General features: G+C 52.0%; 99 protein-coding genes and 1 tRNA gene (2 of these 100 running past the window's edge). 48 read left to right on the forward strand and 52 right to left on the reverse strand.

What is annotated here, in order from left to right:
* Both SGR01S_RS08755 and trxB read right to left on the reverse strand, forming a co-directional pair.
* A protein-coding gene (locus tag SGR01S_RS08755; protein WP_061807199.1) for a LysR family transcriptional regulator crosses the window boundary here: on the reverse strand, positions 1 to 277 show its 5' portion. It extends 611 nt beyond the left edge of the window; 277 of the gene's 888 nt are visible here — the first part of the coding sequence; it begins with the start codon at positions 275 to 277; its stop codon lies beyond the left edge, outside the window.
* A gap of 79 nt (positions 278 to 356) precedes the next feature.
* Positions 357 to 1,328, reverse strand: coding sequence for a thioredoxin-disulfide reductase (gene trxB / locus SGR01S_RS08760; protein WP_037421897.1), 972 nt, complete (start codon positions 1,326 to 1,328; stop codon positions 357 to 359).
* 672 nt (positions 1,329 to 2,000) lie between these two features.
* Here trxB and lrp point away from each other — a divergent pair.
* From lrp to dmsD, 6 genes are all read left to right on the forward strand, one after another.
* A complete protein-coding gene (gene lrp, locus SGR01S_RS08765) occupies positions 2,001 to 2,495 on the forward strand; it encodes a leucine-responsive transcriptional regulator Lrp (protein ID WP_004928318.1) in 495 nt (164 codons plus the stop codon).
* Between the two features lie 120 nt (positions 2,496 to 2,615).
* Positions 2,616 to 6,209 carry a DNA translocase FtsK gene (locus SGR01S_RS08770; protein ID WP_061807201.1) on the forward strand — a complete coding sequence of 1,198 codons (3,594 nt, stop codon included), beginning with the start codon at positions 2,616 to 2,618 and terminating at the stop codon, positions 6,207 to 6,209.
* 198 nt (positions 6,210 to 6,407) lie between these two features.
* Positions 6,408 to 7,019, forward strand: a complete 612-nt coding sequence (lolA, locus tag SGR01S_RS08775) for an outer membrane lipoprotein periplasmic chaperone LolA (RefSeq protein WP_037421903.1) — start codon at positions 6,408 to 6,410, stop codon at positions 7,017 to 7,019.
* A 7-nt stretch (positions 7,020 to 7,026) separates the two neighbouring features.
* Positions 7,027 to 8,370, forward strand: coding sequence for a replication-associated recombination protein A (locus SGR01S_RS08780; RefSeq protein WP_073963420.1), 1,344 nt, complete (start codon positions 7,027 to 7,029; stop codon positions 8,368 to 8,370).
* Positions 8,371 to 8,480: 110 nt separating this feature from the next.
* Positions 8,481 to 9,773: a serine--tRNA ligase gene (gene serS, locus SGR01S_RS08785; protein WP_037421909.1), complete on the forward strand. Its 1,293-nt coding sequence runs from the start codon at positions 8,481 to 8,483 to the stop codon at positions 9,771 to 9,773.
* A gap of 336 nt (positions 9,774 to 10,109) precedes the next feature.
* Positions 10,110 to 10,727 (forward strand): Tat proofreading chaperone DmsD, encoded by a 618-nt coding sequence (gene dmsD / locus SGR01S_RS08790; RefSeq protein ID WP_037421912.1) that lies wholly within the window; start codon positions 10,110 to 10,112, stop codon positions 10,725 to 10,727.
* Positions 10,728 to 10,809: 82 nt separating this feature from the next.
* Here dmsD and SGR01S_RS08795 read toward each other — a convergent pair whose 3' ends face one another.
* The gene (locus tag SGR01S_RS08795; protein WP_061807202.1) at positions 10,810 to 11,178 is read right to left on the reverse strand and encodes a DUF1801 domain-containing protein; all 369 of its coding nucleotides are present in this window, start codon (positions 11,176 to 11,178) and stop codon (positions 10,810 to 10,812) included.
* Between the two features lie 179 nt (positions 11,179 to 11,357).
* Here SGR01S_RS08795 and SGR01S_RS08800 point away from each other — a divergent pair, with 179 nt between their 5' ends.
* Positions 11,358 to 12,503, forward strand: a complete 1,146-nt coding sequence (locus SGR01S_RS08800) for an MFS transporter (RefSeq protein ID WP_061807205.1) — start codon at positions 11,358 to 11,360, stop codon at positions 12,501 to 12,503.
* A 56-nt stretch (positions 12,504 to 12,559) separates the two neighbouring features.
* On the opposite strand, the gene pflA is transcribed toward SGR01S_RS08800, so the two are convergent.
* The 4 genes from pflA to ycaO form a co-directional block, all read right to left on the reverse strand.
* A complete protein-coding gene (gene pflA, locus SGR01S_RS08805; protein WP_061807206.1) occupies positions 12,560 to 13,300 on the reverse strand; it encodes a pyruvate formate lyase 1-activating protein in 741 nt (246 codons plus the stop codon).
* 295 nt (positions 13,301 to 13,595) lie between these two features.
* Positions 13,596 to 15,878 carry a formate C-acetyltransferase gene (gene pflB / locus SGR01S_RS08810; RefSeq protein WP_037421926.1) on the reverse strand — a complete coding sequence of 761 codons (2,283 nt, stop codon included), beginning with the start codon at positions 15,876 to 15,878 and terminating at the stop codon, positions 13,596 to 13,598.
* 54 nt (positions 15,879 to 15,932) lie between these two features.
* Positions 15,933 to 16,793 carry a formate transporter FocA gene (gene focA / locus SGR01S_RS08815; RefSeq protein ID WP_037421929.1) on the reverse strand — a complete coding sequence of 287 codons (861 nt, stop codon included), beginning with the start codon at positions 16,791 to 16,793 and terminating at the stop codon, positions 15,933 to 15,935.
* 482 nt (positions 16,794 to 17,275) lie between these two features.
* The gene (gene ycaO, locus SGR01S_RS08820; RefSeq protein WP_061807207.1) at positions 17,276 to 19,039 is read right to left on the reverse strand and encodes a 30S ribosomal protein S12 methylthiotransferase accessory factor YcaO; all 1,764 of its coding nucleotides are present in this window, start codon (positions 19,037 to 19,039) and stop codon (positions 17,276 to 17,278) included.
* A 148-nt stretch (positions 19,040 to 19,187) separates the two neighbouring features.
* Here ycaO and ansB point away from each other — a divergent pair, with 148 nt between their 5' ends.
* The 9 genes from ansB (at position 19,188) to lpxK (ending at position 31,496) form a co-directional block, all read left to right on the forward strand.
* Entirely contained in the window at positions 19,188 to 20,234 is a 1,047-nt protein-coding gene (ansB, locus tag SGR01S_RS08825; RefSeq protein ID WP_061807209.1) for an L-asparaginase 2, read from the forward strand.
* 287 nt (positions 20,235 to 20,521) lie between these two features.
* Complete coding sequence (serC, locus tag SGR01S_RS08830) at positions 20,522 to 21,607, forward strand: 3-phosphoserine/phosphohydroxythreonine transaminase (RefSeq protein WP_037421937.1); 1,086 nt, start codon at positions 20,522 to 20,524, stop codon at positions 21,605 to 21,607.
* A gap of 115 nt (positions 21,608 to 21,722) precedes the next feature.
* Positions 21,723 to 23,009 carry a 3-phosphoshikimate 1-carboxyvinyltransferase gene (aroA, locus tag SGR01S_RS08835; protein WP_061807211.1) on the forward strand — a complete coding sequence of 429 codons (1,287 nt, stop codon included), beginning with the start codon at positions 21,723 to 21,725 and terminating at the stop codon, positions 23,007 to 23,009.
* Between the two features lie 279 nt (positions 23,010 to 23,288).
* A complete protein-coding gene (cmk, locus tag SGR01S_RS08840) occupies positions 23,289 to 23,978 on the forward strand; it encodes a (d)CMP kinase (protein WP_037421943.1) in 690 nt (229 codons plus the stop codon).
* A 181-nt stretch (positions 23,979 to 24,159) separates the two neighbouring features.
* On the forward strand, positions 24,160 to 25,833 hold the full coding sequence (gene rpsA / locus SGR01S_RS08845) for a 30S ribosomal protein S1 (protein ID WP_020826130.1): 1,674 nt from the start codon (positions 24,160 to 24,162) through the stop codon (positions 25,831 to 25,833).
* 63 nt (positions 25,834 to 25,896) lie between these two features.
* Positions 25,897 to 26,181 carry an integration host factor subunit beta gene (ihfB, locus tag SGR01S_RS08850; RefSeq protein WP_004942652.1) on the forward strand — a complete coding sequence of 95 codons (285 nt, stop codon included), beginning with the start codon at positions 25,897 to 25,899 and terminating at the stop codon, positions 26,179 to 26,181.
* 256 nt (positions 26,182 to 26,437) lie between these two features.
* Positions 26,438 to 28,732 (forward strand): ComEC family protein, encoded by a 2,295-nt coding sequence (locus SGR01S_RS08855; protein ID WP_370452807.1) that lies wholly within the window; start codon positions 26,438 to 26,440, stop codon positions 28,730 to 28,732.
* Positions 28,733 to 28,767: 35 nt separating this feature from the next.
* Positions 28,768 to 30,516 (forward strand): lipid A ABC transporter ATP-binding protein/permease MsbA, encoded by a 1,749-nt coding sequence (msbA, locus tag SGR01S_RS08860; RefSeq protein WP_061807215.1) that lies wholly within the window; start codon positions 28,768 to 28,770, stop codon positions 30,514 to 30,516.
* A complete protein-coding gene (gene lpxK, locus SGR01S_RS08865) occupies positions 30,516 to 31,496 on the forward strand; it encodes a tetraacyldisaccharide 4'-kinase (RefSeq protein WP_061807217.1) in 981 nt (326 codons plus the stop codon). The genes msbA and lpxK overlap by 1 nt, the downstream gene beginning before the upstream one ends.
* A 1-nt stretch (position 31,497) precedes the next feature.
* Here the strand turns inward: lpxK and hglS are convergent, their stop codons facing one another.
* Positions 31,498 to 32,904 carry a 2-oxoadipate dioxygenase/decarboxylase HglS gene (gene hglS, locus SGR01S_RS08870; protein WP_061807219.1) on the reverse strand — a complete coding sequence of 469 codons (1,407 nt, stop codon included), beginning with the start codon at positions 32,902 to 32,904 and terminating at the stop codon, positions 31,498 to 31,500.
* 526 nt (positions 32,905 to 33,430) lie between these two features.
* Here hglS and cspE point away from each other — a divergent pair.
* From cspE to SGR01S_RS08900, 6 genes are all read left to right on the forward strand, one after another.
* Entirely contained in the window at positions 33,431 to 33,640 is a 210-nt protein-coding gene (gene cspE / locus SGR01S_RS08875; RefSeq protein WP_020826136.1) for a transcription antiterminator/RNA stability regulator CspE, read from the forward strand.
* Positions 33,641 to 33,862: 222 nt separating this feature from the next.
* On the forward strand, positions 33,863 to 34,084 hold the full coding sequence (locus tag SGR01S_RS08880; RefSeq protein WP_006320799.1) for a cold-shock protein: 222 nt from the start codon (positions 33,863 to 33,865) through the stop codon (positions 34,082 to 34,084).
* 110 nt (positions 34,085 to 34,194) lie between these two features.
* Positions 34,195 to 35,421: a winged helix-turn-helix domain-containing protein gene (locus tag SGR01S_RS08885; RefSeq protein WP_037421959.1), complete on the forward strand. Its 1,227-nt coding sequence runs from the start codon at positions 34,195 to 34,197 to the stop codon at positions 35,419 to 35,421.
* 289 nt (positions 35,422 to 35,710) lie between these two features.
* Positions 35,711 to 35,893 carry a Trm112 family protein gene (locus SGR01S_RS08890; RefSeq protein WP_006320791.1) on the forward strand — a complete coding sequence of 61 codons (183 nt, stop codon included), beginning with the start codon at positions 35,711 to 35,713 and terminating at the stop codon, positions 35,891 to 35,893.
* Positions 35,890 to 36,639, forward strand: coding sequence for a 3-deoxy-manno-octulosonate cytidylyltransferase (gene kdsB, locus SGR01S_RS08895; protein ID WP_037421962.1), 750 nt, complete (start codon positions 35,890 to 35,892; stop codon positions 36,637 to 36,639). The genes SGR01S_RS08890 and kdsB overlap by 4 nt, the downstream gene beginning before the upstream one ends.
* A gap of 148 nt (positions 36,640 to 36,787) precedes the next feature.
* Positions 36,788 to 37,684, forward strand: coding sequence for a YcbJ family phosphotransferase (locus SGR01S_RS08900; protein ID WP_037421965.1), 897 nt, complete (start codon positions 36,788 to 36,790; stop codon positions 37,682 to 37,684).
* Positions 37,685 to 37,690: 6 nt separating this feature from the next.
* Here the strand turns inward: SGR01S_RS08900 and elyC are convergent, their stop codons facing one another.
* On the reverse strand, positions 37,691 to 38,464 hold the full coding sequence (gene elyC / locus SGR01S_RS08905) for an envelope biogenesis factor ElyC (RefSeq protein WP_037421968.1): 774 nt from the start codon (positions 38,462 to 38,464) through the stop codon (positions 37,691 to 37,693).
* A 151-nt stretch (positions 38,465 to 38,615) separates the two neighbouring features.
* Here elyC and cmoM point away from each other — a divergent pair, with 151 nt between their 5' ends.
* From cmoM to SGR01S_RS08940, 7 genes are all read left to right on the forward strand, one after another.
* Positions 38,616 to 39,401, forward strand: a complete 786-nt coding sequence (gene cmoM, locus SGR01S_RS08910; protein ID WP_037421971.1) for a tRNA uridine 5-oxyacetic acid(34) methyltransferase CmoM — start codon at positions 38,616 to 38,618, stop codon at positions 39,399 to 39,401.
* Positions 39,398 to 40,720 (forward strand): chromosome partition protein MukF, encoded by a 1,323-nt coding sequence (gene mukF, locus SGR01S_RS08915; RefSeq protein ID WP_037421974.1) that lies wholly within the window; start codon positions 39,398 to 39,400, stop codon positions 40,718 to 40,720. Before cmoM ends, mukF begins: the two co-directional genes overlap by 4 nt.
* Positions 40,701 to 41,429, forward strand: a complete 729-nt coding sequence (gene mukE, locus SGR01S_RS08920) for a chromosome partition protein MukE (protein ID WP_037421977.1) — start codon at positions 40,701 to 40,703, stop codon at positions 41,427 to 41,429. Before mukF ends, mukE begins: the two co-directional genes overlap by 20 nt.
* Entirely contained in the window at positions 41,426 to 45,874 is a 4,449-nt protein-coding gene (mukB, locus tag SGR01S_RS08925) for a chromosome partition protein MukB (RefSeq protein ID WP_061807221.1), read from the forward strand. The genes mukE and mukB overlap by 4 nt, the downstream gene beginning before the upstream one ends.
* A 223-nt stretch (positions 45,875 to 46,097) precedes the next feature.
* Positions 46,098 to 47,945, forward strand: a complete 1,848-nt coding sequence (gene ldtD, locus SGR01S_RS08930) for a L,D-transpeptidase (RefSeq protein ID WP_073963421.1) — start codon at positions 46,098 to 46,100, stop codon at positions 47,943 to 47,945.
* Between the two features lie 181 nt (positions 47,946 to 48,126).
* Positions 48,127 to 48,675 (forward strand): peptidoglycan L,D-endopeptidase MepK, encoded by a 549-nt coding sequence (mepK, locus tag SGR01S_RS08935; RefSeq protein ID WP_037421985.1) that lies wholly within the window; start codon positions 48,127 to 48,129, stop codon positions 48,673 to 48,675.
* 66 nt (positions 48,676 to 48,741) lie between these two features.
* A complete protein-coding gene (locus SGR01S_RS08940; RefSeq protein WP_037421989.1) occupies positions 48,742 to 49,389 on the forward strand; it encodes an MBL fold metallo-hydrolase in 648 nt (215 codons plus the stop codon).
* 70 nt (positions 49,390 to 49,459) lie between these two features.
* Here SGR01S_RS08940 and SGR01S_RS08945 read toward each other — a convergent pair whose 3' ends face one another.
* The 5 genes from SGR01S_RS08945 to SGR01S_RS08965 all read right to left on the reverse strand — a co-directional run bounded on the left by SGR01S_RS08945 (position 49,460) and on the right by SGR01S_RS08965 (position 57,129).
* The gene (locus SGR01S_RS08945; protein WP_061807226.1) at positions 49,460 to 50,650 is read right to left on the reverse strand and encodes an amino acid aminotransferase; all 1,191 of its coding nucleotides are present in this window, start codon (positions 50,648 to 50,650) and stop codon (positions 49,460 to 49,462) included.
* A gap of 246 nt (positions 50,651 to 50,896) precedes the next feature.
* Positions 50,897 to 52,039, reverse strand: a complete 1,143-nt coding sequence (gene ompC / locus SGR01S_RS08950; protein WP_061807227.1) for a porin OmpC — start codon at positions 52,037 to 52,039, stop codon at positions 50,897 to 50,899.
* 302 nt (positions 52,040 to 52,341) lie between these two features.
* The gene (gene asnS / locus SGR01S_RS08955) at positions 52,342 to 53,742 is read right to left on the reverse strand and encodes an asparagine--tRNA ligase (protein ID WP_037421998.1); all 1,401 of its coding nucleotides are present in this window, start codon (positions 53,740 to 53,742) and stop codon (positions 52,342 to 52,344) included.
* Between the two features lie 226 nt (positions 53,743 to 53,968).
* On the reverse strand, positions 53,969 to 55,174 hold the full coding sequence (gene pncB, locus SGR01S_RS08960; protein ID WP_061807228.1) for a nicotinate phosphoribosyltransferase: 1,206 nt from the start codon (positions 55,172 to 55,174) through the stop codon (positions 53,969 to 53,971).
* Positions 55,175 to 55,428: 254 nt separating this feature from the next.
* Complete coding sequence (locus tag SGR01S_RS08965; RefSeq protein WP_061807230.1) at positions 55,429 to 57,129, reverse strand: GGDEF domain-containing protein; 1,701 nt, start codon at positions 57,127 to 57,129, stop codon at positions 55,429 to 55,431.
* 448 nt (positions 57,130 to 57,577) lie between these two features.
* On the opposite strand from SGR01S_RS08965, the gene pepN reads away from it, so the two are divergent.
* Positions 57,578 to 60,193 (forward strand): aminopeptidase N, encoded by a 2,616-nt coding sequence (gene pepN / locus SGR01S_RS08970; protein ID WP_061807232.1) that lies wholly within the window; start codon positions 57,578 to 57,580, stop codon positions 60,191 to 60,193.
* A gap of 31 nt (positions 60,194 to 60,224) precedes the next feature.
* Here pepN and ssuB read toward each other — a convergent pair whose 3' ends face one another.
* The 5 genes from ssuB to ssuE are packed head-to-tail and all read right to left on the reverse strand — an operon-like array spanning position 60,225 to position 64,538.
* Positions 60,225 to 61,001, reverse strand: a complete 777-nt coding sequence (ssuB, locus tag SGR01S_RS08975; RefSeq protein WP_061807234.1) for an aliphatic sulfonates ABC transporter ATP-binding protein — start codon at positions 60,999 to 61,001, stop codon at positions 60,225 to 60,227.
* Positions 60,998 to 61,792: an aliphatic sulfonate ABC transporter permease SsuC gene (gene ssuC / locus SGR01S_RS08980; RefSeq protein WP_061807235.1), complete on the reverse strand. Its 795-nt coding sequence runs from the start codon at positions 61,790 to 61,792 to the stop codon at positions 60,998 to 61,000. The genes ssuB and ssuC overlap by 4 nt, the downstream gene beginning before the upstream one ends.
* A gap of 11 nt (positions 61,793 to 61,803) precedes the next feature.
* Positions 61,804 to 62,952, reverse strand: coding sequence for an FMNH2-dependent alkanesulfonate monooxygenase (gene ssuD, locus SGR01S_RS08985; RefSeq protein WP_037422012.1), 1,149 nt, complete (start codon positions 62,950 to 62,952; stop codon positions 61,804 to 61,806).
* 16 nt (positions 62,953 to 62,968) lie between these two features.
* A complete protein-coding gene (locus SGR01S_RS08990; protein WP_037422015.1) occupies positions 62,969 to 63,934 on the reverse strand; it encodes a sulfonate ABC transporter substrate-binding protein in 966 nt (321 codons plus the stop codon).
* A gap of 25 nt (positions 63,935 to 63,959) precedes the next feature.
* Entirely contained in the window at positions 63,960 to 64,538 is a 579-nt protein-coding gene (ssuE, locus tag SGR01S_RS08995; RefSeq protein WP_037422018.1) for an NADPH-dependent FMN reductase, read from the reverse strand.
* A 259-nt stretch (positions 64,539 to 64,797) separates the two neighbouring features.
* Here ssuE and pyrD point away from each other — a divergent pair, with 259 nt between their 5' ends.
* A complete protein-coding gene (gene pyrD / locus SGR01S_RS09000; RefSeq protein WP_037422021.1) occupies positions 64,798 to 65,808 on the forward strand; it encodes a quinone-dependent dihydroorotate dehydrogenase in 1,011 nt (336 codons plus the stop codon).
* Positions 65,809 to 65,983: 175 nt separating this feature from the next.
* On the forward strand, positions 65,984 to 66,532 hold the full coding sequence (locus SGR01S_RS09005) for a cell division protein ZapC (RefSeq protein WP_037422023.1): 549 nt from the start codon (positions 65,984 to 65,986) through the stop codon (positions 66,530 to 66,532).
* Positions 66,533 to 66,538: 6 nt separating this feature from the next.
* Here SGR01S_RS09005 and SGR01S_RS09010 read toward each other — a convergent pair whose 3' ends face one another.
* Complete coding sequence (locus SGR01S_RS09010) at positions 66,539 to 67,642, reverse strand: YcbX family protein (RefSeq protein WP_061807237.1); 1,104 nt, start codon at positions 67,640 to 67,642, stop codon at positions 66,539 to 66,541.
* Between the two features lie 103 nt (positions 67,643 to 67,745).
* Between SGR01S_RS09010 and rlmKL the strand changes: the two genes are divergently transcribed.
* The 6 genes from rlmKL (at position 67,746) to rmf (ending at position 75,796) form a co-directional block, all read left to right on the forward strand.
* Positions 67,746 to 69,866 (forward strand): bifunctional 23S rRNA (guanine(2069)-N(7))-methyltransferase RlmK/23S rRNA (guanine(2445)-N(2))-methyltransferase RlmL, encoded by a 2,121-nt coding sequence (gene rlmKL / locus SGR01S_RS09015; protein WP_115185209.1) that lies wholly within the window; start codon positions 67,746 to 67,748, stop codon positions 69,864 to 69,866.
* Positions 69,867 to 69,871: 5 nt separating this feature from the next.
* Positions 69,872 to 71,776 (forward strand): ABC transporter ATP-binding protein, encoded by a 1,905-nt coding sequence (locus tag SGR01S_RS09020; RefSeq protein WP_061807241.1) that lies wholly within the window; start codon positions 69,872 to 69,874, stop codon positions 71,774 to 71,776.
* Between the two features lie 74 nt (positions 71,777 to 71,850).
* Positions 71,851 to 73,167, forward strand: a complete 1,317-nt coding sequence (gene pqiA / locus SGR01S_RS09025; protein WP_051922596.1) for a membrane integrity-associated transporter subunit PqiA — start codon at positions 71,851 to 71,853, stop codon at positions 73,165 to 73,167.
* Positions 73,154 to 74,800, forward strand: a complete 1,647-nt coding sequence (gene pqiB, locus SGR01S_RS09030; RefSeq protein ID WP_061807243.1) for an intermembrane transport protein PqiB — start codon at positions 73,154 to 73,156, stop codon at positions 74,798 to 74,800. Before pqiA ends, pqiB begins: the two co-directional genes overlap by 14 nt.
* Complete coding sequence (pqiC, locus tag SGR01S_RS09035; protein WP_061807244.1) at positions 74,797 to 75,354, forward strand: membrane integrity-associated transporter subunit PqiC; 558 nt, start codon at positions 74,797 to 74,799, stop codon at positions 75,352 to 75,354. The genes pqiB and pqiC overlap by 4 nt, the downstream gene beginning before the upstream one ends.
* 271 nt (positions 75,355 to 75,625) lie before the next feature.
* The gene (gene rmf / locus SGR01S_RS23675) at positions 75,626 to 75,796 is read left to right on the forward strand and encodes a ribosome modulation factor (RefSeq protein WP_071827009.1); all 171 of its coding nucleotides are present in this window, start codon (positions 75,626 to 75,628) and stop codon (positions 75,794 to 75,796) included.
* A gap of 64 nt (positions 75,797 to 75,860) precedes the next feature.
* Here rmf and fabF read toward each other — a convergent pair whose 3' ends face one another.
* The 4 genes from fabF to SGR01S_RS09055 form a co-directional block, all read right to left on the reverse strand.
* Positions 75,861 to 77,135: a beta-ketoacyl-ACP synthase II gene (gene fabF, locus SGR01S_RS09040; RefSeq protein ID WP_061807245.1), complete on the reverse strand. Its 1,275-nt coding sequence runs from the start codon at positions 77,133 to 77,135 to the stop codon at positions 75,861 to 75,863.
* Positions 77,132 to 77,659: a winged helix-turn-helix transcriptional regulator gene (locus tag SGR01S_RS09045; protein ID WP_061807246.1), complete on the reverse strand. Its 528-nt coding sequence runs from the start codon at positions 77,657 to 77,659 to the stop codon at positions 77,132 to 77,134. Before SGR01S_RS09045 ends, fabF begins: the two co-directional genes overlap by 4 nt.
* 128 nt (positions 77,660 to 77,787) lie before the next feature.
* Positions 77,788 to 78,306, reverse strand: a complete 519-nt coding sequence (gene fabA, locus SGR01S_RS09050; RefSeq protein ID WP_037419266.1) for a bifunctional 3-hydroxydecanoyl-ACP dehydratase/trans-2-decenoyl-ACP isomerase — start codon at positions 78,304 to 78,306, stop codon at positions 77,788 to 77,790.
* A 68-nt stretch (positions 78,307 to 78,374) separates the two neighbouring features.
* Positions 78,375 to 80,126, reverse strand: coding sequence for an AAA family ATPase (locus SGR01S_RS09055; RefSeq protein ID WP_172479775.1), 1,752 nt, complete (start codon positions 80,124 to 80,126; stop codon positions 78,375 to 78,377).
* 209 nt (positions 80,127 to 80,335) lie between these two features.
* Here SGR01S_RS09055 and matP point away from each other — a divergent pair, with 209 nt between their 5' ends.
* On the forward strand, positions 80,336 to 80,794 hold the full coding sequence (matP, locus tag SGR01S_RS09060) for a macrodomain Ter protein MatP (RefSeq protein WP_037419281.1): 459 nt from the start codon (positions 80,336 to 80,338) through the stop codon (positions 80,792 to 80,794).
* A gap of 102 nt (positions 80,795 to 80,896) precedes the next feature.
* Here matP and ompA read toward each other — a convergent pair whose 3' ends face one another.
* Together ompA and sulA are read right to left on the reverse strand one after the other, a co-directional pair.
* A complete protein-coding gene (ompA, locus tag SGR01S_RS09065) occupies positions 80,897 to 81,979 on the reverse strand; it encodes a porin OmpA (RefSeq protein WP_061807249.1) in 1,083 nt (360 codons plus the stop codon).
* A 358-nt stretch (positions 81,980 to 82,337) separates the two neighbouring features.
* A complete protein-coding gene (gene sulA / locus SGR01S_RS09070; protein WP_061807250.1) occupies positions 82,338 to 82,844 on the reverse strand; it encodes an SOS-induced cell division inhibitor SulA in 507 nt (168 codons plus the stop codon).
* 232 nt (positions 82,845 to 83,076) lie between these two features.
* On the opposite strand from sulA, the gene SGR01S_RS09075 reads away from it, so the two are divergent.
* Complete coding sequence (locus SGR01S_RS09075; RefSeq protein WP_037419293.1) at positions 83,077 to 83,736, forward strand: TfoX/Sxy family DNA transformation protein; 660 nt, start codon at positions 83,077 to 83,079, stop codon at positions 83,734 to 83,736.
* Here the strand turns inward: SGR01S_RS09075 and yccS are convergent, their stop codons facing one another.
* Positions 83,737 to 85,872: a YccS family putative transporter gene (yccS, locus tag SGR01S_RS09080; RefSeq protein WP_061807252.1), complete on the reverse strand. Its 2,136-nt coding sequence runs from the start codon at positions 85,870 to 85,872 to the stop codon at positions 83,737 to 83,739.
* 26 nt (positions 85,873 to 85,898) lie between these two features.
* Complete coding sequence (locus SGR01S_RS09085) at positions 85,899 to 86,351, reverse strand: YccF domain-containing protein (protein ID WP_061807253.1); 453 nt, start codon at positions 86,349 to 86,351, stop codon at positions 85,899 to 85,901.
* Between the two features lie 360 nt (positions 86,352 to 86,711).
* Between SGR01S_RS09085 and helD the strand changes: the two genes are divergently transcribed.
* The gene (gene helD, locus SGR01S_RS09090) at positions 86,712 to 88,766 is read left to right on the forward strand and encodes a DNA helicase IV (protein WP_061807254.1); all 2,055 of its coding nucleotides are present in this window, start codon (positions 86,712 to 86,714) and stop codon (positions 88,764 to 88,766) included.
* Between the two features lie 33 nt (positions 88,767 to 88,799).
* Here helD and SGR01S_RS09095 read toward each other — a convergent pair whose 3' ends face one another.
* A complete protein-coding gene (locus tag SGR01S_RS09095) occupies positions 88,800 to 89,258 on the reverse strand; it encodes a methylglyoxal synthase (RefSeq protein WP_061807256.1) in 459 nt (152 codons plus the stop codon).
* Positions 89,259 to 89,378: 120 nt separating this feature from the next.
* Positions 89,379 to 90,050, reverse strand: coding sequence for a DUF2057 family protein (locus SGR01S_RS09100; RefSeq protein ID WP_061807257.1), 672 nt, complete (start codon positions 90,048 to 90,050; stop codon positions 89,379 to 89,381).
* Positions 90,051 to 90,311: 261 nt separating this feature from the next.
* On the opposite strand from SGR01S_RS09100, the gene SGR01S_RS09105 reads away from it, so the two are divergent.
* Positions 90,312 to 90,725, forward strand: coding sequence for a CoA-binding protein (locus tag SGR01S_RS09105; RefSeq protein ID WP_061807258.1), 414 nt, complete (start codon positions 90,312 to 90,314; stop codon positions 90,723 to 90,725).
* A gap of 61 nt (positions 90,726 to 90,786) precedes the next feature.
* Here the strand turns inward: SGR01S_RS09105 and hspQ are convergent, their stop codons facing one another.
* Positions 90,787 to 91,104, reverse strand: a complete 318-nt coding sequence (hspQ, locus tag SGR01S_RS09110; protein ID WP_020826181.1) for a heat shock protein HspQ — start codon at positions 91,102 to 91,104, stop codon at positions 90,787 to 90,789.
* A gap of 61 nt (positions 91,105 to 91,165) precedes the next feature.
* Positions 91,166 to 92,356: a 23S rRNA (cytosine(1962)-C(5))-methyltransferase RlmI gene (rlmI, locus tag SGR01S_RS09115; RefSeq protein WP_061807260.1), complete on the reverse strand. Its 1,191-nt coding sequence runs from the start codon at positions 92,354 to 92,356 to the stop codon at positions 91,166 to 91,168.
* 91 nt (positions 92,357 to 92,447) lie between these two features.
* On the opposite strand from rlmI, the gene yccX reads away from it, so the two are divergent.
* Complete coding sequence (gene yccX, locus SGR01S_RS09120) at positions 92,448 to 92,726, forward strand: acylphosphatase (protein WP_037419320.1); 279 nt, start codon at positions 92,448 to 92,450, stop codon at positions 92,724 to 92,726.
* Positions 92,727 to 92,730: 4 nt separating this feature from the next.
* On the opposite strand, the gene tusE is transcribed toward yccX, so the two are convergent.
* Positions 92,731 to 93,060, reverse strand: a complete 330-nt coding sequence (gene tusE / locus SGR01S_RS09125; protein ID WP_037419323.1) for a sulfurtransferase TusE — start codon at positions 93,058 to 93,060, stop codon at positions 92,731 to 92,733.
* 110 nt (positions 93,061 to 93,170) lie between these two features.
* On the reverse strand, positions 93,171 to 93,830 hold the full coding sequence (gene yccA, locus SGR01S_RS09130) for an FtsH protease modulator YccA (protein ID WP_004942825.1): 660 nt from the start codon (positions 93,828 to 93,830) through the stop codon (positions 93,171 to 93,173).
* A gap of 228 nt (positions 93,831 to 94,058) precedes the next feature.
* On the opposite strand from yccA, the gene SGR01S_RS09135 reads away from it, so the two are divergent.
* Positions 94,059 to 94,146, forward strand: a tRNA-Ser gene (locus tag SGR01S_RS09135).
* Positions 94,147 to 94,265: 119 nt separating this feature from the next.
* Here the strand turns inward: SGR01S_RS09135 and SGR01S_RS09140 are convergent.
* Positions 94,266 to 96,260: a BCCT family transporter gene (locus SGR01S_RS09140; protein ID WP_037419325.1), complete on the reverse strand. Its 1,995-nt coding sequence runs from the start codon at positions 96,258 to 96,260 to the stop codon at positions 94,266 to 94,268.
* A 469-nt stretch (positions 96,261 to 96,729) separates the two neighbouring features.
* Here SGR01S_RS09140 and SGR01S_RS09150 point away from each other — a divergent pair, with 469 nt between their 5' ends.
* The gene (locus SGR01S_RS09150; protein WP_037419327.1) at positions 96,730 to 96,945 is read left to right on the forward strand and encodes a hypothetical protein; all 216 of its coding nucleotides are present in this window, start codon (positions 96,730 to 96,732) and stop codon (positions 96,943 to 96,945) included.
* A 107-nt stretch (positions 96,946 to 97,052) separates the two neighbouring features.
* Here the strand turns inward: SGR01S_RS09150 and SGR01S_RS09155 are convergent, their stop codons facing one another.
* The 8 genes from SGR01S_RS09155 to SGR01S_RS09190 form a co-directional block, all read right to left on the reverse strand.
* Positions 97,053 to 98,462 (reverse strand): cytochrome c, encoded by a 1,410-nt coding sequence (locus tag SGR01S_RS09155; protein WP_061807262.1) that lies wholly within the window; start codon positions 98,460 to 98,462, stop codon positions 97,053 to 97,055.
* Positions 98,459 to 100,114 carry a GMC family oxidoreductase gene (locus SGR01S_RS09160; protein ID WP_061807264.1) on the reverse strand — a complete coding sequence of 552 codons (1,656 nt, stop codon included), beginning with the start codon at positions 100,112 to 100,114 and terminating at the stop codon, positions 98,459 to 98,461. The genes SGR01S_RS09155 and SGR01S_RS09160 overlap by 4 nt, the downstream gene beginning before the upstream one ends.
* 15 nt (positions 100,115 to 100,129) lie before the next feature.
* Positions 100,130 to 100,690, reverse strand: coding sequence for a sorbitol dehydrogenase family protein (locus tag SGR01S_RS09165; RefSeq protein ID WP_061807265.1), 561 nt, complete (start codon positions 100,688 to 100,690; stop codon positions 100,130 to 100,132).
* Positions 100,691 to 101,092: 402 nt separating this feature from the next.
* Positions 101,093 to 101,890: a DNA/RNA non-specific endonuclease gene (locus SGR01S_RS09170; RefSeq protein ID WP_061807266.1), complete on the reverse strand. Its 798-nt coding sequence runs from the start codon at positions 101,888 to 101,890 to the stop codon at positions 101,093 to 101,095.
* Between the two features lie 168 nt (positions 101,891 to 102,058).
* Positions 102,059 to 103,519 (reverse strand): TrkH family potassium uptake protein, encoded by a 1,461-nt coding sequence (locus SGR01S_RS09175; protein WP_061807268.1) that lies wholly within the window; start codon positions 103,517 to 103,519, stop codon positions 102,059 to 102,061.
* Positions 103,520 to 103,656: 137 nt separating this feature from the next.
* Positions 103,657 to 103,968: a hypothetical protein gene (locus SGR01S_RS09180; RefSeq protein WP_037419344.1), complete on the reverse strand. Its 312-nt coding sequence runs from the start codon at positions 103,966 to 103,968 to the stop codon at positions 103,657 to 103,659.
* 239 nt (positions 103,969 to 104,207) lie between these two features.
* Positions 104,208 to 104,807, reverse strand: a complete 600-nt coding sequence (gene wrbA, locus SGR01S_RS09185; protein ID WP_061807269.1) for an NAD(P)H:quinone oxidoreductase — start codon at positions 104,805 to 104,807, stop codon at positions 104,208 to 104,210.
* A gap of 77 nt (positions 104,808 to 104,884) precedes the next feature.
* Positions 104,885 to 105,505 carry a LysE family transporter gene (locus SGR01S_RS09190; RefSeq protein WP_037419350.1) on the reverse strand — a complete coding sequence of 207 codons (621 nt, stop codon included), beginning with the start codon at positions 105,503 to 105,505 and terminating at the stop codon, positions 104,885 to 104,887.
* Positions 105,506 to 105,573: 68 nt separating this feature from the next.
* On the opposite strand from SGR01S_RS09190, the gene SGR01S_RS09195 reads away from it, so the two are divergent.
* Positions 105,574 to 106,497, forward strand: a complete 924-nt coding sequence (locus SGR01S_RS09195) for a LysR family transcriptional regulator (RefSeq protein WP_061807270.1) — start codon at positions 105,574 to 105,576, stop codon at positions 106,495 to 106,497.
* On the opposite strand, the gene SGR01S_RS09200 is transcribed toward SGR01S_RS09195, so the two are convergent.
* Positions 106,481 to 106,951 (reverse strand): helix-turn-helix domain-containing protein, encoded by a 471-nt coding sequence (locus SGR01S_RS09200; RefSeq protein WP_037419355.1) that lies wholly within the window; start codon positions 106,949 to 106,951, stop codon positions 106,481 to 106,483. The genes SGR01S_RS09195 and SGR01S_RS09200 overlap by 17 nt on opposite strands.
* Positions 106,952 to 107,081: 130 nt before the next feature.
* The gene (locus SGR01S_RS09205) at positions 107,082 to 107,657 is read right to left on the reverse strand and encodes an XRE family transcriptional regulator (protein WP_061807271.1); all 576 of its coding nucleotides are present in this window, start codon (positions 107,655 to 107,657) and stop codon (positions 107,082 to 107,084) included.
* Between the two features lie 67 nt (positions 107,658 to 107,724).
* Here SGR01S_RS09205 and SGR01S_RS09210 point away from each other — a divergent pair, with 67 nt between their 5' ends.
* Entirely contained in the window at positions 107,725 to 108,642 is a 918-nt protein-coding gene (locus tag SGR01S_RS09210) for a DMT family transporter (protein WP_061807273.1), read from the forward strand.
* Positions 108,643 to 108,670: 28 nt separating this feature from the next.
* On the opposite strand, the gene rutG is transcribed toward SGR01S_RS09210, so the two are convergent.
* The 6 genes from rutG to rutA form a co-directional block, all read right to left on the reverse strand.
* Positions 108,671 to 109,990, reverse strand: a complete 1,320-nt coding sequence (rutG, locus tag SGR01S_RS09215) for a pyrimidine utilization transport protein G (RefSeq protein ID WP_037419363.1) — start codon at positions 109,988 to 109,990, stop codon at positions 108,671 to 108,673.
* A 70-nt stretch (positions 109,991 to 110,060) separates the two neighbouring features.
* Positions 110,061 to 110,588 (reverse strand): NADH-dependent FMN reductase RutF, encoded by a 528-nt coding sequence (rutF, locus tag SGR01S_RS09220; protein WP_037419366.1) that lies wholly within the window; start codon positions 110,586 to 110,588, stop codon positions 110,061 to 110,063.
* Positions 110,589 to 110,603: 15 nt separating this feature from the next.
* Positions 110,604 to 111,407, reverse strand: coding sequence for a pyrimidine utilization protein D (rutD, locus tag SGR01S_RS09225; RefSeq protein ID WP_061807274.1), 804 nt, complete (start codon positions 111,405 to 111,407; stop codon positions 110,604 to 110,606).
* A 24-nt stretch (positions 111,408 to 111,431) separates the two neighbouring features.
* Positions 111,432 to 111,818, reverse strand: coding sequence for a pyrimidine utilization protein C (gene rutC, locus SGR01S_RS09230; protein WP_037419371.1), 387 nt, complete (start codon positions 111,816 to 111,818; stop codon positions 111,432 to 111,434).
* A gap of 48 nt (positions 111,819 to 111,866) precedes the next feature.
* Positions 111,867 to 112,613: a pyrimidine utilization protein B gene (gene rutB, locus SGR01S_RS09235; protein ID WP_061807275.1), complete on the reverse strand. Its 747-nt coding sequence runs from the start codon at positions 112,611 to 112,613 to the stop codon at positions 111,867 to 111,869.
* The gene (gene rutA / locus SGR01S_RS09240) at positions 112,613 to 113,713 is read right to left on the reverse strand and encodes a pyrimidine utilization protein A (RefSeq protein ID WP_037419374.1); all 1,101 of its coding nucleotides are present in this window, start codon (positions 113,711 to 113,713) and stop codon (positions 112,613 to 112,615) included. Before rutA ends, rutB begins: the two co-directional genes overlap by 1 nt.
* A 287-nt stretch (positions 113,714 to 114,000) precedes the next feature.
* On the opposite strand from rutA, the gene rutR reads away from it, so the two are divergent.
* On the forward strand, positions 114,001 to 114,675 hold the full coding sequence (gene rutR / locus SGR01S_RS09245; protein WP_051922568.1) for an HTH-type transcriptional regulator RutR: 675 nt from the start codon (positions 114,001 to 114,003) through the stop codon (positions 114,673 to 114,675).
* 51 nt (positions 114,676 to 114,726) lie between these two features.
* On the opposite strand, the gene cycA is transcribed toward rutR, so the two are convergent.
* On the reverse strand, positions 114,727 to 115,343 hold the 3' portion of the coding sequence (cycA, locus tag SGR01S_RS09250; protein ID WP_037419378.1) for a D-serine/D-alanine/glycine transporter. Its footprint extends 784 nt past the window's final position; the window shows 617 of its 1,401 coding nt (coding positions 785–1,401); its start codon lies beyond the right edge, outside the window; the stop codon is at positions 114,727 to 114,729.

Consider the following 115,343-nt stretch of genomic DNA (forward strand, 5'->3'; position numbering starts at 1 on the left):
TACCGGCGTGCGCGCTTTTCGCCTGATACGCGTAATGTTGAATGGCATCAAGTTCAGCCAGCATAGCGCGGGCGTGGATAACGATCTGTTCACCGCTTTGTGTGAGTACCACACTGTGTGGCAGGCGGACCAACAACGGGGTATTCATCGTGTCCTCTAACTGAGCGATAGCCTGGCTGGCACCGGACTGAGTCATGCCACATTGATGTGCCGCCAGAGTGATTGTGCCGCTGTCGGCCACGGCAACCAACAAACGCCAGTGGAGAAGATTCTGCATTGAATACCTGTCTGGTTGATGTTGCAGGTACAAAAAAAGCGGCTAAGGTAGCCGCTTTTCAATATGGCAGAGGGTGCCGTTACAGCACTTCTGCGTTGGCGATGCCATCCAGGTAACGCTCAGCATCCAGTGCCGCCATACAACCGGTACCGGCAGAGGTGATCGCCTGGCGGTAGATGTGGTCCATCACGTCGCCAGCAGCGAATACGCCAGGAATGGTTGTCTGGGTGGCATTACCGTGAATACCGGACTGCACTTTGATATACCCGTTCTCCAATTCCAACTGACCACCGAAGATGCTGGTGTTCGGGCTGTGACCGATAGCGATAAACACGCCGGCCAACGCCAGTTCCCGTGTTTCGTTTTCTTCTTTGGTGCTGCGGATACGTACACCGGTAACGCCCATTTCATCGCCCAGCACTTCGTCCAGAGTATGGTCGGTATGCAGTACGATGTTGCCGTTTTTCACTTTCTCCATCAGCCGGTTGATCAGGATCTTCTCTGAACGGAAGCTATCACGGCGGTGAATCAGGTGAACCTCAGCTGCGATATTGGACAGATACAGCGCTTCTTCTACGGCAGTGTTGCCGCCACCGACGACCGCGACTTTCTGATTGCGGTAGAAGAAACCGTCGCAGGTAGCACAGGCGGAAACGCCTTTGCCTTTAAATGCTTCTTCGGTAGGCAGGCCAAGGTAACGGGCCGAAGCACCAGTGGCGATGATCAATGCATCACAGGTGTATTCACCGTTGTCGCCAAACAGACGGAACGGACGGTTTTGCAGATCAACACTGTTGATATGGTCAAACACAATTTCGGTCTGGAATTTTTCTGCATGCTCACGCATACGTTCCATGAGCGCTGGCCCAGTCAGGCCTTCGGCATCACCTGGCCAGTTTTCCACTTCGGTGGTGGTGGTCAGTTGACCCCCTTGTTCCATACCGGTAATCAGTACCGGGCTCAGGTTGGCGCGCGCAGCATAAACTGCGGCGGTGTAGCCAGCCGGGCCGGAGCCCAGAATCAATAATTTGCTGTGTTTAGCCGTGCCCATGAATAACCTCTTTTCCCACAATGGCGGACAATGGATCCGATTGTAGGGAAAATGCAGCATTAAAAAAAGCGTCAGGGGATGTTGTTAACGATTTGTTTGATAGTCATTGCCTATTAATTATTATTTTGATGCTAAATCGAGCGTAAAACGCAGCAATTTAACTTATGGAAACCACACACCGCAATTTTGTGTTCACCTGACCGGAAACAGCACGTTAAGCGGGTTTAAGCGCCTTCTCTGCGGGGTTTTTAAGCCAGCGATTCATAACTAAAAACGGGGTGCTAACTTTTCATGACGGTACGTTCTTCTGATTTTGCTTCTTTTACTTTGACAATCCGCTGCGCATTTGCGAAAACATCATAGGAAGAAGAAATTATCCCCGCACCTGCAGTAAATCGTACGTATTTACGGCGTTGGCGCAGAGTTTTACGCCGTTGATGAAACCTTGTGCGGCAGGTGAGTCGATATCGCGCAGGCGAGTAGCAAATTTCTTCTTGCGATTAACGTCATTTAAACACGCTGTGCAGGGTTTGACAGACAGACTGTACAACGGTGGATGATGGTAGTGAAACATATGACAGGCATTGGGTCTTCGCTTGGAACGAGCCCTTACACATTGACGTTGGCTAGGGTGTGGCAAGTGCAGGGAAGAAAATAAGAGAGACAATAATAATGGCAGACAATAAGAAACGCCCGGGTAAAGATCTCGACCGTATCGACCGCAATATCCTGAACGAGCTGCAGAAGGATGGGCGTATTTCGAACGTTGAGCTTTCGAAGCGCGTGGGGCTATCCCCAACACCATGTTTAGAACGCGTGCGCCGCCTCGAGCGTCAGGGTTTCATTCATGGGTATACCGCTTTGCTCAACCCGCATTATCTGGATGCGTCCCTGTTGGTCTTCGTGGAAATCACGTTGAACCGCGGTGCACCAGATGTGTTTGAGCAATTCAACTCAGCAGTGCAGAAGCTTGAAGAAATTCAGGAGTGTCATCTGGTGTCCGGTGATTTCGACTATCTGTTGAAAACCCGTGTACCGGATATGTCTGCTTACCGTAAGTTGCTCGGTGAAACCTTGCTGCGTCTGCCGGGGGTTAACGACACCCGTACGTACGTTGTAATGGAAGAAGTGAAACAGAGTAACCGTCTGGTTATCAAAACACGGTAGGGTGCAGGTGCAAAACCTGATTAAATTGGTTACACTCCTGTTTATTCATACAGTTTCGGCGCCGGGGAAGCTTCTCGGCGCTGTTGCTATGTCAGCTAACAGGAACCTGGAGAGCCTTTCTTGAGCCAGGAATATACAGAAGATAAAGAAGTTACCTTGAGAAAACTCAGCAGCGGTCGCCGTTTGCTCGAAGCTGTGTTGATCGTGGTGGCCATTTTTGCCATTTACCTCATGGCTGCCTTGGTCAGTTTTAATCCATCTGACCCAAGCTGGTCGCAGACCGCGTGGCATGAGCCGATTCATAACCTGGGCGGTGGCGTCGGGGCCTGGATGGCCGACACGCTGTTCTTCACCTTCGGGGTACTCGCCTATGCGATACCACCGATCATGCTAATGTTGTGCTGGGCGGCTTACCGTCAGCGCGGCAACGGCGAGTACATCGACTATTTTGCGCTTTCATTGCGCTTGATCGGCACGTTGGCGCTGGTGCTCACTTCGTGTGGCTTGGCGGCATTGAATGTCGACGATCTCTATTACTTCGCTTCCGGCGGCGTTATCGGTAGTTTGCTGAGTAATGCCATGTTGCCGTGGTTCAACGGCATCGGTGCAACCTTAGGGCTGCTGTGCGTCTGGGCTGCGGGGCTTACGCTGTTTACCGGTTGGTCTTGGCTGGTGATCGCCGAAAGAATCGGTGGTGCGGTACTGGGTACGGCGACCTTTATGACCAATCGCTCACGCCGTGAAGACCGTTATCACGACGACGACGACCGTTATGTTGAAGAACAACCCGAATCTGCACAGAAAGAAGCTGCGCTTGCTGCTGCCACCACTGCGGCTGCGGCTAATGCGGCGGAAGACGACGTGTTGTTCTCTGCGCCTTCAGTAACGGAAACCGCCAAGTTGGCGGCAGAATTGGCGGCAGAAGATGCTCAGGATCCCTTACTCAGCGGCCTGCGGGCTAATGATGACGATACTGTTAATGGCGAACCCGTTGCACCAGCGGTAGCCAGCGCACCTGTCACTGCGGCGCCTGTCGTAGCACAGGCTCCGTCTGTTACCGTGGCCCCGACCGCGCCTGCATCAGTGAACCAACACCCGATGAGCACGGTCGCGGAAAACACGACGCCGCCATTATATTCGTTCGAAATCCCTGAAGAGACACCGACGCCGACGTTGACGCGCCCGGCTGATCCTTATCTGGATGATGAGAATGAACCGCGCTTGGGTAATTGGGATGTTCCGGCCGCATCACCGGCGCACGAACGTTCCCCGTTTGATTTTTCTGCCGCCCAGCGTGATAGTGCAGACGTCAGTGCTCCGGCTGGTTTTAGTGCCGGTGAGCTTGGCGCTACGCCGTTTGGTAACGTGAAACCTCAGGCTCCTGCCGCAGCAGCTGCGGTTGCGGGGGCTGTCGCCGCCAATACGTTTATGCCGGCATTTACCGCTACCAGTGAGGCTAACTCGCAGGTGAAACAAGGCCTTGGCCCTGAGTTGCCACGCCCGAACCCTGTGCGCATTCCTACCCGACGCGAACTGGCTTCTTACGGTATCAAGCTGCCTTCACAGCGCATTGCCGAACAGGAACAGCGTAGCCGTGGAGATGACGAGCCATTGCCGATTGCCGATAGTCTTGCACCTGAGCAAGATGATGAAGCTTTGCAGGAAGCTGCGTTGCGCCAAGCGTTTGCCGAACAGCAAAACCAACGTTATGGCGAGGAATACGCGCAAGATAATCAGGATGATGAGGCAGCTCTGCAAGAGGCTGCACTGCGTCAGGCGTTTGCTGAACAGCAAAACCAGCGCTATGGGCAACAAGAAGCTGCACCATCAGCACAGACAACCACGCCGGTAGACACGCGCAATGCGTTTGGTTTCTCGCCGATGGATGATTTGGTTGATGATGGCCCAGTTGAGCCCTTGTTCACCTTGTCGCCACAGCTTGAAGACCGTATTGAGCAGCAAAGCGAGCGTGAAGATGATGTGCCATTCGGTCAGTTTGAGCCTGCAGCGCCGGTTTATCAGTCGCAAGCTCAGCCTCAGACACCACCGGTACAACCATACCAACCGGCCTATCAACAACCGCAGCAGCAACCGGCTGCTCAGCAACAGCAACCAGCTTATCAGCAATCTGTCGCGCAACCGGCACCAGCTGCTCCGCAGCAGCCAGCGATGGATAGCCTGATTCACCCGTTCCTGATGCGTAATGATATGCCGCTGCAAAAACCAACCACGCCGTTGCCGACGCTGGATCTGCTGACTGAAGCCCCGAAAGAGGTTGAACCGGTAGATACCTTTGCGTTGGAACAAAAGGCGCGTTTGGTCGAAGCCAGCCTGGCCGATTACCGTGTGAAGGCCGACGTAGTCGATATCCTCCCTGGCCCGGTGATTACTCGTTTTGAGTTGGATCTGGCTCCAGGTGTTAAGGCTGCGCGTATTTCAAATCTGTCTCGCGATTTGGCTCGTTCACTGTCAACCTCTGCGGTTCGTGTGGTCGAGGTGATCCCCGGCAAACCTTACGTTGGGTTAGAACTGCCTAACGTAAAACGCCAAACAGTCTATCTGCGAGAAGTGCTGGATTGCCCAGCGTTCCGTGATAATCCATCGCCGTTGGCAATCGTATTGGGTAAAGACATTTCCGGTGAACCGGTGGTGGCTGACCTGGCGAAAATGCCACACCTGCTGGTTGCGGGGACGACGGGTTCCGGTAAGTCGGTAGGGGTCAATGCCATGATCCTGAGCATCTTGTATAAGGCCACGCCGAAAGAAGTGCGCTTTATCATGATTGACCCGAAAATGCTGGAACTGTCGGTCTATGAAGGCATTCCGCACTTGTTGACGGACGTGGTAACCGACATGAAAGACGCTGCTAACGCATTGCGTTGGTGTGTCGCCGAGATGGAACGCCGTTATAAGCTGATGTCTGCGCTCGGTGTGCGTAATCTGGCCGGTTATAACGAACGTGTCGACCAGGCCGAGGCGATGGGACGCCCAATCCCGGATCCATTCTGGAAACCAACTGACAGTATGGACATCACACCGCCGGTATTGGAGAAAGAACCTTATATCGTGGTGATGGTGGATGAGTTTGCTGACTTGATCATGACGGTTGGTAAAAAGGTTGAGGAGTTGATCGCTCGTCTGGCGCAGAAAGCGCGAGCTGCGGGGATCCACCTGGTGCTGGCAACTCAGCGTCCTTCGGTGGATGTGATCACTGGTCTGATCAAGGCCAACATCCCAACCCGTATCGCTTTCACTGTGTCCAGCAAGATTGACTCGCGTACCATCCTCGATCAGGGCGGTGCTGAATCCTTGCTGGGTATGGGTGACATGCTCTATCTGGCGCCTAACTCGTCCATTCCTGTACGTGTACACGGTGCATTTGTGCGCGATCAGGAAGTGCATGCAGTGGTTAAGGATTGGAAAGCGCGTGAGCGACCTCAATATAAAGAGGGTATCCTTAGCAGCAGTGATGACGGTGAGGGCGGTGCTGGTGGCGGCCTGGACGGCGACGAAGAGCTGGATCCGCTGTTTGACCAGGCGGTTGAGTTTGTGGTGGATAAACGCCGCGCCTCTATTTCCGGTGTACAACGTCAGTTCCGCATTGGTTATAACCGAGCTGCGCGTATCATCGAACAGATGGAAGCTCAGGGCATTGTCAGTGAGCAGGGGCATAACGGCAACCGCGAGGTGCTGGCACCACCACGGCATGATTGATGAAGCTTTAATCGTTGTTATTAAATAATAAAGGGCCGCTTAGCGGCCCTTGTGCAAAGAAGCGTAAACCCATCGGCTTCTCGGAGCATTGGCCTATATGCAGGTTGATGGATTCGGGTAGAGTAAGGGTGTTAAGGGTTAATTTGACCCGCACGGCACCGCCTTGCGGTTAACGCATTTCATAAGGTATCTGGAATAATGAAAAAACTGTTAGTTGCCTGTTGTCTGCTTTCGGGATTCGCTTCCACCTCTGTGTTGGCTGACGCCGCACAGGATCTGCAAAGTCGCCTGGCGAAAGTGAACAGTTTCCACGCCAGCTTCTCCCAGACCGTGACCAGTAGCGATGGCGCTGCGGTACAGCAGGGTGAAGGTGAACTTTGGGTGAAACGTCCGAACCTGTTTAATTGGCACATGACCTCGCCGGACGAGAGCGTGCTGGTATCAGACGGTCAGACCCTGTGGTTCTACAACCCCTTTGTTGAGCAGGTGACCGCCACCTGGCTGAAAAATGCCACCGGCAATACGCCGTTTATGCTGATCACCCGTAATAACGCCAATGACTGGAAACAGTACAACGTTAAACAGAAGGGTAATGATTTTGAGCTCACGCCAAAATCCAGCAGCGGCAACCTGAAACAGTTCGCCATTAGCGTGGATAACAGCGGCACTATCCGCAGTTTTGCCGCGGTTGAGCAGGACGGCCAGCGCAGCTCTTACACGCTGAAAAGTCAGCAGAATGTTGCTGCCGATGCCAGCAAATTTAAATTTACCCCACCGAAGGGGGTGACGCTGGACGACCAGCGCCAGTGAGGTCTGCGTGAGTAATATGTCGCTCGATTTTTCCCAGAATGAGTTCCAGCCGTTGGCCGCGCGTATGCGGCCGACGACGTTGGCACAGTACATCGGCCAGCAGCATCTGTTGGCTGCGGGTAAGCCTTTACCGCGCGCTATCGAAGCGGGGCAACTGCATTCGATGATTCTGTGGGGGCCGCCGGGTACAGGGAAAACGACGCTGGCGGAATTGATTGGTCGTTACGGCCACGCGGACGTCGAGCGGATTTCGGCCGTGACGTCCGGTATTAAAGAGATCCGTGAGGCGATCGAGCGTGCGCGTCAGAACCGTGACGCCGGTCGTCGCACTATCTTGTTTGTCGATGAAGTGCACCGTTTTAATAAAAGTCAGCAGGATGCCTTCCTGCCGCATATTGAAGACGGCACCATTACTTTTATCGGTGCGACAACCGAAAACCCGTCCTTTGAACTTAACTCTGCTCTGCTGTCACGTGCTCGTGTGTATCTGTTGAAAGCATTAACTGCCGACGATATCAGCCAGGTGTTGGATCAGGCGATGCAGGACAACAGCCGGGGGTTTGGCGGGCAGAATATCGAGTTGCCGGATGAGACGCGCCGCATGTTGTCAGAGCTGGTGGGCGGTGATGCACGCCGGGCGTTGAACAGCCTGGAAATGATGGCGGACATGGCGGAGATCAACGCCAAAGGTATCCGTGTGTTGACGCCGGAATTACTGAAAGAAGTGTCTGGCGAACGCAGTGCGCGTTTTGATAATAAAGGCGACCGCTTTTACGATCTGATTTCGGCGTTGCATAAATCGGTGCGTGGTTCAGCGCCGGATGCTGCGTTGTACTGGTATGCACGTATTATTACCGCTGGCGGCGATCCGCTGTATGTGGCACGTCGGTTGCTGGCGATTGCTTCCGAAGATGTGGGCAATGCCGATCCGCGTGGCATGCAGGTCGCTATCGCGGCCTGGGACTGCTTTACCCGCGTCGGTCCGGCGGAAGGCGAACGGGCGATTGCCCAGGCTATCGTTTATTTGGCTTGCGCGCCAAAGAGCAACGCGGTTTACACAGCCTTCAAAGCGGCAATACGCGATGCCAAAGAGATGGCTGATTATGATGTACCTGAGCACCTGCGCAATGCGCCAACCAAGCTGATGAAAGAAATGGGGTTGGGTGCAGAGTACCGTTACGCTCACGATGAACCCAATGCTTATGCAGCCGGCGAAGATTACTTCCCGCCAGAAATGGCCAAGACGCGTTACTATCATCCAACCACACGCGGTCTGGAAGGTAAAATTGGTGAAAAGCTGGCATGGCTGGCTGAGCAGGATCAAAATAGCCAGACAAAACGCTACCGCTAGCGTTGCCGTTGCGGTAAGGTTAGCGGGTATCACTCTTCCTTTATACGGCTTCAAATTCAGCCGAATAAAACATCAAATTTTCTTTCAATAACAATAAGCACAGGATTAGCATGCTCGATCCCAATCTGCTGCGTAATGAGCTAGACGCAGTCGCCGTCAAACTGGCTCGCCGAGGCTTTAAACTCGATCTGGATCTGCTGCGTTCTCAAGAAGAGCGCCGCAAAGTTCTGCAGGTAGAAACTGAAACACTGCAGGCCGAACGTAACTCCCGATCGAAATCCATCGGCGCGGCTAAAGCGCGCGGGGAAGACATTGAGCCGCTGCGTCGCGAAGTAAACGAACTGGGTGACAAGCTGGATACTGCCAAGGCCGCACTGGATCAGCTGCAGGCTGAGATCCGTGATTATGCGTTGGCGATCCCGAACTTGCCGGACGATGCTGTGCCAGACGGTAAAGACGACAGTGACAACCAGGAAGTCAGCCGCTGGGGTGAACCACGCCAGTACGATTTCCCGGTCCGCGATCATGTCGATCTGGGCGAAATGGCCGGTGGTCTGGACTTTGCCGCTGCAGTTAAGTTGACGGGTTCACGCTTTGTGGTGATGAAAGGGCAAATCGCTCGCATGCACCGTGCGTTATCCCAATTCATGCTGGATCTGCACACGGAACAGCACGGCTACCTGGAAACTTACGTGCCTTACCTGGTGAACCACGCAACCTTGTACGGTACCGGCCAGTTGCCTAAGTTTGGTGAAGACCTGTTCCACACCAAACCACTGGAAGAAGAATCGGATAGCAGCAACTATGCGTTGATCCCAACAGCAGAAGTGCCGTTGACCAACCTGGTACGCGACGAGATCCTTGAAGAGGAATCTCTGCCACTGAAGATGACCGCGCATACGCCATGTTTCCGTGCCGAAGCAGGCTCTTATGGTCGTGATACTCGCGGTTTGATCCGTATGCACCAGTTCGATAAGGTCGAGATGGTGCAGATCGTACGTCCAGAAGACTCAATGGCGACGCTGGAAGAGCTGACCGGTCATGCAGAGAAAGTGCTGCAGTTGTTGAACCTGCCTTACCGTAAAATGTTGCTGTGTACCGGTGACATGGGTGCAGGTTCATGCAAAACCTACGATCTGGAAGTATGGCTGCCGGCTCAAAACACTTACCGTGAGATCTCTTCCTGCTCGAACATGTGGGATTATCAGGCTCGCCGTATGCAAGCGCGCTGCCGTAGCAAAACCGAGAAGAAGCCGCGTCTGGTGCACACGCTGAACGGTTCTGGTCTGGCCGTGGGGCGTACGCTGGTGGCCGTGCTGGAAAACTACCAGCAAGCTGACGGTCGCATTCAGGTACCAGAAGTATTACGCCCATATATGGGTGGCCTGGAATATATCGGTTAAATAGTTACATGCTCCACGAAGAGCGCCTACGGGCGCTTTTTTTATGAGGGTAAAATTCATCGTGTATCCCACCCAGTATGTGCGCCAATCGCACAATAGTGTCCGTTAATTATTGTGCGATTGGAATTGTCATGCAGGGATGAAACCGCTGAATTTCCCCCTGTTGCGCTATGGTAAAGTAGGCGTGATGGGTATTGCTTGATTCTGGTTATCGCCGATGAACGGGGTGAATGTGGTGCGTTCTATGGCTGGCATTTGACTGTTGGTACGACGAAAACCGATTAATATTGTTGTGAGGCACCGCGTTTGCTGTGCCCTTAATAGGATCCTTGATTTATGACGCTTGAAAATATCGCTTTAACGGGCCGTGTGCTGGGTGTGTTGTTGTATGCACCGCCAGAAAGTGAAGACGGTCAACGGTTGTTGGCCAGCTTGTCTGAATCTGAGTGGGTCAAAGAGTGGCCGTATGGCGACGCTGAGCAACGTCAAGCGGCGGCTGCGCTGATCGCAACCGGTCTTGAAGATGAGCAGGAAGAATCGCTCGCGGAGGCATACCAACGCCTGTTTGTTGGTCCTGAAACCTTACCTGCACCGTTGTGGGGCTCAGTGTATCTGGATAAAGAGAACGTGCTGTTTGGCGATTCTACTTTGCGTCTGCGTCGGTGGTTACGGTCGAATGGCATTGAAGCGCAACATGATCGTAATGAACCAGAAGATCATATTGGCACCTTGTTGATGATGGTGGCATGGTTGGCTGAAGAGCGGCAGGGTGGCTTGGTAGAGCAGTTGCTGACGAAACATGTGCTGCCTTGGGCACCACGCTATCTGGAATTGCTGCAAGCAAATGCAGGACACCCATTCTACTTAGGGCTGGCGCAATTGGCGCAACTTACCCTGAGTGCCTGGGGCGAAGAATGCTCTGCCGAAGTTGAGTCTTTAGAGCTGCACTTCTGATAGAAAATGAACAGCCGACAGGTGCGCGAAGTCGCAGTGCTGGCGGCTGTTCATCGAAAATATGCCGTGAGTGTATGTCAGTTTAGCGTGACAGTTCTAGCTCATAAGCCTGCCTGACATACTCTGGCAGTTGTTTCTTATCGATATCGGCAATCGAGTAAAGCTTAATATGACGGCGATACTTGCCATTACCTTCTAGCAGACTATGGGTGTCTTTGAGCTGGTAGCCATGACCGAATTCTACCGAGACATGGCTGCTGTAGGTGAATACGCCGCAGAAAAACGCCGTATGGGAAAACATAATGCCGCCGTATTTAACGGATTCGCAGACATTGTCGCTCATTGTTGTGACAACCTGGCGAACGCGTTCAACAATGGCCAAAAGCTCGCCGTGAGTGCTGCCAATATCGCTCAGCAATGCGGTGACGGTAGCTTCTGTTTTACCTTCCATAATAAGCCCTCCTTACAGCGAATTTTATAACTAACCAGCATAGCGTTTTATGCTCTGTGTTGCGCCTATCTACCCGAGAAATACAAATTGTGCGGTGGATATATAAGTGCTGATTGACTTTTTTATCGCCAGTGTCATGATGCGCGCACTCTCATTGCGCGTTCGGTTTCAATCTCACTATGTCCGCATATTCTCGCCCAGTGCTCCTGCTGCTCTGTGGTCTGTTGTTGCTCACGGTTTCCATTGCCGTATTGAATACGTTAGTTCCTCTTTGGTTAACTCATGCTCAATTGTCAACCTGGCAGGTGGGAATGGTGAGTTCCTCTTACTTTACCGGCAACCTGATTGGCACGTTGATTGCGGGTAAACTGATCCAGCGCATTGGGTTTACTCGCAGCTATCATCTTGCCTGTGTAGTGTTCGCTGTGGCGACTGCCGGTATGGCATTATCTCTCGATTTTTGGAGCTGGATGGGCTGGCGTTTCTTTGCGGGTGTTGGCTGTGCCTGGATTTGGGTGATCGTGGAAAGCGCACTGCTGCGCAGTGGTAACCTGTCCAACCGTGGCCAACTGCTGGCGGCCTATATGATGGTTTACTACCTGGGGACGGTCGTCGGCCAGTTGCTGCTGAGTATGGTATCAACTGAATTGCTGAACGTAGTTCCGTGGGTGGTTGCCATTGTGATCAGCGCTATGTTGCCGATGTTGTTTGCCAGAGTGAACAGCCAACATGACGAACCGCAGCAGGCCGCGGTATGGCCGATGTTGAAACGCCGCAGTGCGCGACTGGGTATCAATGGCTGCATTATTTCCGGTATTGTGCTTGGTTCGCTGTACGGTTTGATGCCGTTATATTTATCTCATCAGGGCATGAGCGACGCGAATGTTGGTTACTGGATGGCATTGCTGGTCAGTTCCGGGATCGTTGGTCAATGGCCGGTCGGTCGGTTGGCAGACCGCTATGGTCGTCTGTTGGTCCTACGTATCCAGGTGTTTGTGGTGATCCTCGCCAGTATGGCGATGCTGGGTAACTATGCCATGGCTCCGGCCTTGTTCATTCTCGGTTGTGCTGGGTTTACTCTCTATCCGGTTGCGATGTCTTGGGCCTGTGAGAAGGCGATGCCGCATGAGCTGGTGGCAATGAATCAGGCGCTGCTAATGAGTTACACGATTGGCAGTTTGCTCGGTCCATCGATGACCGCGTTGTTGATGCAAAATTATTCCGATCAACTGCTGTTTGTGATGATCGCCGCTGTTGCACTGGTCTATCTGATGATGCTGTTGAAAAAGCCAGATCCTCAACACACGCCGTTTGCTGCCGCCTGAGCATAAAAAAACCGGCCACTGTTGTGTGCCGGTTTTTTTGTTGCTGCCTACAGGGCTCAGTACATCACTTTGTGACCGTAGCTTTCCAGAATGCCTTTGACGCGTTCCATAGTGTCTGCCTTCGGCGGATGGACACCGTCCAGCTTGTACTCTTCCCCCATCGCCACCCACTTATGCTTGCCCAGTTCGTGGTAGGGTAGAAGTTCGATTTTCTCGATGTTAGTCATGCCCTTGGTGAATTCACCCAGCAGGTGCGTAGACGCGTCATCATCTGACCAACCCGGAACAACCACATAACGAATCCAGGTGCGCTGGTTGCGTTTCGCCAAATAGCGGGCGAAGTCCAGCGTACGATGGTTAGAAACCCCGACCAGATTCTGGTGAATATCATCGTTCATCTGTTTAAGGTCCAACATCACCAGGTCAGTAGCATCCAACAATTCGTCAATCACCGGATCATAACGACGTACAAAACCATTGGTATCCAGACAGGTACTGATACCTTCTGCATGGCAGGCGCGGAACCAGTCGCGGACGAACTCGGCCTGTAAAATGGCCTCGCCACCGGAAGCCGTGACGCCGCCACCGGAGGCATTCATAAAGTGGCGATAAGAGACGGTATCTTTCATCAGTTCTTCTACCGTTACTTCTTTTCCGCCATGGGTATCCCAGGTGTCACGGTTATGGCAATACAGGCAGCGCATCAGGCAGCCCTGGAAGAAAACGATAAAGCGGATCCCGGGTCCGTCTACGGTGCCACAGGATTCGAAGGAGTGGATGCGACCTTTCACTGACATTGCGGGGTTTTCTCCAATATTGACTGTCAAACGCAGTCTAAAAGTAGGCTTATAACCGCCAGCCAGGGATCAGCGATGCAGTAAGCGGGCAGGGCCCGACGACTGGGGTGGAACGATTCCTGTTGGCCGGTTATTACGCCGGATAACTGTTTTGCCGGATATCCATTTAGTATAGCTATCTGGCAAAACAGACTCATGCTGAGTCAGGGAACGGTATTTGCTAAAAAGGCCGGAAAGATCCGGCCCTGGGTTTCAGCTTAACCACCGAGCGGGAAACCCCGCCCGGATGGGGCAATTACATCGACTGAGTGAAAGTACGGGTAATTACGTCTTGCTGTTGTTCTTTGGTCAGCGAGTTGAAGCGAACAGCATAACCGGATACGCGGATGGTCAGCTGAGGATACTTCTCAGGGTTTTCCATCGCGTCCAGCAGCATTTCACGGTTCATCACGTTAACGTTCAGGTGCTGGCCGCCTTCGATAGACGCTTCGTGATGGAAGTAACCGTCCATCAGACCTGCCAGGTTAGCTTTACGCACATCGTCGTCTTTACCCAGTGCGTTTGGCACGATGGAGAAGGTGTAGGAGATCCCGTCCTTCGCATAGGCAAACGGTAGTTTGGCTACGGAGGTCAGAGATGCTACAGCACCTTTCTGGTCACGACCGTGCATTGGGTTAGCACCTGGACCGAATGGAGCACCAGCGCGGCGACCATCTGGAGTATTACCGGTTTTCTTGCCGTAAACCACGTTAGACGTGATGGTCAGTACTGACTGAGTCGCTACTGCATTACGGTAGGTACGCAGTTTCTGAATTTTCTTCATGAAACGTTCTACCAGGTCACAAGCGATGTCATCAACGCGGGCATCGTTGTTACCGAACTGCGGGTATTCACCTTCGATTTTGAAGTCTACGGCCAGGCCGTCTTCATCACGGATGGTAGATACTTTAGCGTACTTGATAGCAGACAGGGAGTCAGCTGCAACCGACAGACCGGCGATGCCGCAGGCCATAGTGCGATAAACGTCACGGTCATGCAGCGCCATCAGTGCAGCTTCATAGCTGTACTTGTCGTGCATGTAGTGAATGATGTTCAGCGCAGTCACGTACTGCTTGGCCAGCCAATCCATAAAGTGGTCCATACGTTCCATGACTTTGTCATAGTCCAGTACGGTATCCATCATTGGCGCTTCTTTCGGGCCAACCTGGATTTTCAGTTTTTCATCAACGCCGCCGTTGATAGCGTACAACATGGTTTTCGCCAGGTTGGCACGTGCACCGAAGAACTGCATTTGTTTGCCGACAATCATCGGGCTGACGCAACAAGCGATAGCATAGTCATCGTTGTTGAAGTCAGGACGCATCAGGTCGTCATTTTCATACTGTACGGAGGAGGTGTCGATAGACACTTTCGCAGCGTATTTTTTGAAGTTCAATGGCAGCTTTTCAGACCACAGGATGGTCATGTTCGGCTCCGGAGACGGCCCCATGGTGTACAGGGTGTTCAGGAAGCGGAAGCTGTTTTTGGTGACCAGAGTACGGCCGTCCACGCCCATACCAGCCAAGGATTCAGTCGCCCAGATTGGGTCGCCAGAGAACAGTTCATCATATTCTGGGGTACGCAGGAAACGCACCATACGCAGTTTCATAACCAGATGGTCAATCAGCTCTTGCGCTTGTTCTTCGTTCAATTTGCCCGCTTCGATGTCGCGTTGGATGAACACGTCAAGGAAAGTAGACACACGGCCGAAGGACATTGCTGCACCGTTCTGGGATTTCACTGCGGCCAGGTAGCCGAAGTAGGTCCACTGTACGGCTTCTTGTGCGGTGGTCGCTGGGCCTGAGATATCGTAGCCGTATTTGGCAGCCATTTCTTTAATCTGGCCCAGAGCGCGGTGCTGTTCAGCAATTTCTTCACGCAGCTGGATAGTCATTTCCAGATCTTCGCCGTTTTCCAGTTTGGTTTGCAGTGACTTGAACTGGTTCAGTTTGTCGGCCATCAGGAAATCGATGCCGTACAGTGCTACGCGGCGATAGTCACCGATGATACGACCACGGCCGTAAGCATCTGGCAGACCGGTCAGAACGCCAGATTTACGGCAGTTCAGAATGTCTTTGGTGTAAACGTCGAATACGCCCTGGTTATGGGTTTTTCGGTACTCGGTGAATACTTTTTTCAGTTGTGGGTCCAGTTCACGGCCATAGACCTTACAAGAACCTTCCACCATTTTGATGCCGCCGAATGGGATCAGCGCGCGTTTCAGAGGGGCATCAGTCTGCAAACCAACGATGGTTTCCAGCTCTTTAGCAATGTAGCCCGCATCGTGAGAAGTGATGGTAGCGGCAACGTTGGTGTCGAAATCAACTGGCGCATGGGTGCGGTTTTCCAGTTTGATCCCTTCCATAACCTTTTCCCACAAGGTGGAGGTGGCCTCAGTAGCACCAGCCAGGAAGGATTCATCACCCTCGTAAGGAGTATAGTTTTTCTGGATGAAGTCACGAACGTTGACTTCTTTCTGCCAGTCACCCTTGCTGAAACCTTCCCAAGCTTTGGCTAACTTCTCGTTAAGTTCGGTCATTATACACCTACCTTTAATTGTGGATTTCTAACTCGGCACGCGGTAACTAACAGCTTAGTGCTGTTGTTCACCACCGCGCAGATAAATTACCCAGTAAGTCAACCCAACCAGTAAGCCGCCGCCAATGATGTTACCTATGGTGACAGGGATCAGATTGTCGATGATAAAGTTGCTTACGGTCAGATGAGCAAATTGCTCGGGTGTTGCCCCTACGGCTTGCCAGAACTCTGGCGTGGCGAAGTTTTTAACCACGATACCCATAGGGATCATAAACATGTTTGCGATGCTGTGTTCGAAACCGCTGGCGACAAACATACCGACTGGCAGGATCATGGCGAACATTTTGTCCATCAGGCTGCGACCGGAGTAGCTCATCCACACCGCCAGGCAAACCATCAGGTTGGCCAGAATGCCAAGGCAAACGGCTTCAATAAAGGTGTGATGCAGCTTATGGTCAGCAGTCTGCAGGACGTTCAAGCCCCATTGACCATTGGCTACCATGTGTTCGCCAGAAAACCAGATGAGTGCCACAAAGAACAATGCGCCAATCAGGTTACCAATATAGACATTTAGCCAGTTAGCGCCCAGTTGGCACCAGCTGATGCGGCCGCTGGCCTTGGCGATAACAATCAGCACGGTGGACGTGAACAGGTCGGCGCCTGAAACCACCACCAGCATTAACCCCAGAGAGAAGCAGATGCCACCGACCAGTTTTGCCAAGCCGAAAGGCACACCGGCAGTGCCGGTAGTCGCAGTGATATAAAATACGAATGCGATTGAAATAAAGACACCGGCAGTAATCGCCAAATAAAACGTTTTCAGCGGATGCTTGGTGGCTTTATACACACCTGCATCCTCAGCGATTTTCGCCGTTGCTGCAGGTAATATCAGATCGAAGGGGTTGTCAGCTTTCACACTAACTCTCGCTTTTAAGGGTTAAAACAACGCAATGAGATACTAGCAAAGCAGTATAGGGTAAAAATTGATTTGGATCATAAGGCGAGGAACTAAAGCGGCCAAAAACCGGATAATTCGCAGGGTTTATTTGGTTATCATATTGATTTTAAATGGAAAACATTTTTTTAATGTTTATAAAAAATTTTGAATTCTTGGTCGGGACAACCCCAATAAGGTTAAATTTTCATGTGTTTTGTCACTTTACGGCAGTTAAGGTTTAATTATCGGTTAATTATTATTTCACCGACGTGTAACAATTGCTGTTTTATTTATCTTGTTTGCCGATAAGTGCGTAATTAGCTGAAAAAAATAAAAGGAAAAAGCGTCTATTTAACCGTCAAAATAAGGTTTTAATATTTTTTGAAGGACAACAGGTGGGGCAAGAGGGGCGGTGTTTTGTATCGCGCCGGCAAGGGGCTGCCGGCGCACAGAGACTGAGATTATGCCTGAGCCCAATAGCGGCGTTTGGCGTTCTGCAGTTTTTCGTAGGCCGCTAACAGCGCCTGATGAGCGGGTAATGCTTTCAAATCGCTATCGACAGCGAACAGGCCATTAAAGCGCTCTTCGCCGCTGATAGCTGCTGAGGCAGCATCTACCGCTTCCTGACCATACATCTTCACGAAGGTCGTGTAATACTGTGCAGGATCACGATCAGGTTCCTGCGTCAGCAACAGCAGGGTTTGCAGGCAACGGTAGTAGTTGCTGCGTTCCGGGCTCAATACAGAAGCGTTGAAATCCTGCGTCCACTCGGCCCAGATCAGTGCCTGGTCCATATCGCCGCCCGCCAGAGCCAGCATTGACTTCAGTTCACCAACGCGCAGGGTATACCAGGCGTTGTCTTTACCAGAAGCAATCCCCAGCAACTCACGCACACGAGTGAAGTCGTCCAAACCTTCATCGTCCAGGCGTTCAATCAGCGCCAGGTATTCTTCTGGCTCCCACTCACTGCCTGGCAATGCCAGCAGCGTATCGCGCAGGTGTGCACCCATACTGTTGTTGGCCAACAGAAGGTCTTCCGCCGGATAGATGTCGGACATGCCCGGCACGATGATACGGCAGGCGTAAACATCCAGATGCTCGTAGTCAGCGATGTACACTTCAGCACCTTCTTTATCGAAGATACTCATCAGGGTAGAGAACTCTTCCTGCGTACTGCCGCTGAAGCTCCAGTCGACAAAAGGATAATCTGCATCCTGTTTGAACATGTCCCAAGAGATTAAACCGCTGGAATCGATAAAGTGGGTTTCCAGGTTGGTATGCTCTGCCACTTCTTCGTCGTCGAAGGTTGGCGCGGTGAACACGTCCAGATCTTTCAGGCTACGGCCTTGCAGCAGTTCAGTGACGGTACGTTCAAGTGCCACGCCAAAATCAGGGTGGGCACCGAATGACGCGAAACAGGTACCGTTAGCGGGGTTGAACAGCACGACACAAATCACCGGGTAGTTACCACCCAAAGAGGCGTCATAAGACAGTATTGGGAACCCTTCCTCTTCCAGCTTGGCAATGGCTTCTACCACGCCAGGATAGCGGTTCAGGACCTCGGCCGGGATCTCTGGCAGGCTGATGGATTCGGCGATAATGCGGTTTTTCACATAACGCTCGAACACTTCAGACAGACCCTGCACGCGGGCTTCGTTGGCGGTGTTACCGGCTGACATGCCATTGGACACGTACAGGTTACCGATGATGTTCATCGGGATATAAACAGTTTTTTGATCTGATTGACGCGCGAAAGGCAGCGCGCAGATGCCGCGATCGACGTTGCCGGATTGCAGATCGATCAAATCGCTGGCGTTAACATCCTGATCAGGGTTATAGAACGCATGCAGGCGTTCGTCGAGAATGCCGGCCGGCAGCGAATCATCGGCTGGAATCGGGAACCATTTCTCATTCGGGTAATGCACGAAATCGCCTTCGGCAATTTGTTTACCCAGGTAGAAATCGGCGAAGAAGTAATTAGTAGAAAGGCGTTCAAAGTATTCGCCCAAAGCCGAGGCCAAGGCCGCTTTTTTGCTGGCGCCTTTACCATTGGTGAAGCACAACGGGCAATCACGATCGCGGATGTGAACGGACCATACGTGTGGAACCGGGTTCAACCAGGAAGCTTCTTCGATATTAAAACCCAGATCGCTTAATTTTTGTTGGAAACGGGCGATAGAGTCTTCCAGCGCAGCGTCTTTGCCAGGGATAAAAGTTTGCGTCATTGTCTTCACTTTTTGAGCGTACTAAAAACGCGCAATGATACGGGGTTTTGCGCTCAAGCTCCATGTATTCCTAAAGCGATGGCAAAGTCACAGTTTTTTTGTGGATAAAGACCATAATTCAGCGGGTTATCTATCATGGAGAAACCCAATGAAATCAGTGAAACTCAGTGTTCTGGCGCTACTGTTGGCAGGCGCAAGCGGTTCTGCGCTGGCATTGCCAAATATCACCCTGTTGGCGACCGGCGGCACCATTGCCGGTGGCGGCGAGTCGGCGACAAAATCCAACTATACGGCGGGCAAACTGGGCGTTGATGCTTTGGTGAATGCCGTACCGGAGTTGAAAAATGTCGCTAATGTGCAAGGGGAGCAGGTAGTGAACATCGGTTCACAGGATATGAATGATGAAGTGTGGTTGACGCTGGCGAAGAAAATCAACGCTGACTGTGCCAAGACTGATGGTTTTGTCATTACCCATGGCACAGACACGCTGGAAGAAACCGCCTACTTTCTTGATCTGACCGTTAAATGCGACAAGCCAGTGGTGATTGTCGGGGCGATGCGTCCGGCCACGTCAATGAGTGCTGACGGTCCGTTCAATTTGTATAACGCAGTAGTGACAGCGGCAGATCCGCAATCAGCTAAACGTGGGGTGCTGGTAGCGATGAACGACAGCGTGCTGGATGCCCGCGATGTGACCAAAACCAATACCACTTCGGTACAGACTTTCCAGTCACCTAACTATGGCCCGCTTGGTTATCTCCATAACGGTAAGGTCGACTATCAGCGTTCGCCGCAGCGTAAGCACACGACAGAAACCCCGTTTGACGTGTCCAACCTGACCGTTCTGCCTAAAGTCGGCATTATCTATAATTACGCCAATGCGTCTGATGCGCCCGCCAAGGCGTTGATCGCCGAAGGCTATCAGGGGATCGTCAGCGCAGGGGTGGGTAACGGTAACTTATACAAAACGGTGTTCGACACCTTGGCAACGGCTGCACATAACGGCGTAGCGGTAGTACGTTCTTCGAGAGTGCCTACGGGGTCCACGACTGAAGACGCCGAAGTGGATGATACCAAGTTTGGCTTTGTCGCCGCGGGCACGTTGAACCCACAGAAAGCGAGGGTCCTGCTGCAATTAGCACTGACGCAGACTAAAGATCCAAAACAGATCCAGCAAATGTTCAATCAATATTGAGTTGAATGCATTTTCTTCATTCGGGGGCCTGTGAGCCCCCTAGCTATGTCGGCTGAATACAGCATAAAAAACCGCGTTAACCCACTGAATTGGCCATTGTCACAGCGTTTTATTGTAGAAAAGAGCGGTCATTTGGCAGAGCCTGTTATTGCCGAGAGAAAGGGTTTCCCCGCATCGGGCGAATAACCATTGCAGGCGGGGGACGCGAGTGATAAAACCGATGGAATAATTCGGGCGTATTTCGGTAGGCCAGTATCATTGGCGAATAGTGAATGTGGTGAGGGGAAATGACTCAGGTTTATAATTTTAGCTCTGGTCCGGCCATGCTGCCGGTTGAAGTATTGCGTCGTGCTGAACAGGAACTGTGCAACTGGCATGGTCTTGGCACCTCGGTGATGGAAATCAGCCACCGTAGTAAAGAGTTTATTGAAGTTGCTCAGCAGTCCGAACAGGACCTGCGCGATTTGCTGAAAATCCCCTCCAACTATAAAGTGCTGTTCTGCCACGGCGGTGCCCGCGCACAGTTTGCCGCGCTGCCGCTGAACCTGCTGGGAGAAAAAACCACCGCAGACTACATCGACGGCGGCTACTGGGCGCACAGCGCCATCACCGAAGCGAAAAAATACTGCACACCAAACACCATTGACGTAAAAACGTCTGTTGACGGCCTGCTCGGTATCAAACCGATGAAAGAGTGGCAGTTAAGCGACGACGCGGCCTACGTGCACTATTGCCCGAATGAAACCATCGACGGCGTGGCCATCGATGAGATTCCTGACTTCGGCGATAAAGTGGTGATCGGCGATTACTCTTCCACCATTCTTTCTGGTCCGCTGGACGTTAGTCGTTTTGGTGTGATTTATGCCGGTGCGCAAAAAAACATCGGTCCTGCAGGCTTGACGCTGGTGATCGTGCGTGAAGATCTACTGGGTAAAGCGCGTCGTGAAGTGCCATCGATTCTCGATTACACCGTGCTGGCCGAAAACGATTCCATGTTTAATACCCCGCCAACCTTTGCCTGGTATCTGTCTGGCTTAGTGTTCAAATGGCTGAAAGAGCAGGGGGGCTTGGTGGAAATGCACAAACGCAATCAGGCTAAAGCCGAGTTGTTGTATGCGACCATTGATAACTCCGACTTCTACCGTAGTCGTGTGGCTCTTGCCAACCGTTCCTGGATGAACGTGCCGTTCCAGTTAGCTGACTCCGCGTTGGATAAAGTGTTCCTCAGTGAAGCTGAGGCCATTGGCTTGCAGGCGCTGAAAGGCCACCGAGTGGTTGGCGGTATGCGTGCTTCCATTTACAATGCAATGCCGCTGGCCGGCGTGCAGACATTAACCGACTTTATGGCTGACTTCGAACGTCGTCACGGTTAAGCCAGGTTGCCCGCATTACGTGGGCAACTCTCGCTGTTGTCCTTTTGAGTTAAAGCGGCTCCGGCATTATTTCCGGGGCCGTTTCGTTTATCAGATTTTGGAGATTTTTGTTCACATGGTGGATTCCCTGACGTTACAACCGGTCGCCTTGGTTAATGGCACCGTCAACTTACCCGGCTCCAAGAGCGTCTCCAACCGTGCTCTGCTGCTGGCTGCACTGGCGGAGGGGACGACGACGTTGACCAACTTGCTGGACAGCGACGACGTACGCCATATGTTGAATGCGCTGCAGGCGCTGGGCGTGAGCTATCAACTGTCTGACGATCGTACCACCTGTAAAGTTGAGGGTGTTGCCGGCCCGCTGGTGGCCAACCAACCACTTGAACTGTTTCTCGGTAATGCTGGTACCGCAATGCGCCCATTGGCGGCGGCACTGTGCCTGGGCAGCAACGATGTGGTGTTGACAGGTGAACCACGTATGAAAGAACGCCCGATCGGTCATCTGGTTGATGCCTTACGCCAGGGCGGCGCGCAAATTGATTATTTAGAGCAAACGGATTATCCCCCGTTGCGTCTGCGCGGCGGTTTCCATGGCGGCGATGTGACCGTTGACGGCAGTGTTTCCAGCCAGTTCCTGACAGCATTGCTGATGACAGCACCTTTGGCACACCAAGACACCAATATTCATATCAAGGGTGAATTGGTTTCCAAGCCGTACATTGATATTACGCTGCACCTGATGCGTACTTTCGGTGTTGAGGTCAGCCACGACAACTACCGCGTATTCCACATTAATGGGCGTCAAAACTACCGTTCACCAGGCGACTATCTGGTGGAAGGTGACGCCTCTTCAGCGTCTTACTTCCTGGCGGCGGCGGCAATTAAGGGCGGAACTGTGCGCGTAACGGGCATTGGCAAAAAAAGCGTTCAAGGGGACACTAAGTTTGCCGACGTGCTGGAGAAAATGGGCGCGCGCATCACCTGGGGTGATGACTATATCGAATGTACTCGCGGTGAACTGCACGGTATCGATATGGATATGAATCATATCCCGGATGCAGCGATGACCATCGCAACCGCCGCTTTATTTGCCGAAGGCCCGACGACTATCCGTAATATCTATAACTGGCGAGTGAAAGAGACTGACCGTCTGGCTGCAATGGCGACTGAGCTGCGTAAAGTGGGGGCCGAAGTGGATGAAGGGGAAGACTATATTCATGTGGTACCGCCGGCTAAACTGACGTTTGCTGATATCGGGACCTACAATGACCATCGCATGGCGATGTGTTTCTCATTGGTGGCGCTATCGGATACGCCGGTCACGATCCTCGACCCGAAATGCACCGCGAAAACTTTCCCGGACTATTTCGAACAGCTGGCGCGCATCAGTCAATTAGCCTAACCGTAGTCAGATACTGTCTTTTAAGGCCCTTCATTGGGCCTTTGTCGTTTTTTAATCCTCATTGCCTGGGGCGTCCGCTATACTTTTGCGCGGTCATACGCTTATTTTCAACAACCAGACAGTTCCAGGGTAACAGTTCGCCGCTTGGCAGCGTATAATGCGCCACCGTGACTGACTGCCCCGACTGGGCGGACGACAGGGACGCGTTTAATTATGCTTTCGCATTGTGCTGATGGCAGGTTATGTCCCTGTGAGGTTTTCTACCTGAAGGAGAGAGAAATGACGGCTACAGCCCCGGTGATAACCGTTGATGGACCAAGTGGCGCAGGCAAAGGCACGTTGTGTAAAGCGTTGGCCGAATCCCTTGGTTGGCGTTTGCTTGATTCCGGCGCGATTTATCGCGTGCTGGCGTTAGCGGCGCTGCATCATCAGGTCGATATCACGTCTGAGGAGGCGCTGGTTCCACTGGCCGCACATCTCGATGTTCGTTTTATTGCCCAGGATGGCAAACTGCAGGTTATTTTGGAAGGTGAGGATGTCAGCAATGAGATCCGCACTGAAACTGTTGGTAATACCGCTTCGCAGGCCGCCGCTTTCCCGCGTGTACGTGAAGCCTTGTTACGTCGCCAGCGGGCGTTCCGTGAGTCCCCGGGCCTGATTGCCGATGGTCGTGACATGGGCACAGTGGTGTTCCCTGATGCGCCAGTCAAAATTTTCCTGGACGCCAGCTCTGAGGAGCGTGCGCACCGCCGCATGCTACAGTTGCAGGAAAAGGGCTTTAATGTTAACTTTGAACGTCTTTTAGCCGAGATAAAGGAACGGGATGACCGTGACCGTAATCGGCCTATCGCGCCACTGGTGCCGGCTTCTGACGCCCTTGTGCTGGATTCAACCAGCATGTCGATCGACGAAGTCATCCAGCGTGCGCTGACTTATGCACATGAAGTTTTAGCGTTGCCGCAGCAGTAAGCGCGGCGACGTTATTGGCTTTTTGTCATATTTGTCATGGTAGTATCGAACTATATCGGGTAAAATTTTACCCCTGTAACCTAAACCCTGTCGGCATGGAGCCAATGGCGGGGTATGTGAAACAACCCCATTCGGCGGGATGCTAAATGGACGTTAAACTATAGAACCCTGAAGATTAAACATGACTGAATCTTTCGCTCAACTCTTTGAAGAATCCCTGAAAACAATCGAAACCCGTCCGGGTTCCATCGTTCGTGGCGTTGTAGTTGCTATCGACAAAGACGTAGTACTGGTTGACGCCGGTCTGAAATCTGAGTCTGCCATCCCGGCTGAGCAATTCAAAAACGCACAGGGCGAGCTGGAAATCCAGGTAGGCGACGAAGTTGATGTTGCGCTGGACGCTGTTGAAGATGGCTTCGGTGAAACTCTGCTGTCCCGTGAGAAAGCTAAGCGTCACGAAGCTTGGATCACGCTGGAAAAAGCTTACGAAGAAGCTGAAACTGTCGTCGGTGTTATCAACGGCAAAGTTAAGGGTGGCTTCACTGTAGAGCTGAACGGTATTCGTGCGTTCCTGCCAGGTTCCCTGGTAGACGTGCGTCCAGTACGTGACACTCTGCACCTGGAAGGCAAAGAGCTTGAGTTCAAAGTCATCAAGCTGGACCAGAAACGCAACAACGTTGTAGTTTCTCGCCGTGCGGTTATCGAATCAGAGAACAGCGCAGAACGTGATCAACTGCTGGAAAACCTGCAGGAAGGCATGGAAGTTAAAGGTATCGTTAAGAACCTGACTGACTACGGTGCATTCGTTGATCTGGGCGGCGTTGACGGCCTGCTGCACATCACTGATATGGCTTGGAAACGCGTTAAGCATCCGAGCGAAATCGTCAACGTTGGCGACGAAATCACTGTTAAAGTGCTGAAGTTCGACCGCGAGCGTACTCGTGTATCCCTGGGCCTGAAGCAACTGGGCGAAGATCCATGGGTTGCTATCGCGAAACGTTACCCAGAAGGCACCAAGCTGACTGGTCGTGTAACCAACCTGACTGATTACGGCTGCTTCGTAGAAATCGAAGAAGGCGTTGAAGGTCTGGTACACGTTTCTGAAATGGATTGGACCAACAAAAACATCCATCCGTCCAAAGTTGTTAACGTGGGCGATGTAGTGGAAGTTATGGTTCTGGACATCGATGAAGAGCGTCGTCGTATCTCCCTGGGTCTGAAGCAGTGCAAAAACAACCCATGGCAGCAGTTTGCAGAAACCCACAACAAGGGCGACCGCGTTGAAGGTAAAATCAAGTCTATCACTGACTTCGGTATCTTCATCGGCCTGGACGGCGGCATCGACGGCCTGGTTCACCTGTCTGACATCTCCTGGAACGTTGCAGGCGAAGAAGCAGTTCGTGAATACAAGAAAGGCGACGAAATCGCAGCGGTTGTTCTGCAAGTTGACGCAGAGCGCGAGCGTATCTCCCTGGGCGTGAAGCAACTGGCTGAAGACCCGTTCAATAACTACCTGTCTATGAACAAGAAAGGTACTATTGTTACTGGTAAAGTCACTGCAGTTGACGCCAAAGGTGCTACAGTTGAATTAGCAGGCGGCGTAGAAGGTTACCTGCGTGCTTCTGAAGCCTCTCGCGACCGCATTGAAGATGCAACTCTGGTTCTGAATGTGGGTGACGACGTTGAAGCTAAATTCACCGGCGTTGACCGTAAGAACCGCGTAGTAAGCCTGTCCGTACGTGCTAAGGACGAAGCTGACGAGAAAGATGCAATCGCTACTGTTAACAACAAACAGGAAGAAAGCAACTTCTCTAACGCTATGGCTGAAGCTTTCAAAGCGGCTAAAGGCGAGTAATGACGGGGGGCGGTTTGTTAACCGCCCCGATACGGTAGTTTAGCTGCAAAGCTTGGAGGAACTATGACCAAGTCTGAACTTATTGAAAGACTTGCTGGCCAGCAATCTCATGTACCGGCGAAAGCCGTTGAGGATGCAGTGAAAGAGATGCTAGAACATATGGCTGCTACGCTAGCCGATGGTGAGCGCATCGAGATCCGCGGATTCGGCAGTTTTTCTCTTCACTACCGTGCTCCGCGTGTGGGTCGCAACCCGAAAACTGGCGATAAAGTTGAGCTGGACGGTAAGTACGTTCCTCACTTTAAGCCAGGTAAAGAGCTGCGTGACCGTGCCAATATCTATGGTTAGTCGCTGACTACCATAGAGTTGTTGCTTGTGAAAAAATATAAAACGGTGCCTTTGGGCGCCGTTTTTTTTTGCCTATCATTTGGCTGGCCCGCTGTTTTTTTGTATTTTCTTGCGTGCGATACCGCAAGCTTCAGGTAGTAACAGCAACGGCGGCCGTTATTGTGCGGCATCAGCCGTGAACACTTTAATTACACCTGTTACACGCTGATCTATATGTGAACAATCCCGTGATACCGGCGGCTTGGATAGCTGCCTTATACCGGGAGAAAGGCCTATCAAGACTTCGCTGGATCTGGCGATAAGCGCGGTTATTTGCGGTATTTTACCGCTGCTTATCATGCCGTACGTACCCGATATGCGCATAACGCTGCTGGTTATGTTACCCGTTTGTCTTGGGCTGTGGCGTAAGGGCATTGTAGGCCGGTTTATGGCGTGGAGTGCCATTGGCTTTCTGTGGGCCGTATTCACGGCGGGGACCTTGGTTGGCCAAATTAACCGCCTGAGTCAGGGGCCTGTGATGAACGCTGTTGTCCAGGTCAGCAGCATTACTTTGTCTGCAGAGGAACGCAAGCGGACGGTGATGCATATTGAGCAGATCGATGGTCGGTGGCTGGTACCCTCCATCGCGTTCTCTACCCTCTGGCAACCTAAAGGTCGCCATCTGTGTGCCGGGCAACGCTGGCGTTTGCAACTGCGCTTGCGGCCAATGCATGGCAATTTAAATGAAGGGGGCTTTGACAGCCAGCGCTGGGCGATAGCGCAGCGACAACCACTGACTGCACAGGTTAAGAGTGCTGTTCTCCTGGAACAAAGCTGCAGTTGGCGGCAGCGCTTGATCAAACATACCGAACGCAATATGGGAACTCTGCGTTATAAGGCTGTTTTGCTTGCTCTGGCATTTGGTGAAAGGGCAGCGGTGGAACCGGCACTACGAACCTTAATGTTGAAAACCGGTATTGCCCACTTGATGGCTATTTCGGGTTTGCATGTGGCAATGGTGGCCATTTTAATTTGGTCTGTGTTGCGGGCCGTGCAGTTTTTCTTGCCTGCTAATCTGATTAGCTACCGTTTCCCGTTGATCATTAGTTGGCTCGGTGCGTTAGGCTATGTTTGGTTAGCGGGTGCGCATCCACCTGCGGTAAGAACTGGCCTGGCGTTGACACTCTGGATGCTGTTACGTATACGCGGTATCCATTGCTCTTCCTGGCAAATCTGGCTGTGGTGCATCGGGGTCATATTGATTTGCGATCCGCTGGCGGTACTGTCTGACAGTTTTTGGTTATCAGCAACGGCTGTATTTTGCCTGATTTTTTGGTTCGAATGGGTACCGCTGAGTCCTCGATTCCGTACAGGATGGTATTGGGCACCGTTACGCTGGCTGCATATTCAATGTGGCATCACGTTATTATTGATCCCCATGCAGGCTGGGTTGTTCCTTGGGCTGACGCTCACCTCAATCCCGGCCAACCTTTGGGCTGTACCTTTGGTTTCTCTGGTCACTGTGCCGCTAATTTTGCTGGCGGTTGTCCTCGGTATGTTCCCCCTATTAAGTACCGGGCTTTGGTGGCTGGCGGATCTCACCTTGGCATGGGTATTTACTCCATTACAGTATTTGCAACGGGGCTGGGTTGATCTCGGCGCTGCATCGCTGGTCGTCAGTATTGCAGGCTGGCTATTGGTGATTTTCTGGCGTTTCCATTGGTGGTGGCGTCATGTGTCGGTGCTGGCAACGTTGGTGGTGTGTTGCGTTCTGTGGCGTGAAAGAATTCCATCTTATCACTGGCGTGTAGACATGCTTGATATTGGGCATGGATTAGCGATGGTGATTGAAAAGAACGGGCAGGCAATCGTGTATGATACTGGCCCTCGTTGGGGGACGGGGAGTGCCGCAGCCAGAAATATTCTGCCTTTTATTAACTGGCGGGGGCTTTCTGTAGAGCAGATTATTATCAGTCATGATCATATGGATCACATCGGCGGTCTAGTCGAGATACAACGCGCATTTCCTAAGGCTACGGTAAGGAGCCCACGATTTGGTGCGGGTCATTTACCTTGCGTAGCGGGTGAGCGCTGGGAATGGCAATCGCTTCAGTTTCACGTATTGTGGCCGCCGAAGACGGTAAAAATGGCGGGAAATGACGATTCATGTGTTATACGCGTCGATGATGGGAAGTACAGCGTGTTGTTGACGGGGGATGCAGAAAAAAGGGCGGAGACACAGTTGGTTCGAACGCAACGCCATTTATTGCCTGCTACGGTACTGCAGGTACCGCACCATGGCAGCAAAACTTCATCCACACCGCCGTTTTTACGTGCAGTAGCGCCGGTGGCGGCAATTGCGTCGGCATCACGGTACAATAAATGGCGTTTACCTGCGGCTAAAGTCGTCTCCAGATATCTGGCAAATGACATCGTATGGCGAGATACTTCGCGCTCAGGTCAGTTATCTGTACTTTTTTTCGACAACAATTGGCAAATTAAAGGCTTTCGTGAACAATTAATGCCCCGTTGGTACCATCAGCGGTTTGGCGTAGAGGGTGATAATGAGTAAAATAGGCCGCTATTTCTTCCGATGCTGGTATTTGCATGATGAATGATAAAGATCTCTCCACCTGGCAGACTTTCCGTCGCCTCTGGCCGATGATCACACCTTTTAAGACCGGGCTGATTGTGGCCGCCATTGCGTTAGTACTGAACGCGGCCAGCGACGCCTTCATGTTGTCTTTGCTTAAACCTTTATTGGATGACGGTTTTGGGAAAACAGAAAGCAGTATCCTGCTGTGGATGCCACTGGCTGTTATTGGTCTGATGGTCGTGCGCGGGGCAACTGGCTTTGTTTCCAGCTACTGTATTTCATGGGTATCGGGCATGGTGGTGATGCATATGCGCCGCCGGCTGTTCGGCCACATGATGAGAATGCCAGTATCGTTCTTCGATCAGCAGTCTACCGGTACTTTGTTGTCACGAATCACCTATGATTCCGAACAGGTAGCGTCATCGTCCTCCAGCGCGCTGGTGACTGTAGTGCGTGAAGGGGCATCGATCATCGCGCTTTTCACCATGATGTTCTACTACAGCTGGCAACTGTCGGTGATCCTGATCGTACTGGCGCCGGTTGTCTCTATTGCTATCCGCGTTGTTTCCAAACGCTTCCGCAATATCAGCAAAAACATGCAAAATACGATGGGGCAGGTAACGACCAGTGCCGAGCAGATGCTTAAAGGTCATAAAGAAGTTCTGATCTTTGGCGGCCAGCAGGTTGAAACTGACCGCTTTAACTCCGTCAGTAATCGCATGCGCCAACAAGGTATGAAGCTGGTTTCCGCTTCCTCGATCTCTGACCCGATTATTCAGCTTATTGCCTCACTGGCGCTGGCCTTTGTGCTGTATGCCGCCAGCTTCCCAAGCGTAATGGCTACCCTGACGGCCGGTACTATCACTGTGGTATTCTCTTCAATGATCGCTCTGATGCGCCCATTGAAATCACTGACTAACGTCAATGCCCAGTTCCAGCGTGGGATGGCAGCGTGCCAAACGCTTTTCTCGATTCTGGATATGGAGCAGGAAAAAGATACCGGTACGCGTGAAGTTGCGCGGGCGAAAGGCGATATCGAATTCCGTAACGTGACTTTCTACTACCCAGGCAAAGAAACGCCGGCGCTGCGTGATATCAATCTGAGTATTTCAGAAGGTAGAACGGTAGCACTGGTCGGCCGTTCCGGCTCGGGTAAATCGACTATTGCCAATCTGTTGACACGTTTTTATGACGTGCAGGAAGGCGAGATCCTGATGGATGGTCACGATCTGCGTGAGTATACGTTGGCATCGTTGCGCGACCAGGTTGCATTGGTTTCGCAAAATGTGCATTTGTTCAATGACACTATTGCCAACAACATCGCTTACGCGCGCGAGGAACGCTATAGCCGCGAAGAGATTGAGAAGGCCGCACGTATGGCCTACGCCATGGATTTCATTGAAAAAATGGAGAATGGCCTGGATACGGTCATCGGCGAGAATGGCGTGATGCTGTCCGGTGGCCAACGTCAGCGTATTGCTATTGCTCGTGCGTTGCTGCGTGACTGCCCGATCCTGATTCTTGATGAAGCCACCTCGGCACTGGACACTGAGTCGGAACGTGCTATTCAGGCGGCGCTGGATGAATTACAGAAGAACCGTACTTCGTTGGTCATTGCACACCGCCTGTCAACTATTGAGAAGGCCGATGAAATCCTGGTGGTTGAGGATGGTCGTATCGTGGAGCGTGGTGAGCATGCCGTATTGCTCGAAAAGCAGGGTGCTTATGCCCAGCTCCATCGCATGCAGTTTGGTCAATAATGATTGAGCGTATCTGGTCAGGAAGTTCGCTGATCTATCTGCTGCTGTTGCCACTGTCTTGGTTGTATGGCTTGGTTAGCAGCCTGATTCGACTCAGTTACCGGTGTGGCCTGCGTAAAAGTTGGCGTGCACCGGTGCCGGTCGTGGTGGTGGGAAATCTCACAGCCGGTGGCAATGGCAAAACGCCAATGGTGATCTGGCTGGTGGAGCAGTTGCAGCAACGCGGATACCGGGCAGGTGTGGTTTCGCGCGGTTACGGCGGTAAAGCAGAGACTTATCCGCTGTTACTCAATGCGGATACCACTACTCAGCAGGCGGGTGATGAGCCGGTGTTGATTTATCAGCGTACCGGTGCCCCAGTTGCTATCTCACCTAAGCGTGCTGAGGCGGTGCAAGCACTCCTTAAGCAGCAACCGCTTGATGTGATCATTACCGATGACGGTTTGCAGCATTATGCGTTGCAGCGCGACTTTGAATTGGTTGTCATTGACGGTGTGCGTCGTTTTGGCAACGGTTGGTGGCTGCCTGCCGGCCCGATGCGTGAACGTGCTTCGCGTTTGAACAGCGTGGATGCGTTGATTGCCAACGGGGGTGTGGCACAGGCGGGTGAAATTGCCATGCAACTGCAGGCGCGTGATGCGGTGAACATCGCCAGCGGTGAGCGCAGGCCAGCCGTTGTGCTACCGCACGTGGTGGCGATGGCCGGCATTGGTCATCCACCGCGCTTTTTTGCCACGTTGGAAAAGCTGGGTGTCGGTGTCGAAAAAGAAGTGGCGTTTGCCGATCATCAGGAATATCAGTATGGCCCATTGGCTGCCCTGGTATCCTCTGATCAAACGTTATTGATGACTGAAAAGGACGCAGTCAAATGCCGTGCTTTTGCCCAGCCCAACTGGTGGTATTTACCGGTCGATGCGGTACTTCCCCCCGATCAGGCTGAGCAACTGCTGCATAGCGTTGAAAAACTGCTGAAAAAGTAAATCAAACAGCCAGCGCGTGAAGCCCCAGAGCTTGCGCGCAGGTTTCTATCGAGCGCTGCTGCGTTTGTTCATACAACGATAACTCATCGATCACTGCCGCACCCAACGCTGATTCAAACGCTGCTCTGCTTGAGCTCGCATTGTACTGCGCGTGCCGACTTTCACCCAGGTTAGACTGAAAAATACCCGCCGCACTGACAGGCAGAAAATCTTCATAGACCAGGGGTTGGAAACGAATGTATTCCTGCGCAATCAGTTGTTCTAGCGTGCTGAGCGGATCCAGCGAGTCTTTTGCCGCCAGCCCGCATTCTGTCGGGAAGTAGCGGAACCAAGCCAGCTGTTGCTCACGCAAGGTCGCGTAGTCATCCGGGAATGCCTTGAAATGCTCCGCCAGTAATTGATTGTAGCGGTCCGCATTTTTTTCACTGGGCGGTGCCTGTAAAGCATCATTGGTTGCTTGTAATAGGCGATCGTACAGCGCACGACCTTTCGTTGTCAGCGCGACGCCGCGCTGTTCAATTTCACCGAATCGTGCAGTGTGGTGTCCGGAGACGGCGCTGCCATCATGTTCAACAAAGTTGACGTTTTCCTCCAACGCTTTAAAACTGGTTTGACGCAGTAGAATAGGGCGACGGCGCGGTGGTGGGCCTTCAATGACGGCTTTAGGCGTGATACCGCGGCTAGGCATAGACTGTTGGACAAGGTCTATATCGAGCGTGCGTGGCGTCAAATGGTTAATGTGCGGGCCTTTGAACGCCACTACGTCGGCAATCAGGCGATGCTGGTCGTGTAGCTGCTGATATTCGGCTGCACTGACCGTCGCCCGGCTGTGCCAACGGAAGGTTTCCAGTGCCTGTTCGACAAATTCATCTGCCTGACTGTTGTCCAGTCCGCCCTGAGCTTCTTGTAACACGATCAGCTCCAGTGCCCGTTCAGTAAATATGCGGCGGCGAGCCAGCAGTTGTTGTGCCAGTTCGCGTAGCTCTGGATTTTCAATCAGCTCAAGTCGTAATAGTGAGGTGAAAACACGGAAGGGACTTATCTGCAACGCATCTTCATGTACTGCACGAAATGCGGTGGAGTGTACCGGGACACCGGCCACTGCCAGATCGTAGTAACCGACAGGAGACATACCCATCACCTTGAACAGTCGTCGTAAGGTGGCTAATTCATCTGCGGTACCCACCCGAATAGCGCCATGACGTTCCATAGCCAGCCGTTCAATTTCGCCGGTAATTTGTAATTGATGAGCCAGTGCGGCATCTTCGCGCAGAACCTGTCGGTTAGTCTCCGCCACCAGTTCAAGCAAATCACCATACAGAGGTACCTCTTTCTGGTACATATCTGACATGGCATGGGAGAATCTGGCGCGGATTTCATTCGGTGAGACGAACTGCTGGGCGGTCATGCGCATAGCTCCTTCATTCAGTATAATCTGAAAAATATTATTTTTGACGGTAAAAGTACTGGCTAAAAGGCCATCCGCCTTGTTTTCACCTCAAGTTTAGCTATGTGAATTAGGTTTTGTTATAGCTTGGGCAAGCATATTAGATTTTTATGCGTTAGCTCTCATTTGAACAAAGAATAATGGGTGAAATAGACATCCAGAAGGCAATGAGGCTAAGAGTTTTACGTAAAAAAAGATAAATTAATCCATGCACAATCATAGACATAAAAAATTAACTGTAGGAATGATAAAAATAGGGCAATAAACCTCTTGTGCAAATGATGGATTTATGAGTAAATGCAAGTCGGCCTGTGATGCAGACCTATTTATGTTCGAGTATAGAGTTAAGTAGTTCCTCCCAAAACGTTATCATCTGATTCCGCTTCAAAGACGAACCTTCTAAGTACCTCCCATAAGTAATGTTTCTAAAAACGGCCTAAATTGCCTTATGGCAGGTTTTGTATATATATTTAAAAGGTAAATGTTAATGTCTAAGAAGACTGGTCAGGTGAAGTGGTTCAATGAAAGCAAAGGTTTTGGTTTTATTGAACAGAACGACGGTGGTAAAGATGTATTCGTACACTTCTCCGCAATCGCGACCGACGGTTTCAAGACTCTGGCTGAAGGCCAGCGTGTTGAGTATACCATCCAGGACAGCCCGCGCGGGCCGGCTGCCGCCAACGTTGTTGCTCTGTAAGTAAACAGGGAATAACGTAAAGAGATCTTAATACAACCATGATGAGGCGTTTACGCTGATTCATTGCGGAAGATATTAAGTTCAACAAGCCCGCCATTGTGCGGGTTTTTTAATTTTTTGCTCACGAGAGGTTTCTTACGAAAAACTTTAGGATGGGCTGGTAGCGTCCAACAATAATAAAAGTGACGTTGTTAAGGATGCTCAAGTAAAAGGATATAAGTTATGTTTAAAAATACTGTGTTACAAATGGGCCGTGTGAAATGGTTTGATCAGGCTGCAGGCTATGGTTTTATTTCACCGGTAGATGGCAGCGACGAAATTTATGTAAGTCGTCGTTCTATCGCGAATACAAAAAATAAATCGTTAAACGAAGGTCAGAACGTCGAGTTCTCGATCTATCGCAGCTCTCATGGGCTGTCAGCGGCAGACGTTATCGCGTTCTGACCCACCCCCTTCCTCGCCAGTGCCGGTGCCACCACCCCAAGCACTGGCGAAGATAAATTTCCCGATATCCACTATTATCAAACGATTGTTTAATCGTTTCGGATTTCAGGATGCTTACCCCTGTTATTTCTCTGACTGCCGCCCGCGCACTCCATCTTGCTGCACAAGGGCTGTTATCCCCAATGAAACGCAAAGCCAAACCCGATGATGTGGTTGCCGCTATTGGGCGTATGGGGCTCCTGCAAATCGATACCATCAGCGTGGTCGCACGTAGCCCTTATCTTGTACTGTTCAGTCGCCTGGGTGACTATCAGCCAGAGTGGTTGGAGCAGGCCCTGGCGGGCCGTCGATTGTTTGAGTATTGGGCACATGAAGCCTGTTTTTTACCCATTGAAGACTTTGGCCTGTTGCGTCATCGCATGTTGCAGCCGCAGGGGATGGGATGGAAGTACTCTGAAGAATGGATGCAAGAGCACCAGTCGGCAATTGCGTCGCTGTTAGAACATATTAAAGTCGGTGGTCCGGTTCGTTCGGCGGATTTCAGCGCTGAGAAAAAAGGGAATAGTGGCTGGTGGGATTGGAAACCGGAAAAACGTCATCTTGAAATTTTATTCACCGCCGGTAAGTTGATGGTCGCTGAACGACGTAACTTTCACCGTGTCTACGATTTAACGGAAAGGTTATTGCCGCACTGGGATGATAGCCGACACACTCTACCCATCGAGCATGCGCGGCATGAGATGCTCAGTCGCACCTGCCGTTTCCTGGGGCTCTTCAAGGCCGAATGGTTGGCAGATTACTACCGTTTAAAACGTGTTGCCCCAAAAGCACTGCTGGCGTCATTACAACAAAAGGGCGAGGTGTTACCTGTATTGATCGACGGCTTGGACGGCGAGTTTTACGTGCACCATTCACTGTCGCAGGAACTACAACTGGCAGTACAAGGAACGTTAAAGTCCAGTGTGACCACCTTACTTTCCCCATTCGATCCTGTGGTCTGGGATCGTCGCCGTGCGCTTGAACTGTTCAATTTTGATTATCGGCTGGAATGCTATACGCCAAAAGAAAAACGGCAATATGGCTACTTCACACTACCAGTATTGCAGCGGGGTGAGTTGATTGGTCGTATTGATGCAAAAATGCATCGTCGGCAAGGTGTTTTTGAAATTATCAGTTTCCATCCGCAGGCCAAGGTTCGTTTTGGTAAACGGCGTGTGCAGGATATTCGCCAGGCGATAACGCGCAGTGCGAAATGGCACGGAGCGACGCAGGTGACTTTGGGCAATATTCCGGCGCAACTGGCCGCTGAGTGGGGAGAGGGCTGGGTGGTGGAATAACGAACGGCACTATGGGCGTGGGTAAAACGAATTCCAGCACCGCTCGTTACAATGGGTTGCCTCAGTTGCTAAAGTTGGCAAACAGGGCGATGATCTTATGAATACGTTTGATCATGATAAATTCATTTTTGTGATTCAAGTCACAAAATTCTACGCCTGCGTTGAAGGCAATTCAATCCCCTTTTCAGATTAAAAGTGCCGTGGTAAACAGCCGATGATTAACCTGGCGCATAGCGTTATGCTATCCTCACCCACTTTCCGTACGTTAGATCTCCACCCTGGAGGAAGCATGGACCACCGTTTACTCGAAATCGTTGCCTGCCCGGTCTGCAACGGTAAGCTCTATTTCAATAAAGAAAACCAGGAATTGGTGTGTAAAGTGGATGGCCTGGCCTATCCGCTGCGCGATGGTATTCCCGTCTTGCTGGAAAATGAAGCGCGGGCGCTGTCATTGGATGAGAAACACGCATGAGTTTTATCGCTATTATTCCAGCCCGTTATGCATCAACCCGTTTGCCGGGTAAGCCGTTAGCCGATATTCACGGTAAGCCAATGGTGGTGCATGTCATGGAGCGCGCACGTGAGTCAGGTGCTAGCCGCGTGATTGTTGCGACAGATCACCCAGCGGTGGCTGACGCAGTGAAAGCGGCAGGCGGTGAAGTCTGTATGACCCGGGCCGATCATAATTCCGGCACCGAACGTCTCGCGGAGGTGATCGAGCACTATGGTTTTAGCGATGACGAAATCATTGTTAACGTCCAGGGTGACGAGCCACTGATCCCACCGGTCATAGTACGTCAGGTGGCTGAAAACCTGGCGGGAAGCCAAGCGGGTATGGCGACCCTTGCGGTACCCATCGACAGTGCAGAAGAAGCGTTTAACCCCAATGCGGTCAAGGTCGTAATGGATGCTCAGGGTTATGCACTTTATTTTTCGCGTGCCACTATTCCTTGGGATCGTGAGCGTTTTGCGCAATCCAAAGAAAGCATCGGTGACAGCCTGTTACGCCATATCGGTATTTACGCTTATCGTGCCGGGTTTGTGCGCCGCTATGTCACTTGGGCGCCCAGCCAACTTGAGCAAATAGAGTTGCTGGAACAGTTGCGGGTGCTTTGGTATGGTGAAAAAATCCACGTAGCGGTTGCCAAAGCAATGCCGACAGTGGGTGTTGATACGCCGGAAGATCTGCAGCGAGTGCGCGACAGCATCAAAGGCTGAGCATTGAACGTCGGCGCGTCACGCAGCGCATCGGCGACATGATTTCCCTTCTCAATATCCCCATTTTGTTGATCTGCGTTGAAGAATTTTTCTGCTCACCGTTCGATGATGTCAGCGTCTCTTCTTTTCCTCTTGAGGCCATTTTTTTATGGAGCAGTTACGCGCCGAACTGAGTATTGTGCTGGGTGAGCCGATCAGCCGGCTGGAACGCGTTAGCGAACAGCCTTATGCACACATGTATTCGCTGTACGACCAACAAGGTCATGCGATCCCGCTGATGGCGAAAAGCTTTGTCTGTCAGGGTATCGCCCAGCAAGAATCTTACAAGTTGTCGATGCTGTCGCGAGAAGGGGATATTCGCCTGCCCGCAGTGTATGGCGTGGTCTATACCCATCAATCGCCCTATAAAGAAATTTTGTTGATCGAACGGTTACGTGGTGTGTCCGCAGAAGCACCGACGCGTACGCCGAACCGCTGGAATTCGCTTATGGAACAGATTGTCGATGGTGTGCTGGCCTGGCACCGTATCGACAGTCATGGTTGCGTCGGTACAGTTGACAGTACCCAGGAAAATGATTGGTTTTGTTGGTATCAACAGCGGATCGAGGTGTTGTGGTCGACGGTCGGCAACCTCAACTCGCCGCAGTTAACCATGGCCGACCGCCGTTTGTTGTACCGTACACGCGAAGCGCTGACCCATTTCTTTGTCGGATTCGACGATCCCTGCGTGCTGGTGCATGGCAACTTGTCGTTGCGCAGCATGCTGAAAGATCCGAAAAGTGACCAGCTGTTGGCAATGCTGAATCCAGGAATGATGCTGTGGGCGCCACGTGAATATGAATTATTCCGCCTGTGTGAAGCGGGGATGCCAAGTCAGCTCTTGTTCTATTATTTGCAACGGGCACCCGTTGCGGAGTCCTTCCTGGCGCGGCGTTGGTTGTATGTGGTGTGGGAGGCGGTTGGGCGGTTGATCCATACCGGCAAGCTTGAGCGACAACCCTTTGATTATGCCTCAAAACAGCTGTTGCCCTGGCTTGCCGGTTAAGGCCAGTTAGTCGACAGAAACTTCATCGGCTCCTTTCAGCCACTGCCAGAGGCTGCCCAGTGTCTCATACCAGGCGCGCTCGCTGTGGCCAAGGAACATTGCCGACGGCACTACGCGATCCCAAATATTCAAACGCGAGCTGATGGCCAACTGATTGGCTGGTGCCGGGATTGGGTGAAGTCCTTTTGCTTCAAAGAAACGCATGGCCCTTGGCAAATGGTTAGCCGACGTCACCAAAATAAATGGCTGCTGGCCAACCAGTTTTGATACCTGTGATGCTTCCTGCTCTGTATCCATTGGGCGATCCAACAATACAATGTCACTGTTCGGTACACCCAGACTCTCCGCGACGCGCGCTGCTGTCGCCGCATTGCTCAAAGTATGCGGACCACCGGCTCCGGTGAACACCATTTTCGCCCCAGGGTGCGTGAGATATAAGCGCACGCCTTCTGTTACCCTTGGCAAGCTGTTGCCGATCAGATTAGAGCTGGGTGCCCAGTCCGGATTAAAGGTATAGCCCCCCCCCAGTACCACGATATAGTTTACCGGGTCAGTGCCGCGATAGGTGACATACTCTGATTCTATTGGCCGTAATAGTCTATCGGCCACGGGTTGCAGGCTGAAAAGCAACAAAAACAGCCAGCTCAGCGTCAAAATGACCTTGCCGCTTTTTTGCCAACGGGTGAACCAGAGCAGTAACAGCGCCAGTCCCATGAGTAGCAGCAGCGCAGGTAACGGCATTAAAATGGCGCCAATGAACTTTTTCAGGTTAAACAGCATCAAAAATCAGGTCCTTTTGGGCGAAAAAACGACATCTGGGCACAATCAGGCCGCAAGAAGATTCATTCTAAGCCAGTCTGTGCCAAAATAGCAGGTTTGAATGGGCTGGCACTTTGCCCCCAGAAGAATAAGATCAGCGGAGCCGTTGTCCATGCAGGATCGCAATTTTGACGATATTGCTGAAAAGTTTGCGCGTAATATTTACGGCACCACCAAAGGGAAAATCCGCCAGGCCGTTGTCTGGCAGGATCTGACCACGCTGCTGGCCCAGTTGCCGCAGCGGCCGCTGCGCATTCTGGATGCCGGCGGTGGCGAAGGCCATATGGCCTGCCAACTGGCAGAATTAGGACATCAGGTGTTGTTGTGCGATCTTTCTGGTGAGATGATCCAACGCGCCGCGTCGCTGGCTGAGCAGAAAGGTGTGAGCCAGAACATGCAATTCATACAAAGTTCTGCGCAGGATATTGGTCAACACTTGGAACAGCCGGTTGATCTGATATTGTTTCATGCGGTGCTTGAATGGATCGCTGAACCTGAAGCAGCTTTACAGGCGTTGTCTGACTGTCTGTTGCCGGGTGGTGCACTGTCATTGATGTTCTTTAATGCTAATGGCCTCTTGATGCGTAACGTGGTGTTGGGTAATTTCCAACTGGTGAACCCAGAGGTCAGAAGACGCAGAAAGCGTTCGTTGTCGCCACAGTATCCGCATAGCCCGCCACAGGTATATGGCTGGCTGGAACAGTTGGGCATGCGTATCAGCGGGAAAACCGGGGTGCGGGTGTTCCACGATTATCTGCAAAGTAGGCAGCTTCAGACACAAAAATTTGAAGAGTTATTGGCGCTTGAACAGCACTATTGCCGGCAGGAGCCGTACGTGAGTTTGGGGCGCTATATTCACGTCATGGCGCATAAACCAAACCTGAAGGACGAACTATGAGTGAATTTTCCCAGACAGTACCCGAACTGGTCGCCTGGGCACGGAAAAATGATTTCTCTATTTCGCTCCCTACGGAGCGTCTTGCGTTTTTGCTCGCTATTGCCACATTAAATGGCGAGCGACTGGACGGCGAGATGAGCGAAGGTGAGCTGGTTGATGCATTTCGCCATGTCAGCAAAGGTTTCGAACAGACGCATGAAACGGTAGCGGTCCGCGCCAACAATGCGATTAACGACATGGTGCGCCAGCGCCTGTTAAACCGTTTTACCAGCGAACTGGCTGACGGCAATGCGATTTACCGTCTGACACCGCTGGGCATAGGTATTACTGATTACTATATCCGTCAGCGCGAATTCTCTACGTTGCGTTTGTCGATGCAGTTATCGATCGTCGCGCAGGAACTGAAACGTGCCGCTGATGCGGCCGAAGAGGGTGGCGATGATTTCCACTGGCACCGCAACGTGTTTGCACCGTTGAAATATTCAGTGGCGGAAATATTCGACAGCATCGACATGACCCAACGGGTGATGGATGAGCAACAGCAAGGCGTGAAGGAAGATATCGCTGCATTGCTGAATCAGGATTGGCGCGCAGCGATCTCCAGCTGTGAAATGCTACTATCCGAGACCTCGGGCACCTTACGTGAACTGCAAGATACGCTGGAAGCGGCTGGCGACAAGCTGCAAGCCAACCTGCTGCGTATTCAGGATGCAACGTTGGGTGGGGTAGAGTTGGGCTTTGTCGACAAACTGGTGTTTGATCTGCAAAGCAAGCTCGACCGCATTATCAGCTGGGGCCAACAGGCAATTGACCTGTGGATTGGCTACGACCGTCACGTGCATAAATTTATCCGTACCGCTATCGATATGGATAAAAATCGTGTGTTCGCACAGCGCCTGCGTCAGTCGGTGCAAAATTATTTCGATAATCCATGGACACTGACCCATGCCAACGCCGACCGCCTGCTGGATATGCGTGACGAAGAACTGGCTTTGCGCAGTGAGGAAGTGACGGGTGAATTGCCTCCGGACCTGGAGTTCGAAGAGTTCAGCGAAATCCGCGAACAGCTGGCGTTGATGATCGAACAAGCACTGAAGATTTATCAGGAACAACAGATGCCGCTCAATTTAGGGGCGGTAATGCGCGATTATCTGGCGCAATATCCGCGTGCTCGTCACTTCGATGTGGCACGTTTAGTGGTCGACCAGGCAGTGCGCCTTGGTGTGGCTGAAGCAGATTTTTCAGGGTTGCCGGCTCAATGGCAGGCAATCAATGATTACGGAGCCAAGGTCCAGGCCCATGTCATCGACAAATATTGAACAAGTAATGCCAGTTAAGCTGGCCAAAGCATTGTCTAACGCGCTTTTCCCGGCGCTGGACAGCCAATTGCGTGCGGGTCGTCACATCGGTATCGATGAACTGGACAACCACGCTTTCTTAATGGACTTCCAGGATGAACTGGAAGAGTTTTATGCCCGCTACAGCGTGGAATTGATCCGTGCGCCGGAAGGATTCTTCTACCTGCGTCCACGTTCTACGACGTTGATCCCGCGTTCAGTATTATCTGAGCTGGATATGATGGTGGGGAAAATCCTGTGTTATCTCTATCTCAGCCCGGAACGTCTGGCGCATGAAGGGATTTTCAGCCATCAGGAGCTGTACGACGAGCTCTTAAGCCTGGCTGACGAAACCAAATTGCTGAAATTCGTTAACCAACGCTCCACGGGGTCGGATCTCGATCGCCAAAAGCTGCACGAAAAAGTGCGTACGTCACTGAACCGCCTGCGTCGTCTGGGAATGATCTATTTTATGGGCAACGACAGCAGCAAGTTCCGCATCACTGAAGCAGTGTTCCGCTTTGGCGCTGACGTGCGTAGTGGTGATGATCCGCGTGAAGCACAGTTGCGTATGATTCGTGACGGCGAAGCTATGCCGGTTGAAAACAGCCTGTCGTTGAATGATGAAAGCGATGCTGAAGATTCGCAGCTTGATAACACTCCGGACAGTGCAGAGGATGAACAGGAATGATTGAACGCGGTAAATTTCGCTCGCTGACGCTGGTCAACTGGAACGGTTTTTTCGCCCGCACCTTTGATCTCGATGAGTTGGTGACCACGCTGTCTGGCGGTAACGGGGCAGGGAAATCCACCACCATGGCGGCTTTCGTCACTGCGTTGATTCCTGATTTAACGCTGTTGCACTTCCGTAATACCACCGAAGCTGGTGCTACCAGTGGTTCCCGAGACAAGGGCTTGCACGGTAAGTTGCGCGCAGGGGTGTGTTATTCGACGCTTGATGTGATCAACTCGCGCCATCAGCGAGTGGTCGTTGGCGTGCGTCTGCAACAGGTGGCGGGGCGTGATCGCAAGGTTGATATCAAGCCGTTTACCATCCAGGGCCTGCCAACGGCGGTACAGCCGACGGAGCTTCTGACTCAAACGGTTGGCGAACGTCAGGCACGTGTGCTGACGTTGCAGGAACTGAAAGATCGCGTTGAAGAGATGGAGGGTGTGCAGTTCAAGCAGTTCAACTCCATCACCGACTATCACTCATTAATGTTCGATTTGGGCGTGATCCCGAAACGCTTGCGCTCATCGTCTGATCGCAGCAAGTTTTATCGCCTGATCGAAGCTTCATTGTATGGCGGTATTTCCAGCGCCATCACCCGCTCGTTGCGTGACTATTTGTTGCCGGAAAACAGCGGGGTGCGTAAAGCATTCCAGGACATGGAAGCGGCGTTGCGTGAAAACCGCATGACGCTGGAAGCTATCCGCGTTACCCAGACTGATCGTGACCTGTTCAAACACCTGATTTCCGAAGCCACATCCTATGTGGCGGCTGACTATATGCGTCATGCCAATGAACGCCGCATTCATTTGGACGGCGCGTTGGCTCTGCGCAGCGATCTGCTGGGCAGCCGTAAGCAGTTGGCAGCGGAGCAATATCGCCATGTGGAAATGGCACGTGAACTGGCGGAACAGAGCGGCGCGGAATCTGATCTGGAAACCGATTACCAGGCTGCCAGCGATCACCTGAATCTGGTGCAAACGGCGATGCGTCAGCAGGAAAAGATCGAGCGTTATGAAGGCGATCTGGAAGAGCTGACCTACCGACTGGAAGAACAGAATGAAGTGGTTGCGGAAGCCAGCGAGCAGCAGGCTGAAAATGAAGCGCGCGCTGAGGCGGCTGAACTGGAAGTGGATGAGCTGAAAAGCCAACTCGCCGACTACCAGCAGGCACTTGACGTGCAGCAGACCCGTGCCATTCAGTATCAACAGGCGTTGCAGGCGCTGGAGCGTGCTCGTGCACTGTGCCAATTACCGGAACTGACTGCTGAAAATGCTGAAGAGTGGCTGGACACTTTCCAGGCACGTGAGCAGGAAGCGACGGAAGCGTTGCTGATGCTTGAACAGAAGCTGAGTGTGGCCGACGCCGCGCATGGTCAGTTTGAACAAGCCTATCAGCTGGTAGGCAAAATCGCCGGCCAGGTTAGCCGTAGCGAAGCCTGGCAGTGCGCGCGCGAATTGCTGCGCGATTGGCCATCACAACAACACCTTGCCGAGCGTGTGCAGCCGTTGCGTATGCGTCTGAGTGAGCTGGAACAACGTTTACGTTCTCAACAAGACGCCGAGCGTCTGTTGCAGGAGTTCTGCAAACGTCATGGCCAACAGTATCAACCGGACGATCTCGATGCACTGCAGCAAGAGCTGGAAGAGCGTCTTGAATCCTTGTCGCAAAGCGTCAGTGACGCTGGCGAACGCCGGATGGAAATGCGCCAGGAACTGGAGCAAATTCAACAGCGTATTCGTGAACTGACAGCTCGAGCTCCCATTTGGTTGGCAGCGCAGGACTCTCTGAGTCAACTTAGTGAGCAAAGTGGTGAAGCGCTTGAAAGCAGCCAGCAAGTCACCGAGTACATGCAGCAGTTGTTGGAGCGCGAACGTGAAACCACGGTAGAGCGTGACGAAGTAGCTGCAGCCAAACGTGCTGTTGAGGCGCAGATCGAACGTCTCAGCCAGCCAGGCGGTGCCGAAGATCAGCGTCTGGTCACGTTGGCCGAGCGTTTTGGCGGCGTACTGCTCTCTGAAATCTATGACGATGTCACCATCGACGATGCGCCGTATTTCTCTGCACTGTACGGCCCGTCACGTCACGCCATTGTGGTACCAGATCTGTCACTGGTACGTGAGATGTTGGAAGGGTTGGAAGACTGCCCGGAAGATCTCTATCTGATCGAAGGGGATCCGCAGTCATTTGATGACAGCGTATTTGCCGTCGAAGAGCAAGACAGGGCGGTATTGGTGAAAACCGCTGAGCGCCAGTGGCGTTACTCGCGTTATCCGGACGTGCCGTTGTTTGGCCGCGCCGCACGTGAGAACCGCCTGGAAGTGCTGCATGCCGAACGGGAAAAACTGGCGGAGCGTTACGCGACGTTGTCATTCGACGTGCAGAAGACTCAGCGTTCACATCAGGCCTTCAGCCGTTTCATTGGTACCCATCTGGCAGTGGCATTTGACGCTGATCCAGAAGCGGAAATCCGTGGCCTTACGACACGCCGTGGTGAAATCGAGCGTGCTCTGAACAACCATGAAGCACAGAATCAGCAACAACGTCAGCAATATGATCAGGCGAAAGAGGGTATCTCTGCGCTGAATCGTCTGATGCCGCTGGTTTCATTGTTAAACGATGAAACCTTGCAGGATCGCGTGGAAGAAATCCGTGAAGAACTGGAAGAGGCGCAGGATGCTGCACGTCATATCCAACAGCATGGTGTTTCACTGACTAAGCTGGAGCCATTGTTATCGGTGCTGCAGAGCGATCCGCAGCAGCATGAACAGTTGCAACAGGATTACACTCAGGCGCAGAGCGTGCAGCGTCAGGCCAAACAACAGGCGTTTGCGCTGACTGAAGTGGTACAGCGTCGTGCACACTTCAGCTATACCGATTCTGCCGGCATGCAAAATGCCAACAACGATTTGAATGACAAGCTGCGCCAACGTTTGGAGCACGCGGAAGCGGAACGTACCCGCGCCCGTGAACAGTTGCGTCAGTATCAGACTCAATTTACCCAGTACAGCCAGGTGTTAGCGTCGCTTAAAAGCTCGTATGACGCTAAGCGCGATATGCTGAAAGAGTTGAGCCAAGAGCTGGTGGACATAGGCGTGCAGGCGGATGCCAATGCCGAAGCACGTGCGCGTGCGCGTCGTGATGAATTACATGCCGGATTGAGCAACAACCGTGCGCGCCGTAATCAGTTGGAAAAACAGCTGACCTTCTGCGAAGCGGAAATGGACAGCTTACAGAAGAAGCTGCGTAAGCTTGAGCGTGATTATTATCAGATGCGTGAGCAGGTCGTCACTGCCAAAGCGGGCTGGTGTGCGGTCATGCGGATGGTGAAAGACAACGGGGTTGAACGGCGTCTGCATCGTCGTGAACTGGCCTATATGGACGGTGACGAGTTGCGTTCTATGTCGGATAAGGCGCTCGGTGCGTTGCGTCTGGCGGTGTCGGATAACGAACACCTGCGTGATGTACTGCGTCTGTCTGAAGATCCTAAGCGCCCAGAACGCAAGATTCAGTTCTATATTGCGGTGTATCAGCATCTGCGTGAGCGTATCCGTCAGGATATCATCCGCACGGACGACCCGGTTGAAGCCATCGAACAGATGGAGATTGAACTGGGCCGCCTGACCGAAGAATTGACGGCACGTGAGCAGAAGCTGGCGATCAGTTCCAAGAGCGTGGCGAACATCATTCGCAAAACTATCCAGCGTGAACAGAACCGTATCCGCATGCTCAACCAGGGCTTGCAGGCGGTTTCCTTCGGGCAGGTGAAGAGCGTTCGACTGAACGTCAACGTGCGTGAAGCTCATGCGACGCTGTTGGATGTGCTTTCTGAACAGCAGGAACAACATCAGGATCTGTTCAACAGTAACCGCCTGACCTTCTCTGAGGCATTGGCCAAACTCTACCAGCGTCTGAATCCACAGATTGATATGGGGCAACGCACGCCGCAAACTATTGGCGAAGAGTTGCTGGATTACCGTAACTATCTGGAACTGGAAGTGGAAGTCTTCCGCGGTTCCGATGGTTGGTTGCGTGCAGAGAGTGGTGCGCTGTCGACCGGGGAAGCGATCGGTACCGGGATGTCGATTCTGGTGATGGTTGTGCAGAGCTGGGAAGAGGAATCCCGTCGCCTGCGCGGTAAAGATATTTCCCCATGTCGCCTGCTGTTCCTCGACGAAGCAGCACGACTGGATGCCAAATCCATCGCGACGTTGTTTGAGTTGTGTGATCGTCTGGAAATGCAGTTGATCATCGCAGCACCTGAAAACATCAGCCCGGAAAAAGGCACAACGTATAAGTTGGTGCGTAAGGTGTTCCAGAACCATGAACACGTACATGTCGTGGGGCTACGCGGTTTCGCCAATGAACCACCTGCGTTAGGTGTGACTACGGCAGAAACGCCGTAAACGCAGAAAAGCCCACTAATAATCTGAAAATAGCCGCCTTGGGGTGGCTATTTTTTTGTGCGCATGGATGATAGTCCTGCTTTTTTATCCGTTTAAAACCGGGTAGCTTAATGACATAACAGTTATTCATAAGCGCCCAAGGGCAAAATGGCTTTTCTGTTCGTATACTGAAACTAATAAGCTGTCTTGGTTGTATTTTTTGTGAGCATACAGGGGGCAATGGATGTTGCTTAGAAATGGAAACACGGTACGGCGTCTGGCGCTGAGTTGCGCAATTGCATGTGGTCTTACGTCGTCGTTACCCGTATGGGCAACCGTTCCTGCCTTTCCGGTAGCGTCATCTGGCATGTCAGTTGCGCAAAGTCGTTCGGAATTACTCGCTGCCTTGCCTAAAGGCATTACACCACATTATCTTTCAACGCTTGCTCCTCTGTACGCAGCGAACAGGATGCAATTAATGTGGCAGGATCGCGAAGCGGTTCAGCAGTTTCAGCAACAACTGGCCGAATTGGCGATGTCTGGCGTGCAGCCACAATTTACCCAATGGGTAAAACAGCTGACTGATCCAGCCATTACCGATGTGGGACGAGATGTCGTACTGTCTGATGCGATGCTGGGTTATTTGCAGTTCGTGTCATCTATTGGTGCCAATGGCAATAGCTGGTTATACAGCAATATTCCGTACAAACTCGGTTTACCGCCCAATACGGTGATTAATCAATGGCAACTGGCGGTGCGTCAGGGCAAGACTCTGGCGTATGTCACCTCGCTGGCGCCGCAGCACCCGCAATACGCCAAGATGCATCAGGCATTACGCGATATGCTGGCCGACAATCGCCCATGGCCGCAGATGGCGAATGGCCCGAGCCTGCGCCCTGATCAACTGAGCAATGATATTCCTGCCCTGCGAGAGATTTTGACGCGCAACGGCATGCTAACCGCGACAGCCACTACTGTGCCGGATGAAACACAGGATCCGCCTGCGGTATTAACGGGTTCGCGTAATGAACCCGATGACGGTGGCCTATCTGTCGATGAAGAAAAAAATCACGAGGCCAAGAGTGCTGTTGTCAGTCCGGCGGCTGCGCCGGTCAAAGATATCGTACCATCACCACAATCCCCGTTTACGCAGCAGTCTGAAAGCCCAGTGACGGTCACGGATAATCGCTATACCAACGATCTGGTTGAGGGGGTTAAACGCTTCCAGAAATGGCAAGGGTTGAGTGCTGATGGCGTGATTGGCCCACGTACGCGTGAATGGCTTAACGTTACGCCACGAATGCGTGCCTCACTGTTGGCGCTGAATATCCAACGTTTACGCATTCTTCCCGGCCATGTTGGCACCGGGATCATGGTGAATATTCCTAACTACTCATTGACGTATTATCAGAACGGCAATGAAGTGCTTTCTTCGCGAGTGATTGTCGGCAGGCCAAGCCGTAAGACGCCATTGATGAACAGTGCGCTGAATAATGTGGTGGTTAACCCGCCGTGGAACGTGCCGACTACGCTGGTGCGTGAGGACATTGTGCCGAAGGCAATGCGTGACGGTAGCTACTTCCAAAAACACGGTTATACCGTGCTTTCCGGTTGGAGCAACGATGCTGAAGTGATTAACCCAGCGATGATTGACTGGAACATGGTTTCTGCCCGGAACTTCCCGTACCGGATTCGCCAGGCGCCAGGCGCCGCCAACTCATTGGGGCGCTTCAAATTCAACATGCCGAGTTCGGATGCCATCTATTTGCACGATACGCCTAACCATAACCTGTTCCAGAAAGACATTCGCGCTTTGAGCTCCGGCTGTGTGCGTGTCAATAAGGCATCGGATTTGGCAAACATGCTGTTACAGGATGCGGGTTGGAATAACACGCGAGTGTCGTCCACCTTGAAAGAGGGGAATACAACCTACGTGAATATCCGCCAGCATATTCCGGTTAAATTGTATTATTTAACCGCCTGGGTTTCTGATGATGGAAAACCACAATTCCGCACAGATATTTACAATTATGATGATACGGTGAGATCGGGTGCACAAATTTTGGCTCAGGCCGAAAAATTAATGCAATAAATGCAGTAATTATAAATAAATAACGGTCAGAATATCGGGCCATGATGCAGGCACTCATTCCTTGGGTGCCTGCAAACCGCGGGACATCACGGGTTGACTCAGCTTGTGTGGGCGGTTATGGTTCGGGCAGTGCGCTGTTTTGTGCATATATTTTGATATTCTTGCCGGGTTTAACAGAAACATGGACAAAATTGATCATCATCGCCGTAAATGGCTGGCGTTAGGTAGCGCCGCTATGGGCATAGCGCTGCTCCCAGGGCAAGCCTTTGCCAGTCTTTCTACTTCGCGCCCGCGTATTTTGGTTGTAAATAACATGCATACGGGCGAATCGCTGAAGGCCGAATTCTTCGACGGGAAGGGATATAATAAAGACGAATTAGTTCGTCTTAATCATCTTTTCCGTGATTATCGCGCCAATAAGGTTAAGTCGATCGATCCCCGCTTGTTTGATCATCTCTATCGCTTGCAAGGTTTGTTGGGTACTAACAAGCCGGTACAGCTGGTATCAGGTTATCGTTCTCTGGATACCAACAATGAACTGCGTGAGCGCAGTCGCGGTGTGGCTAAGCATAGCTACCACACTAAGGGCCAGGCGATGGACTTCCATATCGAAGGCATCCAATTGAGTAATATCCGTAAAGCGGCGTTAAAAATGAGCGCCGGTGGTGTAGGATATTACCCACGTAGCAACTTTGTACACATCGATACCGGCCCGGTGCGGACCTGGTAATCGTTGTGCGCCATAAGTGAGTAGCGCCAGCCCGTCAGGGTATGGCGCTGTTGTCGTTGGAGCCTTATGAAATACCAAATTATTCCCGTTACCGCCTTTAGTCAGAACTGCAGCGTGATCTGGTGCGAGAGCACCCAACAGGCGGCGTTGGTCGATCCCGGTGGCGATGCGGAAAAACTGAAGGCTGAAATAGCAAAGCAGGGCGTGACTGTCACGCAGATACTGCTAACGCATGGCCATCTCGATCACGTAGGTGCAGCTGCTGAGCTGGCTGAACATTATCAGGTGCCGATCTACGGCCCGGATAAAAAAGACGCTTTCTGGCTGGATGGCTTGCCTGCGCAGAGCCGTATGTTTGGACTCGAAGAATGTGCGCCGCTGACACCAACAAAGTGGTTGGAAGAAGGGGACAGTGTGCAGGTGGGCGAGATGACGCTTAAGGTGCTGCATTGCCCAGGCCATACTCCCGGCCATATCGTGTTTATTAATGAACAGGCGAGATTGGCGCTGGTGGGTGACGTGCTGTTTAACGGCGGTGTGGGGCGTAGTGATTTCCCGCAAGGTGATCACCAGGCGTTGATCAACTCGATTCGCACCAAGCTATTGCCGCAAGGTGACGACATGGCGTTTATTCCTGGTCATGGGCCAATGTCTACCTTCGGTCAAGAACGTGAAACAAATCCGTTCCTGCGTGAAGAGCCCGCTATCTGGTAGGATTATTTCCCGGCAGAAATAACTAAGGGGCGCTTTTAGCGCCCCTTTTGCTATATATCCGCAATGACTTTTACAGCACGGCGACGATGGCTTCGCACAGCGGTGCCATATTGTCCGGGGTCATGCCCGCAACGTTCACGCGACCAGAGTTAACGGCATAGACGCCAAACTCTTCGCGCAGGCGCAGTACTTGTTCTTTGGTTAGCCCGCTGAACGAGAACATGCCGTTCTGATTGATGATAAAGCTGAAGTCCTGCTCCGCGCCTTTCTCCTGTAGGGTATTCACGAACAGCTGACGCATACGGTGAATGCGTTGACGCATATCTGTCAGCTCTTGCTCCCACAATGCACGTAGTGCGTCGTTACCCAAGATTGCCGCAACAATGGCGGCGCCATGTGACGGTGGGTTGGAGTAGTTGGCACGAATGGCGGCTTTCACCTGACTGAAGGCGCGATCGGCGGTTTCGGCATCAGCGGCAACAATGGTGCAGGCACCGACGCGCTCGTTGTAAAGACCGAAGTTCTTTGAGTAAGAACTGGCAACGATCAGTTCCTTATGCTTGGCAGCAAAAATGCGCAGGCCCTGGGCATCTTCTTCCAGACCTTTTGCAAAACCCTGGTAAGCAAAGTCGAACAGCGGCAGCCAACCGTTAGCCACGGACAATTCTGCCAACTGAGCCCATTGCTCTGCTGTTGGATCAATGCCGGTTGGGTTATGGCAGCAGCCGTGGAACAGGACCACATCACCGGCCTGAGCCTGTTTTAGGCTATTCAGCAAGCCATCGAAGTCTAATGAATGATTGGCGGCATCGTAGTAAGCATATTCCAACACTTCAAGGCCGACGGCGCCGAATACGTTATTGTGGTTCGGCCAGCTTGGATTACTGATCCAGATACGCTTTGCGCTGGTCTGATTGGCGATGAAGTCAGCTGCCACACGCAGGCCACCGGTGCCGCCTGGTGTTTGTGCGGTACGTGCACGCTTGTCAGCGATGATAGGGCTTTTTTTACCGAACAGTAGCTCTTGCGTACAGTTGGCGAACGCAGGAATCCCCTCAATGCCGAGATAGTTTTTGGTGGTCTCATTTTCCAGCAGATACTGTTCAGCTTTTTTAACGCTGGTCAGCACCGGGGTTTTACCGGTTTCATCTTTGTATACGCCAATCCCCAGGTTGATTTTGTTAGGGCGTGCGTCAGCGCGGAAAATGTCGGTCAGACCCAAGATTGGATCGGCAGGTGCAGCAGTGATTTTTTCAAACATGTCAGGTGCTTCCATGGCTCGGAGTTAAGCAGACAGAGGCATCAGGGTAGCGCCAGTTATGCCCTTTGCCAACCGTTTGCGAGAAAAACACCTCGATCTTGTGAAGGCTGCATATTCGGCATAAAAAATGATGGGGAAGGGGGGGATTAGCAGGATAAAAATTTACGCGTTATACAAAAACAAAAACAGGGCCGAAGCCCTGTTTTTTAACTTGTCCGACGGTAAATCGTCGTTAAGTGTGACAACTTAGAACTGGTAAACCAGACCAACAGCTACGATATCGTCGGTAGCAGTGCCAGTGGCTTTAGTGAATTCGTTGTCGTCCAGCAGGTTGATTTTGTAATCAACATAGGTAGACATGTTTTTGTTGAAGTAGTAAGTGGTACCAACAGAAACATATTTAACCAGATCTTGGTCAGAACCTGCGCCTGGAACGTTCATGTTCTTACCTTTAGACTGCAGGTAAGATACTTCTGGACGCAGACCGAAGTCGAACTGGTACTGAGCAGTCACTTCGAAGTTCTGAGTTTTGCTAGCGAAACCGCCGCAGCTGTTGTTATCGCTATCTGCGCAAGACACAGTACCGGTTTTCAGCGAGTTATTGCCACCGTATGGAGTCATGTTACGGGTTTCGGAGTACATGGTTGCCAGGTAAACGTTGTTCGCGTCATATTTAGCACCAACAGTCCATGCATCAGCCTTGTCGCCACGTTCGTTAGAACGCAGTTTCTGATCATCGGTACGGTTAGAAGAAGCATATGCAGCACCTACGCTGATGCCTTCGCCGATGTCATAAGTAGAAGACAGGCCCCAACCGTCGCCGTTTTGTTTCTTAACATCACGACCGTCGTTCTGGTTTTTACCTTGGTACTGAATTGCGAAGTTCAGACCGTCAACCAGACCGAAGAAGTTGTTGTTACGGTAAGTAGCAACGCCGTTAGTACGGCCAGTCATGAAGTTGTCAGTGTAGGTATAAGTATCGCCACCGAATTCTGGCAGCATATCTGTCCAGCCTTCTACGTCGTACAGTACGCCGTAGTTACGACCGTAGTCGAATGAACCGTAGTCAGCGAATTTCAGACCAGCGAAGCCCAGACGAGTCTTGGTGCCTTCGGTGCCTTGAGATTCAGAGTGGTTAGCTTGAACGTTGTATTCCCACTGGCCGTAACCGGTCAGTTGGTCAGTAATCTGGGTTTCACCTTTGAAGCCGAAACGAACATAGGTCTGATCGCCATCATTACCTTTGTCGTCTGAGAAGTAGTGCAGACCGTCAACTTTGCCGTACAGATCCAGCTTGTTGCCGTCTTTGTTGTAGATTTCAGCAGCGTTTGCTGCACCAGCTGCTAACAGAGCTGGGATTACCACTGCAAGAATGTTGCGCTTCATCATTATATTACCCTCATTGGTGTTATTCGGACACCTTTGCCACTGCCGCCAATAATTCTTTTGAACTATTGTTGATAGATTGGTGTCGTCCTGTGTCTGCACGCAGTGTTCCATTCACAGCCGGGTTAATCTAGAACGAAAATGCTACCAATGTCGCAATGAGGTTTCAAAAAGAAAGTATTTGTAACTAAATGTAATATTCAGGGAACTTTGTGACGTGGGTCAATATTAAAAAATGCGAAAGGCCAGCAAAGCTGGCCTTGGTTTTGTAACTAAATTAATTAAAAAATGTATTATCTGATTAATTAAAAGCTTGCATTACGTGGCGTACGCGGGAATGGAATAACATCACGCACGTTTTGTACACCGGTCACATAGGCGATTAAACGTTCAAAGCCCAAACCGAAGCCAGCATGAGGTACGGTGCCGTAACGACGCAGATCACGATACCACCAGTAATCTTCTTTATTCAGGCCCATAGCTTCCAGACGTTGATCCAGCACATCCAAACGTTCTTCACGCTGTGCGCCACCGATGATTTCACCAATGCCTGGGGCTAACACGTCCATCGCTGCAACGGTTTTGCCATCTTCGTTCATACGCATATAGAAAGCTTTGATGTCTTTCGGGTAGTTTTTTACGACAACCGGTGCTTTGAAGTGTTTCTCCGCCAGGTAGCGCTCATGCTCGGAAGACAGATCGATACCCCAGGAGACTGGGTTTTCGAACGTCTGACCTGATGCGATCAGAATTTCCACGGCTTCGGTGTAATCCACCTGCGCGAAATCGGAAGAAACAAAACGCTGCAGGCGATCAATTGCATCTTTGTCTACGCGCTCGGCGAAGAACTGCATGTCATCCATACGTTCGTTCAACACGGCCTGGAACACATACTTCAACATTTTTTCCGCCAGTTCGGCGATGTCTTCTAAGTTTGCAAACGCCACTTCTGGTTCGATCATCCAAAACTCCGCCAGGTGGCGGCTGGTGTTGGAATTCTCAGCGCGGAAGGTTGGGCCGAACGTGTAAATTTTCGACAACGCGCAGGCGTAGGTTTCGCCGTTCAGCTGGCCGGAAACGGTCAGGAATGCTTCTTTACCGAAAAAGTCCTGGCTGAAATCGACAGCTCCTTTATCAGTACGCGGCAGGTTTTCCAGATCCAGCGTTGAAACGCGGAACATTTCGCCAGCGCCTTCGGTATCGGAAGCGGTGATCAGCGGAGTGGAAACCCAGAAGAAGCCATTTTCGTGATAGAAACGGTGAATGGCCTGCGCCAGCGTATGACGCACGCGGGCAACGGCACCGATCAGGTTGGTTCGTGGACGAAGGTGAGCGACCTCGCGCAGGTATTCGATGCTATGGCGCTTAGCCGCCATCGGGTAGGTGTCCGGATCGTCAACCCAGCCAACGACTTTAATCGCGGTTGCTTGCAGCTCGAAACTCTGGCCTTCACCCGGAGAGGCGACGACTTTACCCGTGACTTCAATCGAACAGCCTGTGGTCAGATGCAGTACTTCATCCTGATAATTCGGCAGAGAATTATTAACGACGGCCTGTAACGGATCAAAGCAGGAACCGTCATAGACGGCCAGGAAGGAGATACCAGCTTTAGAATCTCTCCGGGTACGCACCCAACCGCGCACGGTGACTTCACTGTCAACCGCAGCACGGCCTTGCAGTACGTCGACTACAGGCACTACGCTCATAGATTTCTCTCTTTAATTATTTGGTTTAGAAATAGCTTACAACCCAAGAATATGGGGATGTTGCTATGTTACTTGCCGCGGTGCAGAGCACAAGCAGAAATCGCCGGATTGATGCAACATTTCTTGGGGAAGCGCGAAAAGGGAGCAACGAAAAGTATCTTATAAAGAAGAAAAAGCCGGCGGGGGAAATTCAGCCGGCTTTTTAGCGTACGCAGAACGGGAGCGCTTAGCTCGCCTTCTTCACCAGCGGTAGGTCGAAAGCCTTACGTAATGCTTTTACAAAGGCTTGATCCTGGCAGATGGTTTTGCCTGGGCTATCGGAGAGTTTCGCCACCGGTTTGCCTTTGCATTCAACGAGCTTAATCACGATGTTCAGCGGTTTTACGCCGGGAATATCGCAGGTTAGGCGTGTACCTATGCCGAACACCAGGTTGACGCGTTGGTAAAAGTGCCGGTAGAGCGCCAGTGCTTTGTCCAAATCCAGGTTATCAGAGAACACCAACGTTTTACTCATCGGATCAATACCGAGCTTCTGGTAATGCGCTATGGCTTTCTCACCCCATTCGAACGGGTCACCTGAGTCGTGCCGCAGGCCCTGATAACGTTGGGCGAATTGCAGGCCGAAATCTCGCAGGAAGGCATCCATGGTGATGCAGTCGGTCAGTGCGATGCCGAGCTGGTCTGGGTATTCGTCCAGCCAAGCCTGCAATGCCGCTCGTTGGCTGTTAGCCAGCACCGGGCTGATCTGCTGGTGCGCCTGGAACCATTCATGGGCTTGAGTACCTACCGGTGCCAGACCAAGCTGATGTGCAAGATCGTAATTGCTGGTACCGACCAGATACGGGAATTCTTCCTTCAGTGTACTGACGATGGATTGCTGTACTGCCTGCGAGAAGCGGCGGCGGGTGCCGAAGTCCATCAGTTTGAAGCGAGAAATATCCACATCGCTACTCATGGCTTTAAACTGCGCCAGTTTACTGCGCAAATGGGCTACCGCCATGTCCGGTGTGACATCTGGCGAGCGGTGACGGTGTACCACTTCGCTGATGACTGCCAGTAACGGGACTTCCCACATGATCACTTCGCGCCATGGACCGGCAATCCGGATATGCAGTTTTCCCGCGCGATTTTCGATCTGAACCTGTTGCGGATCGTAACGGAACTTGCGCAACCAGCTCAGGTAATCCTCACGGAAGAACGGGAGTCCTGATAGATAGTGGAATTCGGCGTCTGTCAGTGCCAACTGGCTCATCAGTGCAATCTGCGCACGGATTTCGTCGGCATATTCGCCAAGCAGCTCATCACCACGGCAGCGGAATTCCGCCGCCACGCTGATAGCGGGATAGCGATGGAACACTGCTTGCTGCATATGAAGCTTGTAGGCATCAGTATCAAGCAGTGATGTCAAAATCGGGGAGGCGTATTGAGTCATAGCGCGTTACTGCATCCTCGTCAGGCGCGTGTCCAAATCCGGATAATCAAAAAAAGTGGGGGGAGTATACCCGGATTATCCTGTTATTGAAGCTGCATCACACCACAATTCATTGGAGCGGGTCGAGGATTAAACGTGCCTTTATGCGAGCTTGCCATCAGGACACCGGCAGAAAAGCCAGATTCACCTGTAAGGTGAATGACTTAGCCTAATTAGTCATAAAAATTATAATGTTAATTATTTTAAACAACAATTCAGATAAAACCGGTTTGTGTATGAATGCCGATACGGTCTTTGCCGTTATTCTTGCAGAAATAGAGGGCTTCATCTGCTTGTTTGATCGCCGTTGGCAACAGCCCAATGTCGCACACCTGAGCAATGCCACAGCTGGTAGTGAAACGGACTGTTTGCCCATTGGCTAATGTCAGGGTGAGTTGATGAGTCAGCTCGCGTAACGTTGACATGACTTCACGTGCATTTTCCAGCGTACAATTACCCAAAATCACGGCGAATTCCTCCCCTCCATAGCGACAGAAAATGTCGCTGGAACGGAATGTGCTTTGTAATAACTTGCCGAATTCGACCAGGACAAGGTCGCCAACATGATGACCAAAGTTGTCATTGAGGTTTTTGAAGTTATCAATATCGATCAGGCAGAAGGCCAGCGGGTAACTATTGGCTGCCAGAGATTCACACTCGAGAAAAAACTTACGACGGTTATAAATATTGGTTAACGGGTCAAGATACGAGGAGGCCTCCAGTTCCTTGATCAGCAAGTGTTTTTCATTTTCCAATGTCACCTTTTCCAACTGATACTGCTTAAGCTGTTTAATGGCATCGCTGATGGCCATTAGCTCTTGACCGTAAAACACCTCATTGCGATCAATATTCATATTCCCGCGTGATAAGCGCAAAATATTGTTATGTGTTTTTGTCAGCCAGCGGCTGATATTTGAACAATAAACCAGTGTTGGTAGAAAAATAAACAGGGTGATCAGCCCACCCAAGGAAATCATGCCGTAAATCGCTGTCTGGCTGTCATAGATCTTATGCTGCGAAGCGGCGATTTCCATTTCAAAACTACGCTGATAAAGCTGTTGTGAGAGGTCGCTCAGGTTCTTAACGTACTGGTAGATAGAATCAGCGGGGTAGGTGGTGTGCGTATCAACCGCGCTATACAACCCTTCGGTAATACGGCTGATTTGTTTTACAGACAGTTGTTCAAGGATCTCATTCACTAAGAATGTGGTTTGCATGTCGTTATAGGTCAGCTTGATAAAAATTAGCCGGGTACTTAATGCACTCAATACCCCGGTGAGCTGAATTGCTTTTAGATAAGCATCTTTACGTGCGAGTTGGTTGGTATTGACATCAATAACCTGGTCGATCAGTTCGGTCACGGACATATTCAGCCGATTATTCAGCCGCACGGCTTCCAGGAAAAGGAATGAGTCGGCATCAACCATGCGGGTGTCATAGGTGTAGCGGTAATAGCTCTTACTGGCTTGGGAAATGTAGTAAGCACTATTGATATTAAACAGATTGGCCGTGGCATCGGTGACATGTGAAAGCTGCAGGTTGTCATTATTGAGCAACTGCTCCATTAAACTGATCATGGAGAGCGCGGCGATTTTCTGCCGTATACCAAGCTGTTGCGATATCTCGCTGTCGATGTGTGGCTGAAAACGGGCGATTTTTGCGCGCGCCACGCGATCGGCATCCATCCATTGTGCTGGGGTAATGTGTGGGTTTATCAGACTTAAACGCTTTAAACGGTGTGCCAACAGCGTGGCCTGGAAAGCTTCTGAAATCTCTTTGGTACGGGTAATTTTGTACAGGTTCAGTTGGTTGTCGCGATAGTCGGTTTCTGCCTCAACCAGTTCATCGGAAATAAACAGGGCGAATGAGGACATCAGGGCAAAGGTAAAAAAATAGATCAAATATTTTACTTTCATGTGCGCCGCGCGTCCTTGAGCCAGATGGGTTAATTATACCATTGTGGTTCGCAGGCTGTCTTAACTATACCCGACGGGACGTGGCTGCCGAGTGGGCGCTGTGGGGCAATTGCTGGTTGCCCATGCCCACTGAGAAAAATGGACTTTTTAACCCGAGAAAGGAACCTGAGAGCGTGATGAACACAATGCGGGTTTTTTAGCATTAAATGCTGATTTTTATCCTGCATTAGGTGAAGGAGCCTGACTGGCTGGGTAATTCATCGACAATATTAGGATCCACCTCCGATTTCTCTGCTCTGGTCCCTTGGCATCTCTGGGTTTTTTTTGTAGCTGTGATACAGTTTATTTACAATCAGGCTCATCGAAATTTCTGCTCTTTCTCAACGGCGAAATAAATGCATGATGAAAGCCTGGCACCTGTAACTCACTGAGACGTCAAAGGGTTTTTATGACACAACAGCCACAGGCGAAGTATCGCCACGATTATCGCGCGCCAGATTATACCATCACTGATATTGACCTGGATTTTGAGCTGGATGCAGAGACAACACGCGTAACCGCAGTCAGCAAGATTAAGCGTCAAGGTGCTGCCGACGCGCCATTGGTACTCAACGGTGAAGATCTGACGTTGGTGAGTATTGAGATCGACGGCCAGCCGTGGACGACTTATCAGTTGCAGGATAACAAACTGGTTATCGAGAAACTGCCAGCACAATTTACCATGACCATCGTTAATGATATCCACCCGGCAAAAAACACCGCGCTGGAAGGGTTATATCTGTCTGGTGAAGCGCTGTGCACACAATGTGAGGCAGAAGGCTTCCGCCACATTACCTATTATCTTGATCGTCCAGATGTGCTTGCCCGCTTTACCACTCGTATTGTGGCCGACAAGGTGCGTTACCCGTTCCTGTTGTCAAACGGCAACCGCGTTGGGCAGGGTGAACTGGAAGATGGTCGTCACTGGGTGCAGTGGCAAGATCCGTTCCCAAAACCTTGCTACCTGTTTGCATTGGTTGCCGGTGATTTTGACGTGCTGCGAGACAGCTTTACTACCCGTTCAGGGCGTGATGTTGCGTTGGAGTTGTTTGTTGACCGTGGCAACCTGGATCGCGCTGATTGGGCGATGACTTCCTTGAAGAACTCGATGAAATGGGATGAAACCCGTTTTGGGCTGGAATACGATCTCGACATTTATATGATCGTTGCCGTCGACTTCTTCAACATGGGCGCGATGGAGAATAAAGGGTTAAATATTTTTAACTCCAAGTATGTGCTGGCGAAGGCGGAAACTGCGACCGACAAAGATTACCTGAATATCGAAGCGGTGATTGGTCACGAATACTTCCATAACTGGACTGGCAACCGTGTGACCTGCCGCGATTGGTTCCAGCTCAGCCTGAAAGAAGGTTTGACGGTATTCCGCGATCAGGAATTCAGTTCAGATTTGGGTTCACGTCCGGTTAACCGTATCGATAACGTGCGCGTTATGCGTGGCGCACAATTTGCGGAAGACGCCAGTCCGATGGCGCACGCAATTCGCCCGGACAAAGTTATCGAGATGAACAACTTCTACACTCTGACAGTGTATGAAAAAGGTTCTGAAGTGATCCGCATGCTGCACACACTACTGGGCGAAGAACAATTCCAGAAAGGCATCCAACTGTATTTCGAACGCCATGATGGCAGTGCGGCTACCTGTGATGATTTTGTTCAGGCAATGGAAGACGCGTCTAACGTCGATTTGTCATTGTTCCGCCGTTGGTACAGCCAGTCTGGTACGCCGCAGCTGACCGTGCGTGACGAATATGATGCCGAGCATCAACAGTACCGCCTGCATGTTAGCCAAAAAACGGAACCGACAGCTGATCAACCAGAGAAGTTGCCACTGCATATTCCACTGGACATCGAATTGTACGACGCAGAAGGTAATGTGATTGCTCTGCAGAAAGACGGTTCGGCGATCAATAACGTACTGAACGTAACCGAAGCCGAACAGACCTTTGTGTTTGACGGTGTCGCACACAAACCAGTGCCGTCTCTGTTGCGTGAGTTTTCAGCACCGGTGAAGCTGGATTACCCGTACAGCGATCAGCAACTGACCTTCCTGATGCAGCACGCCCGTAATGACTTTGCTCGTTGGGATGCGGCGCAAAGCTTGCTGGCGACCTATATCAAGCTGAATGTGGCCAGACACCAGCAGAAACAGCCTTTGTCGCTGCCACTGCATGTTGCTGATGCTTTCCGTGCCGTGCTATTGGACGAGACACTGGATCCGGCATTAGCCGCACAGATCCTGACGTTGCCTTCTGAAAGTGAAATGGCAGAATTGTTCGCTACCATCGATCCGGAAGCCATTGCTGCGGTACACGAAGCAATCGTACGTTGTCTGGCGAAGGAAATGGTCGATGAGTGGTTAGCCGTGTATAACGCCAATAAAACCGACGGTTATCGGGTGGAACACGCTGATATTGCCAAACGTTCCCTGCGCAATGTGTGCCTGGGATACCTGGCCTTTGGTGACGCAGTGCTAGCCGATCGTCTTGTGTCGGAGCAATACCGCCTGGCAGACAACATGACTGATTCTCTGGCGGCGTTGGCTGCGGCGGTAGCTGCACAGTTGCCTTGCCGCGACGCGCTGCTAACGGCATTTGATGAGCGTTGGCACCAGGATGGTCTGGTCATGGACAAATGGTTTGTTTTGCAGGCGACCAGCCCGGCGGCTGACGTGCTGACCAAGGTCCGCAGTTTGCTGACACACCGTTCATTCAGCCTGAGTAATCCAAACCGCACTCGCTCGTTGATCGGCGGCTTTGCTTCAGCTAACCCAGCGGCGTTCCATGCCGCAGACGGCAGTGGTTATCAGTTCCTGGCCGAGATCCTCAGCGATTTGAACCAGCGTAACCCACAGATTGCTGCTCGCCTGATCGAACCGCTGATCCGCCTGAAACGCTATGATGCGTCGCGCCAGGCGTTGATGCGTAAGGCGCTTGAGCAGTTGAAAGGGCTTGAGAACCTGTCTGGCGACCTGTTCGAGAAGATCAGTAAAGCGCTCGACGCATAACTTAAAAAGGGACGGCAATGCCGTCCCTTTTTTAATTCGCGACTCGACGTGAGGTTTCGGTCAGTGTCGGGGGCGGAGATAGCACTCTGTCCAATACTTCAGCCTCCAGCTCTGCCAACTTACTCGATCCTTTACGGCGCGGTCGCGGCAAGTCAATGGTCAGATCCAATCCGATACGTCCTTCCTCAATCAAAATCACCCGATCTGCCAGCGCAATGGCTTCACTGACGTCATGCGTCACCAACAACACGGTGAAACCATGCTGTTGCCATAGTCCTTCGATCAACCCCTGCATTTCGATCCGCGTTAACGCATCCAAGGCGCCTAAAGGTTCATCCAAAAGCAGGAGACGTGGACGATGGATCAATGCGCGGGCCAATGCCACCCGCTGTTTTTGCCCACCGGATAATGCCGCCGGCCACTCACTGGCGCGATCGGCCAATCCGACAGCGTTCAATGCCTGTAACGCATCCTCCCGCCAGTGGCCGCGTAATCCGAGACCGACATTGTCGATCACCTTTTTCCATGGCAGCAGGCGTGCGTCCTGAAACATCAGGCGCGTATCGTCTCTGGCACTGGCGAGCGGTGCATTACCGCTCAGCAATACACCACTGCTGGCGTTTTCCAGCCCGGCCATCAGACGCAGTAGGGTACTTTTACCGCAGCCACTGCGACCGACAACGGCAATAAACTGGCCAGCGCTGATGCGCAACTGAATATTTTCTAGCACCGTGCGGTTGCCGTAGCGTTTGGCAATAGATTCCAGCGTGACCGGGGTGCCTTGGGGAATACGGGCGGGAGCCGTCATAGCGCTTCTCCTTGTTTCAGTTGGTAGGCCGGATGCCAGCGTAACCAGATACGTTCCAGCAACTGGGCACTGACGTCAGCCAACTTGCCGAGTAGGGCATACAGCACAATCGCTACTACCACGACATCTGTCTGTAAGAATTCACGGGCATTCATCGCCAGATAACCGATCCCCGAGTTGGCAGAAATGGTTTCCGCCACGATCAGGGTGAGCCACATAAAACCTAACGCAAAACGTACACCGACCATGATCGAAGGCAGAGCGCCCGGCAAAACCACTTGGGTAAATAACTGAAAACCACTCAGGCCATAGCTGCGCGCCATTTCAAGCAGACCGCGATCGATATTCTTAATGCCGTGATAAGTGTTCAGATAGATAGGAAATAGAGTGCCCAATGCGACCAGAAAGATCTTGGCGGATTCATCGATGCCAAACCACAGGATCACCAGCGGTATCAGCGCCAAATGCGGCACGTTGCGGATCATCTGCACGGAACTGTCCAGCAGACGTTCTCCCCAAGGTGACAGACCAGTGATAAAACCCAGTACAAGCCCAATGCTGCCACCGATGCTAAAGCCGATCAGTGCACGCCAACTGCTGATCGTCAGGTGTTGCCACAGCTCGCCGCTTTTGGTCAGCGTCCAAAAGGCGGTAACCACGGCGCTTGGTGCCGGCAGAATACGGTTCGACAGCCAGCCAGCCTCAACGGATATTTGCCAGATAACCACCAACGCTACTGGCAATGCCCAAGGGGCGAGACGATGCAAGATACGTTGTGTGCCGTTTGCCATAGTGTGGCTCCTCAGCTTTGCGACGCTTTTTGCGGAATATAGATATTGGCCACCACTTCACCCTGTGCTTTGACCGGTCGGCGTTGCGTGGGCGCTTCATTTTCTGCCAGGTCAAGATGTGGGAACAACAGTTCACCAACGCGGTAGGCTTCTTCCAAATGCGGGTAGCCGGACAAGATAAAGGTATCGATACCCAGATCGGCATATTCCTGCATACGCGCCGCCACCGTCGGGCCATCACCCACCAATGCGGTACCGGCTCCGCCACGCACCAGACCAACGCCAGCCCACAGATTAGGGCTGATCTCCAGATTATCTTTCTTGCCGCCGTGCAATGCTGCCATACGTTGTTGTCCAACGGAGTCAAAGCGAGCAAAGGCCTTCTGGGCGTCGGCGATGGTCTTCTCATCGAGATTGGCGATTAACCGATCGGCAGCCCGCCAGGCTTCTTCTGTGGTTTCACGTACGATCACATGCAGACGTATCCCAAAACGTACCTTGCGACCTTTGGCCGCTGCTTTGGCGCGAACTTCGGCAATTTTTTCTTTTACCTGCGCTGGAGGTTCACCCCAGGTGAGGTACATTTCAACCTGTTCGGCTGCCAGATCCTGCGCAGCGGCGGAGGATCCGCCAAAATAGAGCGGTGGACGTGGCTGTTGCACCGGCGGGTACAGCAGTTTTGCGCCCTTTACCTGAATATGTTTACCGTTAAAATCGACGGTTTCGCCTTCCAGTACCTTGCGCCAGACGTGGGTGAACTCTGCTGAGGCTTCGTAACGTTCTTCGTGATTCAGATGCAGACCTTCTGCTGCCAGCTCTTCAGGATCACCGCCGGTGACCAGGTTAAAGAGTGCCCGGCCGTTGGAGAGGCGATCCAGCGTCGCCGCCTGACGCGCCGCCAGTGTGGGTGAAATGATACCTGGGCGTAGCGCGACCAGGAACTTCAGTCGCTGGGTGACCGGAATCAGCGAGGCAGCCACCAGCCAAGAGTCCTCGCATGAACGGCCGGTCGGGATCAATACACCGCCGAAGCCCAGTCGGTCAGCTGCTTGCGCGATTTGCTGTAAATAGCCGTAATCAACACTGCGAGCACCTTCAGTGCTGCCCAGATAGTGGCCGTCGCCATGAGTGGGTAAAAACCAGAATACGTTCAGGCTCATTGTCCGTTCTCCTAAATTATTGGGCGCTTGGGTGCCAGATGCGTTGAGAAATATCGACTTTCACGGGCACCAAATGATTGGCATAAAACAGGTCGGCGGTTTGCTGCTGAGCGGCAATGGTGTGCGCGTCTAAAGGTTTAATAGACGTCGGCGGACGGTGATCCAGATAAGCGGAGATCACGTTCTCTGGCAGACCCATCGCGTTTGCCAACAGTGTGACGCTTTGCGCACGATCGCTGCGGGTCAGTGCATCGGCCTGTGTCAGTACATCGAGCACTTGTTGAATGAACGGTCCGTTGGCTTCGGTATAAGGACGTACTGCAAGGTAGAAAGAGCCGGTTTGATTAAGCTCGGTACCGTCACCCAGTACCCGCACGCCACCCTGTAGCAAAGCGGCAGAATAGTAGGGATCCCAGATAGTCCAGGCATCGACATTGCCTTGTTGGAAGGCGGCACGGGCATCAGCAGGGGTCAGATAGATAGGCTGAATATCGGTGAATTTTAGCCCTGCTTTTTGCAGTGAGCGCAGCAGTAAGTTGTGGGAGCTGGAACCTTTCTGGAAAGCGACTTTACGCCCTTTCAGATCCGCGACGGTTTTGATTGGGCTGTTCTCCGGCACCAAGATCACTTCCGCCTTGGGCTTTGGTGGCTCTACACCGACATACAGCAAATCCGCCCCGGCGGCTTGGGCGAAGATAGGTGGAATATCGCCAGTGCTGCCTAAGTCGATGCTGCCCACGTTCAGAGCTTCGAGCATTTGCGGACCTGCGGGGAATTCGATCCAACTGATTTTGGTATTAGGAAACCGTTGTTCCAGAAGCTGGTGTGACTTCGCCAATACCAGGCTAATCGATCCTTTTTGGTAACCAATGCGGAACTGCGCCGGATCTTGCGCCCTGGCGGTATTGATCCATACCAGTGAGATAATGCCTGCCAATGCGCTGGTACCAAGCCAGCGGCCGAGTGAAGAAAGTCGTTTCATCCTTATTTCCTTATATGCGGTTCTTTCAGGCCGTTTGGCGGGCAAGCAGCGCCGGGGAGATCTTTACCCTTGGCGGTTTACGGCGACCGAGGGCCAGATAAAAGCTTTCCAAGGCTTCTTCCAACCGGGCTGCCATATTTTCGGACAGCGTAACTTCTTCACCGCTAAGCACCACCTGGCTGTCATCGGCAAACACCCCGTGCAACACCTCCTGTGCTTTCAGCGCGGCCAGCACTGGTTTCAAGGCGTAATCCACTGCCAACATATGGCCAATGGATCCGCCAGTGGCCAGCGGCAGCACCACCTTATGGTCTAGTGCGCGCTCGGGCAGCAGATCCAACAAGGTTTTCAAGGCTCCGGAGAATGACGCTTTATACACTGGCGTAGAAACCAGCAAGCCGTCGGCTTGCGCCAGTTGTTCAGTAAAGGCTTTGATCGCGGGGCTATTAAAGTTGGCATACAGCAAATCTTCGGCATCAAAGTCGTGCAGGGTGTAGGCAATCACTTCCACGCCTTGCTGTTGCAACCAACGTTGACTCAGGGAAAGCAGTGCAGCTGATCGTGAAGGGATGCGAGGACTGCCGGCCAGTGATATAACGCGCATTACCACTCCTTATAACTAAAAGTTAGGTTTAATGAGTAAATTGTCGAGAAGTGTTTTAAACGTATCAGCAAAGGGGCGCGTTACTTAAATCTCATTTTTTGATTTTGATATGCGTAAATGCGGATTGGCGGTGGTTTAAACCTTGGCGAGGGGAAACGGTTGCGTAAAAAACACTTTTTTTGCTTTTAATCAATTCCAATTGGCCTGGGGATACCGGATAATACGCCCCCGGTTTGCAACCGGGAAATCAGGAGAGTACATGTACTACCCCATCATCAGAAAAGCGTTGTTCCAGCTCGATCCCGAGCGTGCGCATGAATTGACTTTTCATCAGCTTCGCCGTGTCACCGGCACCCCGTTAGAATTCCTTATTCGTCAGGCTGTGCCGACCAAGCCGGTAAGCTGCATGGGGCTCTCTTTTAAAAACCCATTGGGTTTGGCTGCCGGTCTGGATAAAGACGGTGAATGTATCGATGCGTTTGGTGCCATGGGTTTTGGCTTTGTCGAAGTCGGCACTGTGACGCCGCGCCCGCAGGCAGGTAATGATAAGCCGCGTCTGTTCCGTATTGTGGAAGCGGAAGGCCTGATCAACCGTATGGGCTTTAATAACCGGGGTGTAGATAACCTGGTTGAAAACGTTAAGAAATCTCATTTCGGCGGTATTCTTGGGATTAATATCGGCAAGAATAAAGATACCCCGGTTGAGCAAGGAAAAGACGATTATCTGATCTGCATGGATAAAGTTTATCCGTATGCCGGATATATCGCGATTAACATTTCGTCACCAAATACTCCGGGATTACGTTCTTTACAGTACGGGGAAGCGTTGGACGATCTTCTGGCCGCGATTAAAAATAAACAACAGGAATTGCATGCGCGGCATCACAAATATGTGCCTGTCGCTGTAAAGATCGCGCCGGATCTTTCTGAAGAAGAGTTGATCCAAATAGCGGACAGTTTGGTTCGCCATAATATCGATGGCGTGATCGCGACCAATACCACACTGGATCGTAAATTGATCCAGGGGCTGAATTATTGCGAACAAATGGGTGGTCTAAGTGGTCGCCCGCTACAGGCGAGTAGCACCGACGTGATCCGCCGTCTGTCACTTGAGCTGCAAGGGCGTTTGCCAATTATTGGTGTTGGCGGAATTGATTCCCTGATGGCGGCGCGTGAAAAAATGGCAGCCGGGGCTTCCTTGGTACAAATTTATTCCGGATTTATCTTCAAAGGTCCGCGCCTGATTAAAGATATCGTTAACTACATCTAATATTTTTCCTTTCATTTTCGGCCGGGGGTTTATTTCTTCTCCCGGCTCGTCTATATTTTGTCCACTAGCATAAATATCGTTCGCGGAATTATCCGATGTTTAAGCGACTTTAGTGGTGATAAAATCACCTTTTAGGGTAAATACAGCGTGGCATGGGCAGCGAGAAGGATAAGAGATGAAGATAAAACCTGACGATAATTGGCGTTGGTATTTTGACGCTGAACATGATCGGCTAATGCTGGATTTAGCAAATGGTATGATCTTTCGTTCGCGTTTCCCTGCCAAAATGTTAACGCCGGATGCGTTCGATGAATGCTCTTTCTGTGTCGATGACGCGGCGCTTTATTTTAATTATGAAGAGCAGTGCAAACAGATAAAGCTGAGTCACGAGCAACGTGCTGAGCTGGTATTAAATGCCTTGGTGGCTTATCGATTCTTGAAACCGCTAATGCCGAAAAGCTGGCATTTTTCTCAGCAACATTATCCGTTACAGCCAAAGAATGGTGAACTGGCGGCAGTGAAGGTGATGGAAAGCGGGGTTGAAGCCCGTTTGCTGGTGGTGGAAGCCGGCGATAACGCTAGCCTTTGTCTGCTTGCGCAAAATCAGCTGTCAGTCGCTGGCCGTACCATGGTGTTGGGTGATGCAATCAAAGTGATGCACGATCGCCTTAAACCCTGTGCGCAAGATGAAGCTTCCGTTCCGGCTTACGACAGGGCAATGTAAGGCTAATTACGCCAAGGTTAAATCACTTTTTGGAATACAGCTGCAGGAGAGGATGGTGCCATTGTTGGCTACCGCACTTTTCTTCAGCGGCGCCACTTCGCCACTGACCAATGTCATGCGACAACTCCCGCAAATCCCCGCACGGCACGAATAAGGCACGCGGAGCCCTTGTTGTTCTAACTGCTCAAGCAAGATCTGCTGATTATTACCGGTAAACACCGTTCCTGCGTATTCAATAGTGACGCTATGCGCGCTGTCTTGTGGTGCCTGTACGCTTTCAACGACTTTACCCGCGCCATAGGGGCGTGCCGGTTTAGTGGATAAGACTTCCACCGTATCGCCAACGCGGATAATGCCACTGTTGCGCGCCACCATATTTTGGCCAAAATCGATATCGCCGTTGTCAGCAGTGCGGAATTTCTGCAGGGTGCTGAGTGGTTCACCGCTCGGATGCTTACGCCCGCGTTCAATACTCACGGTAGTCAGCACGCAACGGCTGCAAGGTTTCACCAGATCAAACATCACGTCACCGACGCGGATCACCTGCCAGCCATCTTCTGCCCACGCACTGGCACCTGTCACCACCAGATTGGGACGGAATTGCTCCAGCTTGATACTGCCGGGACAGCGTTGTTGTAAGTCGTTGAATGACGCTTCGTTAATCAGCAGATACGGGTAACCATCGGCGAAAGACAGGGGGATTTCAGGGAGTTTTTTAACGCGACGGGTGGGTTCTGGGCCGAGCCAGCGCAGCTGCACGTCACGCTGGAAATAGCCACTTAGCCAGCTGTTAATTGGCTGCGGTGCAATCAGCGCGGTGAAATGGTTTCCCCAGACTTCAGTGGGTTGCGCCTCGGGGGCGAAATCATTGAAGCGAATGGCAGCGCTTTCGCCGTCCGGCGCGGTGAGGAATAAACCGTCAGCCAATAGCGCTGGAGTGAACAGTACCATTTGCGGATATTGGCGCGCGGTAATAAAGGTGCCATCCGGTTCGGTGATCATAAAGGTGCGATCAAACGCCAATCCACTACTGGAAACCTGAGCGTGAGAAAGCTGCAAACCCCGGAGCGATTTCACCGGATGAACGTAAAGTTTGGAAAGCGTAATCACCCTTATCCCCGTGCGATAATGAAATAGAAGGGAGCAACTTTATGACAAGCGGTCTGGATTAGCTATAATGCGCAACAATTTTCTTTTTGGTGATAAGTACGATATGAACTCTCTGTTTGCCAGCACGGCGCGTGGACTGGAAGAACTGTTAAAAAGCGAACTCGAAGCGCTGGGCGCTCACGCCTGTAAAGTCGTACAGGGTGGGGTACATTTTCAGGGTGACGATCGTCTTCTGTACCAAAGCTTGCTGTGGAGCCGTCTGGCCTCACGTATTTTGCTGCCACTGAATGAATTTCGTGTGCACAGCGACCTGGATTTGTATCTGGGTGTGCAGGCGATCGACTGGACGAACATCTTTGGCGTGGATAAAACCTTCGCCGTTCACTTCAGTGGCGTTAACGAAGAGATTCGCAACAGCCAATACGGCGCGTTGAAAGTCAAAGACGCCATTGTCGACAGCTTTACCCGCAAGATCGATCAGCGTCCGACAGTGGCGAAGCAGCAGCCGGACATTCGCGTTAATGTATTCCTGCAACGCGATATGGCCAGTGTTGCACTTGATTTAAGCGGTGAAGGCTTGCACCAGCGTGGCTACCGTGACTTAACCGGTCAGGCGCCGTTGAAAGAAAGTCTGGCGGCAGCGATTGTGCAGCGTTCAGGTTGGCAGTTGGGTACGCCGATGGTTGATCCAATGTGTGGTTCAGGCACGCTATTGATCGAAGCCGCGATGATTGCTTCCGATCGTGCACCAGGCCTGCATCGTCAGCATTGGGGCTTTACCGCCTGGAATGGTCATAATGCCGATCTGTGGCGTGAAGTGATCACCGAAGCACAGGTGCGTGCACGTCGCGGCTTGCAGGAAACCACTTCGCGTTTCTTTGGTTCCGACATTGATCGCCGGGTGATTGAAATGGCTCGTGGCAACGCCCGTCGTGCCGGCGTTGCCGAACTGATCACCTTTAACGTCAACGACGTTAGTAAGCTGACTAACCCGCTGCCGGAAGGCCCGACGGGGACAGTGGTCAGTAACCCGCCGTACGGCGAGCGTCTGGAAAGTGAACCCGCGCTGATTGCTTTGCATAACATGCTGGGCCGTATCATGAAGAGCGCTTTCGGTGGCTGGCAACTGTCGCTGTTCAGCGCATCACCCGAGCTACTGAGCTGCTTACAGTTACGTGCGGAACGCCAGTTTAAGGCCAAAAATGGCCCGTTGGACTGTGTGCAGAAAAATTACCAACTGGCGGAAAACCCGCAGGGTGCCGGTGGCGTGCAGGTAGCGGAAGATTTTGCCAACCGCCTGCGTAAAAACCTGAAGAAGCTCGACAAGTGGGCTAAGCAACAAGGCATCGAATGCTACCGCTTGTATGATGCTGACCTGCCTGACTATAACGTGGCTGTGGATCGTTACGGTAGCAAGATCGTGGTGCAGGAGTATGCGCCGCCAAAAACCATTGATGCGCAGAAAGCGCGTCAGCGTCTGTTTGATGTGATCAACGCCACGCTGGCAGTGCTGGAATTGCCGTCGAATCAGTTAATCCTGAAAACACGTGAACGCCAGAAAGGCAAAAATCAGTACGAAAAGTTAGCGCAGAAGGGCGAATTCTTGCTGGTGGAAGAATTCAACGCCAAGCTGTGGGTTAACCTGACAGACTATCTCGATACCGGTCTGTTCCTCGATCACCGTATTGCTCGTCGCATGCTGGGTGAGCTGAGTAAAGGCAAAGACTTCCTCAACCTGTTTGCTTATACCGGCACAGCCAGCGTGCATGCGGGTCTGGGCGGCGCGCGTAGCACCACCACGGTGGACATGTCGCGCACCTACCTGGAATGGGCAGAGAAGAACTTGCGTGTGAATGGCCTGACCGGCAAACAGCACAGATTGATCCATGCAGATTGCTTGTCATGGCTGCAAAATGCCGACGAGCAATTTGACGTGATCTTTATCGATCCGCCAACGTTCTCCAACTCCAAGCGTATGGAGAATACTTTTGACGTTCAGCGCGATCACCTGGTGTTGATGCAAGATTTGAAACGGTTACTGCGTCGTAACGGAACCATCATGTTCTCGAACAACAAGCGCGGTTTCCAGATGGATATGGCCGGCCTGAGTGCGTTGGGTCTGGAGGCGAAAGAAATCACTGCCCAGACACAGTCGCAGGACTTTGCCCGTAACCGTCAAATTCATAACTGCTGGCTGGTTACCCATGCCGGCGAAGGAAAATAATTACTATGTCGTTAATTAGCATGTCCGGTGCCTGGTTGTCCTTCAGCGATGCACCCCTTTTAGACAACACCGAAATTCATATTGAAGACAACGAACGCGTTTGTCTTGTTGGGCGTAACGGCGCCGGTAAGTCCACGCTGTTGAAGATCCTCGGTAAAGAAATCCCGCTGGATGACGGCCGTGTGATATACGAGCAAGATCTGATTGTGGCGCGTCTACAACAGGATCCACCGCGCAATATCGGCGGCACAGTCTTCGACTTTGTGGCGGAAGGCGTGGCTGAGCAGGCAGAACATCTGAAGGCGTATCATGCGATCTCGCATTTGGTAGAAACCGATCCAAGTGAGAAAAACCTGACGCGCATGGCGCAGATTATGGAAATCCTTGATCACCAGGGATTGTGGCAGCTCGACAGCCGTATCAGCGAAGTGCTGTTGCAGTTGGGCCTGAACGGCGATGCAGAACTTTCCTCGCTCTCTGGCGGCTGGCTGCGTAAAGCGGCGCTGGGCCGTGCGCTGGTGAGCTCCCCACGCGTACTGTTGCTCGACGAACCGACGAACCACCTGGATATTTCAACCATCGATTGGCTGGAAGGATTCCTGAAAGAATTCCAGGGCAGTATCGTGTTCATTTCTCACGACCGTTCCTTTATCCGTAACATGGCAACGCGTATTGTCGATCTCGATCGCGGTAAGTTGGTCTCCTGGCCGGGTAACTATGACCTGTACCTGCTGAGCAAAGAAGAAGCGTTGCGTGTGGAAGAATTACAAAACGCTGAATTCGACCGTAAGCTGGCACAGGAAGAAGTGTGGATCCGTCAGGGCATCAAAGCGCGCCGAACCCGTAACGAAGGCCGAGTACGTGCGCTGAAGGCATTACGTAATGAGCGCTCGGAACGCCGTGAAGTCATGGGCACTGCCAAAATGCAGGTGGAAGAGGCTGTACGCTCTGGCAAAATCGTGTTTGAAATGGAAAACGTTAACTATCAGGTTGGCGGTAAAGTGCTGGTGCGTGATTTCTCCGCCCAGGTACAGCGTGGTGACAAAATTGCGTTAGTCGGCCCAAATGGCTGTGGTAAAACGACGCTGCTGAAACTGATGCTCGGCCAGTTGAAAGCCGATAGCGGTCGCGTGCATTGCGGGACCAAGCTGGAAGTGGCTTACTTCGACCAACACCGTGCCGATCTGGATCCAGAGCGCACGGTGATGGACAACCTGGCAGAAGGCAAGCAGGAAGTGATGGTCAACGGCCGTTCCCGCCACGTACTGGGTTACCTACAGGACTTCCTGTTCCACCCGAAACGTGCGATGACGCCGGTGAAAGCCTTGTCAGGTGGTGAGCGTAACCGTTTGTTGCTGGCTAAGCTGTTCCTGAAGCCAAGTAATTTATTGATCCTCGATGAACCGACCAACGACCTTGACGTTGAAACGCTGGAATTGCTGGAAGAGCTGATCGACGGTTATCAAGGTACCGTGATGTTGGTGAGCCACGATCGTCAATTCGTTGATAACTCCGTGACCGAGTGCTGGATCTTTGAAGGCAACGGTGTGATCAGCACCTTTGTCGGTGGTTACTACGACGCGCACCATCAACGTGCGACGGCAAAACCGATCCGTCAGGTAGCGGCCGATCAGAACAAGCCTGTGGCGGAAAAAAAGGCTGAACAGTCGAAGAAACCTGCAGCTAAACTGAGCTATAACTTGTTACGTGAGCTGGAACAGTTACCGCAGCGCCTCGAACAGCTGGAAACGGAAATTACAGCGTTGCAGGCGCAAATGAATGATGCGGATTTCTTCACGCGTCCTCACAGTGAAACACAGCAGGTACTGACGGCACTGGCCGCAGCCGAAGGGGCGCTGGAAGAAGCGTTTGCCCGCTGGGAAGAGTTGGAAGCGATGAAAAACGGCTAACCGTTGATAATACCGCCCGCGCGCTGCTGCGGGCGGTATTGCCGTATCGGCGAGCAACGTTATTAAGGAGGAATATGGTGTGTTCCCACGCGAATCACGAGCAGCACAGTCACGCAACGCACGTACAACAGCAACAGGACAATCTGATGCTGTGTCCACAGTGCGACATGCTGGTGGCATTGCCGCCGCTGGCATATGGTTCCAAAGCGATATGCCCGCGTTGTAAAACAACCCTCAGCTCCCGCTGGGATGAACCGCGTAAGCGGCCGATCGGTTACGCCCTCAGTGCATTGTTCATGCTGGTGCTGGCGAATATTTTCCCTTTTATTAATATGCGCGTTGCCGGTCTCGGTAACGAAATCAAACTGATCCAGATCCCGCAGGTGATGGTGGCGGAAGATTACGCCAGCATGGCCACGCTGTTTATGGTGTTCGTTCAACTGATCCCGGCATTTTGCATGGTGGCGATCATTCTTTTGTGCGCCAGGGTATCTATTCCCATACGCCTGAAAGAGTGGATGGCCAAGATGTTGTTCCAGTTTAAAACCTGGTGCATGGTGGAAATTTTTCTGGCTGGGGTTTTGGTCAGCTTCGTTAAGCTGATGGCCTACGGTGATATTGGTGTGGGTAGCAGCTTTGTGCCTTATTGCCTATTTTGTCTGTTACAGGTGCGTGCCTTTCAATGTGTGGATCGCCGTTGGCTGTGGAATGATATTGAACCGGCACCGCGTCTCACACAACCGATGGAAGTCGGGCGCACGGGGCTGCGTCAAGGGCTGCGTTCCTGCCAGTGTTGCACGGCAATCCTGCCGGCGGACTTAACCGAATGTCCACGCTGCCATAGCCGTGGTTATGTGCGCCGCCGTCATAGCCTACAATGGACGTTGGCACTGCTGCTCACGTCGATCCTGCTGTATATCCCGGCTAATCTGATGCCTATTATGGTCACTGAGGCGCTGGGCAATAAACTTACCTCCACCATCATGGCTGGGGTGATCCTGTTGTGGGGCGAAGGATCTTACCCGGTGGCAATGGTGATCTTCATTGCCAGTATTATGGTTCCTTCGTTGAAAATGATGGCAATTGGCTGGTTGTGTTGGGATGCAAACGGCACGGGGAAAGCCAGAGCTGACAGCGAGCGCATGCACCTGATTTATGAAGTGGTTGAGTTTGTTGGTCGTTGGTCAATGATTGACGTATTTGTCATTGCCGTACTGTCGGCACTGGTACGGATGGGGCAATTGATGAGCATTTATCCTGACATTGGCGCACTGTTGTTCGCCATGGTCGTGATCCTCACTATGTTTGCAGCCATGACGTTTGATCCCAGGTTGACCTGGGATCGCGTAAACGAAACAAGAAAAAAGGAGCCGCAAGGTGACGGAAAATAATCATAGCGTCGCAGACGTTGAGAAGATCAAACGCTGGTCGCCAGTGTGGATCATCCCCATTGTCACAGCACTGATCGGCGCCTGGATCCTGTTTTACCATTTCAGCCATCAAGGCCCGGTAGTGACGTTAGTCACCACCACCGCAGAGGGACTGGAAGCGGGGAAAACTAAAATAAAAAGCCGCAGTGTCGACGTCGGTATTGTGGAGACGGTCACTCTGAGCGAAGACCTGAGCAAGGTGATGGTCGAGGCGCGTCTTAATTCCGGTATGGAGAAACTGTTGCGTCAGGACTCGGCCTTCTGGGTCGTGAAGCCGCAAATTGGTCGCGGGGGCGTTTCCGGCCTGGGGACGCTGCTTTCCGGTGCTTATATCGAGCTGCAACCGGGTACTAAAGGCAAGGCAGGCAAGAGCAATTATCAACTGCTGGACGCGCCGCCATTGGCTTCCCCTGACGCTAAAGGGTTACGCGTTGTACTGGACAGCGAAAGATCCGGACAGTTGAACGCCGGTGATCCGGTGTTGTTCCGCGGTTATCGCGTTGGCTCGGTGGAGACCAGTTATTTTGATCCCAAGATGCGTGCCATGCGTTACCAATTATTTATCTCCGCACCTTACGATCAATTGGTGACCAATAACGTACGTTTCTGGAAAGACAGCGGTGTGGCGTTCGATATGTCGGCGCAGGGGATGAGGGTGGAAATGGGCTCGTTGGCGACCTTGTTCAGCGGTGGCGTCAGCTTTGACGTGCCGGACGGATGGGACCGAGGTGAACTGGCGCAACCGAAAGCGGAGTACCACCTGTTCGACAACCAGCGCAGCATTCAGGATTCGCTGTATACCGTGCATAAAGACTACCTGCTGTTCTTCGCCGATTCGGTTCGCGGGTTGCAACCAGGCGCTCCGGTGGAATTCCGTGGTATCCGTCTGGGCACTGTTGGCCAGGTGCCGTTCTACCAAAAAGGCATGGTTCAGCGTCTGGATACTGACTACCGTATTCCGGTATTGATCCGCATCGAGCCGGATCGTTTCCAGAAGGAATTGGGCGGTAACTTCGATATTGAAGGCCATCTGAAAGATGCCGAGTCACGCGGTATGCGCGCTTCGTTGAAGTCTGCCAACCTGCTGACGGGGTCGTTATATGTCGATCTTGACTTCTATCCACAAGTGAAAGCCTGGAAAGGGCCGCGAGAGATGTTTGGTTATCCGTTGATGCCAACCACCAGCGGTGGCCTGGCGCAGATCCAGCAGAAACTGATGCAAACGCTGGATAAAATCAACTCGATGCCGCTCAATCCGATGATCGATGAAGCGACCAAAACGTTGGCTGAAAGCCAGAAAACCATGCAGACAACGCAGAAAACCATGCAGTCGTTGAATGACATCATCGCCAGCAGAGAGATGAAAGCGTTGCCGCAGGATATGCAGAAAACCTTGCAAGAGCTCAATCGCAGCATGAAAGGGTTCCAGCCAGGTTCTCCGGCTTACAATAAGATGGTCGGCGATATGCAACGTCTTGATCAGGTGCTACGCGAACTGCAGCCGGTGTTGCGTACTCTGAATGAAAAGAGCAACGCGCTGGTATTTGAAGCCGCGGGCAGTAACGATCCTCAGCCGAAGAAGGCCAATAAATGATGAAATGGATTCCGGTAGCCTTGGCGCTGTTACTCAGCGCCTGTAGCAGTACGCCACAGAAAACCTACTACCAATTGCCGGCATTGGGTACGCCGGCGCAGGTCAGCGGTGGCTCGACGTCGCGCCAACTGTGGCTGGAACACGTTAGCGTAGCGGATTACTTGGCGCAGAGTGGTGTGGTTTACCAGACCAATGATGTGCAGTACGTGATCGCCCAGAACAACCTCTGGGCCAGTCCGCTTGACCAACAGTTGCAGCAGACACTGGTCACAAACCTGAGCAGCGCCATGCCAGGCTGGGTCGTGTCTTCTCAGCCGATGAGCAGCGAGCAAGACGTACTTAATGTCAACGTTAGTGGCTTCCATGGACGTTTTGATGGCAAGGCGATCATTCGTGGTGAATGGGTGCTGAACCATCAAGGTAATCTGATCAAGCGACCGTTTAACCTGGAACTAAAGCAGGGTGAAGACGGCTACGATGCATTGGTGCGGACACTGGCACAAGGGTGGCAGCAAGAAGCACAAGACATTGCTGCTCAGGCCAGTCGTTTTTAGTCATAATTTGTACTAAAAGAGTCTAATCCCTCCCAGCGTGAAATTTTAAATTTACACGCTGGGAGGGTTTTTTGTTTTATTTCAATAGATTAACTTATTTTTGGCAGATCAGCCACTTAGCAAATTCTACGTGTGTAGCTCACAAATATGACATTGGCGTGAATTTTGCGCATTGATCTTCCCGTCATTTAGCGCTATTGGTTAAACGTGGCTGCGCAAAAAGCAGCCATTGTTTTCTTTCCACCAGACCAAAAAATGAGGGAAACGAGGCATGAAGAGACAGAAACGCGATCGTCTGGAAAGGGCGCATTCGAGAGGTTATCAAGCAGGTATTTTAGGGCGTTCCAGGGAATATTGTCCCTACCAATCATCGGTGGACGCCCGGTCTCAGTGGCTGGGAGGTTGGCGAGAAGCCATGGAAGACAGGGCTGTGACCGCTTAAGCGGCTCCCTGTCAAAAAAAGGAACAACCTCCGCCAAGCGCGGAGGTTTTTGTTTCAGGTAATATTATCCCTGCCAACGCTTCAGCAAAATACTTGCATTCACACCGCCAAAACCAAAGCCGTTCGACAGCGCATAGGTGATGGCCATAGGTTCAGCTTTCTTCGCCACCAGATGTAATCCTGCCGCCGCAGGGTCTGGATTGTCCAAATTCAGTGTGGCCGGTGCGATTTGATCGCGCAGTGCCAGCGCGGTAAAAATGGTCTCTAAACCGCCAGCAGCGCCCAATAAATGACCCGTAGCTGATTTGGTCGATGTGACGGCTACACTGCCATTCGTGCCGAACAGATGCTTGATGGCGTTAATTTCCCCTAAATCCCCCACCGGCGTGGAAGTTGCGTGCGCATTCAGGTGTTGAACCTGTTCTGGTGTTACGCCTGCTTGCCTGAGGGCAATTTTCATTGCGCGGTAGGCTCCGTCGCCATCTTCGGCACCAGAGGTCATGTGGTAGGCGTCTGCGCTGGTGCCGTAGCCGACAATTTCCGCCAAGGGCGTCGCCCCGCGAGCCAGCGCATGCTCCAGTGTTTCAATCACCAGCATGCCGGCACCTTCCCCCATAACAAAGCCGTTACGTTCGCTATCAAAAGGGCGTGAAGCCGTAACTGCAGCATCTGCTGGCGCTGTAGACATGGCGCGTGCTGCGGCAAAGCCACCAAGGCTAACAGTGTCAATTGCTGCTTCTGTACCGCCACACAGCGCGATATCTGCCTCATCGTTACGAATCATACGCACGGCATCGCCAATCGCTTGTACACCTGCTGCACAGGCTGTCACAGGGGTGCCAATCGGGCCTTTGAACTGATGTTTAATTGAAACGTGGCCTGCGGCCAGGTTAACCAGGAAGGAAGGGATGGTGAAAGGTGACAGGCGTTTGGCACCTCGGCTGTCGGTAGTGCGTACCGCCTGCGCGATGGCGGGGAAACCACCAATGCCGGAGGCGATCACCGTTGCAGTGCGTTCCTGCTTATCTTCGGTGTCGGCTTTCCAGCCTGCTTGTTGAATAGCCTCATCTGCTGCTGCCATGGCGAGGAGGATAAAGCGATCCATTTTCTTTTGATCTTTTGGCGCAACAGAACGATCCGGATCGAAACCAGCCTCGGCATCTTGTTCTAATGAAGGTACCTGGCCACCGACTTTAACTTGCAGGTCGGCAACGATCTCTTCCGGTAATGGGCGAATGCCTGACTGACCTTTCAGCAGACGCTGCCAGATAGCCTCTACGCCGCATCCCAATGGTGAAACGGCACCCATGCCGGTAATGACTATACGACGATTGTTCATAGTGACTCCTTGGATGATTCTGGGGGGAATGCAGAAAGGTACTGCTGCATCAGGGCTGCACGTTGGCGCATACCTTCTGTCGCCGCAGGCCCTGGTGCCAAAGTAATATTATGCAGCGCAATAGGCTGATGGGTGATGCTGTCGATCAGTTGTACACGTATCGGTTGTCCGGTGCGGCGATCGACCAATTCTGCGCTAATACCGTCATCGGCCAAGTGGGTGTTGCCCCAGTGAAACAGCGCAGCAAGCACGGGGAAAAAATCGTTGCCACGCTCGGTGAGCAGATACTCGTATCGAACTGGCCGTGTTTGATATCGCTGTTTATGCAGAATGCCGCTTTCCACCAGGAACTTTAGACGACGGGTCAATATGGTGGGCGAAAGCCCAAGGCTTTGCTGGAATTCATCAAATCTAGATAAGCCATGAAACGCATCGCGAAGTATCAGGATACTCCACCATTCACCGACACGATCAAGAGAGCGTGCGACCGGGCATGGCATGTTATCAAAACGAGTTTTTTGCATGGCACACCTCTTTGTAACTACAATAATTGTAGTTACTATTTAGCCGTTACGAATGTGTGCATATGAAGGCACAATATAACCACGGCGGGAAAATAAACGGCGACCGGTAAGGGCCGCCGTGACTGCGGTTAGAACGCAGCAGTGTCCTTGAACAGGCCCACTTTCAGATCGCTTGCAGTGTAAATGACTTGACCGTCGACCAAGACTTCACCATCTGCTACACCCATAATCAGTTTACGGATGATCACGCGTTTGAAGTTGATGCGGTAGGTCACTTTCTTCGCGGTTGGCAGTACCTGGCCGGTGAATTTAACTTCACCCACGCCCAGTGCACGACCTTTACCTTCGCCACCCAACCAGCCGAGGTAGAAGCCAACCAATTGCCACATGGCATCCAGACCCAGGCAGCCTGGCATTACCGGATCGCCGATAAAGTGGCAACCAAAGAACCATAGGTCCGGATTGATATCCAGTTCCGCTTCCACATAACCCTTGTTGTAGGTACCACCGTCTTCAGTCATTTTGACCACGCGGTCCATCATCAACATGTTACCTGCCGGCAACGGCGGGCCGCCAGCGCCAAACAGCTCGCCACGGCCGGATGCTTCGAGGTCTTCTTTCGTATAGGAGTCGCGTTTTTCTACCATGTTCTCAGTAAACCTTATTTTATTGAAGGGCGCAGATTAGCTTACACGTGTACGCTGAACAAGTCCGATCAGCCGTGGTTGAACCAGTTAAGCCAGCGAAGCGGCCATGGCCAGCGCCGACGTTCCTGTGGATTCACCTGTGCAATCCGTTCCTGAATAGCAGCTAATAGATTCGGCTGTTGTTCATCAGAGTAGGGGTAACCGGTGAGTAATGGCAAGGCCTCAGCGGCGCTATCGACGGCCCACAGATGGAACTGGCCTTCGCGTACCGCATCGACCACATCCTGGCGTAGACACAGATGGCGCACGTTGGTTGCGGGCAGGATGATGCCCTGTTTGCCTGTCAAACCACGACGTTGGCAAACTTCAAAAAAGCCTTCGATCTTCTCGTTGACGCCGCCAATTGGCTGCACATTGCCGAATTGGTCTACAGAGCCAGTAACCGCAATTTGCTGTGTGATCGGCTGCAATGACAGCGCACTGATGAGCGCACACAACTCAGCGAGTGAGGCACTGTCGCCATCTACTTCACCGTAAGATTGCTCAAAGACGATTGACGCGGAGAAGGGCAGCGGTTGGTCCAGTTCAAGTTCTGAAATCAGGAATGCCTGCATAATCATCATGCCTTTGGCATGAAGATTACCGCCAAGCTCGGCTTTACGCTCGACGTCGGTGAATTCGCCATCGCCAAGGTGGACGACACAGCTGATGCGAGAGGGCTCACCGAAACTGCGTGGATGACCTGGGTACTCTAATACCGACAGGCCATTGATCTGACCGACGACTTCGCCTTCAGTCTCAATCAGGATTTGGCCCAGTTCAATTTCATCCTGCATTCGTTCGGCAAGGTAGCTTTCACGCCATTCACGCGCATTCAACGCGGCTTCAAACGCTTTGGCAGTGATGTTTTCTTCTTCGACATACAGTGCTGCTTCAGAAAGCTGCTGGACGAGCCACAGTGGGGACAGCGGCAGATTGCCCTGATCGCCACTGTAACGTACCGCCTGTATCATCAGAGGGTACCAGGCGTCGGCTGCCAGAGGCGGTAGCTGCTTCTCATCAATCAGCGTATTGACGTAGCCACACCATTGAACCATGTCATCGATTTCGGTGAGTTGCAGGTCTTCTTCGTACTCACCGTAGACAGCTTGCTCACTCAGTTCCGGCTCAATATCATGGAAATCCGCAAGACCGTGACGATCGCCAACCACGATCAACCGCAACTCCAGCGGCATCGCCGGAATAGTGATTGGCAAAGGACGTGTTTCATCTGGGGAAACCCAATGGAACTGACGTTGGGTGATCATCTGCTTCAAACGCAACCACAGCAGCGGTTGGGCGAGCAAAGAACGCGCCGACAGGATCAGTACACCGCCATTGGCCTGATGCACCAGACCGGGTTGCAGGCTGATCTCGTCATTGTGGATCCTGACGCAGCCAAACAACTGTTCTGGTTCAACCCACTCCTGAAATACGCAGGCACCCCCGGCGGAAAATGGCTCATCACCGCGGCTGGCAGGTTCTACACTTACCTTGCTGCCTTGGATCACATAGTGACTGCCCTTGAACGCCGTATTTTTGGGTTGCAGTTGCTCAACTGCATGAGCGATCAGCGCCAAATACTCGCGCGTTTCTTGCGCTTTCAACAGCATGAAACGCGGTGGCGATTGTGGATGGCAAAACAGCGTCAGTGCATTTTCCAGACGTGGCTGAATAGTGGCAAAGGACACGGGAGCCAACTGCGCGGCGGTATCAAATATCGCTTGATAAGGCGTAACGTCCGGCAACAGTGATTGCCATTCAAGTCGGTTATTGGTCAAAGTGTTAGATGCAATCGTCAAAAAGGGAAAGGGCGATTATACAAGAATAATGGCAGCTTGATACATGCAGAGTAGAAGTTGGTGTCAGGGAGTTTGACATCACGCGGCGACTGTGCAAAAAACAGTCTAAATGGGGGCGTAATTGCCGGGGAAATTCGGCGCAAAGCTGTTATGCTTAATAAAGTTACGCGGTCACTGAAGAGCTCACGATGAAATATCAGCAACTGGAAAATCTGGAGAGCGGTTGGAAATGGAAGTACCTGGTGAAAAAGCACCGGGAAGGGGAAGCTATTACCCGCCATATTGAAAACAGCGTTGCTCAGGAAGCCATTGACGAGCTGCTTAAGCTGGAAAATGAGCCGGTAAAAGTGCTGACGTGGATTAGCCGCCACATGAATCCGGACCTGGATAACCGGATGAAGCAAACCATCCGCGCACGACGTAAGCGTCATTTTAACGCAGAACATCAACACACGCGTAAAAAATCTATCGATCTGGAATTTTTAGTTTGGCAGCGTCTTGCCGCACTTGCCCGCCGCAGAGGGGTAACATTGTCAGAGACGGTGGTGCAGTTGATCGAAGATGCGGAACGTAAAGAGAAGTACGCGAGCCAGATGTCGCTTTTGAAGCAGGATTTAAAAGCCATTCTCGGTAAAGACGACGAGTAAGTCGCTAACTCGCGAACTGCGCGGAGGCCGTTATTGCCAGTATCACTGGTTCTGGACGAAAAAAAACCCCGCAATGCGGGGTTTTTTACTAAGAGTGGTAGCTTAGCCTTGTGGCTGAGTTACAACGTCTTTGATACCTTTAACTTCGATCTCTACGCGACGATCTGGTGCCAGGCAATCGATCTGTGCTTTAGTAGCACGGCCAGCTTTGTAGCCACAGGTGTTACCAGTGACGGAATCAGCTTTGCCCATACCACGTGCAGAGATTTTGTCTGAAGGAATACCTTTAGATACCAGGTAGTCAACAACGCTTTGAGCGCGTTTTTCAGACAGTTTCTGGTTGTATTGCTCTGAACCAACTGCGTCGGTGTAACCCAGAACTACAACAGAGCCATCTTTAGGATCCATGGAGCTCAGCTGAGTGTACAGCTGGTCCAGAGCCTGTTGGCCTTGTGCTTTCAGAGTAGATTTGTTGAAGTTGAACAGCACGTCAGACTTCAGAGTGAAACGCTTGGTTTCAACAACTGGAGCTGGAGCTGGTGCTGGAGCAACTGGAGCAACAACATCATCCTGACCGAAACGGTAAGAAACACCCAGGCTCAGCATGGTGTTGTCTGGACGAGCGCCGACAGTACCTGCATCACCGATGTTGCTAACGAACTGGTAGTCCAGGCGGGTAGCCCAGTTTTTGGTCAGTGCGTATTCAACACCCACTGCTGCCAACGGAGAAACGCCAGTGTCGTGATCGCTCAGACGTTGGCCAGTTGCACCGTAGTTAGCTTTGGAGTCTGCACGCCATACCATGCCGCCCAGACGAGTGTAGATGTCCAGATCGTCCATGATTGGGTAGCTCAGTTTAGCGGCCAGTTGAACGCCCTGCGCTTTGAAAGCACCGTTGTTCACGCTGCCTTTGTAAGGCATACGGCCAAGCCAGTCATAGCCCAGCTCGAAGCCCAGGTATTGGTTCGCCTGGTAACCCAGGAACGCGCCAGCACCCAGTTGATCTTTATGGGTCGGACCATTGCCGATACCATTCTGGTAACCGTTGCCGTAGAAACCAGTGTCATGATACTGGGACCAACCCAGTTTAGCACCAGTGTACCAGGTATTATCTTTTGGGGCGGCTTGCGCTACGGTAGCGAAACCAGCCAGTGCCACTGCTAATGCGATAGCTGTCTTTTTCATTTTGCGCCTCGTTATCATCCAAATAGGCAATGAGCTTTAAAGCTGTTTTAAGCCCTTGGTTAAATTCCTTCGCCAAGGTTTGAGCCCTCGTTTGTTACTCGGCCAGTTTATCTGGCGTTATAGAGCAACCTTGGCGATGTAAAGTCTACAACGTGGCGCGAAAGTTACAAGTGTGATGTGATAAAGCTCTAAAAAAAAACGCAGAATTGTACATATTTGCTAACATTAACCGACAAAAAAACGAGCGATTTTACGCTCGTTTTTGGGTGCGGAACCGCAGCCGCACTCGCTTTGTCCCTGATCCCAGAAAGGTTCCCTTAGAGGGAGATGAAAATGATGGGAAAAATCCTAAATTTACTTAATGATACAAAGAAGAGTGAATTTTTAGGGTAGAACAGTGTCCGTGAATCGGGTTTATGTCACGTTGAGGACGCATAATGAACCCATAAGCGTTACCTAATTCTGCCGCCCGCCTTAATTTTAGACGATCTTCTTCTGTAAGATCCGGTAGCCATCCGAGTACGACACTATAGTTACCTGTCAGTAACGCCTTTTCCATAGCTTCAACCGTATCCAGCGAATTGATTTGGCTAAGCTGCACCACTTTTTCGATCGGCAGACCGGACTGCTGCAACCATAATTTACTCAGCTTTTGTTGCGGAGTCAGCCATAACAGCCAGCGAGACTGCAGACCTAATTGCTGCAACAGAGGCAACAACAATTGTGCCACCGCGGGCTGATGCTCGTTGTAAACAAGTTCACTGATAAGGCCATTCTTTTTGCCGGCATCTGTGTTTTCTGCAGCATTGTTCACCGCAAAAGAGGTGTGGCTGAAATGGGGTTTGTAGAGTGATTGAGTACGCATAAAGTATCCCGCCCGTAGTGTCACTGTATGTTTATACAGTACATCCTGTTGTGAATAAGATCAACCCAAAAATTCGTAGTACCTCTCATAATTGCGATTATTTTTTATACGGTGGGCTTTAGTGATTGGCATCGTTGAGGATAGTGCGTATTTTTCTAATTACTTGTTCACGTTACCTTTATTTCATTGATGAGGGGAATGATAAGACGGTAACCTACACCAGGAGAACGTTATGAAAGGGATATCATCGGGAAGGGTTGTACAGGCTAAAGCCTGTTTTTACGCATTAGGGGTCATCACCACTCGCTCACAATTCGGTGGTTACGGGCTACTGGCCGACGGCGTCATGTTCGCCTTGATCGCTGAAGGGGAGCTGTATCTTCGAGCAACGGATTCCCTGGAACCCGCCTTCCGTGCTCGCGGGATGGTCAATATGGTTTACTCCAAGCGAGGGATGCCAATTACCATGCGCTATTACTGGGTAGATGAAACTCTGTGGCGGGATCGGGATGAACTTGTTGGACTGGCTTGGCAGGCCATTCGCGAAGCTCGTAGAGAGCTTCAAGACAAAACGGATAACCAGAGCCGGCTGAAAACCTTGCCAAACATCGATATCAATATGGAGCGCTTACTCTGGCGAGCGGGTATTCGTAATGTCTATGACTTGCGGTTGAACGGTGCCAAACGCAGCTATCTTCGCTTATTGCAGCAGCAACATAACCTGGGCCTGCGGGTACTGCTTGCTCTGGGCGGGGCTATTGCCGGCTATCACCATGCGGCGTTACCCTCTGAATTACGCAGCGAGTTGACCTGTTGGTTTGAGCGAACCGTGTTATTGCTTCGCCATGGACATCATCCTGATGTTCGGGGCCTCATAAAAGACCCCGAATGATCACGCCGATTTGCCTATTTGTGCATTAAGCATTGTGAGTTCAGGCAACAGTTCAATCACCAGCCCAATTTGCTGCAATACCAATTGATCTTTGCTTTCCGGTTCTGGTGCCGCGTGTTGGATACGTTCAGCCAGGCTTTCCAATGCCTGGGTAATGCGCAGATTATCTTGTTCTTCCTGGTGTAGGGCGCCATCGACATAACATACGGCATCATTCAGAAGATCCAGCGTTGCGGAATTATTCAGCCGTTCACGGTGTGCACCCAGTGCAGAGATATAGCTCAGTAATGTATGGTTCAGACACAGCAGCCGGAAGGCTGCATCCTGAACCTCTTTATTCGCTTTAGGGTCGGCAGACATATTTGAAATCACCGAAGCCAATTCTGCATCACTGTTGTGCGCATCCCGGCGAGCGATACGGTATGGAAGGCCGTTGTCTTTACCCTGATGGTACTGCACCAGAATTGCATCAAGATAACGGCAGTTTGCGTTCATTGTTTTACTGACCACTGCCGGTAATTGGCGGAATTTCCAGTCTGGCCAAATGAAACTGACCGCTGCCCAAGCGATGGCACACCCTAAAAGGGTGTCGTAAACGCGGGGGGCAGCCACTTCAAAACCTTCACCCAACAGATTAAAGCACAGCAACACCAGCAAGGTAATAAACATGGTGGCGTGTGCATACTGCACGGTTCGAAAAGCGAAGAACAGGACACCGCTAATGACAATCAGCACCATTTGCCCTTCCAGCGAAGGCACAAAATAGAGAATTGGCAGGCCGACAAGAATACCGGCCAGTGTACCTATAATACGCAGGGCAAGCCTGCGACGCGTGGCATTGTAATTGGGTTGACAGACAAACAAGCTGGTTAACAGGATCCAATAACCGTGTTGCATACCGGTAAGCTGGATAAAGGCATAACCGATGCACAGCACTACTGACATGCGAATGGCGTGGCGGAACAGGGCCGACTGAGGTGTCAAATGGCGACTAATACGTAAGCGGATATCGCTCCAGCCGGTGAGCCGGTCGTCTGACAAACTGTTTTCTTCTGCTTGGCCGTTAGCCAGGGCTTGTTCAGACTCGATATTCGCTAACTGTGCATCAATCGCGCGTAAATTTTTCAACAGGTGCGACAGGGCTTTAGTTAACTCACGGTTTTCTGAGGTAATGGTAATCTGTGCTAACGCTTCTTCAATACGGCCAAAGGCTGGTTCAAAGCGAGGGTTATGTTGGTACTTTTGCCGCAGCAGAATCGATTGTGCCAATTGTTGGCATGCACGTGCCTGCATACTGAGTAAGCGCTGAAAACGGAATAGGATATCGCTATGACGGAATTGGCGGCTGAGCTCCCGATATTGAACGTGAGCGGAACTGGCACGCTCATGTATGTCTTGTGCAACAAAATAATAGTGCAATGTGCGGCGGGTACCACGCTGGCCTCGGTCGCCTTTTAATCGGGTCAGTAATGAAACTTTGGCCTGGTTAAGTGTCGTCATCAACACACTATTAGCCATGGCAACGTCCATCCATGGCAGATCTGCATCATGTTCGACATCGGGATCAAACAGGTTGGCCTTGGCATCCAGATAATTCGCCAACTGATTATAACAACGCGCCAAATTTTCCTGCAAAGGGCGGATGGGGAAAATCAGATGACCAATCAATGTCAGCAGGTTGTACCAGAGAGCGCCGATGATCAGCAACGTCGGTTGTTGATACCAGGCGTCATACATTGAGGCACCGAGCATGGTATACACTGCGATCAGCAGAGCACCAAACGCAATGGTGGCGTAACGTTGCCCCAAAGCGCCCAGCAATATAAAGCCGCAAGTGGACGTGGTTAGACCAAGAGCAAACAACCAGGGATAAGCGAACAGCAGTTCAATGGAGGCGGACGCAACAAAAAAACACACCAGTGTGATCACCAGATTGCGCAGTCTGCCTGCCAAGCGATCATCCAGATCGGTCAATGCTGCTGCCACGACACCCAATGTCAGAGGAATAGTGAGCTTGGGGATGGCGAGCCACCAAGGTACGGCGGCTGCGCCAGCCAGCGCGATAAAAATGCGCAGGTCATAAAGCAGGTTGCTGTTGTATGCATAACGGCGTATTGCGGGTGCAAAAGAAAGCACGAAAAACTCCTCAGACGGAGAAAAAATTAACGCTGTTGATACTGACGCCGTGCATTTTCAGTTCTGGCTTGTTGTGCCATCTCAACTGATACCACGCGGCGACCCACTGGCCACAGGGCAATAGCGGCAATTTTGAAATTGGCAATACCCACAGGAATACCAATGATTGTTACGCACTGCACGATACCTGCGGCGATATGCGACAGGCACAGCCACCAGCCGAACAGAACCAGCCAAATAATGTTAAGTAGCGAACCGCTGGCGGAAAGTAGCGCGTTGCTTTTTTCCGGGTACAGTTCATTAACGTGAATAGCTTCGTTGCCGAAAGGTAATAAAGACAGCTTGGTGATTTCCCAGCAAGAACGGGTCAACGGCATGGTGATGATCAGGACAACGCTAAATATTGTTGCGATCAGCCAGCCAAGGGTGGTGAAAAAACCGCCCAACACAAAATTAAGAATATTCAGTACAGTACGCATAGTCGTCATTCTGCTCTAATGATGGCCAAACCGCGATGCGGTTGCGCTTGGTATCAAAACGCAAAATCTATTCTACCCTTTTTTTAGCGCTAGAGTGCCACTGCTTATAGCAGGTAAACTGGCAGATATCCGTTATACCCTTCATCTTTCAAATTGCAGGGGGGTGGCAGACTTCACTCACCCCAGTCACTCGGGGGCCAAGCCCTGGGGTTATGAACCTTGTCTCTGAGGTTCACCCTTTTGGTTCGTGCAAGCGCTGTTCAAATTGGTTCTCGACTGATTTGTCATTCAGTAGCCGCCTACCTGCAACTTGAAAGCTATTGGGTATATTTAAACTCAACATGGTCATGGCGCGACGATATGGAACTTAAAGCGACATCGCTGGGGAAACACCTGGCGCAGCATCCTTACAACCGTGTGCGGTTGCTGCACGCTGGTGTTGAGGTGAGCGGTGAAAAGCATGAATACCTGATTCCTTTCAATCAATTAATTCAGGTCAGATGCAAGCGCGGTATTGTCTGGGGCGAGCTGGAGTTTGAGCTGCCAGATGAAAAAGTGGTGCGCTTGCATGGTACTGAATGGCAGGAAACCCAGCGCTTCTATCATTACTTGCAACAGGCTTGGCAGCAGTGGAGCGCCGAGATGAGCGTGGTCAGCGCAGGTGTGTTGCAGGAACAGGTTGAGCATATCCAGCGGATTGAACAACAGGATAAGTGGTTTAAAAAATCCGAACTGGGCAAATTACAGCAACAAATCCGCCAGTCATTTGGTGCTCTCCCAATGCCGGTGGCGCGTCTGGAGGCGTTCGACAACTGTCGAGATGATTATCAGCTTTGCCAGCAGTGGTTGCAGCACGGGTTGCGCAGCGTAGCCCAACGCAACCAACAATGGACGGAACGCATGCTGGAGACGCATCACGATTTCTTCCAAAACATCGAAAGTTCACCGCTGAATGATTCGCAAAGCCGTGCAGTGGTCAATGGAGAAGACTCCGTATTGGTACTGGCAGGGGCTGGCAGTGGCAAAACCTCGGTGCTGGTGGCGCGTGCAGGTTGGTTACTCCGTCGGCAAGAGGCTGAGCCTGGACAGATATTATTGTTGGCGTTTGGTCGTCAGGCAGCAGAAGAGATGAATGAACGTATTCAGGAGCGTTTGGGCAAGGTGGCTATTCAGGCCAAAACGTTTCATGCGCTGGCGCTGCAGATTATCCAGCAGGGTAATCGTAAAGTGCCGGCGATCAGTAAGCTGGAAACCGACAGCAAGGCGCGACGGGCTTTGCTGATTACTCATTGGCAACAGCAGTGTGCAGAGAAAAAACCTCAGGCCAAAGGGTGGCGCCAATGGTTAACGGAGGAGCTTGAGTGGGAGGTGCCTGAAGGCGACTTTTGGCACGATAAGCGTCTGGCTGAACGTCTGGCGGGGCGGCTCGAGCGCTGGTTGGGGCTGATGCGCATGCATGGGGGTAGCCAGGCGGACATGATCGAGCAGGCTGATGAAGAGGTCCGTGACCTGTTTTCAAAACGCATCCGGCTAATGGCACCGTTACTGAAAGCCTGGAAGGGGGCGTTGAAAGAGGAAGGTGCGGTGGATTTCTCCGGCCTGATTCATCAGGCAGTCAATATTTTGGAGAAAGGGCGCTTTGTCAGCCCATGGAAACATATCCTGGTGGACGAATTCCAGGATATCTCACCGCAACGTGCTCAATTGCTGGCTGCACTGCGTAAACAGAACAAACAGACTTGCCTGTTTGCCGTGGGTGATGACTGGCAGGCGATTTACCGCTTCAGCGGTGCTGAACTAACACTCACCACAGCGTTTGCTGAGAACTTTGGCGAAGGCGCCCAGTGCGCGCTCGATACCACTTATCGTTTCAACGAGCGCATCGGTGAGGTGGCAAATCGCTTTGTGCAGCAGAACCCCCATCAATTGAAAAAACCGTTGAACAGTCTGAGTAAAGGCAATAAGAAGTCGGTAGTCCTTTTACCGCATGAACAGCTTGAAAATTTATTGGATAAGCTGAGTGGTTACGCTAAACCTGATGAGCGCATTTTAGTGTTGGCGCGTTACCATCATCTGAAACCGCAAGTGCTGTCTAAAGCCGCGACCCGTTGGCCCAAACTGACCATAGAGTTTATGACTATCCATGCCAGTAAAGGGCAGCAGGCTGAATATGTGATTATTGCCGGTTTGCACGAAGGCAACGATGGCTTCCCTGCTGTTGCACGTGAGTCGGTTCTGGAAGATGTATTGTTACCTCAACCGGAAGATTTCCCGGATGCGGAGGAGCGACGGTTGCTGTATGTGGCACTGACTCGCGCCAAACACCAAGTGTGGCTATTGCAGGATCGAGAACGTCCGTCAGTGTTTGTTGAACAACTGCAAGAACTCGGCGTACCGTCGCAGAAGAAACCTTAAACGTAAGGCCTGGCGGTGGCCAGGCCGTCATCGTTACTTCAGACGATCCTGCAAATAGCGCTGATAGTCTGGGATCGCGATTTCAACTTCGCTTTTGAACAGCGAGGAGTCGATCAGGAAGTCGGCAGTAGAGCGGTTGGTCGCGACGGGGATATTCCATACTGTGGCCAGGCGCAGCAGCGCTTTCACATCGGGATCATGCGGAACTGCATTCAGCGGGTCCCAGAAGAAAATCAACATGTCGATTTTGCCTTCGGCAATCAGTGCGCCGACCTGTTGATCACCGCCCATAGGTCCACTCAGCATGCTTTTTACAGGAATACCGCTGGCACGTTGAATTAGGTTGCCCGTGGTGCCGGTGGCATACAGTTGATGCTGTTCCAGCACGGACTTATTGTCTTCAACCCATGCTAGCAGGGCTTGTTTACGGTGATCATGTGCCACCAGCGCAATATGTTTGCGCGCGGCGATAGTGCGGGTGGTAAATTCCATCTTGGTGTCCTTCGCTAATCAGGTGATGTGCGACAGATTACTGAAACTGCTTTTCACTGCCTAGCGTTTACACCTGAAAATGCGAAGAAAGCGCGCCTTTAGATAAAAGGCGCCAGAAGCTTAGTGTACAGGCTGCTTGTTTGCCCAATGGAGAAAGCGCTTCTGTGTCTCTTTGTCTGCTTGTAAGAACCAGTATTGCAGCATCTGTTCAGAAACGTTTTCACCTTTCAGTGTCACCGTGGGGGCGTTTAACGCTGCACTGGCCAAAGGGGAGGCTGGTGCGGTGGCACGAACCTGTTTAAAGGCTGGCACTGAGGCTGGGCGATTCTGGCTGTTGTAATCAGACATCACTTTTTCCAGATCAGCACTGAGCGTAGCGCCGTCAGGGTGCAGTACGTCGTGTTTCATGGTCAGCGCGTTGCCATTTTTATCAATAACCTGATAGTTAAGTGTTTTATCGAATCTCTGGCCATCCCGAACAGTTTCAATGCGCGGCAACTCAATGGCGACAGAACTCACATTCTGCGTATTGAAGGTCGCGATCAGTGGTAGCGAGGTATAGGCAGTGCGGTCGTTATGCCCTGTGCGTACTGACTTAGCCACTTTAAACAGCAACTGATGCTGCCCACCATCCAGTTCTAAACTGTCGGCACCTTTTAACAACGATCCTGTCATTTTCTTGCCGTCGACCACCAAAAGGTCGATGTCGGGGGAGAGTTTCAGGGTCGTAGCTACGGCAGGCATGCTGATACTGATGCTGAGCAGCCCCGCAACCATCAGACCAAATTTCATTGTTATCTCCTTATAATTGGCATCGCTATTAGTGTTGAACACGCCACAGACTGTGTCAAAGTTTTTCAGCATCACCATTTAATTTACAAATGTACACACTTATATTCATTTTGACATTTATTGGTTGAGGTACATGCTGGCAGTGACAGCATCAGACCGCAAAACTGGCTGGGAGTTTCCGAGTTCGTGCGTTTAGCCGATTCAAGGTCAATGGGTTACACTCGATGTAGGGAAATACCCGTGAAAAATTGGGAGCGGAGAATGCAAGATAATGACATTGCTGGCCTGTTACAGCAGGTGAAAACCATTGCACTGGTTGGCGCCAGTGATAAACCCACCCGGCCGAGCTTTGGTGTGATGGCCTATCTACTCTCACAGGGTTATCAGGTTATACCGGTCAGCCCAAAGTTGGCGGGGCAAACACTGCTCGGTCAGCAGGTCTATGCCACGCTAAATGATGTTCCGCATCCGGTAGATATGGTCGATGTTTTCCGGAATTCAGAAGCGGCATATGAGGTGGCGCAAGAAGCCATTGCGATCGGTGCCAAGGCATTGTGGTTACAAATCGGTGTCATTAATGAGCCGGCAGCGGCATTGGCAAACGAGGCAGGGCTGAAGGTGGTGATGGATCGTTGCCCTAAAATAGAGATCCCGCGTTTGGGGTTAGAGCGCTGAATAAAATAAAAGGCCTGGCATTGTGCCAGGCCCTTACAGGGTGTTTCTCAGGCCTGGAGCATTAATTGCGCAGGCGGGGGGCTTGTAACTGGTGACGGATAGATTCCGCCAATTCATCCAGCGATGGCTGTTCAGGATGGGCGTCCTGCGCTTCTCCATCTAACTGTGCTTCCGCCAGATAGGTATGCACCGGTTGACCTTCTTCGTCTTCCATCACCACGTGGTACCAAGGGGCGAAACGCAGGTCTGTATTCGCTGCTATTTCATCAGCTTTAGGCTGTTCCATAGAGTATTCAGGATCGATATCAATCACGACCCCCAAATACCCCAGCAGCTTATGCCGAACTTGTTGTCCGATACCGAATTTGCTGGCAATCATGATGACCTCCTGAGAAACAATGCCTTGCTCTCTATATGAGGGCAAAACAGCGTATTTCAAGTTACATCACCCGACACGCAAACCCTTTCAAATACAGCCCTTCAGGATAAGTCGCGATAACCGGGTGATCGGCAGCCTGACGATACTGCTCTATAAATTGTACATCACGTCCGGCGTCTACAGCGGCATCGGCCAAAATTTTCTGGAATAGATCAGTTGGCATCAGGCCGGAACACGAGAAGCTGAGCAAAATGCCGCCCGGATTCAGCAACTGCAGCGCCAACATGTTGATATCTTTGTATCCGCGGCAGGCACTGGCCAGTTGGTTTTTGTTTTCGACGAACTTCGGCGGATCCATAATGATCAGATCGAATTTTTCACCCTGCGTGCGGTAGGCGCGCAACAGCTGGAACACGTCATCACGCACAAACTCGGCTTTGCTCAGATCAAGCTGGTTCAGTTCGACGTTCTGTTTGGCAATATCCAGTGCCGCTTGCGACGTGTCGACGCTAATAACCTGAGTACAACCGCCCATCAGTGCCGAGACGGCGAAGGCACCAGTATAGGAGAAGCAGTTAAGTACACGTCGACCGGCAGAATAATTGCGGGCAGCCAGGCGACTGTCGCGCTGATCAAGGTAAAAACCGGTTTTATGGCCTTGCTGGATATCGACCAGCAGTTTCATGCCATGTTCGGTGATCGGCAATAAATCAGGGGGCAGATCGCCAACAACCAAGCCCTGTGCCAACGGCAAGCCTTCTTTCTTACGCACCGCAACGTCTGAACGATCGTAGATGGCACATTCCGGGTAGCAATGTTGCAACGCGGTAATGAGCGCAGCACGCTGATATTCGGCACCAGCGGAAAGCAATTGCAGCACCAGGAAATTCTGGAAGCGGTCGATAGTGATGCCCGGCATACCATCGGATTCACCGGCGATCAGGCGGTAGCCATCTAGCCCGTCACGTTCTGCTACCCAGTCACGCCAGCTTTGCGCCTGTTGTAAGCGGCGGATGAAGAATTCGATGTTAATCTCTTCGTCCTGCTGGAAAGTCCAGACACGGGCGCGGATTTGCGATTCTGGCGAGTAGGCGCCGCGCGCTAACCATTTTCCCTGCGCGTCATGAATATCAATGGTTTCACCGGAAAGGGCTTTACCTTCAATACGTTGAACAGCGCCAGAGAATACCCATGGGTGGCGACGAAGTAAGGACTTTTCACGTCCTTTGGCGAGAAACAGGCGTACGGTCATAATTAAGAATGCTGCCAGCTAGGTAAAAAGGGTGATATCGCCGTGCGCGTGCACAGGCAACATCATAAACGAAAGTGATAAGGGGTCGATTATGACACAAGTTTGCATTGCTGCGTATGTCTATGGCGTGGTGCAGGGAGTCGGGTTTCGCTATAACACTCAGCATCAGGCGACTGCGTTGGGATTAAGCGGCTATGCGCGTAATCTTGATGACGGCAGCGTTGAAGTGGTGGCCTGCGGTGAACAACCGCAGGTAGATAAGCTGGTGGAGTGGCTAAAAAAGGGTGGTCCGCGTAGCGCACGTGTCGATCGCGTGCTGGTAGAACCGCGTGGTACGGCCGATTATCAAGGTTTTAGCATTCGCTATTAGCGCATCAGATGCATTTTACCGGTTTTGGCAGGCCCGCTATTTTTGTTGCCTGTTTGGCTGGCCCCTTGGGGAATAAACGGTAGAGATAGCGGCTGTTGCCTTTCTCTTCACCGTATTTCTGCGCCATGGCTTTCACCAGCATGCGGATTGCCGGTGAGGTATTAAACTCCAGGTAAAAGCCACGTACGAAACGCACGACTTCCCAATGTGCCTCGGTAAGCGTTATTTCTTCCTGGGCGGCTAGCAATGGTGCCAGGGCCTCATGCCAATCGGCGCTGTTTTTCAGGTAACCCTGTGCGTCAGTTTCAATAACCTGACCTTCATACTCCAACATACTGCCTCGGTAACGGGTAATTCAAAACAGTCGCCAGTTTAGCAAACTTTGCCGCTGCAAAAAATAAAGCCCCGCCGGAGCGGGGCTTTAAGTATTTATCACGTGCGATATCAGTTGCTGCGTGCGAAGCCCAAAATGCTCAACAGGCTGATGAACATGTTGTACAGCGACACGTACAAGCTGACGGTGGCGCGGATGTAGTTAGTCTCGCCGCCGTGAATAATGTTGCTGGTCTCCCACAGGATTGCGCCCGCAGAGAACAAGATAAACAGCGCGCTGATAGCCAGATGCAGGGCAGGGATCTGCAAGAACAGGTTAGCGATGACCGCAACCAGCAGTACCACAAACCCAGCCATCATCATCCCAGACAGGAATGACATATCCTTGCGTGTTGTCAGCACATAGGCTGAACAGCAGAAGAACACGACTGCAGTGCCGCCCAACGCCAGCATAATCAGATCGCCAGCACCGGTATTAATGAATGAACTGAGGATTGGCCCCAGGGCATAGCCCATAAAACCGGTCAGTGCGAACGCTGCCAGAATGCCCGCAGGGCTGTTCGCCAGTTTGTGGGTCAAGAACATCAGCCCATAAAAACCGACCAGCATCAGCAATAGACCCGGTGCCGGCAGCCCCAGCATGGTGCTGGCAGTTGCGGTCAGTGCCGAAAACGCCAGCGTTAAAGAAAGTAGAAAATAAGTGTTACGCAAAACCTTATGCGTGCTCAGCAACGAGTCACGCGAGGAGGATGAGACGACAATACGGTCCATAATGATCTCTCTTATCAGGTCATCACAAAATTAGTGACGATGATAGGCAGCGCAAGCGTTTGATTAAAGTTTGTTTACCAATCTTTACCCTTAGTTATCATTGTTGCAACCTTAAGCGGGAGTTGATGGTTTCTTCAACGCTTACGCGTCAAGTGCTGGTTTTTCGTTCGGTTGAACCGTAATGGGCTTTACAAGCGGATCAGCTCTGTTTATAGTTCGGCTCGTTGCGGAGGGGTGGCCGAGTGGCTGAAGGCAACGGTCTTGAAAACCGTCGACGGGAAACCGTTCCAGAGTTCGAATCTCTGCTCCTCCGCCATAAATTATGACCCCGTGCTCTCTGAGCACGGGGTTTTTTGTTGCGTCCAGAAAATGGTTTGGTAGCACGGGCATAAAAAAGCCGCCCGGATGGGGCGGCTGTAGTCGTCGTTGAGGGAACTAACGAACCAGATGCAGGAAGTGCAGATGTTTCTCGTACTGGTCGAGAATATCGTGAATGATCTGCTCTTGCGTCCAACCCATCACATCGTAATCCTGTCCACCTTCTTTTAGGTGAACTTCACCGCGATAGTATTTATGTTCTTCGTCACGTTCCTCATCATTCAATCCAGCCAGGGCAAAGGCCGGTTGAATGTAAGCACGCAGGCGAACTTCATAAACAAAGTTGAGATCCTCACCCAGATCAACCTCAAAACGGATGCGATCGTCCTGTGAATCGTCAATCGAAGACGTGGTGTTTTGCTTAGCTAATTCAGCTTCGACCAGCATCATGGCGGGCTGAACCACTTCACTGACAAAACGTTTTACCTGGGAGCGCTTCGGGAAGTAGGCAATATTACGTAAGCGTCGTTGCCACGAGATCGGGTTACGTGCGGCGGTCGGCGCAATCGTGGTCATCACTTGGCTATCGCGCTTATAGGCATCGATACGCAAGGCTTTTAATAACCCGTAGATAGACACCAGCAAGATCATCGAGAACGGCAGGGCACTGGCAATCGTTACGGTTTGCAACGCGCTCAGCCCGCCGGCAATCAGTAATGCAATCGCGACGACCCCCATCATCGAGGCCCAGAATATCCGCTGCCAGACCGGCGTTTTATCGGTGCCACCGGAAGCTAATGTATCAACGACCATCGCCCCTGAATCCGCAGAAGTGACAAAGAACACCACGACCATGGCCATCGCGATAAACGACAGAATATTAGAGAACGGGAAGTGCTCCAGGAAGTTAAACAGCGCCAGGGCTACATCGTTTTGTACCGTGTTAGCCAGATCGCGCGCACCTTCGTTCATGATCAGATTGATGGCGCTGTTGCCGAAAACGGTCATCCAAAGCAGCGTAAAGCCAGCCGGAACAAACAGCACACCGGTGACAAACTCACGAATGGTACGTCCGCGTGAAACGCGGGCAATGAACATACCCACGAATGGCGACCATGATAACCACCAACCCCAATACAGCAGCGTCCAACCGCCCAACCAGTTGCTGGATTTTGGTTCGTAAGCGTACAGGTTAAAGGTTTTACTCACGATATCGGAGAGATAGCCCCCGGTATTTTCAACAAAGGATTTTAATAGCAGTACGGTTGGCCCAAGCGCAGCGACCAAAACCAGTAACAATACGGCCAGACCGAGGTTCAGTTCGGACAGAATGCGGATGCCTTTGTCCAGACCAGACACTACCGACAGCGTTGCCAGCCCGGTAATCACTACGATCAGGATCACCTGTACCGTGGCGTTGATCGGCAAACCGAATAGGTGGTTGAGGCCGGCATTAACCTGCAATACGCCGTAACCCAATGAGGTTGCGACGCCAAACACGGTACCGATCACCGCAAAAATATCTACCGCATGGCCAATGGGCCCATAAATGCGATCACCAATGATCGGATACAGAGCGGAGCGTAGCGTCAGCGGTAGGCCGTGCCGATAGCTAAAGAACGCCAAAATCAAGGCGACGATGGCATAAATCGCCCAAGCATGCAGGCCCCAGTGGAAGAAGGTTAGGCGCATTGCCTGTTTAGCCGCTTCCACTGTTTCCGGCGTCCCGGTTGGGGGCGAAAGGTAGTGCATCACTGGCTCGGCGACGCCAAAGAACATCAGGCCGATACCCATTCCGGCAGAAAATAGCATGGCGAACCATGAAACATAGCTAAAGTCTGGTTGGGCGTGATCAGGCCCAAGCTTGATATTGCCGTAACGCGATAAACCCAGATAGGTCACGCTTAACAGGATCAGTGCGACTGCCAGAATGTAAAACCAGCTGGCGTTAGTGAATATACCCTGTTGCAACGCTTTGAATTTGCGATCGGCTAATTCAGGATAGAGGGCGGCAAATGCCACCAGGACGATGATTAATGCGGCAGAGATAAAAAATACCGGAGGATTGATATGGCTACGACGTGCCACAATTTCAGTGTCGTTTTGGCTCATAGAATACCTTCTAGCTAGTCCGTTAGGGAATTGGGGTTAATCCTTTAAAACAACTCCATAAAAAATGGGCGAACAACGTGCCCGTGAAATTTAACCCGGTAAGTATATCGAAAAAACGACCTAATTGTCATTTTTTCGGTCAAAACGGCTATTTTAAATGGTTTTATTAGACGTTTTAGCTATATAAAAATAACACAGTCAGGATGGGTAATTCACTCTTTTCGAAGGGAAAAGTGCCGCCGCCATATCAGGAATACCAGAGTGCACATAAATACAGCGTCAGGCTGCAAAGAGGAGGCACTTTCGTCATACAACGGTGACCTTAGCGGCATGGTAGAGCAGATCATGATAGAAACGCCTATAACAGCCGCCAGAACCCAGGCGGATGTGCCGTTAACTATTGATCAGGGCAATGCAAAGGTTAGAATAGGGTTACGCGATTGTGTTTAGCTCTGTCATGGAGATCAAGATGAGTGGGTATCAAATAGCATTGTGGACGATGATCTTTCTGAAGTCTGGTGCATTTCTGGTGTTCGTTTGGTGGTGGATGTTCAAGCGTGCAACCAAGCCTTATGTCCGTCCGCAAGATGTTGTGATTGACGAAACGCCGGATGATGACAATCTGACAATGGAAGAAGTGATGAAGAAGCACGGTATTACCCGTGTGGAAAATCAAACCCACTAAAGTATTCCTTGCCGTATCCTTTCCGAATAAGGCACAGCCTATCCCTATATGACTTGCAGCCATGCCTGCAAGCCAGGGTTAATTCCCCAGCTTGCAAGTTTCAGGGGTTAACGCCGCTTTCTTCCTACCAACCACACCAGGATGAGCAACGCCAGTACCGCAATGCCGATTGCCGGGGCCATATAAGGCTGCAACCGGGCAAGCAGCGGGATCGGACCGCCTTGGCGCAATATGGCGACGTCTACAGCACTGACCTTAACCGTCGGATTACCATACTGTTGCAGGACATAATTGCTGATAGCAGCGATCTGCTGATCGTTTAGCGGATTAACATATGATTGTGGGCCAAAGTTCGGCATGAGCACGTGCTGGTCGCCGACCTTTCGTTCTACACCGAACAATATGGCTGAGATCAGGTTGGCTGGGTTGCTGGCACCGGTGGCGGTATTGTTGAACAACGAGGGATAAGCCTGATTTTTACTGCCGCTACCGTCCGCCTGGTGACAGCTGGCGCAGTTGCCGCTGAACAGTGCCGCGCCGTCGGTCACGGTGTTATTTGCCGTGGCAGGATGTAACCCGCGCAACTGGGCTTCAACATTAAACGGCTTGCCGTAACTGTCTGCAGCCTGGTGGTCATTGGCGTCTCTGATTGGCGTCGTGCTTTTCAGGTAAACCGCAATGGCCGATAAATCCTCATTGGAGAAATACTGCAGGCTGTTTTCGATGGCTTCCGCCATGCCGCCAGCTGCCTGGTTCTTCCCGGTTACCTGGCCTGTTTTCAAATACTGCACCAATTGCTGTTCGTTCCAGCCGCCAATACCGCTGATGGGATCAGAAGTAATGTTCGGGGCATACCAACTGCCGACCATGCCGCCTGCCAACGCCTGACTATTGTCTTCCGCCATTAACACGTTGCGTGGAGTATGACAGGTATCGCAGTGCCCAGGCCCATTGACCAGATAGGCGCCCCGGTTCCACTGTTCGCTTTTGCTGGCATCCGGTGCGAATCGACCGTCTTTCAGGAACAGCAGATTCCAGGCTGCCATGCTAAAACGCAGATTGAACGGGAATGGCAGATCGGTCAGCGTATTTTTCTGATCGACAGGTTTCACACCGTGCATAAAGTAGGCATACAGTGCCTTGATATCCGCGTCGCTCAACCGGGTGTAAGAGGTATAGGGCATTGCAGGGTAGAGATGGGTGCCATCGGCGCGAATACCGTCCCTGACTGCACGGGCAAACTGCTGTTCGCTATAACTACCAATGCCCTCGGTGTTGGACGGGGTGATATTGGTAGCGTAAATCACCCCCATGGGGGAACTGATGCCATAGCCGCCAGCAAACGGCGTACCGCCTTCCGGTTTGGTATGGCAGGCCTGGCAGTCGGAGGCGATGGCAATCTGTTCGCCTTTTTTAATCAACGCCACGCCGCTCAGGTCAGCTTCGTTTGCCGCCTGTACAGCGCTGCTGCCGAGTAACAGCAGGGATAGCAGTGTCAGTCTCGCCTGTTTTTTCATGACTTCACCGCCAGCTTGCGTGCAATGTCATCGGCGGCCTTGATGCCCAACGCCGCCATGGTCAGGGTACTGTTCACCACACTGGCGGAAGGAATGGCACCGCCGCCCGGCAACCAAAGATTGGCATGGTCATGCGTCCGGCAGTTGCCGTCTACTACCGAATCTTCGGGACTGTGCCCCATGATGGTTCCGCCCATAATGTGGTTATTGGCATTTAGGCTGGTGGTGATGTTGAACTCTTCGGCATCGAACAGTTGGCCAATATGTTCAAGCTGCTTATGTGCAGCTTCGGCGCCTTTGCGTACGTAATCACCTACATCGTAATGGATATCTGGGCAGGGTAGACCATGGGCGTCTGTACGGGTTTTACTCAATGTCAGGCGGTTATTTGGGTCTGGTAACGGTTCCAGACTAATGGACAGATCGACGCCATAGGCGGCGCGCCGGCGGATCTCAGCATCCAGCTCTTTACCGACCAACCCTTTTTCCAACGCCTGCTGTGTTGCAGGAACCACCCGATTGATGTTGTTGAGGATCATTTTATTGGCTGAGTAATCCTTGCGGAACTCACCGTCACGTGGGCCAACCAGGCAGCTGCTTTGCGCGGGACCCCGTCCCAGCCAGAGGGGTTCTTTCGCCAGGAAAGTACAGTGAAAACCAGAGTGGTCCATCATATTGCGCCCAACCTGATCGGAAGCGTTGGCAATGCCATTCGGGTTGCGTTCATTTGCCGCCATTAGCAGCAGACGCGGGGTTTCTATGCCGTTGCAGGCTAGTGCGAAAGCCTTGGCCGTGGCCTTGTAGGATTGTTTTTTATTGTCCAGCCAATGTACGGCGGTAACCTGGTTCTGATCATCGGTATCAATCTTGTAGACCACGGCTTCTGCCAGTACCACTGCACCTTTCATCTCCGCACGTTCAACGTGATGGATACCGTTGTACATTGCCCCTATTGGGCAAATAGGTTGGCAGTTGTTATTACCGCAGCAGGTTGGGCGGCCTTTCCACGGGTGGATGCTTCGCCCCTGTGGAATAGGGACTGAACGGTAGCCGTGTGGGTTAACCACTTCAGCAAAACGGATATCGCCATGAGCCCAGGGCACCATATCCATCGGGTAGGGTTTGCTGCGCTCAACCGGAGACTGTTGTTGCGGATCGTTGGGACCAGCAACACCGATCTCTTCCTCTGCCCGGCAATAGTAGGGTTCCAGCTCGTCATAAGAAATGGGCCAGTCGCGGCCAACGCCGTATAACGTCTTCATTTGGAAATCACTTGGCACGTGTCTCCAACAAGAGGCTGCCCAATGCCAAGTGGTACCGCCGACGGTACGCAGATAACCTTGTTTGAAACTGCTGGCACTGGGGCCACTCAGGGCAACGTAGTTGTTTTCCGGGAAATAAAGTGGTGCGGTGGCGAACTCTGATTGCGGGTACAGTCCCTGATAATCGGAGCCAGCACGGTTGTCAAAAGGCATATTGCGCCAGTTTTCAACGGCCTGAGCACGCTCTATACGTAGACCCGCTTCCAATACCAACACGGAAAAGCCTTGGCTGACCAATTGATCGGCCATCATGCCACCGACAATACCGGAGCCTACGATCACAATATCTGCCGATGCATTGCCATCGGCGGTAAATACAGGTTTTTTCATCAGAAATCTCTCAGATCACAGGGGAACATTGACGGCTGGCGGGGTTGCGGTCCACCACAGCGGGCCATTGCCACAATAGGTGGGAACGATCAGCGCATCGCTGGCGGGGCGATACATCAGCGCATCTTTATAGGCGATCAGTTCTGCCGTTTGCCCATGACCGACGGTGCCGGTGTACCATGCGGTAATGATTGCCGTGAGCACGTCTTGCAGGCCAGCCTGTGTGGCTTGTTGTTGCAACTGCTTTGCACTTTGGCCCGGTTGCAATAAGTGACTGATCTGCTCAACCTTCGAAGTAAACTGGGCATCGTGGTTATGTAGCGCCGTAAAAATACGCGCCGACATACCCTGATCGATATCGTTATGTTCGGTTAATGTCTGAGAAATTTTGAAGAAGCGCGCAAACTGCAACGGGTTGGTCGCCGCGGTATGTTGTTCAGCCTGGCTAAGGAAAGGATAGCTAAGCAGGGACGTTGCAAGTAGGGTTGAGGCCAGTCCCAGTAGGACTTCCCTCCGACTGAAACCGGTTCCATTTTTGGCTGGTAGCCCACCATCGTCTGATAAAAAATTTTCCATGTGTTTTTCTCACAACAGGTGTTAGTGCCGAATAAGGCAAAGGGGAGCGGGTAAAGAGTGATAATAAACAATGAAATAACTCCATTGTTTATGGTTTCATATCTAATAATTTTTGCGGATATTAACTTGGTGATAACTTTTCAGCAATAATCTTGCTCAGGTGCTATGAAAAAACAGCACATAAAGAATAAAAAAGCAGGCACAACGGCAAGTTAGGGTAGGAGAGAGCGCTATAATTAGGGCTATTGAGCGGTAAATACTCAGTCTTGAGAGCGGTATTATCCTCGGGATTTTGAGGATTAAATAGGGGATTAATGAGTCATGCTTATATTTAAGCTAACGTTATTATTCTTAATCCAAACCAATAAAAAAACCCGCCGCAGCGGGTTCCCGGTGATCACGTTAGCTCTTGCAACCCATCAGTTCCGGCAGGACTCCAGGCTTGGCCTTCAATGAAGCCTGTACATCATCCGGCAGACCCGCCCAGATAATTAAACCAGTGCGCTTTTCGATTTCACTTACCGTCACACGGTACTGGCAGAAATCGGCATTTTTCGGGGTGTTTTGATCAAACAGAAACGCGGCATAGTGGTTCACTTCCGGGCTGTTGTTGATGAAAATGACCTTCCAATAAGCACTAGGAATCGTGTGTGCTTTCTGAGTACCCGGCAATTTGCCCATATTACGTTCGTACAGTGGACCGGTCACGGTATACACCGAGCTAATGTCTGCCCGGTCAATCAGTTTGCGTTCCTGGTCTTCCAGTCGCGCCCAAGAGCCTTGGTTCAGGTCTGCCATTTGTGGCGTGATGTTGGAAAGGTAGTTCAAGGATTCCCAGTCAGACACCCCAGCCAATGACGCCAGCGGTGCCTGATGCCCACGATCCACCTTCAGCGCTGCATTGGCACCGGTATAGTCCGCCGGCACCAGCGTATCTGCCGGGTTCAGTGCAGGGTCGGTTTTCCAGTTGCGCGTCTTGCCACTGGCCGGTGTGTCCTTGGTAATGTGATAAGCCACCCAATTGGCGAATTTGGTGGTGCTGTTGTTGTTCAATGTATAAGCATGGCGAACGATTGACACATTACTGCTGCCGCCAGTTGGGCAACCGACCGCACAGTTGTCGATAGACTCCAGCGTCTCGGCGGAGGCCTGGGCGGTAAACAACAGTGCGGCGATAGCTAACATCTTGTTAAAGCGCATATTCATATCCTCAATAAGTTAAAATTATACTGTATATTTGTACAGTTAAAGTAACTTATCGCAATGAAACGAATACAACAATGCAACACATTCATGTTGCGAATGTGTCAGCGTTGGTACAGCACAGTGGGTGATAAAGAGGCCTGGGCTGAGAGGGTCGCAAAAGTATTAAAAACGCCAGAAGGCACGCGAACACAGGATCAACATAGGGTAGATCTCAAGACGACCAAGCAGCATTGCCGCGCACATCAGCCATTTGGCTGCGTCGCTGAGCGTGCCAAACCCGGCAGCTGTTTCCCCGAACCCCAATCCCATATTATTGATACAGGCGGCGACGGTCGCAAAGGAGGTGACCAGGTCATAGCCCATCAGGTTCAGCAACCAGACGAAGAAGCAGCTGAAAAAGACGTAGAGAAAGAAGAAGCTCCACACAGAACGTAACACGCGATCCTGAATGGGAGCGTTGCCGACTTTGATCGTGAAAACGGCGTTGGGATGGACCAGTTGGTTAATCTCATGTCGGCTCTGTTTGTACATGATCAGAAAACGCAGCGCTTTGATGCCGCCGCAGGTTGATCCGACGCAGCCGCCGAAAAAGCTCGCTGCCAAGAGTAGCATAATCGTGTGAGAAGGCATTTTGGCATAGTCAGCGGTGGCTAATCCATTATCGGTCATCATCGAACTGGTGAGGAAAAAACCGTGTACAAAGGCGTCTTTGGCACCGTACATCCCCGAGCGGTAAAGTTCGAAACAGACAATCGCCACGATAATCGACAGCACCAGCAGGAAAAAGCGCAGCTCCGGGTTTTTATACAGAGGTTTCAGGCTGCGGCGCCCTACGGCCACGAAATACAGGGTGAAATTTACTGCCGCCAAAATAGAAAAAATGCCGCCGACCATTTCTACTGCCGAACTGTCGTAATAGCCCAGGCTTTCGTTACGGGTGGAGAATCCCCCAAGTGAGACGGTGGAGATCCCATGACAAAGGGCATCGAACCACGGCATACCGGCAACACGAAATGCGACCGTACAAGCCAGCCCCAAACCGAGATAGATCAGCCACAGATTTTTAGAGGTGTCGGCCAGGCGCGGGGTCAGACGTTCTTCTTTGAATGGCCCTGGCATTTCCGATTGATAAAGCTTGGCGCCACCAATTCCCAACAGCGGCAGCACTGCTACTGCCAAGACAATGACACCGAGACCGCCGATAAAATTGAGTTGAGAGCGGTAGTAGAGGACGGATTTAGGCAGGCCTGATACGTCATTAAGTACTGAAGCACCCGTGGTGGTGATACCGGAGACGCCTTCAAACATGGCATCAGTCAGACTGATGTTTAATGTGTTGTCCATCCATAATGGCAGGGCACTGACAACAGAAAACAGCAGCCAAAACATCACAATGATCAGAAACCCGTCTTGAGTGCGTAATTGTACTTTGGACTGTCGGGTACTGAACCAACCCAGGCCGCCGAGTGAGCCGGCAATCACTAACGTATAGAAGAAGGAAAAAACGCTTTTTTCTTTATATAACAGTGCCACCAATAGGGGGGGGATCATCGACAAGCTGTAAAGAAAAACTAAAAAACTGCAAAGATGAATAACGACCAGAATCTGCTTGTTCTTGACCATACTTGCGTCCGAGTTGCCTGTCGGCAATGCGTCAATTTATTCTTTAAGTATATAAAGAATAAGGCAGACGATATAAAAAAAGCGTAAAAATTCATATCGCCTGAGAAGGTTGGCACGTTTTTTAACCGTGCTGGTGATTATTCCAACAGGTTGTTTACGGTGCGACGCACGTATTGCGTCATTTGCGCCAGATCCTCGGGTGACACCGGGCCGCCGCCGGCACGCACCACTTGTTGTTCGATTTGAGCGATCTCTTGCTCGACCTTGTTGGCAATCTGCACCTTAACGATTTTATCCACCGATGAGAGCAGGACTTTAAGTACCACTTTCAGTGCCACATTTTCGCAGAACGAATCGTAGTGATGGATCGCAGGCGGCGCCGCGGGTGGTTCGGGTGCGCGCGGGGCCATAGCCTTAAAACTGTCTACATTTTCAATAATAAGATCCATGTCTCTTATTAGTTCATCAAAATCTTTAGACACTGACTTATTTCCCTTCGCTATGCGCAAAAACAGAACGCCCGTCATCATGACAAATGCCGATGATTGACGGGCAGAACGAATTTCGACCGTGACGTTCAGGTAGTGAATGGCAGGCTGAGCGGCATTTTAACCTTGCTGCGGGTTGGCAACAAGATGGGGCCGAACGAATCAACGGCCCCGTCAGGCAGGTAACGGCAGGTTATCGCTTAACTTTTCAGCTTGGCGGTGATTTTCGCCACGTGTTCACCCTGGTAGCGGGCAATCGTCAGCTCTTCTTGGCTGGGCTGGCGTGAGCCGTCAGCGCCGGCAATGGTCGTGGCACCATAAGGCGTGCCACCGCGCGTATGGGAAACGTCAAACAATTCTGGGGTCGCGTAACCGATCGGCACAATAATAAAACCGTGGTGCGCCAGCGTGGTCCAGGTGGAGGTGATGGTGTGCTCCTGGCCGCCGCCGGTACCGGTAGAGGAAAAGACGCTACCTACTTTGCCGTACAGTGCGCCAGAAGCCCACAGCCCGCCAGTTTGGTCGAGGAAGGTGCGCATTTGCCCAGCCATATTACCAAAACGAGTTGGTGTGCCGAAGATAATGCCATCGTAATCGGCCAACTCCTGTGGCGTGGCGATAGGCGCTTTTTGATTTTGCTTACCGCCAGCTTTGGCAAAGGCGTCAGCTGGGATGGTTTCCGGAACGCGTTTCAGTGTGACTTCAACACCACTGACTCTGCGGGCGCCTTCTGCTACCGCTTCCGCCAGGGTTTCAATATGTCCGTACATTGAGTAATAAAGAACCAAAATTTTCGCCATGTTCCTTGCTCCATTCGGGGGATTGAAAGAGATGCTCCCTAAGCATAGGAGTGAATGATGAACTTATCCTTACGGCTTTATTTTATCCCTGCCATTGCCAACAGTGCACCGAAAGCGATCAGCAAACCACCAAACGCCCTGTCTATACCTTTACGCAGGCGCAGGAGGCGTGCATTAATGCCAGGCGCGGAAAACAGCAGGGCGACGGCACTGAACCAGAGGATATGAGCTAGTGCAATGAATAATCCGTAACCTATTTGCACCCCCAGTGGCGTTTGGGGGTTAACCACTTGCATAAACAGGCTGACGATAAAAATGGTGGTTTTAGGGTTTAGCACGTTAGTTAAAAAGCCGGTTTTCAGCGCGGCAAAGTCGCTAACGGCAGTCGGTGTAGCTGAAGAAGAAGCTGCCACACTAGTGCCTGCGTGACGTAGCATACTAATACCGAGGTAAATCAGATAGGCTGCACCCACCGCTTTCAACAGCGTGAACAGCCACAGTGACTGTTGGATCAACACACCGACACCAATCAGGGTATAGCTGACGTGGATAAGCACACCAGCGCCAATGCCGCAGGCGGTTAACACACCGGCACGACGGGAAAGCAGCAGACTGTTACGTGACACCATAGCGAAATCTGGTCCCGGACTGATGACGGCGAGTAAAGTGATGGTGACGACAGCGATGAGTTCGGTCATAGTGATCCTGTAAGAAAATCAGCAGAGAGTGGCTGATTTATAAAAGGAATGGCTGACGGTGACAAACGATGAAAACTGACGATATCGGTGAGAAAAACTCACGCAAGGTTAACCGGCCGCTGTCGTTGGGGGGATTGCGCTGTTTTGAGGCTGCAGCAAGGTTGGAAAGTTTCACCCAAGCGGCAAATAGCCTGAGCCTGACGCACGGGGCGGTCAGCAGAGCGGTCAGGGCGCTGGAAGATGAACTCGGCGTTGCATTGTTCGAACGTCACCATCGGCGGGTATACCTCACTGGCGCAGGGAGAATGCTGCTACAAGCATCACAACAGGCGTTCGGTATTCTGGAACATACGGCACAAACGTTGCGACAGCAGGCGCAGAATGCACCGCTGGTGTTGTCTTGTGAGCCGACGCTGCTGATGCGTTGGCTGATACCGCGTTTACCCGCTTTTCCGTTAGCGCACCCCGATATCAACCTGCAGTTGGTTGCTGGTGGTGGGCCGTTTTCGTTTCAAGACGGCATTAGTGCGGCTATCCGTCGTAACGATTTTGATTGGGGCGATAAGTTGCACAGCGTGGCGCTGTTCAACGAGCGGGTCGGACCGGTGTGCAAACCCGAAATGGTGCCGCGTTTTATTACCGTTAATGCTGGTCAGTCCACCCTGCGTCATGATGCCGTATTGCTGCACTCCGCTACCCGGCCAGATGCCTGGCAGAAGTGGGCGCAGTCCCAGGATATGGCTCTTGAGGGGCGACCAGAGCAGCGATTCGACCATTTTTACTTCAGTTTGCAGGCGGCGGTGGCGGGGATAGGGGTTGCTATTGGCCCATGGCAGCAGGTGCGTGATGACGTTGCATCCGGGCTGCTGAGTGCGCCTTTTGGCTTCATACCAGATGGCAGCGGCTACTGTTTGCTGACGCCGCAGGAAATCCAGCCGGACAGCGCTCTGGCCCGGCTGGCTGGTTGGCTACAGCTTACGGCATACGCCTGAGTTTTTGGGCCAGACGTTGTTGTTGCCAGCGACTGAGCGCGTCACGTAACAGCAGGGTTCGCATAGCCCGCATCAGAATCGCGAAACTCATGCCGCCGATGGCCCACAGTGACCAGAGATATTGCGGATGGGTAAACCAGTTGATGGCAAACAACATCAGGCCGATAAGGGCAAAACGTACCGCCATGCTAAGCAACTTGGCCTCCGCTTCAACCTGCCGACGAATTGTTTGTTCGGTCTCACCCTGATTTTCGTCTTGTGCTGGTATTGGCTGGTAGAGATCGCTGACCTGTACTCCCAATGCGGCTGCGATCGCGGTCAGGGTTTCCAGACTGGCTTGCTCGCCATTTTCAATACGTTGTACGGTGCGGGTACTGAGCCCGGCGATAGTGGCCAATTGTTCCTGTGACCAGCCTTTGTCCAGCCGTAGTTGCCTGATGCGGTAGGTTTGCATTGCGTTCTCCAACGTGAGTCATCACTGAGGCAAAGTGTAGGGGCAGACATTGCAGATAGCCACGACAGCAACATGACATATGCACGACAGACAGGTGACAACCCACGGAATACACGGGCTACCGTGGTGATCAGAAGGTGACGTTGCGAATAAAACGCAATGGATGATCTGTACGGTTAGCATAAGCATAGTGCTGATCGCTGTTGAATACCTGGGTTTGGCCAGCATCCAGAATCAATGTTTGCTGTTCCAACAACAACGTCAGACTGCCGGCGATCACATAGATAATTTCGCTCCAGCCTTCAGCGTCAGGTACGGAGTCATAATGTTCGCCCGGCATCAGTGTCCATTCCCACAGTTCAACCCGTTGGCGTGCAGGCACACTAGCGGCGAACAGCGCCTGACTTTCTGGTTGTCGCCCTTGCCAGGCTAATTCACCCACCAGATGGTTACCACGCGCTTCAGGCGCTTGGATCAGATCGGTGAAGGCGATATTCAGCGCGTCGGCGAGTTTGTCCAGCACCGCCAGACTGACGTTGCGGTCACCGGCTTCAATACCGGCCAGCATGCGGCGACTGACACAAGATCTTTCTGCCAACGCCACTTGGCTTAGTCCTGCTTGTTGGCGATAGCTGCGCAGGTTGCTGCTCAGATATTGCAGCACCTTGGGGGCTTCATGTTTACCGCTGTTCTCTGCATTGCTCATCCGCGGGCTTTACCTCATACTGGCAGGATCTGTGCATTATATTGCACCCAGCAGGAAGGGCAAGCCGGTGTCTGCAGTAAAAAAATCCTTTATTTCCACCTTTATACCCACAATAAAGCGGCAGGAAGCGGTGTTGATTTTCATCACCATGATCTGGGGCGGTACCTTCCTGGCGGTACATTACGCAATGCAGGTCAGCGGCCCGTTCTTTTTCGTGGGGTTGCGCTTTGCCGCTGCCACATTGGTATTGATGGTGTTTTCCCTGCGGGCTATGCGTGGGCTGACCTGGTATGAGCTGAAAGCGGGCGTGTTTATCGGCATTGCCATTATGTTCGGCTACGGCCTGCAAACGGTAGGACTACAGACGATCAGCAGCAGCCAGTCGGCGTTTATTACCGCCATGTATGTGCCGATGGTACCGTTGTTGCAATGGCTCGTGCTGGGGCGTTTCCCCGGCGTGATGGCGTGGGTCGGTGTGTTACTGGCATTCACCGGTTTGATGTTACTGGCAGCACCGAGCAGCACCGATATGACACTCAGCATTGGTGAGGTACTGACGTTGATTGGTACGTTGGGAATGGCTGCCGAGATTATTTTAATTGGTGCCTATGCAGGCAAGGTCAATGTTAAACGGGTAACGGTGGTGCAATTGGCGACAGCCTCGATGACTGCGTTCTTGATGATGGTCCCGACCGGTGAGTCTGTGCCGCCATACTCCAATTATTTGCTCTACAGCGCGGTCGGGCTGGGGCTTGCCAGTGCCATCATTCAGCTGACGATGAACTGGGCACAGCGCAGTGTTTCACCGACACGTGCCACCGTCATTTACGCGGGGGAGCCAGTGTGGGCAGGGCTGGTTGGACGCCTTGCCGGTGAGCGTCTGCCTGGGATCGCTTTGTTAGGTTGTGCGTTAATCGTGTTGGGTGTGTTGGTCAGCGAACTGCGCATACGCCGCAAAGGAAAAGCGGCAGCACTTGCTGAATAAGGCCCGATCTTCGGGCCACGGTAATTCATTAACGCATGGGACTGTCCGCCAGTGGCAATGTTTTACGCTTGCGCAGCAGGGCATTGAGAATAATGGCACCGAATGTGGCGGTGCCTATCCCGCCCATGGTGAAGTTGCCAATGGTCAAGGCAAAATCCCCGGCGCCCAGCACCAGCGTAACCGCCACCATAATCAGGTTACCGTTGTCGCCAAGATCCACCTTGTTCTGCACCCAAATGCGTGCGCCAGCGACGGCAATTAAACCGAACACCACGACCGATGCACCCCCCAGCACGGGGCCGGGAATCGTATGAATCAGCGCGCCGAACTTCGGTGAAAAGCCCAATACGATCGCCACGATCGCTGCTGCGACGAATACCAGCGTAGAGTAAATCTTGGTCACCGCCATTACACCGATATTTTCAGCATAGGTGGTCACCCCGGTACCGCCCACAGAGCCGGATAGCATGGTAGCCAGCCCATCACCGACGAAAGCGCGGCCGATGTAAGGATCGAGATCCCGTCCGGTCATGCCCGCTACCGCTTTCACATGCCCGAGGTTTTCTGCCACTAAAATAATCGCTACCGGGGCGATCAGCAGCATCGCGTGCAGGTTAAATGCTGGCGCGGTGAATTGTGGCAATCCCAACCAGGCTGCTTGGCTCAATGCGCTGTAATCAACCGGTTTGCCAAGTCCAAAACCGTTGGTTGCCACCACGTAAATCAGATAGGCGGCGATCAACCCAACCAGAATCAGTAGCCGTTGCATCAATCCGCGGGTAAATACCGCCACCGATCCAATACAGAGAATGGTGACTACTGCCATCCAGCTGTCAAAATGAGAAGCCGATACGCTACGTACGGCGATAGGTGCCAGGTTCAGCCCGATCGCCATGACCACGGCACCGGTTACCACCGGTGGCATCAGACGTTCTATCCAGCGTGTCCCCACGCTCATCACCACAAAGCCGATCAACAGATACACCAGTCCACAGGCGATGATACCGCCGAGCGCCAGCGCAATATTGGGGTTGGCACCCTGGCCGCTATACCCTGTCAAAGTGATGACCAACCCGACAAATGCCGCACTGGAACCGAGGTAGCTAGGTACCCGTCCACCTACCACCAGAAAAAACAGCAGCGTGCCGATACCGGACATTAAAATCGCCAGATTTGCATCAAAGCCCATCAGGAGTGGCATCAGAACTGTGGCACCAAACATCGCTACCGCATGCTGTAAACCCATCACCAGCGTCTGTGCAAGCGGTAACCGTTCATCGGGTGCGACGATTGCACCGTCCAGACTGCCTTGTTTCATGCGCCATTGAGGAAACCAGGTATTCGCCATCGTCATCTCCAAAATTGTGTGGGGCAGGTTTGAGGTGCAGGTGAGTGTGCTTCAGGCTGTTATTTTCCAGTCACTGTTTCAGCAGAGAATGATAGCGCCGATCGAAGTAGGCCAGACCGTGGCTGTCATCATTACGCGTTAGCGCCACGACCTGACAGAACAGAATGTCGTGGGTGCCGACACTGACAATTTGGCTAATCTGGCAATCGAAAGATACGATCGCACCGTGCAGCATCGGCGCACCAGTCGCCAGCGTAGACCAGCGCGCCGCAGAGAATCGCATGTCCATCGGTGTTTTACCGCCGAACAGATTCGACAGCGATTCGTGTTCTGCCGCCAGTGTATTGACGCACAGCGTTTGGTTTTGCTTGAACACCGAATAGACAGATGCAGATCGGTTCAAACACACCAACAATGTGGGCGGTGTGTCGGTGACACTGCATACGGCTGAGGCAGTAAAACCGGCGCGACCGCCAGGGCCATCAGTGGTGATGATATTGACTGCCGAACCCAGGCGCGCCATGGCGTTGCGGAAGTCCTGTTTTTCGACGGGCTGCGGCAGTGGCGGTGCATCGGCAAGCAGCATTTGGCTTTGCATGAGGTTTCTCCGGGTCTAGTGTACGAGACTGGTTTTGGCGTTTTGTGTTTTCAACAACCAATCCAGCAAGATGCGATTAAAGTTATCTGCGTCGGTCACGCTCATGGCGTGGCCGCCGTACGCCATCTCTGCCAGTTCACCGTTTGGCAGACTTGCTGCCAGCTGATGCGAACAGTGATAGGGCACCAAGAGATCGTCGCGGGAACACAGTGCCAATGTCGGAGTGGTGATGTCTGCCAAATATGGCCTGAAATCAGTATTCATCAGGGCATTCAGGCGGCGCAGCAGGTTTTCCGTTCCCTGAAAATGCGCAGTCTGATGCCGTAACTCGTCATCCAGCAGAACGTCGTGCTGTGACAGCCAGTCGGCGGGGAACAGGAACAGAGGTTGGGCACGTATGTAGGCTTCCACGCCGCTGTTGAGGAGCAGATCCTGGCGTACGTTGAAGCAGCGTCGGGTCTGGCTGTCCAGTGTCGTCCAGCCGTTGACCACCACCAGTTTGCCAACCAGCTGCGGATGGGTAAGTGCTAATTGCAGGCCAATCATGCCGCCAAGCGCGTGGCCGACGAAATAACAACGTTCAATATTGAGACTGCGCAGCAACTGTGCCACTTCATCCGCCATATCGGCCATGCTGTAACCCTCCGGCACCCTCCCTTTACTGCTGGCGGTACCGAAATGGTCGTAAACCACCACCTGGAAATGCTGGCTCAGCGCTTCAATCTGCGGTTGCCAGAAGCTGCCTGCACCACCCAGTCCAGCGGAAAGGACCAGTGTTGGAGCCAGTGGCGTGTCTTTTCCTAAAATCTCAAAGTACATGCTCGATCCTCTACGGATGTTGGCTCAGCGACCGATATGGGCGACGGTGGCGATTTCGATCAGTGCGTCCGGTTTCACTAATCCGCATTGAATGCAGTAGCGAGCCGGTTTATCGCCTGGGAAGTACTCGGCATACACTTGATTGACGGCAGCATAGTTTTGCCAGTCGGTGAGGAATATCGCGTTAAAGGTTACGTCATCCATATTGCCGCCGGCGGTTTCAATCACGCTCTTGATGGTTTCCAGCACGTGTCGGGTTTGTGCTGCGGCATCACCGACATGCACCACGTTATTGTCTTTATCGAATGCCAGCGTACCCGAGACATAAACCACGCCGTCGGCCAATGTACCGGGGACAAATGGTGCAAGCGGTTTACCGGTACCCGGTGGTGTAATTATTGTTTTTGGCATCGTTGTGCTCCTGGTGAATGATTTTGTTCGCCTTAGGGCAGGCAAAACTCATGCCGTTTGGCTGAGTGGGGTGGAAAGTGCATCACAGAAGCTGTCGACGTCCGATACCCAACCAAAGAAGGTCTCGATGTTGTACAGCGCAGCTTGCTGAGCAAAGAGCGGCCCGGCTTGGTGCGTGGCGTCGGCGAGCACAATGCCGAAGTACTCGAGAAAAAAGCCGTCGCGCAGCGTAGATTCGACACAGACGTTAGTGGCGATGCCGGTAAACACCAGATGATGAATGCCATAAGAGCGCAGCAGGCTGTCGAGCTGTGTATTGAAGAAGCCGCTGTAACGTGGTTTCGGGATCACAATATCGCCCGGCTGTGGTTGCAATTCGTCAACCAGATCGTAATCCCAGTCGCCCTTGGCCAGCAGTTTACCCATGAGTTCTGGGTGTTTGCGCATGGTCTTCAGCGCGTTGGATTTATGCCAGTTTGGCGATCCTTGGCCGCCAGCTTCGACGTACTGGTTGTCCCAGCCGTTTTGGAAGAAGATCACTTTAACGCCAGCCGCGCGTGCGGTACTGATGGCACGTTTAATGTTAGCGATCACTGGAGCGGTGGCGGAAACATCAAAACCGGCAAGGTCCAGATAACCGCCTTGCGAAGCGTAGGCATTTTGCATATCGACCACGATCAATGCAGTTTCCTGCGGTGCAAAAGCGATGGCCTCCGGGCGGGCGGGCAGGGTTACTGTGCTTCCAACCAACGGTGACTGACGGCGTACTACGGGTTGGCTCTCGACAATTTTCATCATGCCACCTCGCGGTTTGTAGCGGTCTGCGGGCAAACGTCGGCGCGGCTTTTCATCAGAGGCTGGATACGCTCACCGAAGTCTTCCACCCCTTTGACGAAGTCATCAAAGGTCAGCAGCACGCCTTCGGTACCGGGCACAGTGGCGATGTCATCCATCATGCGTGCCACGTTGGCGTAGGAACCTACCAGCGTACCCATATTGATGTTAACGGCAGAGGTTGGGTCTGCCATCTGACGCACGTTAGTGTCGGCACCGGATTTGGTGTCCTTGCCGCTTTGCTCGGTTAGCCAGGCCAGCGCCTCGGTATCGGCCCCGGCTTTATAGCTTTCCCATTTGGTGCGGGCGGCCTCGTCGGTTTCATCGGCAATAATCATAAACAACACATAGCAGGCCACACTGCGACCTTCGCTGTCGGCGGCACTTTTCAAGCGTGCCGCGGTTGGTGCAAAGGCGGTTGGCGTGTTGACGCCTTTGCCAAAGCAGAAGTTGTAATCGGCATATTTAGCCGAGAAGGCCATGCCCGCGTCGCTTTGTCCGGCGCAGATCACCTTGATGTCCGCCTGTGGTTGGGGGCTAACGCGGCAGTCGTCCATCTGAAAGAACTCGCCTTTGAAGTCGGATTTGCCCGTGCCCCACAGATCGCGCAGTACATTGACGTATTCCGCCAGATAGTCGTAGCGACGCCCAAAGTAATCGTCACCCGGCCACATGCCCATTTGCTCGTATTCCGGTTTTTGCCAACCGGTCACCACATTCAGGCCAAAGCGCCCGTTGGAGATTGAATCAATGGTGGAGGCCATGCGAGCGACAATCGCTGGTGGCATGGTCAACGTGGCCGCCGTGGCGTAAATCTTGATGCGTGAGGTGACGGCAGCCAGCCCGGCCATCAGGGTGAAGGATTCCATGTTGTGATCCCAGAACTCGGTTTTACCGCCGAAGCCGCGCAATTTTATCATCGACAAAGCGAAATCGAAGTTGTAGTGCTCGGCCTTCTGCACGATGGTTTTGTTGAGTTCAAACGTAGGTTTGTACTGTGGTGCATTACTGGATATCAGCCAGCCGTTGTTACCGATGGGAATAAATACGCCAATTTTCATTTGAACACCTCGGGTCTGCGAATAGAGCGGTACACACGTTGCCTGAATATGTTCTGTTGGCAGCGTGGGATACGGCGGTTATTGCAAACGCAGTGCCAGTTTTAAAAATGACTTGATTATCAATTGATTGTTTTTAAGGCGTGATGGTTTGGTTGAGCAAACGGTCTAAAACAGACCATTTGGTCAAAAATAGCTGCACAAAAAACAGGCGTCGCTGCGCATTAAAGGTGCAAAGAATCACTCGGAAGGGGTAGGCAAAAGCGTGGGTTTCACCTGACGGCTTTGTTATGCTTGCTCGAATTATGTTGCGCCAAGGAGCCGCAGTGAAGCCACAAGCCGTTAAACCCCCCACACGCCGCTCGCGTGCGGTGGCCGCAAAACGCAGCACCATCATGGACGCGGCGCTGGAGTTTTTCTCGCTGTACGGTATTCATGGCACTAGCCTGGAGCAGGTGGCGGAACGCGCCGACGTCTCCAAAACCAATCTGCTGTATTACTTCCCTTCCAAAGAAGAGCTCTATGTTGCGGTGTTGAAAGGTATTCTCGAGGTGTGGCTGGCGCCGTTAAAGGCGCTACGTGCCGATCAGGAACCTTTGCAGGCTATTCGTGAATATATCCGATTGAAACTTGAGGTCTCTCGCCATCATCCGCAGGCTTCACGGCTTTTTTGTCTGGAGATGATCCAAGGCGCACCGCTGCTAAAACAGGAACTGCAAGGTGGGCTGAAGGCGCTGGTGGACGAAAAGTCTGCCATGATTGAGCGCTGGATTGCCGAAGGCCATATCGCAGCGGTAGAGCCGCACCATCTGATTTTCATGCTGTGGGCGACCACCCAACACTATGCCGATTTTTGGGTGCAGGTAGAAGCTGTGACCGGTAAGACCTTAGAGGATGAGGCATTTTTTCAGCAGACGGTGGAAAACGTGCAGAGAGTGATTATCGATGGGATCCGGCCGCGTTAGGCACCGGCAGAGAGGAATCAGGGGGACAGTGAACTATCCCCCTGAAGAGCGTTAAGATACTTTCTTCTTGCGCAGGAACACGTAGGACAGACCGAGCACCACAAACCACAGCGGCGTGACGATAAGCGCCTGACGGGTGTCATCACGCAGTGTCAGTAGTACCAGTACAAAGGCAAAGAACGCCATACATACCCAGCACATCAGTTTGCCGGCCGGCATCTTGTAGATCGATTTCTGGTGCAGCGCCGGGCGTTGCTTACGATAAACCAGATACGAACACAGAATGATGGTCCATACGAACATAAACAGGATTGCCGAAACGGTGGTGACCAGCGTGAATACCGTCATGACGTTCGGGATCAGGTAAATCAGCACCACGCCACCCAGCAGGCAGATACACGAGAAGGTCAGGCCGTTAGCCGGTACTGCTCTTTTGGACAAGTTAGCGAACGACTTCGGTGCATCGCCTTCCTGTGCCAGACCAAACAACATACGGCTGGTGGAGAACACCCCACTGTTGGCGGAAGAGGCCGCGGAGGTCAGCACCACAAAGTTGATCACGCTGGCTGCTGCAGGCAGACCAATCAGCACGAACAGTTCTACGAACGGGCTCTTGTCGGCAACCACTGAACTCCATGGTGTGACCGACATAATCACGATCAGAGCGA

The organism is Serratia grimesii NBRC 13537, from assembly GCF_001590905.1.
Taxonomy (GTDB): Bacteria; Pseudomonadota; Gammaproteobacteria; order Enterobacterales; family Enterobacteriaceae; genus Serratia; species Serratia grimesii.

What these genes read in the sequence shown, in the direction of transcription:
- lrp (WP_004928318.1), top strand. Translation starts at nt 2,001, where the DNA reads ATGGCAGACAATAAGAAACGCCCGGGTAAAGATCTCGACCGTATCGAC.
- ihfB (WP_004942652.1), top strand. Translation starts at nt 25,897, where the DNA reads ATGACCAAGTCTGAACTTATTGAAAGACTTGCTGGCCAGCAATCTCAT.
- sulA (WP_061807250.1), bottom strand. Translation starts at nt 82,844, where the DNA reads ATGCGTACTCAATCACTCTACAAACCCCATTTCAGCCACACCTCTTTT.
- cmoM (WP_037421971.1), top strand. Translation starts at nt 38,616, where the DNA reads ATGCAGGATCGCAATTTTGACGATATTGCTGAAAAGTTTGCGCGTAAT.
- pyrD (WP_037422021.1), top strand. Translation starts at nt 64,798, where the DNA reads ATGTACTACCCCATCATCAGAAAAGCGTTGTTCCAGCTCGATCCCGAG.
- serC (WP_037421937.1), top strand. Translation starts at nt 20,522, where the DNA reads ATGACTCAGGTTTATAATTTTAGCTCTGGTCCGGCCATGCTGCCGGTT.
- trxB (WP_037421897.1), bottom strand. Translation starts at nt 1,328, where the DNA reads ATGGGCACGGCTAAACACAGCAAATTATTGATTCTGGGCTCCGGCCCG.
- rmf (WP_071827009.1), top strand. Translation starts at nt 75,626, where the DNA reads ATGAAGAGACAGAAACGCGATCGTCTGGAAAGGGCGCATTCGAGAGGT.
- SGR01S_RS09085 (WP_061807253.1), bottom strand. Translation starts at nt 86,351, where the DNA reads ATGCGTACTGTACTGAATATTCTTAATTTTGTGTTGGGCGGTTTTTTC.
- elyC (WP_037421968.1), bottom strand. Translation starts at nt 38,464, where the DNA reads ATGCTGTTTAACCTGAAAAAGTTCATTGGCGCCATTTTAATGCCGTTA.
- ssuD (WP_037422012.1), bottom strand. Translation starts at nt 62,952, where the DNA reads ATGAGCCTGAACGTATTCTGGTTTTTACCCACTCATGGCGACGGCCAC.
- ssuC (WP_061807235.1), bottom strand. Translation starts at nt 61,792, where the DNA reads ATGGCAAACGGCACACAACGTATCTTGCATCGTCTCGCCCCTTGGGCA.
- pflB (WP_037421926.1), bottom strand. Translation starts at nt 15,878, where the DNA reads ATGACCGAACTTAACGAGAAGTTAGCCAAAGCTTGGGAAGGTTTCAGC.
- pepN (WP_061807232.1), top strand. Translation starts at nt 57,578, where the DNA reads ATGACACAACAGCCACAGGCGAAGTATCGCCACGATTATCGCGCGCCA.
- fabA (WP_037419266.1), bottom strand. Translation starts at nt 78,306, where the DNA reads ATGGTAGAAAAACGCGACTCCTATACGAAAGAAGACCTCGAAGCATCC.
- ldtD (WP_073963421.1), top strand. Translation starts at nt 46,098, where the DNA reads ATGTTGCTTAGAAATGGAAACACGGTACGGCGTCTGGCGCTGAGTTGC.
- mukB (WP_061807221.1), top strand. Translation starts at nt 41,426, where the DNA reads ATGATTGAACGCGGTAAATTTCGCTCGCTGACGCTGGTCAACTGGAAC.
- rlmKL (WP_115185209.1), top strand. Translation starts at nt 67,746, where the DNA reads ATGAACTCTCTGTTTGCCAGCACGGCGCGTGGACTGGAAGAACTGTTA.
- lolA (WP_037421903.1), top strand. Translation starts at nt 6,408, where the DNA reads ATGAAAAAACTGTTAGTTGCCTGTTGTCTGCTTTCGGGATTCGCTTCC.
- SGR01S_RS08940 (WP_037421989.1), top strand. Translation starts at nt 48,742, where the DNA reads ATGAAATACCAAATTATTCCCGTTACCGCCTTTAGTCAGAACTGCAGC.
- rutR (WP_051922568.1), top strand. Translation starts at nt 114,001, where the DNA reads ATGCTTGCTCGAATTATGTTGCGCCAAGGAGCCGCAGTGAAGCCACAA.
- ssuB (WP_061807234.1), bottom strand. Translation starts at nt 61,001, where the DNA reads ATGACGGCTCCCGCCCGTATTCCCCAAGGCACCCCGGTCACGCTGGAA.
- ycaO (WP_061807207.1), bottom strand. Translation starts at nt 19,039, where the DNA reads ATGACGCAAACTTTTATCCCTGGCAAAGACGCTGCGCTGGAAGACTCT.
- cspE (WP_020826136.1), top strand. Translation starts at nt 33,431, where the DNA reads ATGTCTAAGAAGACTGGTCAGGTGAAGTGGTTCAATGAAAGCAAAGGT.
- hglS (WP_061807219.1), bottom strand. Translation starts at nt 32,904, where the DNA reads ATGACCGCCCAGCAGTTCGTCTCACCGAATGAAATCCGCGCCAGATTC.
- pqiC (WP_061807244.1), top strand. Translation starts at nt 74,797, where the DNA reads ATGATGAAATGGATTCCGGTAGCCTTGGCGCTGTTACTCAGCGCCTGT.
- SGR01S_RS09150 (WP_037419327.1), top strand. Translation starts at nt 96,730, where the DNA reads ATGAGTGGGTATCAAATAGCATTGTGGACGATGATCTTTCTGAAGTCT.
- helD (WP_061807254.1), top strand. Translation starts at nt 86,712, where the DNA reads ATGGAACTTAAAGCGACATCGCTGGGGAAACACCTGGCGCAGCATCCT.
- SGR01S_RS09180 (WP_037419344.1), bottom strand. Translation starts at nt 103,968, where the DNA reads ATGGATCTTATTATTGAAAATGTAGACAGTTTTAAGGCTATGGCCCCG.
- asnS (WP_037421998.1), bottom strand. Translation starts at nt 53,742, where the DNA reads ATGAGCGTAGTGCCTGTAGTCGACGTACTGCAAGGCCGTGCTGCGGTT.
- aroA (WP_061807211.1), top strand. Translation starts at nt 21,723, where the DNA reads ATGGTGGATTCCCTGACGTTACAACCGGTCGCCTTGGTTAATGGCACC.
- rutB (WP_061807275.1), bottom strand. Translation starts at nt 112,613, where the DNA reads ATGAAAATTGTCGAGAGCCAACCCGTAGTACGCCGTCAGTCACCGTTG.
- yccX (WP_037419320.1), top strand. Translation starts at nt 92,448, where the DNA reads ATGACACAAGTTTGCATTGCTGCGTATGTCTATGGCGTGGTGCAGGGA.
- SGR01S_RS09205 (WP_061807271.1), bottom strand. Translation starts at nt 107,657, where the DNA reads ATGAGCAATGCAGAGAACAGCGGTAAACATGAAGCCCCCAAGGTGCTG.
- SGR01S_RS08885 (WP_037421959.1), top strand. Translation starts at nt 34,195, where the DNA reads ATGCTTACCCCTGTTATTTCTCTGACTGCCGCCCGCGCACTCCATCTT.
- lpxK (WP_061807217.1), top strand. Translation starts at nt 30,516, where the DNA reads ATGATTGAGCGTATCTGGTCAGGAAGTTCGCTGATCTATCTGCTGCTG.
- ansB (WP_061807209.1), top strand. Translation starts at nt 19,188, where the DNA reads ATGAAATCAGTGAAACTCAGTGTTCTGGCGCTACTGTTGGCAGGCGCA.
- ompA (WP_061807249.1), bottom strand. Translation starts at nt 81,979, where the DNA reads ATGAAAAAGACAGCTATCGCATTAGCAGTGGCACTGGCTGGTTTCGCT.
- dmsD (WP_037421912.1), top strand. Translation starts at nt 10,110, where the DNA reads ATGACGCTTGAAAATATCGCTTTAACGGGCCGTGTGCTGGGTGTGTTG.
- SGR01S_RS08945 (WP_061807226.1), bottom strand. Translation starts at nt 50,650, where the DNA reads ATGTTTGAAAAAATCACTGCTGCACCTGCCGATCCAATCTTGGGTCTG.
- SGR01S_RS09200 (WP_037419355.1), bottom strand. Translation starts at nt 106,951, where the DNA reads ATGCAAACCTACCGCATCAGGCAACTACGGCTGGACAAAGGCTGGTCA.
- matP (WP_037419281.1), top strand. Translation starts at nt 80,336, where the DNA reads ATGAAATATCAGCAACTGGAAAATCTGGAGAGCGGTTGGAAATGGAAG.
- rutA (WP_037419374.1), bottom strand. Translation starts at nt 113,713, where the DNA reads ATGAAAATTGGCGTATTTATTCCCATCGGTAACAACGGCTGGCTGATA.
- SGR01S_RS09195 (WP_061807270.1), top strand. Translation starts at nt 105,574, where the DNA reads ATGAAAACTGACGATATCGGTGAGAAAAACTCACGCAAGGTTAACCGG.
- mukE (WP_037421977.1), top strand. Translation starts at nt 40,701, where the DNA reads ATGTCATCGACAAATATTGAACAAGTAATGCCAGTTAAGCTGGCCAAA.
- SGR01S_RS08880 (WP_006320799.1), top strand. Translation starts at nt 33,863, where the DNA reads ATGTTTAAAAATACTGTGTTACAAATGGGCCGTGTGAAATGGTTTGAT.
- SGR01S_RS08900 (WP_037421965.1), top strand. Translation starts at nt 36,788, where the DNA reads ATGGAGCAGTTACGCGCCGAACTGAGTATTGTGCTGGGTGAGCCGATC.
- SGR01S_RS09020 (WP_061807241.1), top strand. Translation starts at nt 69,872, where the DNA reads ATGTCGTTAATTAGCATGTCCGGTGCCTGGTTGTCCTTCAGCGATGCA.
- SGR01S_RS08800 (WP_061807205.1), top strand. Translation starts at nt 11,358, where the DNA reads ATGTCCGCATATTCTCGCCCAGTGCTCCTGCTGCTCTGTGGTCTGTTG.
- rutC (WP_037419371.1), bottom strand. Translation starts at nt 111,818, where the DNA reads ATGCCAAAAACAATAATTACACCACCGGGTACCGGTAAACCGCTTGCA.
- SGR01S_RS09045 (WP_061807246.1), bottom strand. Translation starts at nt 77,659, where the DNA reads ATGCAAAAAACTCGTTTTGATAACATGCCATGCCCGGTCGCACGCTCT.
- tusE (WP_037419323.1), bottom strand. Translation starts at nt 93,060, where the DNA reads ATGTTGGAGTATGAAGGTCAGGTTATTGAAACTGACGCACAGGGTTAC.
- SGR01S_RS09100 (WP_061807257.1), bottom strand. Translation starts at nt 90,050, where the DNA reads ATGAAATTTGGTCTGATGGTTGCGGGGCTGCTCAGCATCAGTATCAGC.
- msbA (WP_061807215.1), top strand. Translation starts at nt 28,768, where the DNA reads ATGATGAATGATAAAGATCTCTCCACCTGGCAGACTTTCCGTCGCCTC.
- hspQ (WP_020826181.1), bottom strand. Translation starts at nt 91,104, where the DNA reads ATGATTGCCAGCAAATTCGGTATCGGACAACAAGTTCGGCATAAGCTG.
- mukF (WP_037421974.1), top strand. Translation starts at nt 39,398, where the DNA reads ATGAGTGAATTTTCCCAGACAGTACCCGAACTGGTCGCCTGGGCACGG.
- kdsB (WP_037421962.1), top strand. Translation starts at nt 35,890, where the DNA reads ATGAGTTTTATCGCTATTATTCCAGCCCGTTATGCATCAACCCGTTTG.
- SGR01S_RS08890 (WP_006320791.1), top strand. Translation starts at nt 35,711, where the DNA reads ATGGACCACCGTTTACTCGAAATCGTTGCCTGCCCGGTCTGCAACGGT.
- rutG (WP_037419363.1), bottom strand. Translation starts at nt 109,990, where the DNA reads ATGGCGAATACCTGGTTTCCTCAATGGCGCATGAAACAAGGCAGTCTG.
- cmk (WP_037421943.1), top strand. Translation starts at nt 23,289, where the DNA reads ATGACGGCTACAGCCCCGGTGATAACCGTTGATGGACCAAGTGGCGCA.
- mepK (WP_037421985.1), top strand. Translation starts at nt 48,127, where the DNA reads ATGGACAAAATTGATCATCATCGCCGTAAATGGCTGGCGTTAGGTAGC.
- SGR01S_RS09095 (WP_061807256.1), bottom strand. Translation starts at nt 89,258, where the DNA reads ATGGAATTTACCACCCGCACTATCGCCGCGCGCAAACATATTGCGCTG.
- SGR01S_RS09105 (WP_061807258.1), top strand. Translation starts at nt 90,312, where the DNA reads ATGCAAGATAATGACATTGCTGGCCTGTTACAGCAGGTGAAAACCATT.
- rlmI (WP_061807260.1), bottom strand. Translation starts at nt 92,356, where the DNA reads ATGACCGTACGCCTGTTTCTCGCCAAAGGACGTGAAAAGTCCTTACTT.
- SGR01S_RS09175 (WP_061807268.1), bottom strand. Translation starts at nt 103,519, where the DNA reads ATGGTCAAGAACAAGCAGATTCTGGTCGTTATTCATCTTTGCAGTTTT.
- rutD (WP_061807274.1), bottom strand. Translation starts at nt 111,407, where the DNA reads ATGTACTTTGAGATTTTAGGAAAAGACACGCCACTGGCTCCAACACTG.
- SGR01S_RS09075 (WP_037419293.1), top strand. Translation starts at nt 83,077, where the DNA reads ATGAAAGGGATATCATCGGGAAGGGTTGTACAGGCTAAAGCCTGTTTT.
- SGR01S_RS09155 (WP_061807262.1), bottom strand. Translation starts at nt 98,462, where the DNA reads ATGAAAAAACAGGCGAGACTGACACTGCTATCCCTGCTGTTACTCGGC.
- ompC (WP_061807227.1), bottom strand. Translation starts at nt 52,039, where the DNA reads ATGATGAAGCGCAACATTCTTGCAGTGGTAATCCCAGCTCTGTTAGCA.
- pncB (WP_061807228.1), bottom strand. Translation starts at nt 55,174, where the DNA reads ATGACTCAATACGCCTCCCCGATTTTGACATCACTGCTTGATACTGAT.
- fabF (WP_061807245.1), bottom strand. Translation starts at nt 77,135, where the DNA reads ATGAACAATCGTCGTATAGTCATTACCGGCATGGGTGCCGTTTCACCA.
- pqiA (WP_051922596.1), top strand. Translation starts at nt 71,851, where the DNA reads ATGGTGTGTTCCCACGCGAATCACGAGCAGCACAGTCACGCAACGCAC.
- SGR01S_RS09190 (WP_037419350.1), bottom strand. Translation starts at nt 105,505, where the DNA reads ATGACCGAACTCATCGCTGTCGTCACCATCACTTTACTCGCCGTCATC.
- SGR01S_RS08965 (WP_061807230.1), bottom strand. Translation starts at nt 57,129, where the DNA reads ATGAAAGTAAAATATTTGATCTATTTTTTTACCTTTGCCCTGATGTCC.
- SGR01S_RS09160 (WP_061807264.1), bottom strand. Translation starts at nt 100,114, where the DNA reads ATGAAAAAACCTGTATTTACCGCCGATGGCAATGCATCGGCAGATATT.
- wrbA (WP_061807269.1), bottom strand. Translation starts at nt 104,807, where the DNA reads ATGGCGAAAATTTTGGTTCTTTATTACTCAATGTACGGACATATTGAA.
- ssuE (WP_037422018.1), bottom strand. Translation starts at nt 64,538, where the DNA reads ATGCGCGTTATATCACTGGCCGGCAGTCCTCGCATCCCTTCACGATCA.
- SGR01S_RS09170 (WP_061807266.1), bottom strand. Translation starts at nt 101,890, where the DNA reads ATGCGCTTTAACAAGATGTTAGCTATCGCCGCACTGTTGTTTACCGCC.
- SGR01S_RS09005 (WP_037422023.1), top strand. Translation starts at nt 65,984, where the DNA reads ATGAAGATAAAACCTGACGATAATTGGCGTTGGTATTTTGACGCTGAA.
- SGR01S_RS09140 (WP_037419325.1), bottom strand. Translation starts at nt 96,260, where the DNA reads ATGAGCCAAAACGACACTGAAATTGTGGCACGTCGTAGCCATATCAAT.
- yccA (WP_004942825.1), bottom strand. Translation starts at nt 93,830, where the DNA reads ATGGACCGTATTGTCGTCTCATCCTCCTCGCGTGACTCGTTGCTGAGC.
- SGR01S_RS08990 (WP_037422015.1), bottom strand. Translation starts at nt 63,934, where the DNA reads ATGAAACGACTTTCTTCACTCGGCCGCTGGCTTGGTACCAGCGCATTG.
- serS (WP_037421909.1), top strand. Translation starts at nt 8,481, where the DNA reads ATGCTCGATCCCAATCTGCTGCGTAATGAGCTAGACGCAGTCGCCGTC.
- rutF (WP_037419366.1), bottom strand. Translation starts at nt 110,588, where the DNA reads ATGCAAAGCCAAATGCTGCTTGCCGATGCACCGCCACTGCCGCAGCCC.
- rpsA (WP_020826130.1), top strand. Translation starts at nt 24,160, where the DNA reads ATGACTGAATCTTTCGCTCAACTCTTTGAAGAATCCCTGAAAACAATC.
- SGR01S_RS08795 (WP_061807202.1), bottom strand. Translation starts at nt 11,178, where the DNA reads ATGGAAGGTAAAACAGAAGCTACCGTCACCGCATTGCTGAGCGATATT.
- SGR01S_RS09165 (WP_061807265.1), bottom strand. Translation starts at nt 100,690, where the DNA reads ATGGAAAATTTTTTATCAGACGATGGTGGGCTACCAGCCAAAAATGGA.
- pflA (WP_061807206.1), bottom strand. Translation starts at nt 13,300, where the DNA reads ATGTCAGTGAAAGGTCGCATCCACTCCTTCGAATCCTGTGGCACCGTA.